Raw genomic sequence first — 91,598 nt, 5'->3', positions numbered from 1 at the left:
GTCCACCATCTCTCCGGTCCATACACTGGCCCAAAGAAAAGTAACCCAAAGAAATGGCCTGACGAGCTCTTGGCGCTGGGTTAGGTTACAAGCCTGAACGATTGCGCCTTGCGGCGATCGATGGCGGGCCAAGCTTAGACGGCGCCGCTATACCGCGAGGCGTCGAAGCGCTGAGGGCTTAAAGCAAGGCCGCAAGCGCGTAGGCTGGGATGACAATCCCAGCATCGGGATACCCTGTGGAAAGCTGGGATTAGCATCCCAGCCTACGCGCCCTTTACTTCCTCAGCGTCTGGACGTGTTGCGGTATAGCCGCGCCGTAGAGCCCTGGGCGAACAAGCACCTGTCTCGCCATACACGTTCAGGCTTTTACCCTTCCCATGCCACGAGCCTTCTAGGCCATTTCTCTTGGTTACTTCTCTTTGGGCCAGCAAAGAGAAGTGACTCGGTCGCTTGCGACCGAAAGCGCCGCAGGCAATGCAACACGGTTGCGACATGCTGCAACAGTGCGACAACACAAAAGGGGGCTGTTGGGGACCACACCCCAACGCGCACACCAAAGCAGGCATAATGCCGCCGAAAATGACGACTCCCCTGGGGATGAACTATGCGTAGATCCAAGCGCGTGCTGGCGCTGGCGTTCTCCGGCCTGCTGCTGGCCGCCTGCTCGCACAAAGACAAGGACGCCCCCCTGGCCTTCGCGCCGGCGGACACCCCCTATGTGATGGCCAATCTGGACGTGCTGGACGACCAGACACGCAAGGCCATTCTCACCCAGGTCGATGCCGAGCTGCCTGCGCAGGTCGCGCAGATGAAAACACAGGCCGATCAGCTCGCCGAGAAAGATCCGGACATGGCCAAGTACCTGCGCACGGTGGCGGCCGAATTCGACGGCAAGACGGCCACGCAAGTGATCCAGGCGACCGGTGTCGATCCTAAGGGCTACATGGCGTTCTATGGCCTGGGCCTGTCGCCGGTGCTGCGCCTGGAGCTGGCTGATGCGAAGGCGTTCGAGGGCTTCGTTGCCAAGATCCAGAGCGACTACGGCAAGAAGTTCGACGTGGTGACGCTGGGTACGCAAACCTACCAGCGTTACATCGCACCGGCTTCGCACGTGCAATTCATCATCGCGGTAGCCGGCAAGCAGGCCGTGCTTGCGCTGGTGCCGCAGGATGCCGGACAGCCGCTGCTGCGTCAGGCACTGGGCCTGGATCGCCCGGCCAAGAGCGTGCAGGATACCGATCGCCTGGCCAAGTTGGCCAAGTCCAAGGGCTATGCGAAGTGGGCGGTGGGCGAAGTGGATCTGACCCGCCTGCTGCCGCTGCTGGTGGGCGGCCAGGATCCGCTGGCGCAGGCCCTGTTGAAAATGCGCGCGGAAAACGAATCGGCCAAGACCGGCGAACCAGTAGCGAACATCATGCAGGTGGCCCCCAGCTGCCAGAGCGAGGCATCGCGTATCGCATCGCGCATGCCGGCGATGAGCATGGGCTACACCACACTGGATGAAAAACATCGTGACATGCGGTTCGACGTATCGCTGGCCAGTGACATCGTCAGCGCATTCAGCGGCATGAAGGTGGAATTGCCTGGCCTTGGCACCGACCCGACTGCGCCATTCGAGCTGAGCCTGGCCTTGCCGATGCCGCAACTGCGCGCTTTCTGGAGCGCACAGGCCCAAGCGGTGGCGGACAAGCCATTCACCTGCCCGATGCTCGACAATCTCAACGACACCTTCAACAGCCTGGGCGACAGCATGCAGAAGGCCGCGGTGCCGCCGATCGGCGACCTGCTCGGCCTGCATGTCGCGCTGGATAGCTACACCCCCAACCCCAATGGCGGCATGCCCAAATTGTCCGGTCGCGTCGTGATCGGCACCAACAATCCGGCTGGCTTGCTGGCGATGGCGCAAGTAACCAGTCCGATGCTCAACGGCATCAAGCTCAGCGGCGATGGCAAGCCCGCCGCGCTACCGGCGCAGCTCACCAATGCCCTGGGCGAATCCGGGTGGGCGGCCATGGGCGGTAAGTCCATCGGCCTCGCGTTGGGCGCCAACGAAGACAGCAAGCTGGCGGACGTCATGCAGCAACCCGGCGGCAATGCCGGTGAACTCATGCGCACGCATCTGGATGGCGACATGTACGCCAACTGGATCAACCTGCTGGAACAGCGCGCCGAATCCACCGCCGCGATAAACGCCACCATGAATCCGGACGATGCCGACGCGCAAAATGACCAGAAAGCGGCGCTCGCCGGCACCAAGGCACAGTTCGAAGCGATGAAGTCTGAAGCGGCGCGCATCAAGGCGATCAGTGCGGCCGTGCGGATGGAAGACCAGGGTTTGGTCATTACCACGCATACGGAATTGAAATAACAAAAAAGGGGCCATGCGCCCCTTTTTTACGTAGGCTGGGATGGCAATCCCAGCTTCGTTCAGCCGCAAGTTGCTGGGATTTCATCCCATCAGCTACGAGGCCTTTAGATCAGAGCAAAGTGGCTTCCCGCGTACGCGGGAATGACGTTCGCGCCAACGGAGCTTGGCGCTCAGCGTCTCAGGAAGCCCCCGCCCATGCCACCCTTGTCGGCCTGATCCTCCTCCAACTCCACCCCTTCCAATCCCTGCGACAAGGTATGCGCGTCACCACCTTGCGCCAGCTTGATGCGCAAGCGCACTTCGTTGGCGCTGTCGGCGTGGCGCAGCGCATCCTCGTAGCTGATCTCGCCGGCGTGGTACAGCTGTACCAGGCTCTGGTCGAAGGTCATCATGCCGAGGTTGGTGGATTCCTTCATCACTTCCTTGAGCTTGTGGATTTCGCCTTGGCGGATGTAATCCTGCACCAGTGGCGTGCCCAGCATCACTTCCATCGCCACGCGACGGGCCTTGCCGTCCGGCGTGGGAATAAGCTGCTGCGCCACGATGCCCTTGAGGTTCAGGGACAAGTCCATGAACAGCTGCTGGCGGCGGTCCTCCGGGAAAAAGTGCAGGATGCGGTCGATCGCCTGGTTGGCGTTGTTGGCATGCAGGGTACACAGGCACAAGTGACCGGTTTCGGCGAAATTGATCGCGAACTCCATCGTCTCGCGCGTACGCACCTCGCCGATCAGGATCACGTCGGGCGCCTGGCGCAAGGTGTTTTTCAGCGCGTTTTCCCAATTGTCGGTGTCGATGCCGATCTCGCGCTGGGTGATGATGCAGCCCTCATGCTTATGCACGTATTCGATCGGGTCTTCGATGGTGATGATGTGACCGGTGGAATTCTGGTTGCGGTAGCCCACCATCGACGCCAGCGAGGTGGACTTACCGGTACCGGTCGCGCCCACGAAGATAATGATGCCGCGCTTGGTCATGGCCAGCTGCTTGATCACCGGCGGCAGGCTCAGTTCTTCAATAGTGGGAATCTTCGATTCGATCCGGCGCAGCACCATGCCCACGCAGTTGCGCTGGTAGAAAGCCGACACACGAAAGCGGCCCACGCCCTGCGCGGAAATCGCGAACTGGCATTCGTGCGTCTTTTCGAACTCCTCGCGCTGCATCGGCGTCATGACGTTGACCACCATGTCGCGTGCCTGCTGCGCGGACAGCGGACTTTGCGTGATCGGCACCACCCGCCCCTGCACCTTCATTGACGGCGGTACGCCGGCGGTGATGAACAGGTCCGAGGCCTTCTTGTGGACCATCAGCTTGAGGAAGGAGGTAAAGTCGAATTCGCTCATGGCGTGCTCCCGTCGGGGCGTATCCCCTTCACTTGAACACTTCCTTGTTCTTCGCATATCCGATCGCCTGCTGGCGCGTGACCAAGCCGCGCTTCACCAGGTCGAGCAGGTTCTGGTCCAGGGTCTGCATGCCGTATTGCTGACCGGTCTGGATGGATGAATACATCTGCGCCACCTTGTCCTCACGGATCAGGTTGCGGATGGCGGGTATGCCCACCATGATCTCGTGCGAGGCGATACGGCCGCCGCCCACCTTTTTGAGCAGAGACTGCGAAATCACCGCGCGCAGCGATTCGGACAGCATCGAGCGCACCATCGGCTTCTCGCCGGCCGGGAACACGTCGATGATGCGGTCGATGGTCTTGGCTGCGGAGCTGGTATGCAGCGTGCCGAACACCAAGTGGCCGGTTTCCGCGGCGGTGAGCGCCAGGCGGATGGTTTCCAGGTCGCGCAACTCACCCACCAGGATGTAGTCGGGGTCTTCACGCAGCGCCGAACGCAGCGCTTCGTTAAAGCCGTGCGTATCGCGATGCACCTCGCGCTGATTGACCAGGCACTTCTGCGAGGTGTGCACGAATTCGATCGGATCCTCGACGGTGAGGATATGGCCGTATTCGTTCTTGTTGATATGGTCGACCATGGCCGCCAGCGTGGTCGACTTGCCCGAGCCGGTCGGCCCGGTGACCAGGATCAGGCCTTGCGGCTGCTCGATCAGCTCCCGGAATATCTTCGGGCAACCCAGGTCGTCCAGGGTCAGCACCTCGGAGGGAATGGTACGGAACACCGAGCCGGCGCCGCGGTTCTGGTTGAACGCGTTGACGCGGAAGCGCGCCAGTCCGGGAATCTCGAACGAAAAGTCGGTCTCGAAGAATTCTTCGTAGTCGCGGCGCTGCTTGTCCGACATGATGTCGTAGATCAGCGCATGCACCTGTTTGTGGTCCAGGGCGGGAATGTTGATGCGGCGCACGTCGCCGTCCACACGGATCATCGGCGGCAGGCCCGCCGACAGATGCAAGTCGGAAGCCTTGTTCTTCACCGAGAAGGCAAGCAGTTCGGCGATATCCATCGGATGTAGTCCCCCAAAACCGATCGTCTTGTACGAATACGCAAGCCGCAGCAGAACGACGGGAGGTCACCCGGACAGATGCACTGGCAGGGCATGCTCGCCCGCCATTCCCCCGCTCCTTTGCAACGATGCCGATACTACTCGCGGCGCGGGGCGCGCAGCCAGCTTTTCCGGTATCGGCAGCGCCATGCACCTCGACAAATGCGAGCGCACACACATTCACGCTGCCGCAAGCTGCGGCTGCGCGATGTGAAGACATGCGCCAAGCATCCCCAGCCGGAGCGGCCTGGCACAAGGGAATGCGGGTGAGCCGCTCACTCAGCCGGACCGGCGCTGCTGTTAAGGTATGGCGCTGGAACCCAAGGACCACCCCACCCAACATGACCCACATCGCATTCATCGGCGGCGGCAACATGGCGCGCAGCCTGATCGGCGGCCTGCTCAAGACCGGCGTGCCGGCCGCCAAGCTGTGCGTGGCCGAGCCCATGGCGCAGGCGCGTGAAAGCCTGGGCCGCGACTTCGGCGTGGCCACCTTCGACGACAACCGTTTGGCCGCGGCGGACGCCGGCGTGCTGGTGTTGGCGGTAAAGCCCCAGGTGATGCCCGCCATCCACCACGAACTGCGCGATACCCTGCAACGCAACCGCCCGCTGCTGATCTCGATTGCCGCCGGCGTGCGCATCGACCAATTGGAACGCTGGTTCGGCAGCTTGCTGCCGATCGTGCGCTGCATGCCCAATACACCGGCCCTGATCGGCGCCGGCGCCACCGGCTTGTGCGCCAATCTGCGCGTCACTCCCCAGCAGCGGGAGCAGGCGCAGCACATCCTTGACGCAGTGGGCATCACGCGCTGGATCGACGATGAAGCGCAGATGGACACCGTCACCGCCCTTTCCGGTTCCGGTCCGGCCTATTTCTTTGCCTTCGTGGAGGCGCTGGAAGAGGCCGCCGTGGCACAGGGCATGCCACGGGAAACCGCCCGTATGCTCGCCACGCAGACCTGCCTCGGCGCCGGCCGCATGCTGGTGGAAAGCAATGAAGCACCGGCCACCCTGCGCCAGCGCGTCACCTCCCCCAACGGCACCACCCAGGCCGCACTGGAAAGCTTCAGCGCCGACCAGTTCCCGCGCATCGTCGCCCGCGCCGTGGCTGCCGCCACCCGGCGCGGCGCCGAACTTGCCGCTGCCCTGGACAAGGAATGATCGATGTCATACTTCGTTGACGCTTTATCCATGCTGGTCCAACTGGCGTTCGGCGCCATCGCCACGCTGTTCCTGGTCCGCCTGCTGGCGGAGGCCAACCGGGCGGACTTCCACAATCCGCTCAGCCAGTTCGTCTATCGCTATACCAACCTGGTGCTGGCGCCGATCCGCCGGGTACTGCCGAACTGGCGGCGCATCAATCTGGCCGCCCTGCTGATCTTGTGGCTCACTTTCGTCCTGGAGAGGCTGCTGCTTTCAGCCTTGGCGGGCTTCGTGCCCGCACTGGCCGGCTTGCTGGTGATCTCTCTGGCCGACCTGCTCAGCTTCGTGCTGATGTTCTACATCGTAGTGCTGTTCGGCTGGTCGCTGCTCAGCATGTTCGCACCCGATCCGTACCATCCGATGATCCGCCTGGCCAGCGTCATCGTGGAACCACTGTTGCGCCCGTTGCGCGGCAGGCTGGTGGCTGGCAACCTCGATTTCTCACCCATGCTGGTGATGATCATCCTGCTGCTGGCGCAACGGCTGATCGCCGCGCCATTGTTCGATTTCGGCGCAAGCTTGGCGCGCTAGGCCTGGTGGGATGGGATGACAATCCCAGCCTACGCCCGACGCGCAGCCCACTGCGCAAACACGGCGTGCATCGCATCCAGTCCATCAAACAATGCCGCCGGCCCCGGCTGCAGGATGATCGGCGATTTGATCTCGTGCATATCGCCATCGCGTACGGCGGGAATCGCCTCCCAGCCCGGCCGCTGCGCCACCCGCTCGGGGCGAAAACGCTTACCGCACCATGAACCGAGAATGATGTCCGGCGCCCGGCGCACCACTTCGCCGCCATCGGCCAGAATACGGTTTTTCGCCAACGATTCGCGGGCAAGCTCGGGAAACAGGTCTTCGCCGCCGGCAATGCCGATCAGCTCAGCCACCCAGCGGATGCCGGTAATGATCGGCTCGTCCCACTCCTCGAAATAGACCTTTGGCCGCCTCGGCCACGCCGCCGCAGCGGCGCGCACCTCGGCAAGATGCGCCTCGGCGCGCCGTGCATAGTCCTCGGCTTTTTCGCTGGCGCCCACCATCGCGCCGAGCCGGCGGATGTAGGCAAGAATGCCTGCCACGCTGCGGTGATTGCTGATCCAGACTTCGACACCTGCGCGTATCAGGTCGCGCGCGATATCCGCCTGCATGTCGGAGAAACCGATCACCAGATCCGGCTCAAGCGCCAGGATTTCATCGAGCTTTGCGCTGGTGAAGGCCGATACCTTCGGCTTCTCCTTGCGCGCGCGCGGCGGGCGTACCGTAAAACCGGAAATGCCGACGATGCGATGTTCCTCGCCCAGTGCGTACAGCACTTCGGTGGGTTCTTCGGTAAGACAGACGATGCGGTTGGGAAAGGAGTCGTTTGCAGTCATTAGTATCAATGTCCGAATACCGTCACCGTCACCTTGCGCTGATGCGGATCCAATCGGTGTTCCCACAGGTAAATGCCCTGCCAGGTGCCAAGCTGCGGCTTGCCGCCGTGCACGGGAAGCGTGAGGCTTACGCCGGTCAGGATGGCCCTGACATGGGAAGGCATGTCGTCGGGACCCTCGGCATCATGCTGGAAGATCGCATCGCCATCGGGCACCGCACGAGCAAACCATCGTTCCAAGTCGGCACGCACCGAAGGATCGGCGTTTTCGCTGATCAGCAACGAGCAACTGGTGTGGGTGGTGAAAACGTTGACGATGCCGGTGTGCACACCGCTGGCCGCCACCAGTTCGGCGACTTTGTCGGAGATTTCGCTGAAACCGCGGCCGCGCGTGTGCACCGTGAAGCCGTTCTGCGCGACATGTTCCGCGGGGGTGGCTCGGCTCATGGCGCGCTCCTCATCATGGATAAAGCAGCCGGTGGGTCCAGGTCTGGCCGTGGCGATCCCAGCGCACGCGTTCATGCAGGCGGAAATCGGCGCCGTACCAGAACTCAACCATGTCCGGCTCGACCAGATAGCCGCCCCAGTGCGGCGGACGCGTCACGTCGCGGCCGGCGAACTGCTGCTCGTAATGCTCCACGCGTTGCTCAAACATATCGCGCGTGGCCAGGGTCTGCGATTGCAGCGAAGCCCATGCCCCGATCTGGCTGCCACGCGGCCGGCTCGCAAAATAAGCATCGGATTCTTCCGCCGTAAGCTTGCGCGCCACGCCTTCGACCCGTACCTGCACGCCTTCGCGCAGGCGCTTCCAGTGAAAACACAGGGCCACTTGGGCATGCGCCTCCATCTGCTCGCCCTTGTCGCTTTCGTAGTTGGTGAAGAACCGGAATCCGCGCTGGTCCGCCCCTTTCAGCAGGACGATGCGCGAGCTGACGCGCCCGCCAGCATCGACGCTGGACAGGTTCATGGCGGTGGGTTCAGGATCGCCACTAGCCACGGCCTGATCCAACAGGGTGTTGAAGGTGTCAAGAATTTCGGATTTCAACATAGGTCTTGAATCGTAGCCAGCGCACGTCATGATTACGCAATGAAGGATGATGCTAGCACGCAGACCGAGGCCCTAGCCGGCCATTTGCTGGATCATTACGCCGGCCGCATCGCGCGGATGCAGCGGCCATACGTGCTTGGCCTGTCCGGCCTGCAAGGTAGCGGCAAGAGCAGCCTGGCCCGGGTGATCAAGACCCAGGCCGAGCATCGCGGCTGGCCTACGGAAGTGCTCGCCCTCGACGATTTCTACTATTCGCGCAGTGAACGCGAAGCGCTCGCCCAGCAAGTGCACCCGCTGTTGAAGACACGTGGCGTGCCCGGTACTCACGAGATCGAGCTACTGCTATCCGTGCTGACCGCCCTGCCGAACGCGACAGAAAAGTTTCCGGTGACCTGGCCACGCTTCGACAAGGGCCGCGACACGCGCATGCCGCCTTCCCGCTGGCCGCGCACGACCCGACCGCCACGCCTGGTGGTGATGGAAGGCTGGGCCCTTGGCTTGAGGCCGCAACTGGAAAGCGCGCTGGAAGACCCGGTGAACGAACTCGAACGCAGCGAAGACCCGGACGGCCGCTGGCGGCATTGGGTCAACAAGCAGCTGCGCGCGTACCAGCCACTGTGGCGCAAGCTGGACGCGCTGATCGTGCTGCAGGCGCCAAACTGGGAAGTGATACGCGAGTGGCGCAGCAAGACAGAGCAGGAATTGCTGGCGCGCCGCGCGCCATTGGCGATGGATGCGCAGGCCATGCAACGCTTCCTCGCTCATTTCGAGCGACTCAGCCGGCACGCCCTGGCTACGCTGCCCGTGCTGGCCGACACCTGCGTGGAATACGACACCCGGCATCACGTGATGGGACTCAGTCACAGTTGAAAGCGTTACCACGTTGCAGAGAATTGCGCATGCTCGCAGGCGTCTCACGCATTTTAAGAAAAGTACTATTGCCTGAACTTTTCCGCGCACCATAATCTTTCGATCACGATCCCTGGTGAAGGCCTTGCGGCCGTGCAGGTAGTTAACGCTCCGCACCTGGCCACACTGCCGACTACGCGATGGCACAACCGCGGCGTTACGGAAAACACTCAAGAGCCGTGCAGCCTATGTCCACGAAATTTGCCCAACACAAGCCTTGGCCCGGCGGCTGCCCCATCCGTGTGGTGATCGCTGACGACCACCCGCTGACGCTGGCGGGACTCCTGCATGAGCTACAAGGCCGGTCGGGCATTCGGATCGTGGACTCCGCGATGAGCTCCGCGGCGCTGGTGAAGTCGCTGGAAAAACATGCGGTCGACGTCATCATCTCCGACTACGCCATGCCTGGCGGCAGCCAAGGCGATGGCATCATGTTGTTCGAGCTGCTCCGGCAACGTTTTCCGGACGTCGGCCTGATTGCCCTGACCATGATGAGCCATGCCGATGTGATCCGTTCGTTGCTGGCGCAGCACGTCAACTGCATCATAAGCAAAGCCGATGCGCTCGAATACCTAACCACCTCGGTGTATGCGGCACTCGCCGGCAAACGCTATCTTTCGCCCGGGATCGAGGCGATCGTGCAGAGGCATGGCCTGCAAGGCAGGTCGCCATCGCGCCGACGCCATCTTTCCCCGCGTGAACTGGAAGTAGTGCGCCTATTCGTATCCGGGCTCACCATCAATGAAATCGCGCATCATCTGCAACGCAGCAAGCAGACGGTGAGTACGCAGAAGATCAGCGCTATGCGCAAGCTCGGCATCAGCCGCGATGCGGAACTCATCAAGTACGGCATCGGCGAACAGCTTACTTCGCAGGGCATCGAGGTACCCCAGCAGCCGAAACGCACGCCAGCTCCCATCTCTGAGCAATCTTGACCCGGCTACCTGGCCGCAGATGTGGCGTGTTGCAGCAATGCCGCGTATCCGGCGCGAGAATCCGGCCAGCGAAAACAAAAGCCCCCGGCTTTCAGCCTCGCGTTGCTGAGCCGCTTGCTGCCCACGCCAGCAGGTGCAGGTCCGGTGAGAACGGGCGGCGCGCCAGCCAATACGGCAAGTTCATCGTAAAGAACGTCCAGCGGCAGCGGCGTATCGTCGACGCCCACATACAATGATTGATGTATGCGCAAACCAAGCAAGTGCACGATCGCCGCGGCGGCGTCCTCGACGTGGATGCGATTGGCCCAGTGCCGTGGCTGGCGCGGCGCCATGGCCTGTCCGTTGCGCAGACGTTCGATCAGCTGCAAGCGTCCTGGCCCGTAAAGGCCGGCTAGGCGCAAGATGATCGAATCGACCGGATGCTTCGACAATGCCCGTTCCGCCTCCAGCAACACCTCGCCATTGAAGCCCGGCGGCGCAGGCGGCGTCATTTCATCGACCCAATCGTCGCCGTGTTCGCCATAGACGGCGCTCGAAGACACGAACAGCACGCGTTGCAACGATGTAGCGTCCAGGGCATCGAGCATGTTGCGCAGGCCATCAAGGAAAACGGCCCGGTAAAGTTCCGGCTGGCGCGCGTCAGGGGCCGGCGGGAAGACCAGTTGGGTGATCCCTGCGGGCAAGGTGGCGAGCGTCGCGGGAACAACCAGGTCCGCCGCCAGCCAGCGAATGCCGTCGTCTCCGTCGGGTGGACGGCGGCGCAATGCGTACACCTCATCGCCTTGCGCCAGCAAACGGCGCGCCACGCGTTCGCCCAGGTCACCGCAGCCGGCGATCAAGATTCGTTCGGACATCCATACACCTCAGCCGTATACCTCGCCCTGCTACTATCCAACCATGAATCCTTCGTGCAACCTGTTCCTGATCGGCCCCACCGGCGCCGGCAAGACCTCGATCGGCCGGCAGCTCGCGGCACGCCTGGGGCTGTCGTTTCTCGATCTCGACCAGGAAATCGAACGCAGCACCGGTGTCTCTGTCGGCACCATCTTCGACATCGAAGGCGAAGCCGGCTTTCGCCAGCGCGAGCGCATCCTGCTGGAGGAGTGTAGCGGTCGCCACGGTGTGCTGCTCGCCAACGGCGCGGGTGTGGTGCTCGATCCGGCCAACCGCCGCACCCTGGCCGAACGTGGCTACGTGATATGGCTGCAGGCCACGATACCGCTGCAGCTGCAACGGCTGGCGCTCGATACGTCACGCCCGCTGCTGGCGGATGCCGATCGCCATCGCAAGCTGGAAGCGATGGCGGCCACGCGCACCGCGCTGTATGCAGAAATCGCCGATCTGGTCATTCCACCGGGCGACGATCAAGAAGTCGTCGCCACGGCCTCCGAGCGCTGCCTTGCCCTGATCGAACGGCACTGGAACAGACAAATCGCATGACAAGCATTACCACGCCCCAGGAAACCATCCACGTCACACTCGGCGAGCGCAGCTATCCGGTCTGGATCGGCCGTGGCCTGCTGGATGATCACGCGCGCTGGCGCGCCATGCTGCGCGGCAGGCATGCGCTGGTGATCAGCAACCGCACTGTCGCGCCGCTGTATCTGGAACGCGTTGCGCATGGGCTCGACGGCCTGCGCTGGTCCTCGTTCCTGCTCGAAGATGGCGAGGCGCACAAGAGCTTTGCCAATGTCGGACTGGCACTGGAAGCACTGGCCACGCTTGGTGCCACCCGTGATGCCTGTGTCATTGCGCTCGGCGGCGGCGTGGTAGGCGATCTTGCCGGCTTCACCGCCGCCTGCTGGATGCGTGGCATAGATTTCATCCAGATGCCGACCACCCTGCTGTCGATGGTGGATTCCTCGGTGGGCGGCAAGACCGGCGTCAATCTTCCCGCCGGCAAGAACCTGGTCGGCGCGTTCCATCAGCCACAGGCGGTCGTGGCCGATATAGGCACGCTCGATAGCCTGCCCGCGCGCGAGTACCGCGCCGGCATGGCGGAAGTGATCAAGGGCGCCGCGATCGGCGATGCCGGGTTCTTCGCCTGGCTGGAGCAGCACGCCGATGCACTCGCCGCGCGCGATGAAACCGCGCTGGTACAAGCCATCTCTACCAAGCTGCGCTACAAGGCCGGGGTGGTGGCGCGCGATGAAACCGAACAAGGCGAACGCGCCCTGCTCAATCTGGGCCATACCTTCGGCCATGCGCTGGAAACGGCGGGCCACTACACCACCCTGTTGCACGGCGAAGGCGTGGCCGTGGGCATGCTGTTGGCGGCACGGCTGTCCGAGCGGCTGGGCATGAGTGTGCAAGCCGACACGCTGCGCCTTGAGGGCTTGCTCAAGGCCATTGGCCTGCCGATCAGCGTACCGGCCGGCTTCGATCCGGAACAACTGCTGGCCTTTATGCGACTGGACAAGAAGAACACCGCCGGCACATTACGCCTGATTCTGTGGCGCGGCATCGGGCGCGCGGAAATCGTGTCCGGGGTCGACGAAGCCGATGTGCTGGCCCAGTTGCGTGAAGCCTGCGCCAATGCGTGAAGGCAGCGGCGTCCCCTCGCTACCCAACCCCGGTCCCTCTAAAATGCCGGGCTTAGCGGCCTTGTAGCCGTAACGTCATTCTTAGGACGTCATGCGCCTTTATCTGCAAACCATGCCTGCCTCGGCCGAGCCGCCGCGCTATGTCCAGATCGTGCTGGAACAGGATCTGCTGGGTGGCTGGACGCTCTACCGCGAGTCCGGCACTCAAGGTGGCCGCGCCACGCTCAAGCGCGACCAGTATCTGGAACGCGATGAAGCGATAGCGGCCTTCGAAAAAGTGCGCGACGCCCAGCTCAAGCGCGGCTACCGCGTGGTCTTTGCCCAAGGGGTGGATGGCCCCTACGGACGCCGATAGAACCTAAAGATGCCAACTGCCCTGAAGAACGATCGCCTGCTGTGCGCCCTGCGCCGCGAGCCTGTCGACACCACGCCCGTATGGGTGATGCGCCAGGCCGGCCGCTATTTGCCCGAATATCGCGCCACGCGCGCCAAGGCGGGCAGTTTCATGGCGCTGGCCACCAATCCTGAACTGGCCTGCGAAGTCACGCTGCAGCCGCTCGAACGCTATGCGCTGGATGCGGCCATCCTGTTCTCCGACATCCTCACCATTCCGGATGCGATGGGCCTGGGCCTGTCCTTCGCGCAAGGTGAAGGTCCGCAATTCGCACACCCGGTGCGTACGCGCACCGACGTGGAGCGGCTGGGCGTGCCGGATATGGAAGCCGAACTGCGCTATGTGATGGACGCCATACGGCTGGTTCGCCGTGAGCTCGCTGGCCGCGTGCCGCTGATCGGCTTCTCCGGCAGCCCCTGGACGCTGGCCTGCTACATGGTGGAAGGCGAAGGTTCGCGCGATTTTGCCCGCGCCAAAGCGATGTGCTGGAACGAGCCTTCGCTCGCGCACAAGCTGCTCGATACGCTGGCGCGCTCGGTCGTCGCCTATCTCAGCGCCCAGGCTGCCGCCGGCGCCCAGGCGCTGATGATCTTCGATACCTGGGGCGGCATGCTTGGTCCGGCCGCGTTTCGCGAATTTTCATTGCGCTACATGGCGCAAATCGTCGATGGGCTTCAGGCCGATGCGAAGGCGCGCAATGTTCCGGTGATCCTGTTTTCGAAGGGTGCCCATGCACATCTGGCCGAGATGGCGCAAACCGGTTGCGCCGCGCTGGGCGTGGACTGGACCATCGATCTGGCCGACGCCCGCCAGGCCGTGAATGGCAAGGTGGCGCTACAAGGCAACCTCGATCCGGCAGTGCTGCGCGCCAGTCCCGAAGTGATCCGACGCGAGGTGCGGCGCGTGCTCGACAGCTACGGCGATCATCCTGGACACATCTTCAACCTCGGCCATGGCATTACGCCCGAGGTCGATCCCGAGCATGTGAAGGTGCTGGTGGACGAGGTGCATACGTATAGCCGTAGCTTCAGGAGCACGTAGGCTGGGATTATCATGCCAGCCTACGCGTCCCTGAGGGAAACGGTTGACGGCGTAGTTAGTGCAGCGACACCGTCAACGTCGAAGGCACTGCCTCCGACGAGCTGAAGGTCACTGCGCTGCCTATGGGCGTCGCGCCCGCATAGCGGATATCGCTGGTGTCGATGACCAGGGCCAATTGATGGCCCGCGGGAATCTCCCAGTTGGTCGCCTCCAGATCCATGTTGATCGCCTGCGGCGTACCGACTGCCGCATTGAGCAACGTATAGGGTTTCCATGTAATCAACTGGCCGATGCCGGTGATCGGGTCGACGCTATAGAGGTACGCAATCAGGCTCAGCTGGTTGGTGGTTGGCGTGACCGAGATCTGCAGCGACGGCATACCCATCAGGCTCTGGTTTTGGCCCAGTATCGGACCGGTCCACACCCCCGCGTTCGATCGATTCACCAGCGCCAGTTCAACCGGCGGAGGAAGGTCCAGATAACCCGTTAGGGCGCCACTTACCAAGGCAACGCCGGTGGTGGCTGCCGTCAGATAGCCTCCGGTGATGCCGTATTGCCAACTTCCTCCTCCAGCCGTGGACAGGCTGCCCGTCGGAAACAGGCCGAACAGCCCCGTAGGCTTGGTCAACGCGTAGACCACAGCACCCTGCTGTACAGCATTCCAATCCGCGAACTTGCTCCACACACCGGTTTGCGACTTGAGCTGGATCGGCAACTGCGTATCGATGCCGTTCTGCTCACCCTTCAAGTAGTGCTCGAACCAGGCGTTGACCGTGGCATAGATTTCATTCGGAAAGCCACGCGCCCCGCTCATTTCGGCCGTCGTGTGATCGCCATGGGAGAGCAGCAGCATCTTCGGCACCGCAAGCCGGTTATAGAAATCGACCAGCTGGCCCGGCACGAACAGGCTGTCCTCGAATGCATTGGCCAGCAGTACCGCCGGAGCATTGGCATTGATCTCGTCGATTCCGTTGATAGCCGAACGCCCCGGCGTATTGGCATCGCCCAGCATCACGTCGACCGCGCCCCTGAAATTCAGGCTGCCCACATTCGCATTCAACTGCTGCATCAGCGCGCCCGGCTTGCCGATGTAGCTGGCCAGGGAAAGCAGCCCTATCCCTTGCGAACTCGGCGTCTGGTTGGCATCCAGCGACGCGACCAGATCCGCCCAGCTGCTCAGCGCCGCCACCGCCTTGATGCGCGGATCGTGTTCGGCGGCAAGCAGGCTGGCGCCACCACCGTAGGAAATGCCGGAAATGCCGATCTCGTTCGCATCGGCAGGCGTATTCTTCAGTGCCCAGTCGATCACCGTGCTGGCATCGCCAATGGTGAGCGGACCGGCGATATCGATATAACCGCATTGCGGATCGAATGAGCAGCCGATACCAAAACCCCGCGAGCTGTAACTGATCACGATGAAACCATCACCGGCGAGATTATTGGCCTCACCCACATATTCCGCATCGTTTTCCGCCCAGCTCGAAGGCATCACCACCAGCGGAAACGGCCCGCTGCCTTGCGGCACCGCCACGTAGGCCTGCAATTGATACCCATCGGATGTGGGAATCGAAACCAGCGAGCCGGGAAGGCTCTGTGCTGCAACGGGAGCAACCTTTACGGCAAACAACATCAGCGCGGCAAACACCATCGCAACGTATCGCATATCACCCTCCGCAGATATGAGCGAAACAGAATGTGTCCCCTTGCGCATGCGTTTTCAGATGCATGGCAACGCGCACATGTGCACTTGCGCCGGTGACGTACGCGTGAATGATTCGGATGTGCCGCTCAGCAATCAGGCGGAAATGATTGCGCGGATCGGAATTTGCCTGGCATGGCGCGCTACGACGAGATCATCGATTGAAACATATGAAACGCGCCAACCAAACCACTGCCGGCGCGCAAGTTTCAGGCGTGCATATCTTCCAGCTCGATGCCACGTGTTTCGCGCACCGCGCGCAACACGAACAACAGCGAAAGGAAGGCGAACAGTGCGTACAAGCCGTACGCAAACGTGAGGCCGATCTGCGCCAGCCAGGGAAAAGTACTGGTGATGACAAAATTGGCCACCCACTGCGCCGCGGCCGCCACGGCCAGCGCGATCGCACGAATGCTGTTCGGGAACATCTCGCCCAGCAACACCCATACCATCGGCCCCCAGCTCAGGCCGAAGCACACCACATACAGGTTGGCAGCGACCAGCGCGATCATGCCCCACGGCGCTGGCAGGCTCAGCGAAGCGCCGCTGCCGGTCGCTTGCGAGAAGCACCATGCCATCAAGCCCAGCGTGATGGTCATGCCGGCCGAACCAATCAACAGCAGCGGCTTGCGTCCAATCTTGTCGACCAGAGCGATCGCCACCAGGGTCACCAACACGTTGACGATCGAGGTGAACACCGTGATCGAGAACGAATCGGCTTCGCTGAAGCCCACCGAGTGCCACAGCGTCGAGGAGTAGTAGAAGATCACGTTGATGCCGACGAACTGCTGGAAGACCGATAGCAGAATGCCCACCCACACGATCGACAGCAGCCCGCCACGCGGACCGCGCAAGTCTTTCAGGGTAGGTCGATATTCCACCTTCAGGCTGTGCGCGATGTCGTTGATCTTGGCATCCAGCGCATGATCGCTGTGCAGATCGAGCACCTTCGCCAGCACTACACGCGCTTCAGCCGGACGCCCACGCGCGACCAGATAACGCGGCGATTCGGGCACGCCCAGCACCAATACGCCATAAACCAGCGCCGGCAACGTGGCTACCAGGAACATCCAGCGCCAGGCCTCCAGGCCGAACCAGAGTTTCTGCGCAGCGCCACCGGCCGTGCTCGCCAGCCATGCATCACTGAGCAACGCCACGAAGATGCCGAGCACGATCGCCAGCTGCTGCATCGAACCGAGACGTCCACGTACGTTCGCCGGCGACACTTCGGCGATATAAGCCGGCGCGATCACCGAGGCGACACCCACGCCGATGCCACCGATCACGCGCCAAAGCATCAGGTCCCATACGCCACGCACCAGCCCCGAGCCGACCGCGCACACCACCAGGAACAATGCAGCCACCTGCATGGTGCGCACACGACCCAGGCGGTCGGCCAACGTTCCGGCGTACCACGCGCCCAGCGCCGAACCCAACAGTGCGCAGGAAACCGCGATGCCGATCCGGCCTGCGCTCAGGCCAAATCCTTGACGCACCGCGTCAACCGCACCGTTGATGACCGCCGTGTCGAAGCCGAACAGGAAACCGCCGATCGCCGCGGCAGCCGCAATCAACACCACCCTGGCTGTGGTGCGCGCTTCTTCCCCCTGCGCCGCGCTCGCGTTGCTTGTGTTCATGTGCATGTGATCATGCTCCCCGCATGATGTTCTGGTGGTGGTCGATTCTGCGTATGCCTGCTGCTTCTGTCCGCCTGAATACGTATGCAGGACAGGACGACGTAGGCTGGGATGCTAATCCCAGCATCGCAATGCCGTATAGAAAGCTGGGATTGGCATCCCAGCCTACGCATCCCTAGACTTCGAAGAACCGCCGCACCTCGGCGATATCCCGCGTGCGCGGCATCACCGGCAAACTGTTGAGGAACAGCTTGCCGTAACCCTTGGTGGTCAGTCGCGGATCGCACAGCACCAGCACGCCGCGATCGTAAATGTCGCGTATCAGCCGGCCCACGCCCTGCTTGAGCGCAATCACCGCCGACGGCACCTGCCAGCCCATGAAGGGATTGATGCCGGCCTGCTCCAACGCTTCCAGGCGTGCCTGCAGCACCGGGTCGTCTGGAGTGGCGAACGGCAGCTTGTCGATCATCACCACCGATAGCGCTTCGCCGGCCACATCCACACCTTCCCAGAAACTGGCCGCGCCCAGCAACACGCCATGGCCGCTGGCGCGAAACTCTTCCAGCAATTGATGCCGTGGCGCCGTGCCCTGCACGAACAAAGGCCACGGCACGCGGTCGGCAAGCAGATCGGCGGCGCGGCGCAAGGCACGATGCGAGGTAAACAACAGAAAGGCGCGACCGTTGGAAGCCTGCAGCACCGGCAGCGTGGCATCGATCACGCGATCGGTGTAATCGCGTGTCGCCGGATCTGGCAAGCCATCGGGCAGGTAGCACAAAGCCTGTCGCGCGTAGTCGAAAGGACTTTCCAGGCTCAAGGTCTGGGGATCATCCAGGCCAAGCTGGCGCGCAAAATGATCGAACTGTCCTGCCACCGACAAGGTGGCCGACGTGTGAATCCATGCCGCGTGCGTGTGCTCACGCATCGCGCGCAACGGCGCGGCAAGATCCAGTGGCGTGGCATGCAAGGCGAAACCACGCGGTAACAACTCGTACCAGCGCACGTCCTGCCGGGAGCCGGCTTCCGCTACGCGGTCCAGGCGCTCGCTAAGATGTACCGCGCGTTCGTGCACGTTCATCAGGCCACGCGAGCGCTCGGCCTGCGACGCCAGCGCATCAGACAGTGCGGCCAGCACTTCGCCCATTTCATGCAGCGCAGCGGACACGCCGTCACGCTTGAGCAATTCGTGGAAGGGACCACGCGCGGGCAGCGAATCGATCGTCAACCGGAACTTGCGCACGGCTTCCTGCAAGGCTTCGACCGGTTCCAGCACCAGGCCGATCGCGCCGGTGACGCCATGGCATTCGGCCAAGGCATCCTGGGCCAGCTCGGTGAGCTGGCGCGCGCTGACGCTTTGCGAAAAGAACTGCCCGGCCAGCTCCGGAATCTGATGCGCCTCATCCAGAATGAAAGCCTGCGCGCCTGGCAGGATTTCGCCGAAGCCCTCCTGCTTCAAGGCCAGGTCGGCGAACAGCAAGTGATGGTTCACCACCACCAGATCCGCTTCCTGCGCTTCACGGCGCGCGGTGATCACGTGGCAATCCTCGTAGAACGGACATTCCACGCCCAGGCAATTTTCCGGCGTGGAGGTGACGCGTAGCCACAGCGGCGAATCCTCCGGCACCTCCGCCAATTCCATGCGATCGCCACGTCGTGTCCGCGCGGACCACGCACGAATGGCGGCCAGCTGGGCTGCCTGACTGCGCTCCAGGGCGGAACCTTCGCGTACCGTCTGGTCGAGGCGATACAGGCACAGGTAATTGGCGCGCCCTTTCAACAGTGCGGTTTTGAGACGCGCTCCCAGCACCGAACGCACCTTGGGGATATCGCGAAAAAAAAGCTGGTCCTGCAGCGCCTTGGTCCCGGTGGAAACAATCACGCGCTCGCCCGACAGCATTGCCGGCACCAGGTAGGCGTAAGTCTTGCCTGTGCCGGTGCCGGCTTCCGCTACCAGGATTTCGCATTCGGCAATGGCATGCTGTACGGCGCGCGCCATCTCCTGCTGCGCAAGGCGCGGGGCGAAGTTCGGCATTTCGCGGGCAAACGGGCCGTCGGCGCCGAGCAAGGCACCGATGTCGTCGGGATCGGTCATCCAGACAGTATCGCGCAGGCGCGTGGCCGGAGAAACCTGCGGACGCCCTATCTATTCCACATTACTGCCACCGCACCGTGTGCGTGTGACGGGTACGTGGAATAGATCAGAGCATCCCTAACCGCCCGAAGCCTTCGGCTTCGATGGATTGCATCGCATCAAAGCCGCTGTATACCCGCCTCGCGACATTCCCCAACCCACTTGCTCGCCGACGCCGCGCCGGCCTGGTCATGGGCTTGTAAACGCAGCTCCACGATAGTCTGCCAATTGCGCGCGCATAGCGGGCCTTGCTTGGAGCCCAGCGTCCATGACTGATGCGCCAGTTTTTCGGCCAGTTGGAAATCGCCCAGGTAAATGGCGACCTCGGCGCGGTCCTGCATCACATCCGGAGCTTCCGGGTTGCGCTTCAAGGCCAAGTCGAGCTTCGCGGCGGCAGCCTGGTACTGGCCGTTGCGCTCGTCCTGGCGAGCGGCGTCCTGCAATGCAACGATGCCCGGATCAACCAGCGGGTGCACGCTGATGACCGATTTGTCCCGCTCGCCGGCGGCGCGAATCTCCTCCACCATCGCCGCGTTGGATTTTCCCGGCGGCGGCCTGGGCGCCTCGGGCGCGGGCTGAGCACAGGCAGCGAGCAGCAAACCCGCTAGCACAGTGGGGACAAGGGGTTGGCGGCGGCGAAGGGAACAGTACGACATGGTTACTGAGCAGTGGTAGTGGTAGGTGACTCGGCGGTGGGCTGTTGAGCGCTCTGGCCGGAGCCGAACAGATTACCGACCTTTTGCCAGAAACACCCGTCCGTATCCGTCGACAGGCTGCCGGCGATCACCGGCACCTGCTTGGCGCCGGAACAGGCCGGGTCGCTGCGCCGGCCGTCGGCGGGATTGACCCATGCCATTTCCAAGCCGTCTCCCGGTGCCGCAGACAGCGGCACGGTGGGCAACTTGTGGAACAATTCCTGCCAGGCGCGCAGAGCACCGGTGGAGCCCCACAGGTGACTGGGCTTGTTGTCGTCACGGCCCATCCAGAACACCGCCAGGCGGTCGCCGGTGAAGCCGGCGAACCAGCTGTCGCGCAGGTCGTTGCTGGTGCCGGTCTTGCCGGCCGTATGCAGGTAGGCCAGGTTCGACTTGCCCAGCGAGGCCGCCGTGCCGTAGGTGGCGACCTGCTGCATCGCCCAGGTGACCAGGCGCACGGCCGGTTGGTATTCGCCCTTGCCGGCTTCCACTTCGTAGCGCTTGATGGTGTGGCCATTGCCGTCGACCACGCCGCTTACCGCCAGTAGCGGCAACGCGTGGCCATCCGATGCGATGTATTGATAAAGCTGCGCGACCTGGATCGGCGCCAAGTCGACTGCACCGATCAGCAACGACGGGCCAGGCTGGACGTCAGTCAGGCCGAACGAGTCGAGAAACGCTTTGACGCGTGGCAGCCCCACCGCCATGCCCAGACGAATCGTGGCGAGGTTCCACGAATTGGCCAGCGCATCCACCAACGGCACCATGCCATGACTCTGGTTGTCGTCGTTGTGCGGCGTCCACCAGCTGCCGTCGGGCTGCTTCATGCTGATCGGCGAGTCGTCCAGTGGGGTGGCTAGATTCCAGCGCTCGGGATTGGCCAGCGCGACCAGATACACGAACGGCTTGATGGTCGAACCGATCGGCCGGTGCGCATCCAGGGCACGGTTGAAACCCTGCTCGTCGGCGAGCTTGCTGCCGACCACGGCGAGCACGCTGCCGGTTTTCGAGTCGGTCACCACGGCCGCCCCTTGCGTGTCATCGCCGCGCTTGCCCAGGTTCTTGATCGCCGTGCTGACCGCCTGCTCGGTATAAAGCTGGGTGGCCGGGTCGAGCGTGGTGAAGATCGACAGATTGCCCTGCTTGAGCGTGTCTTCGTCGAAGTCGTTGGTGATCTGCTGGCGTACCAGCTCCATGAAGGCCGGGAAACGGTTATGCGGCAACTGGCCGTCCGCGATCACGCCGAGCGGCGTTGCCTTGGCAACGCGCGCCTGTCCTTCCGTCAACAGGCCAGTACTGGCGAACGTGTCCAGCACCAGGTTGCGCCGGGCCATCGCGCGATCGGGGTAGCGGCGCGGATCGAGCTGACTGGGGCCTTTCACAAGGCCGACCAGCAAGGCGACTTCCTGCGGCCGCAGGTAATCCAGCCGACGCCCGAAATAGAACTCAGACGCTGCGGCAAAGCCATGTACCGCTTGGCTGCCTTGCTGGCCGAGGAACACTTCGTTGATGTACGCCTCCAGGATGCGCGCCTTGCTGTAATGCATCTCCAGCAGGATCGACATCAACGCCTCGTTCAACTTGCGCCCCATGGTCTGTTCGCGATTGAGGAACAGGTTGCGCACCAGCTGCTGCGTGAGAGTGGAAGCGCCCTGCACGGTATGGCCGGCGCGCAAATCGGCAAAGGCCGCGCGCAGGATGGCGGTGAAGTCGACGCCGATGTGGTGTTTGAAGTCGCGGTCTTCCACCGCCTGCAGGCCGGTTACCAGCAACTGTGGGACATCGCTGAGCTGTACGTAGCTGCGGTCTTCCTGCTTGGCGCCGTACACCGTGGCGATGCGTGCAGGATCCAGGTGCGTTTCCTTCAGCGGCTTGCCGGCGCCAATATCGGTGACGGACTGCACCATGCCCTCGCCCAACGCGACGCGAATATGCTTGGGCAATTCACCGCCGTCGGGGCCGGCGTAGCCGCGCGAGGAAATGAAATAAGTGCCGCCCTTCTTCGCCCAGCTGCCCGGCACATCACCATGGCCGTCCCCCACATAGCCGGAGAATGTCAGCTCCACTTCCAGCGCGCCGGGCGTCATCGGCACGTCGGGCGCCAGCCGTAGCGGCTGCGAGTAAATACGCGTGGGCACCGCGAAAACGAGGTCGCTGAAGCGATCCTGCACGCGCTTGTTCAGAATCAGCGAATACGGCAGCAGGAACCCGAACAACAGGCCGGTTGAGATCCAGAAGGGAATACGCAGCCAGGGCCAGCATGCGCTTGCGATCGAGCGGAATCGGCTGAAAAAGTCCAACGGAGCGGTATCCAGGGCAGGAAGTCAGGTCGGCAGTGATTCAGGATCATAGGACCCGGCACCCGGCGGCCGGATGAACGCCACCCGCAGCAAATGGCGCGGGAGAGGCATTTCCGGGGTTTTCACCTGACCGCTGCCTTCCCCGTTGGCCTACGGAGCCTCTGATCTATTCCTACCCAGGCCTGCGCCTCCAGCACTCCGCATCCGGCCTGAACGGCCGCGGCTGTACGCCCAGCAAGCGTGTCATTTCGGTGTTGTCGGCAATCAGATCCGCCTCCAGGCGGCTCAGCGGTCCACGCAGCTTTCCTACCCCGCGCCGGGCCGCACGCAACAACCAAGGCGGCAATGGCAGCGGCAGGGTCTGAATCGGCAAACTGTGCCGCACGCGCGCAAACATCTCGCCCGCGGTCAAGCGTTCGCCGCCGCCGATGGCGAGGATCTTGCCCGCCGCGATCGAGGTATCCAGCGCCGCAAGCGCTGCGCAAGCCAGGTCTTGCGCATGCACCGGTTGACGCATGCCATGGCCCATCGGCAACGGAAACACGCGCAAGCGCATCGCGCGCCGGGCAATCGGAGTAAGGCTCTTGTCCAGTCCTGCGCCGTAGACGAGCGTGGGACGCAACACCGTCCATGCGCTGCCGTGCTTCGCACAGGCCTCGGCCAAGGCCACCTCGCTATCGCGCAGCAGTTGCGAGAGAGCCCGCTCGGCGGGCACTTCCGATGCGCGCTTGCTTTCCGCGCTCATCGAACTGATCGCGACCACCCGCGGCTCGTGCAGCACGGCCGCCTTGCTCAACCATCTCGCACATGCTTGCAAGGGACCAAGGCTGAAAATGGCCGAGACATGTTCGACCGCCGGGACCGCATCCGGCAGCTGCCCGCTCAGCCACGTCACACCTGGTATCGATGCGCGCGCCTCGCGGCTCACTGCCACCACCGGCTCGTCACGGGCAGCAAGCAAGGGCAGCAGGTAGTGCCCGATCTGACTGCTACCACCAAATACCAATACCGTCATCGACTGCTCTGCATGCGCGCAGTGAGCTCACGCACACGCGGATCGTCGGGTAACAGCCGGCGCCCCTGCTCCAGTGAAACGGTGGCGTTGTTGCGATCGCCGCTATCGAATTGCTGCTCGGCCTGATCGATCCATGCATACGCCAGGCGCTGGCGCGAGATGCCGATGGCCGCGTTGCCCGGTTCAATGTTATCGAGCGCATCGAGCAAGTTACCGGCCTTGTTCAAGCTGCCGCTGCGCAGGGCCTGGTTGAATTGTTGCTGCACTTCGCCGGGCAGCGCCTGCAGGCCCGCCAATGCGTCCGGATTGTTGCCATCTATGGCAAGCGCACCGCGATACAGGTCGTAGGCGCAATCACCGGGCGGCGCCATGATGTTGCCGCGAGCCGTCGCCTGCCTGGCGCGGTTCACCAGGTCGGCAATCTGGATTTGCTGGTCGCCCGTCAGATGAACCGCCGGCGGAGGGGCCGTATCGTCTTCTTGCTGCTTGGCTTCCTGCGGCTTCGTGCTTGAAGCTGTCTGGTTGGCGGCTGAGGGCGGCGTGACGGCGGGAACGGGAGGCTGTCCGAGCCGCGCCCTTGCGGCGACCAGGTCGGCCGAGCCCGGGGCGAGCGTATCGGCTTCATCCAGCAACTGCCGCGCGTGATCGGCGTCGCCCGCATCGATGGCGGCGTCAGCCTGCACCACCAGCGCCTGGGCAACCTGTCCAAGCCCCGCTTTCGCCTGGGCGTTGTTCGGATCGATCGCCAGCGCCGCCTTGAAATGCGCCAGCGCGGTGTCGTTGCCATCACCGGAGACACGCCCTGCGCGCAAGGCATCGTTGCCTTGGTTGATGGCGTCGGTCAGTGCGCTGTTGGCTTGGGTTTGCAGCGCCGACAGCGATGCGCGCAAGTTGGGTAACTGAGCGTAATTGGGCATCATGGCCGCAAGGCGATCAATGCCGCTGGAAGCCGCCGCGACATCGTTGGCGCTCAGCGCTTTCTGGACTTGCGCCGCCATCGCGTAGCCGACCTGGTCCATGCCGTGGCGCGCGACAGCGTTATCCGGTTCGGCCGCCAGCACGCGCTGATAAAGCGCGGCCGCGCCATCCGGGCCATCCAGCCGGTTTTGGCTGAGCGCCTGTTGCGCCTGCGCGATCAAGGTATCGGTCTGCCCGGATGAGACCTGTGCCTTGGCGATCTCCTGGCTAAGGCGGTCCACGTCGTTACCGCCGCCGAGCAGTTCGCGCGCGTTGGTCAGCGCTTGCGTGGCTTCAGCAATGTTGCCCGCGCGCAAGGCAGTATCGGCGCGTGAGATTTCCGCGCGACCCACCTCGTTGAGACCTTGCCGCGCAGCGTCGTTATCGGGCTCCAGCCCACGGGCTGCCTCGAACAGCTCACGGGCGCTGGTGCCGTCGGTACCGTCCAGATGCCCCTGCTGCAAAGCGACCCGCGCGCGATGCAGAACGTCGTCGAAATCGGTGCGCGGCACCAGGCTGCGCAAGCGGGTCTGGTTGAACCATAGCCCCCCGATAGCGGCCAGCAGCACAGCGATAAGCAACGGTAAGAACCAGTTGCGCCTCTTGTAGGGACTGTTGCTGGTGTCGCGGCGGTACTCAGGTTCCACCTCGATCTTCGGCAGCTTATCGTCGGGCGCGGGCGCCGCTGGCCGATGCAAGTCGTCCAGGTTGCCCAGCTTCGGTTCGGTACGGCCGTTGCCGTTATAGCCCGGATCGTTCAGGTTGCGGTTTCCGCCCATGGCTCGTGAACTGGCTAGTCGTTGTATTCAGCTTAACATCGCGTAGATGACACGCGCGGGGAGCGAAAAGTTGCGTTCAGGATGTCCCGCCTCTGACGCCCCTAAGGGGCAGCCAACGCGCTAGCCCGCCCCTACCCTGCGCGCCTCCACCACGTTCGGCAATGCCGCCAGCCGATCCAGCAGGGCGGAGAGCTGCTCGAAATCCCGTACGCGCAAGGTGTAGCGCATTTCCACTTCCCCGGTACGCGGGAACAGGCGGCTGTTGGAGGCGATGATGTTGATGCTGGCGTTGCTGATCACACCCACTACGTCTTTCTGCAAACCCTTGCGGTCGTAGCCGTTGAGCTGAATGGTGACCTCATAGGCCTGCGCGCCCGCCTGCCCCCAGCTCACCTCGATCACCCGCTCCGGATCGCGCCGCGCCAGTCGTGCCAGGCTGGCGCAGTTCGCGCGATGCACCGAAACGCCTTTGGTGCGCGTGATGAAGCCGCGCACCGGGTCGCCCGGCAGCGGTTGGCAGCATTGGGCCAGCACGGTGAGCAGATTGCCCACGCCCTCGATGGTGATGGCGCTATGGTCAAATACGGTGGGACGCATCGCCGGCAGCGGCACGCTGGATAACAGCGAGTCTGACGGCTGCTGCGATTCCTGCAGTACCCGCGCCACCTGTCCCAGGCTGATCTCGCCGAGAGCAAGCGCGACCAGCAATTCGTCCTGGGTCTGCAAGTGGAACAGCGCCGGCAGCTTGGACGAGTCCACTTCCGGCAACGCCAATCGTTTCAGCTCACGCTCCAGCAACGCACGGCCGGCTGCGAGGTTGGCTTCGTGCGCGCTGCGCCGGAACCAGGCGCGCACCTTGTCGCGCGCGCGGCTGGTATGCAGATAGCCATGATGCGGCGAAAGCCAGTCACGCCTCGGCTCCGCCACCTTGGTGGTGAGAATTTCCACCCGGTCCCCGCTATGCGGCTGATGCGTCAGCGGCACGATGCGCCCGTTGACCTTGGCGCCGCGGCAGCGATGACCTACCTCGGTATGCACGTGATAAGCGAAATCGAGCACGGTGGCGCCATGCGGCAAGTCGACCACTTCACCCCTGGGCGTGAGCACGTAGACGCGGTCCTCGTGCAGCTCGGTCTGCAATTCGGCCGCCAGTTCGCCTTCGTCGCCGCGCTGTTCGAGCAGCTTGCGCATCCAGGCGATCTTCGCCTCGAAATCCGCGTCACCGCTGCCGCCTTCCTTGTAGCGCCAGTGCGCCGCCACGCCCAGCTCATTGGCGCGGTGCATGTCGTGAGTGCGGATCTGCACTTCCAGCGTTTTGCCATGCGGGCCGATCACTGCGGTGTGCAGCGAGCGATAGCCGTTACTCTTCGGACGCGCCACATAGTCGTCGAACTCGCCGGGCAGATGCGGCCACAGGGCATGCACGATGCCGAGTGCGGCATAGCAATCGGCCACGCTGCCCACCAGCACGCGCACGGCGCGAATGTCGTAGAGATCGGAGAACTCCGCGGCCTTGCGCTGCATCTTCTTCCAGATGGAGTAGATATGCTTGGGACGCCCTGCCAGATCGGCAGTGACGCCCGCCGCGCGCAGCGCTTCGCCCAGCTCGGCCAGCGTCTCACGGATGAAGTGCTCGCGATCGCTGCGGCGTTCGTCCAACAGCTTGGCGATGCGTTTGTAGGTGTCAGGCTGCAAATAGCGAAAGGCGAGATCTTCCAGCTCCCACTTCAGCTGCCAGATGCCTAGCCGGTTGGCGAGCGGTGCGTGGATGTCGCGAGTAAGCCGCGCCAGTTCCTGCCGTTCGGCTTCCGGCAGGCTAGCGGCGGCGCGCATGCGGGCCAGCTGCCGCGACAGCAGAATGAACACCACGCGCACGTCACGAATGATCGCCAGCAGCAGGCGCCGCAAGCCTTCGGAGCCGTCCTGCGGCGGCCGCTGCGCGTGCAGTGTCCATACCCGCTCCGCTGCGGCCTGACCAGCAACCAGCCGCTGCAATTCTTCCGGCAAGGAAGCTGCGCGCTGCTCCCACACCAACGGGTGCGTGCGTCCGATCTCGAACCACAGCGCTGCCGCCTGGGTATGCGTGTCGCAACCGAGCATGGCAAGCAGATCCAGCACATCGCCGCACTCGAGTTCATTCACGCCGTTTTGCGCGCACACCTCCAACGCGTCGGACAGTACGGGGGGCAAGCTGCCGGCCCGTGACTGCCACGCCGCCAAGTGTCCTGGGGTGGTGGTGGCGTGAACCATAGTATTGGGTGTCCGTCGTACCATGAAGGAGCATAGCGCAAGCACGTAGGCTGGGATGGCATCCCAGCCTACGTGGAGCGCAGGGCTTCGAGCGCTTTGGCCAAACGTTTTGCCGACACCGGCTCGGCCGTCTTCAGTTCCTGCGCAAACAGCGACACTCGCCATTCCTCGATCAGCCAGCGCAATTCGTCCAGGCCTGCATCGCCGGCTACGCGGTGCTTGAGGTATTCACGCCAATAAGGCAGGACCTGCAGCATGCGCTGCTGGTCCTTGGTCGGGTCCTGGCGCAGGCGTTCGGCACGCAGGCGCATCGCTTTCAAATAGCGCGGAAAATGTGCCAGCCGCATGGTCGTCAGCTCGCGCAAGAAGCCTGGCCCGAGCAAGGCATCGAACTGTTCGCGCAGGTCGTCGTAGCTGGCACGGGCAAAACCGATCAACGGCGGTTGCAGCCAGGGCCTCATATCGGCTTGCGCCTCGACGATCGGCTCGGCCAGCTTTAGCCGTTCCACCGCCGCCGCAAACAGCTCACGAGCGAAGTGCGTATGCAACACTTCGAATGCGGCGGCGCTGCGCACGTTGAGCTCCTGCGCGGCAAGCAGATCGCTGAAACCGCCTTCCACCAGATCTTCGCGCAGGCCCTCCACGCTGCCTAGCGCCGCGTACTTCAGGGAAATCGAATTGGAGACCGGCAAACGCCGGCGCGCCTGCTTGACCTCACTGGCAAGTGTATTGCGCAACAAACGCTCCACACCCTTGACGTGCGCAGCCCTTGCTTCGTCGCGACGCTCGAACACGCGCAATGCTACAGCTGCGCCGAGATCGACCAGCGCAGGATATGCCAGCAGACCACCCTCGGAGCGCACCTGGTCGGGGATCTCCTCAAAGTCCCAGCTCGTGACGTCTTCGCGCGTAAGCTCGATATCTGTCTTGCGCGAAAACGCTTCACGTGCCCGCCCTTCCCATTGATGGCGCATTTGCGCCAGATCACGCCCGGTGGCCAGCGTATGCCCGTTCTCATCGTGCAAGCGAAAGCGCATCATGAAATGCGCGTCAAGCTCGATCTGGGCGAATTCGCCCGCCTCAAGCTCCACGCCAGTGGTACGGCGCAGGAAAGCGGCAAGCACCTTGGCGAGCGGCTCGTCACGCGGCGCGTCCGCTTCTACGAAGGCACGAGCGAAATCCGGCGCCGGCACAAAGTTGCGGCGCAATGCTTTGGGCAAACCGCGGATCAACTCGGCCACCTTGTCGCCCAGCAGACCGGGAACCAGCCATTCGCAGCGCGCGGCCGGCAAGGCATTGAGCATCGCCAGCGGCAGATGCAGCGTGACGCCATCGGCATCGTCACCGGGCACGAAGCGATATTCCAGACGGTAACGCTGCGGCGGTATATCCAGTGACGCAGGAAACGCCTTCGCATCCAAGCCCGTGCCGCCGGCCATCACTTCATCGATCGACCAACGCAGCGCTGCTTGTTCGGTGGGGCGCGCGTTGCGATACCAGGCATCCAATGCGCGGCTGCTTGCGATCTCTTCGGGCAGTTTGCCGCGGAAGAAATCCACCAGTTCATCTTCGTGACGGATCAGCCCCTCACGGCGCTGACGCGCTTCGATGCCGTGCGCATCTTCAAGCACGCGCTGATTGGCGCGGACAAAATCCGCTCGCACCTCGATATCACAACGAGCAAGCGCCTCGCGCAGGAAAAGCTCATGGGCGAGCGCGGGATCTTGTTTCTGAAAAGTCACCGGCCGGCGCTCGACCAGCACCAGCCCGAACAAGCTCACCTGCTCGTACGCCACCACGGTGCCACGCTTGCGCGACCAGTGCGCATCGCGACAGCTGCTGCGCAGGAGGTGCGCTGCCTGCTGCTCGATCCACAGCGGCTCCACGCGTGCGCACATCATGCCCCATACACGGCCGCTGATATCCAGGATTTGCGCCGCAAAGACCCAGCTGGGCGGTGTCTTCGCCAAGGCAGAACCGGGAAACACCTGGAAACGGCGCTCCCGAGTGCTGCGGTAGATACCTTTTTCATCTTTGTTGCCGACCTGGGTGGGCAATCCTGCCAGAAGGCTGCGATGGATGGCTTCGTAGCGATGTTCGCCGTCGCCGCCACTTTCACTCCCTTTCCCCTCCACGGCTGGCTTGCCGGAATGCTTGTTCGTAGTTGCTTTGCTGGCTGCCTTTGCTTTCGTACCAGCAACATCACGCGAGATTGCTCCCTCACCTCGAAGGGGAGAAGGGGAAGCAACGCTCCAACCAAGCTCCTGCACCACCAGCAGCAATTGACGATGCAGCTCGCGCCACTCGCGCATGCGCAAGAAGCTCAGGAAATGCCGCGAACACCAGTCGCGCAATTTCGACTGCGTCAGCTCCCCGTGTGCACTGTCGTATTCGCGCCACAGGTTCAGCACGCCGATGAAATCCGACTTGGGATCGGCGAACGCCGCATGCGCCGCATCCGCCTGCTGGCGCGCATCGGCGGGGCGCTCGCGCGGATCCTGGATGCTGAGGAAGGCTACCAGCACCAGCAGTTCACGCAGACTGCCCAGTTGCTGTGCCTCCACCAGCATGCGCGCGAGCTGCACGTCGACCGGGAGGCGGGACAGGGTCCGGCCGATGCCGGTGAGCTGGCGCCGCTCGTCGATCGCGCCGATTTCGGCAAGGCGCCGATAACCATCCGCCACTACCCGCGCATCGGGCGCTTCGAGGAAGGGAAATTCCTCCACCTCGCCCAGCTGCAGCGACAGCATGCGCAGGATCACGTTGGCGAGCGATGAACGCAGCAACTCCGGATCGGTATAGGCTACGCGCGAGGCGTAATCGGCTTCGTCGTAAAGCCGATAACAGATGCCGGGGCCAACGCGGCCGCAACGCCCTTTGCGCTGATCGGCAGCCGCCTGCGAAACCGGCTCAACGTGCAGACGTTCGAGCTGGCTGCGCTGGCTGTAGCGTTTCACTCGCGCCGTACCGCTATCAATCACATAGCGAATGCGCGGCACGGTAAGCGAGGTTTCCGCCACGTTGGTGGCCAACACCACACGGCGCTTGGGACCCGGCTTGAACACGCGGTCCTGATCGTGCGCGGAAAGGCGCGCATACAGCGGCAGGATTTCCGTTTCGCGGTATTGCCTGCGCGACAGCAGCAAATGCGCATCGCGTATCTCGCGTTCGCCGGGCATGAACACCAGCACGTCACCGCGCGGGTCGTCGTGGCTGATTTCGTCCAGTACGGCGGCGACATGTTCCACGCTGCCCTGCTGCAGCTCGGCGCTGCGCTGATTGCGCCGCGCAGCCACCTCCTCCGCGGAACGCCAGCGCACTTCCACCGGATAGGCGCGCCCTTCCACCGAGATCACCGGCGCATTGCCGAAATGCTCGGCGAAGCGTGCGGTGTCGATGGTGGCGGAGGTGACGATGATCTTCAGCTCCGGTCGCCTGGCCGCCAGGCGCTTGAGATAGCCGAGCAGGAAGTCGATGTTGAGGCTGCGCTCGTGCGCCTCGTCGATGATGATGGTGTCGTAGGCGGACAGCCAGGGATCGTTCTGTGTTTCGGCCAGCAGGATGCCATCGGTCATGAACTTGATCAGGCTCTGCTCGGAGACCTGGTCGGTAAAGCGGACCTGAAAGCCGACCTTGTCACCGACTTGCGTAGCCAGTTCTTCCGCCACGCGCCGCGCCACGGAACGTGCGGCCAGGCGGCGCGGCTGGGTGCAGCCGATCATGCCGGCTTCGCCGCATCCTGCCGCCAGGCATAGCTTGGGCAGCTGCGTGGTTTTGCCCGAACCGGTCTCGCCCGCGATGACCACCACCTGGTGTGCGCGGATCAGCTTGACGATCTCGTCGGCGCGCGCGGTGATCGGCAGGGACTCATCCAGGCGGATTTCCGGCTTGCTTTGCGCACGCCGCTGCCTACGCTCGGCGGAGGCGGCAATGTCGGCGGCGAGCGCTTCCAGCTTCTTCGCATCCGGACGACGCGACAGGCCGCGCCAGCGGCCCAGCAGCCGGCCGAAGTCGCGGCTGGAAACGGCGTCCAGCGACTTGCGCAGCGCGCGCAATCGGGCTTCCGGGGAAACGGAGGGAGTATCGGGCTTCGGATCGCTCATGGAGCCGCATATGATAGCCCGTATCTATCGGCGGCATCCGTATTATTCATTTCACCCGTACTGCCCTCCTGGCTAAGCTCGGTTCCAGATTCGACACACGGGAACAGAGCATATGGACACCAGCATCGGCATTGCCAAGCAGGACCGGAAAACCATCGCCAAGCAGCTGTCGAAGCTGCTGGCCGATACCTATTCGCTGTACCTGAAAACCCACAGCTTCCACTGGAACGTGACCGGCCCGCACTTCAACAGCCTGCACACCATGTTCGAGACCCAATACAACGAGTTGTGGCTGGCCGCCGACGAAGTGGCCGAGCGCATCCGCGTACTGGACGTGTTCGCACCAGGCTCCTACAGCCAGTTCGGCAAGCTCACCAGCATCCAGGAAGAACCCGGCGTACCGGACTGGAAAGACATGGTGAACCAGCTGGTGGCCGGGCATGAGATCGCTGCCGTGACCGCACGCGAGGTGATCAGGGCGGCCGAGGCGGCCGGCGACGAAGGCAGCATGGACATGGCTACCGGCCGCCTGAAGGCGCATGAAAAGACCGCATGGATGTTGCGCTCATTGTTGAAATGAGCCGGTTGGCTCCTGCCATCCGGCTTGCCCCTGCCCCCTGGGGCAAGCCAGTCCTGAGCGGCACAGCCCTGACCTTGGGCTGACCACCCCGGCCGCCATTGATTGAGCCGGCTGCCGTGAATTGGTTAAGCTCCGTGAGTTTCGTATACCTCGTGAGAGGTGAACCGCGGGGATTTTCTTGAGCGCCAGACCTACTCCAACCAAAGCCGGCCCCTTATCGGTCATCGCTGCCATCCTGCTGGCGCTCGTGGTTGCGGCGTTGAACATCGGTTTGTGGTGGTGGGGCAACCGCCCGCATGGTCCGGAAGACTGGCACGGGCAGATCAACGGCTTTTCCGTATCGCTGTTCCAGCGCTACCAGAATCCGTTCAACCAAAGCTTCCCCAGCGACGATGAGATCGACAGCGACCTGAAGCTGCTGCGTCAGTACACCGGCCGCATCCGCACCTATTCCACGCTGATCAATCCGCAGGTGTTCCGCCTGGCCCAGAAAGAAGGCCTGAAGGTCATGGCGGGTACGGCGATCGACACCCGCCTGGAGAACAACGAGAACGAGCTGGACGCGCTGATCGCCCTGTCACGGCGCTACCCGGACACCATCGAGCGCGTGCTGGTCGGCAATGAGGCGCTGTTCCGCAACGACTTGCCCCTCGACAAAATGATCACGTATCTCGACCGGGCACGTGCGCATATCCGCCAGCCGGTCTCGATCGCCGAGCCGGACTACATCTGGCTGAAGTACCCGGAACTGGCCGATCACGTAGATTACATCACCATCCACCTGTTCCCCTTCTGGAACGGCGTTGCCGTGTCGCCCCAGCAGATCCGGGGCGAAGACCAGGGCGCCGTCAGGCAGGCCGAAGACGCTTACCTGGCCATCAAGCAACGATTCCCCAACAAGCATGTGGTCGTGGGCGAAATAGGCTGGCCATCCAACGGCGATCATCGCGAACGCGCCTATCCGTCCATCTCCGACGAAGCCATCTTCGATCGCCAGTGGCTGATCTGGGCCAAGCGCCATGATGTCGACTACTACCTATTCGAAGCCTTCGATCAACCCTGGAAGGAAGGCCTGGGCGAAGGCCGTACCGGCGCCTACTGGGGCGTGTTCAATGCCGACCGCCAGCTGAAGTTCCCCTTCACCGGCCCGGTGACGGAAGACACCGGCTGGCCGTGGAAGGCGCTCGCCGCAAGCTTGCTGGCGCTGCTGCCGATGGTCTGGTTCGGCATCCGCTTCAGCCGCTTCAAGCTGATGGGTCGATTGTTCTTCGACGTGCTGGTCCAGCTTGCCTGCGGCCTGATCGTGTGGTCGGTGACCCTGCCGTTCAATTTCTATCTGAGCTGGGTGGACTGGAGCATGCTGGTGCTGCTGTTCCCCGCGCAGGTAGCGATCTTAGGCATCCTGCTGATCAACGGCTTCGAGTTCACGGAGGTGTTGTGGCGGCGTCAATGGGTTCGTCACGCCGCCCCGTTGCCGCCCGACGATCAGCAAAGGCAGCCCTTCGTCTCCATCCACCTGGCTTGCTACAACGAGCCGCCGGAGATGGTGATGATTACGCTCGATTCGCTCGCCACCCTCGAGTATGAAAACTTCGAAGTGCTGGTGATCGACAACAACACCAAGGATCCGGCGATCTGGAAGCCGGTGCAGGAATACTGCGAGAAGCTGGGACCGAAATTCCGCTTCTTCCACCTGGAGCCGTGGCCCGGCTTCAAGGCCGGCGCGTTGAACTTCGGCCTGAAGGAAACCAACCCGAAGGCCGACGTGGTGGCGGTGATCGATGCCGACTACGTGGTGCGCCACGACTGGCTGAGCACGCTTACCGGCTATTTCCACGACCCGAAAGTGGCAGTGGTGCAATGCCCGCAAGCGCATCGCGACTTCGAGCACAATCGCTTCCGCCGCATGACCGCATGGGAATACGACGGCTTCTTCCGCATCGGCATGCATCACCGCAACGAGCGTAACGCGATCATCCAGCACGGCACCATGACCATGGTGCGCCGCTCAGCGCTGGAAGGCACCGGCGGCTGGTCGGAATGGACCATTTGCGAAGATGCCGAGCTCGGCTTGCGCCTGATGCACGCCGGCTACGAGTTGGTCTACGTCGACGAACTGATGGGCAAGGGCCTCACGCCAGCCGACTTCAAGGCCTACAAGAGCCAGCGCTACCGCTGGGCGTTCGGCGCGATGCAGATCCTGAAAGGCCGCTGGACCTGGATGACCAAGAAAGGCCCGCTTTCGAGCGGCCAGCGCTTCCATTTCCTCACCGGCTGGTTCAGCTGGTTCGCCGATGCGTTGCACCTGATCTTCACGCTGATGGCGATCTTCTGGACCGCGGGCATGGTGGGCCTGCCGCAAACCTTCAGCCTGCCGATGCAGCTGTTCCTGATTCCGGTGATCGGCTTCTTCTTTGCCAAGGCCATCTTCGGCGTGGTGCTGTATCGCGCGCGGGTGCCCTGCGGCTGGTACGACACCATCATGGCATCGCTGGCCAGCATGAGCTTGAGCCATGCCATCGCGCGCGGCATCCTGCATGGCCTGACACGCGAGAAGACTTCGTTCGTGGTCACCGCCAAGAGCCGCCGCCTTGGCGGCAGCAACTTCGCGGCCTTCACGCCCGTGCGTGAGGAAATGCTGATGTTCATCGCGCTCATGCTGTGCGTCATCGGCATGGCGAAGAGCACCGCGGCGCACTTCACCGAAGGCCAGTTGTGGATCTTCATCCTGGCGGCGCAATCGATTCCGTATTTCTCGGCGCTGGTGGGCGCCTGGATTGCACACCGTTCAGGTGACAAGGCAGGCTAATGGATCACCGGGATAGAAATCCCGGCTTCAATCGGCTTCACGATGCTGGGATTATCATCCCAGCCTACGCTTTGCCCAGCCGAGGATGGAACCCTGACGGATGCGCCGGATCCGCCGCTACCTGAGCCTGCTACCGCTCCTGCTCCTGCTTGTTCCCGCGCTCGGCCGCGCGGGGGTGCAGCTGGTCGTGGATGGCGTGGATGATCCGCTCAAAACCGCCGTCATCGCAGGCCTAGGTCTCTCGCAATATGCGGCGCGCGACGTAAGCGAGGCGCAGGTGCATCGTCTCTACGACCGCGCTGATGCCGAAGCTGGCAACGCGCTACGGCCGTATGGCTACTACGACGCGCACATCACCGGCAAAATCGAGCGATCCGGTAAAGACTGGCGCGTCACTCTGCATGTCGCTCCCGGCGAGCCGGTGAAGGTCACGTCAATCGATCTTCAGCTCGATCCTTTCGCCGCGTCGTTGCGGCCGATTCGTGCCGCGCGCCGCGGCGTCGAAAAACTCAAGGACCAGCGCCTGGATGACGCCGCCTACGACTCCGCTCGCGATGCCGTGAACAACGCCCTGACCGCCAACGGCTATCTCGATGCGAAGCTCACCGTGCACCGCGTCGAGGTGAATCGCGGCGAGCACAGCGCAGCCATCCAGCTGGCCTGGGATGTGGGCCGCCGCTACCGCTACGGCGAGGTGCGCTTCGAAGGCTCACAGTTCCAGCCGGACTTCCTGGAGCGCTATGTGCCCTTCAAGCCCGGCGACTACTTCGACCAGAACCAGTTGCTCAGCTTGCAGCAGGCCTTGAATGCCGCCGACTATTTCTCGATGGTCAATGTGACACCCGAGATCGGCACGGCCAAAGATGGCGTGGTCGACGTCAAGGTGCAGTTGGCGCCGGCCAAGCGCAGGATCTACACCAGCGGCCTGTTCGTGGGTACGGATACCGGTGTTGGTGTCCGCGGCGGGGTGGAATACCGCTGGGTCAACAGCTACGGCCACAAGTGGAAGAACGACGCGGTGCTGGCGCAGCGGCTGAAAACGCTCACCAGCCAGTACACCATTCCGCTGCCGGGCGATAACCAGCGCAGCCTCAATTTCGGCGTCACTTACCGCGACGCGAACACCGTGACTTCCCAGTCGCGCACGCTTGAACTGGTCGCCAACGAAAGCGAACTCTGGCACGAATGGGTGCGCACCGTGGGGGTACATGCGCTGACCGGCACGTTCGACGTCGGCAAGCGTCCCGATGAACCGGAAAGCACGCCGGGCGTGGAGCATGGCAGCAGCACCCTGATCTATGCGGAGGGCTCATTGAGCCGCAAGGTGGCGGACAACCCGGACTTCGTGCGTCGCGGCTGGTCGCTGAGCTTCGACGCTCGCAGCACGGCCAGCGACCTGTTTTCCACCGCTCGTTTCAGCGAGGTCAGCGCCAGCGGCAAATGGATACGCGCATTCTGGCGCAACAATCGCTTGATCCTGCGCGGAGACCTTGGGCACGTGTGGACCAGCAAGTTCGAGGCCCTGCCGCCCCAGTTGCGCTTCTTCGCCGGTGGCGATCAATCCATTCGTGGCTACACCTACCAGGCGATCGGCCCGCAAAACAGTTATGGCCGCGTGATCGGCGGCAACAGCCTGGTGATCGGCAGCGCCACGCTGGAACATTACTTCACGCCGCGCTGGGGCATCGCCACCTTCGTCGATGCCGGCAATGCCTTCAACGGTACCCGCGTGCATCCCAAGATCGGTACGGGTATCGGAGTACGCTGGCGTTCGCCGGTCGGCATGATTCGTGTCGACGTGGGTACGCCCATCAACGATGCGCAACACCATGGTGTGGAACTGCACCTCGTGATCGGACCGGATCTGTGAGGCCCATGGCATGAATGCAACGCAACCCGCACCTCGTCTGCGCCGCCGCTGGCTACGTATCGCAGGCGTTGCGGTTGCTTCCTTCGTGGTTCTTGTAGCGGGCGGCCTGGGCTGGCTGCTGTGCACCAGCTCCGGTTTGCGCTTTGCACTATCGCAAGCGCAGGACTTCACGCATGGCGCACTACAGATTCAGCAAGCAGAGGGCCGCCTGATCGGCCCCATCGGCATAGCGCAGCTGCGCTACGACGACGGCAAGGGCACTGACATTCTCATCACAGGCACTCGCCTGGACTGGAATATCACCGCCCTGCTCTACAAGCGTCTGCGCGTGCTTGATCTTCGTGTGGAGCGTGTAGACGTCGCATTGCCGGCTACGCAGGAAAACACTTCGTCCTCCAGCAGCTTCTCGCTGAAGCCGCCCATCTCGCTGATGCTGGATCGCGTGCATATCGGTCCGGTGACGATCAAGCAGGGTGGCAAGCCACTGTTTGCTGCCGACCTGCTCGATCTTTCCGGCAACTGGACCAGCAGCGGCGTCGAAGTGAGCAAGCTGGCCTTGCGTGCCCCGGCAGGGCATGTCGACCTTGCTGGACAACTCCGTACTGGTCGCCGCTATCGCGGCAAGGCGCATGCCGATATCGCATGGAAAATAGGCGATCGCGAATACGCCGGCACGCTCGACGCGCAAGGCGATGGCCGCCAAGCGCAATCACAGCTTCGCCTGAGCCAGCCCATGGCGGCGCAGTTGCAGCTTGACCTGGATCAGGACAAGCACTACGCCTGGACCAGCAGACTCGACGTGCCACCCTTCGATCCCACGCCACTGCTCGGTAGCAGTTCGATCACGCGCTTGGGCGTCAATCTGCAAGGTAGCGGCGATCGGCAAGGCGGCACGCTTACCGGCCAGCTCGATCTCAATGCCTATCGAGTGCTGCTGCAACCCATGCAGGCCAGCGTCGACAAGGATTTCAAACAACTGACCCTGCAGCAGTTGCAAATCGCTTCGCCGCAGGTCAAGGGCATCGTCCAAGCCACCGGTACTGTCCAGCTGGACGCGCATCCACTGAGTGCGGATCTCGCCACGGACTGGAAGGACGTGACCTTGCCGGCGGACTTGATCGGCCAGGTGCTCGCCACTGACGGACGCCTCGTGGCAAAAGGCAGCGCCAACGCGTATCACGCCGACGGTGACGTCACCATCGGCCCGCCCGGCAAGCTGGCGAAACTCGCGCTCAATCTGGACGGCACACCGCAGCAGATCCAGTTGCACATGCTGAGCCTGCTGCAGCCGCAAGGCAGCCTCACAGCGCAAGGCACGCTTGTTTTGCAGCCCGACCTCGCCTGGCAGTTGCAGGCGCATGCCGACAAGTTCGATCCCGGCCAGCTGCTCGCCGGTTGGCAAGGTTCATTGGACGCCGACCTCGCCACGCAAGGCAAGCTCGCGCAGGCCCAATCCGAAGGGACACTCGACTTGCGCAAGCTGCAAGGACGGCTGCGACAGCGCCAGCTGCGCGGCGTGGGCCACCTGCACTTGTCTTCGAACCAGGTTGTTGATGGGACGCTGGATCTCGCATCCGGCAGCAGCAGCGTGAAACTGCAGGCACGACCAGGTCAGAGCAACGATGCCAATGTAACGCTGGCTATCGCTTCCTTGAACGATTGGGTGCCACAGGCATCCGGCACGCTTAATGGCCAATTCCATCTGCACGGCAGGTATCCCAAGCTGGCTGTCAGCGGCTCATTGCAAGGCCATGCATTGGACTGGAACAAACAGCGTGCGCAGCAGCTCCAACTGCAGGCCGACCTCCCCGACATCAGCAGCATCGGCGGCAAGCTGCAATTGAACGCAGCGGGAGCCCAACTCGGCGGCCTGGCGTTCAAGCAGATCCATTTGAACGGCCAAGGCACTGCGACCCAGCATCAGCTCGTGCTCGAAGCGCAAGGCGCGCCGCTGTCAACCTCGCTTACGCTCAATGGCACGTTGAAGGACCAGAACTGGAACGGCATGCTCTCCTCGCTCACGCTGGATGTGCAAGGCCTGCCTCGCTGGCGACTGCAACAGGCAACCAAGCTTGGCTGGAACCGTGGCGCTGCGAGCCTGGGAGAACTATGCCTTAGCGCTGGCGAACCTTTGCTTTGCGCCAGCGGCGACATGGACAAGGCCGGCAACATCGACGCCAGCTATCGCCTGCATGCCGTGCCGCTGGCCTTGATCGCCAGCGCTGCCGGCAGCACCGACATGCCGATCAGCGCCGATGGCACACTGGAAGGCAACGGCAAGATCAGGCGCACGGCGACGGGTGCGCTGACTGGCAATGCAAGCATCACTTCTTCGCAAGGCCGCATCACCTACAACGAGCATCCTGACCAGCCGCTGCTGTCGTACAAGGATCTCGCGTTGAGCGCCACGCTGGCTCCCGGCAACCAGCAAGCAATCGTACACGCTGCGATCAACGGCAATGGGCGTCTTGATGGACAAGTCACGGTCACCGGCACACAGCAGGCCCTGGGCGGTCAGGTCAGTCTGCATCTGGACGATCTCGCCTTCGTCAGCCTGTTCACGGACGACCTGGCCAATGTGAAAGGCCGCATCGATGGCGATTTCACACTCGGCGGCACGCTCTCCGCACCTGCCATGACCGGCCAGGCGGGCATCGACGGTTTTGCCGCCGAAGTGCCCGACGCAGGCTTGAAGCTTAGCGGCGGCCGTCTCACCGCCAGCACGACCAATGCGCGGGTGCTGAACATCGACGGCAGCGTGCAATCCGGCAAGGGTACGCTTGCCATCAACGGCACGGCGGCACTGGATACGCAAACGCCTACTGCTATCACGTTGAAGGGTGATGATGTCAGCGTCATCGACATTCCCGCTGCCAAAGTCGCACTGACACCGGACCTGCTTGTGCGTCGCGATGCGCAAGGCATCAACGCAACCGGCACCGTACGGCTGGACAGTGCCGATGTGAATCTGGACAAGCTGCCTGGCGGCGGCGCCAATAAGGCCTCGCCTGACATCGTGGTAGTGGATGAGCCCCAACCCGCCGCCGGCAGCGGGTCGACACCGATCAACGCATCGATCAAAGTTGATCTGGGCGAGCACGCGCATCTGGCCGGCATGGGTCTGGACGGTCGGCTTGGCGGCGTGATCACGGTGAACGAACGTCCTGATCGAGCTACCACCGGACAAGGCCAGGTCACGGTCAACGGCACCTACAAGGCCTACGGACAGAATCTTCAGATCCAGCAAGGCCAGCTGCTGTTCGCCAGCACGCCGATCGACAATCCCGGCCTCAACCTCAAGGCCATCCGCGATCTACAGCCCAATGCCACTATCAGCGAAGGGCAGCAGGTGGGACTGCAAATCACCGGCACCGCGAAGCGGCCCGTGCTCACCGTCTTCTCCAACCCCGCGATGGATCAATCCGATGCGCTCGCCTACCTGGTCACCGGCAAGCCTCTTTCGCAAGTAAGCGGTGGCGGTGAGAGCAGCATGGTAAACAAGGCTGCGCAAGCAGTCGGCTCAGCCACCGGCAACCTGCTTGCCAAGAGCGTCGGCAGCAAGCTTGGGATCGAGGATATCGGCGTAAGCAGCAGCGAAGCGTTGAATGGCAGCTCCGCCTTCACCGTCGGCAAATACCTGTCGCCACGCCTCTATCTCAGTTACGGCATCGGCTTGTTCGAACCCGGCCAGGTGATCACGCTGCGTTATCGCCTGAGCCGGCGCTGGAATTTTGAGGCGCAAAACGCCACTGACTTCAATCGTGCGAGCCTCAACTACCGGATCGAGAAGTAGTACCTATTTCGCGAGCACAATGACGTAATGATCAGTCGTAGTCGTAAGGCTGCCTAACATAGGTTCACTGGGCGGCCACGATTCAAAGCCGACGAAAATTAAGGACTCATCCCGACAGCCCCACGGCGCGGAGCTGGTGCCGATTATGGCGCTATCTCAACAAGGCTTGCGTTGCACCGACCCATGCTATCTACGTCGTATGAAAGGTGCGCGATCTTCCGGCTGCTCGATTCTGCGGCCAGAACCGTGGCATACATCGCTCGTTGACCGGCATCAGTGCTGAGGTTTGGAATGTAGATAACACTGTAGAGGCAACTGACCGAGGTCGGTTCAACCAATCTGAAATAGCCGGTACCTTGCTGGACACCTGCGCTAGCCACAGTTTTATTGTCATCCGAGGCCGCCATCGCGACGGACGTCATGCCCATCAGAACGAGACCAGCAAGCGTGCAGTAACGAAAATTCATGGCCATTTGTGCGCTTTCCCTATAAGCCGGATTAATGAGCCCGAACAGTTTATGTCCATGTATCGCCAATTGCACGGTACATAGCCGTCATATCGATTCCGTCCTCAGGTAGGCTGGGATACCAATCCCAGCTTTTCACGCAGCATCCTGATGCTGGGATTGGCATCCCAGCCTACAAGCTACGCTCGCCGTCAATGCGTGCTGGCCGCCGGCTCTCCGCTCGGGACACGCGCCGTGCGCAGCAACAACGCACCGAGCAATGCACCCAGCGCCGCAAAGCAGGCGCCGACCAGGAAGGCCCACTGATAGCCGCCGCTAAGCGCAAACCCCTGCCCATTGCCGACCGCCAACAAGGTTTGCGTGCGCCAGGAAGCAAGACTGGCCAACGCGGCGAGGCCCAGGGAGCCGCCCATCATGAAGGCGGTATTGACCACGCCCGAAGCGAGTCCCGATTCCGATGGACCTACATCGCTCATCGCCGCCAGCAGCAGGGGATTGAAGGCCACGCCCGCGCCGATGCCGAGCAAGATCATGCTGGGCAGAATGTCACGCACGAAATGCCCATTATCCGGCGCGTGCGCGAACAGCAACAGGCCGCACGCGGCAAAAGCCAGACCCAGCGCAAGCGGACGGCGAATCCCGAAACGCATCACCAGCTTGGCGGAAAGTCCCAGCGAGAACATCGCCATGATCAGGTTCGCTGGCAGGAAGGCCAGGCCCACTTCCATCGGTCCGTAACCGAGCACCAGCTGCATGTACAGCGCCGACAGGAAAAACCACGCGAACATCGCCGCCGCCCATGCCACTGCGACGACATTGGAGACCACCAGATTACGCAGGCGGAACAGACGTAGCGGCATCAGTGGCGCGTGCACGCGCGCCTCCAACCAGAAGAAGACCACCAACAGAGCCGTTGCGATGCCCAACTGGCCCAGCGTGCGTGACGAGAGCCAGCCTACTTCGTTGCCGTTGACGATGGCATATACAGCCAGCATCAACGCAACAGTCACGGTCACGGCGCCCCATACATCCAGATGTCGCGAACTGGCCGTGCCCGCTGCAGCGGGTAGTAGACGCAGCGATGCGACGACCACGCCAACGCCGATCGGCAGGTTCACCAGGAACACCCAATGCCAGCTCAGGCTGCTGGTCAGCACACCGCCCAGCATCGCGCCGAGACTACCGCCTCCCGCGCAGACGAAGCCATAGACACCCATCGCTTTTGCCCGATCCTGCGGGTCGGTGAACAGGTCCATGATCAGCGAGAGCGCCACGGCGGTGACCACCGCGCCGCCCAGTCCTTGCACGGCGCGCGCAACCACCAGCGCCATCTGGGTGGTGGAAAGCCCGCAGGCGAGCGAAGCCAGCGTAAAGGCCGCGATACCGATCAGGAACACGCGACGATGTCCATACAGATCGCCCAGGCGACCGCCCAACAAGAGAAACCCGCCATAGGTCAGCAGATAGGCGTTCACTACCCAGGCCAGCTCGGTGTCACCGAACTTCAGGTCCACCTTGATCGAAGGCAAAGCCACGTTAACGATCGTGGTATCCAGCACGATCATCAGCACGCCCAGGCATAGCACGATCAGCGCCAGCCAGCGGCGCTCGGGATGCATCGCGACGTGAGGGGCATGTCCGGTGTGACTCATCAGTAGGTCCTTGTGACGGAGACGTAAGAGTTTGCTCTTTCACGCGACGAATGAAAAAGGTGGAAATCGACGGCCGACCGACCTTGCCCGATCGCGCAGGCAGCCGTTCGCTTGCCGCTGCAGGCCGCTAGATGACGGCCCTCGCATGCTGCGTTGCGGTTTGACAGCCCTCATTTAGATCGATCAAATCCGGCTCCAGGCGTGTCTATCAGATCCGCAAGCACTTTCCACAGGGGTACCTACCCGATGCCAGGTTTTATCGCCCGCCCATATCGGCAGACACTGCTTTTCCTCGCGCTCGCCTGCTGCGCTACCATCGCCAGCGCGGACGGCAAGGGTACGTTCTACACCTCGTTCGAAACAGGCGAACCCGCGCCGGTTGCAAGCCCGACCACATCAACGCTGGCTGTCCGGATCGATGGTGGCCCCTCGGCGGACGATGCTTACAGTGCCAAACCCGGCGTGGGGTTCACCGGTCTTCATTCGCTTCATTACCAGACCCATGCCGGCGGCAAGCAGGAAACCGCACTGTTTGACGTGGACCTGCCGGTGCAGGCGAACACGCAGCTTTCCTATCTGCTGTTTCCGCGCATCGCGGCAAACGATCTGGCCGATCCTTCCAACTACGTGGCCATCGACCTGGTGTTCGATGACGGCACGCGCCTTTCCGCAAGCCCAGCGCGAGACCAGCACCGTATTCCCGCCAACGCGCACGCACTGGGCGCGAGCCGTACCGTGTATGTAAATCAATGGAACAAGCTGAGCATCGATGTGGGCAAGGCTGCCGCGGGACGCCATATCCGTCGCATCGTGTTGACGCACGACGGCCCTGCCGGAGACATCGAGGGTTTTCTCGATGATCTGCGTATTGGGCCCGCAGCTGACGAGGCCGCGGACAAGCGCCCTAGCGATTACGTAAATATCTTGCGCGGCACCAACTCCAGCCATACGTTCTCGCGCGGCAACAATATCCCCGCCGTCACCTTGCCGCACGGCTTCAACTTCTGGGTGCCGGTGACCGATGCCGGTTCAGACTGGATGTACCAGTACCAGCAGCGCAACGATGCGAACAACCGGCCGCGTATCGAGGCCTTCTCGCTCTCGCACGAGCCCAGCCCGTGGATGGGCGATCGCCAGACCTTCCAGATCATGCCTGCGGCGGTTGCCAGCGGTGCGCCGAGCGCGAATCGCGCGGCACGCGCCTTGAGTTTCAGCCATGACCACGAGACAGCCCACGCGCACTATTACAAGGTAACGTTCGACAACGGCGTCGTGGGCGAGATGACACCTACCGATCACGCCGCCATGCTTCGTTTCAGCTTCCCCGGCAAGCGCGGGCAACTCGTATTCGACAACCGCACGGATGAAGGCGGCATCACGCTAGATCCCGCGCATCGCAGCTTCAGCGGCTATTCCGACGTGAAGAGCGCGCTCTCCACCGGCGCTACGCGCTTGTTCTTCTATGCCATCGTTGACCAGCCTATCACCGAAAGCGGGCGACTCTCCGGCGAAGGTCGCGATCACGTAAGCGCATGGCTAGGCTTCGACACGTCCAAGACCAAAACCGTGAACGTGCGGATAGCTACTTCCCTGCTCAGCCTGGAACAGGCCAAGCACAACCTGGAACTGGAAATCGCGCCACGGGAAAGCTTCGACGAGGTGCGCGATCGAGCCCAAGCGATCTGGGACAAGCAGCTCGGCATCGTGAAAGTGCAAGGCGCCACTCACGGCGAACGGGTGACGCTGTATTCCAACCTCTATCGCCTGCAGATGTATCCCAATTCGGCCTACGAAAACACCGGCAGCGCCAGCCATCCGATCTATCGCTACGCCTCTCCATTCTCGCCCGCTGTCGGCAAGAATACGCCTACGCAAACCGGCGCCCGCATCGTCGATGGCAAGGTCTTCGTCAACAACGGCTTCTGGGATACCTATCGCACCGCTTGGCCCGCCTATGCGCTGCTGATGCCGCAACTGGCCGGCACGATGATCGACGGCTTCGTGCAGGAATATCGCGATGGCGGCTGGATCTCGCGCTGGTCATCGCCGGGCTATGCCGACCTGATGGTGGGCACCAGTGCCGATGTCGCCTTTGCCGATGCTTGGCTCAAAGGCGTGCACAACTTCGACGTGCAGTCGTTCTATCAGGCCGCACTGAAGGATGCCACGGTGGTAAGCCCGCTAGGCGGCACCGGACGCAAAGGCATACAGCGCTCGATCTTCAATGGCTACACGGATGACGCGATCAAGGAAGGCCTGTCCTGGTCGATGGATGGCTACATCAACGATTTCGCCATCGGCAATCTTGCCGGCGCGCTGGCCGAGCGCCGCGCTGCACAAGATCCCTATCAGGCGCACTATACCGAAGACGCCGCGTACTTCCACGACCGTGCGCTGGGTTACGTCAATTTGTTCGATTCCGAGCTGGGCTTTTTCGTTGGCCGCGATGCACAAGGCCGCTGGCGCTATACCAAGCAGCATTTCGACCCCATGCGCTGGGGCGATGACTACACCGAAACAGACGCCTGGAACATGGCCTTCCACGCCCCGCAGGACGGTAACGGTCTCGCAGCGCTGTACGGCGGCCGGGCCCAACTCGCTGCGAAGCTGGACCAGTTCTTCGCCACACCGGGCATCTACCACGTCGGCGGCTATGGCGAACCGATCCACGAGATGCGCGAGGCGCAAGCGGTGCGCATGGGCCAGTACGGTCATAGCAACCAGCCTTCGCATCACATCATTTACATGTATGACTACGCAGGCCAGCCATGGAAAGCGCAGGACAAAGTGCGTGACGTACTCGCGCGCCTGTACCTGGGCAGCGAGATCGGCCAGGGTTATCTCGGTGACGAGGACAACGGCGAGATGTCCGGCTGGTGGCTGTTCAGCGCCGCCGGCTTCTATCCGCTACGCATGGGCACGCCGGAATACGTGATCGGCGCGCCGTATTTCCAGCACATGGACATTACGCTGGAGAATGGCAAGCACATCGTCATCAACGCGGCCGATGTCAGCGATACCAATCGCTACATACAGAGCCTGCGTGTGAACGGGCAGCCATGGAGCAAACTCACCCTACCCCACGAGCTGCTTGCGCAGGGTGCCACGCTGGATTTCGTGATGGGGCCGAAACCCTCCAGCTGGGGCAGCGAAGAGCAGGACCTGCCGCCTTCGCTTACGACCACCGGCAAGCCCGCGCCAATGCACGATCTCGTTGGCCCAGGCCAGGGCAAGCCCGGCAGCGATCCGGCTATGCCTGATGTGGGTAAGCTGTTCGATCACACCAGCGATACCCAAGCGCAGCTGCCTGGTACGCATCCCATCGTGAGCTGGCATTTCCCGCAGCCGCGCCCGGTGGCGATGTATACCCTGACCTCGGCCAGGCATGCACCAGCGCCATCCGACTGGACGCTGGAGGCTTCCGATGACGGCCAGCACTGGACGACGCTGGACACACGGCAAGACGAGCGCTTCCCGTGGCCGCAGCAAACGCGGGTGTTCGCTGTTCGCGAGCCGGGCGCACACGCGTATTACCGCATTCGCTTTGTCAGCAAAGCGCCCGCGGCCTTGTCGGAGATCGCCTTGCTGGGCCGCTAGCGCCTGCGCCCTGTAGGCTGGGATGACAATCCCAGCATCGGGATGCCATGAAAGAAAGCTGGGATTTCATCCCAGCCTACATGCCTGGGCCGCTGATCCTTGGCCTGGTAGAGATTGAACCGGCACCTAGCCCGAAAGTCATGCTCACAAGCCACCGGCTGGCGGCTAAGGTGGGGAAATCTTCCTCACAATAAAAGGTGATCGCCATGCAGCGATTCAGATGGGTTCTCACCGCCGCCGTGCTGACCAGCAGCACGGTCCTGGCTGCAGCACCTGGCACGGCGAATAACGCGCCGACGGCCAAAGCCGCCCGCACGGACGTCGGCATCGACCTCAAAGGCATCGACCATGCCGTCAAGCCGGGTGACAACTTCTTCGACTACGCCAACGGCATCTGGGTGAAGAACACACAGATCCCGGCCGATCGCTCCGGCACCGGTACCTTCCTTGAGGTGTATCAGCTGGCCGAGAAGCAGACCTCGCAGTTGATCCGCAACGCGGCGCAAGCTCACCCGGCAGCCGGCTCCAACGAACGCAAGATCGCCGACTACTACGCGGCCTACATGAATGAGGCCAACATCGAAAAGCTGGGCCTCGCTCCGCTGAAGTCCGAGTTCGAGCGTATCGATGCCATCAAGACCCGCGACGACCTGGCCGGCGTACTCGGCAGTCAGCTGCGGGCGGATGTCGACCCGATCAACAGCACCAACTTCCATACCGAGCATCTGTTCGGTGTGTTCGTGACGCAGGGGCTGGAGGATTCTTCGCACAATATGGCGTACCTGCTGCAGGGCGGCATCGCGATGCCCAGTCGCGACTACTACCTGTCGCAAGACAAAGACATGGTCCAAGCGCGTGCGAAATACCAGGCCTACGCAAGTTCGCTGCTGAAGCTCGCCGGCACCCCGGACGCCGAAGCTCAGGCCAAGGCCATCATCGCGCTAGAAACCAAGATCGCTCAGGCACAGGAAAGCCTGGTCGACAGCCAGGACGTGCACAAGGCCCAAAATGTCTGGAGCACCAGTGATTTCGAGCAGAAGGCGCCTGGCCTGAATTGGGCCGCCTTCTTCAAGGCGGCCGGCCTGGATAGCCAAAAGCAAATCGACGTGTGGCAGCCTTCCGCCACCATCGGCATCGCCAAGCTGGTGGTCAGCGAGCCGATCGAAACCTGGAAACAGCTGCTGCGCTTTCACGCACTGGACCAGGCCGCACCGCTGCTGCCCAAGGCGTATGGGGATCTCAGCTTCAATTTCTACGGCACCACGCTGCAAGGCACACCCAAGCAGCAGGACCGCTGGAAGCGCGCAGTCAACGCCACCAACACCGACCTCGGTGACGCGGTGGGCCAGCTCTACGTAAAGCACTACTTCCCGCCGGCCTCGAAGGCCAAGGTGGAAGCGCTGGTGAAGAACATCGTGGAGGCCTTCGACGAGCGTCTGAACACGCTCGCCTGGATGACTCCCGCAACGCGTGCGAAGGCCAAAGAGAAGATCGCTACGCTACGCGTAAGCGTTGGTTATCCGGATACCTGGCGTGACTACGGCACGCTGGAAATTCGTGCGGACGATCCGCTCGGCAATCATGAACGCGCCGAAGCACTGGAATACAAGCATCAGCTCGCCAAGCTCGGCCAGCCGGTGGACAAGGGCGAATGGTGGATGACGCCGCAGACGGTCAACGCCGTGAACCTGCCGCTGCAGAACGCTCTCAACTTCCCTGCGGCGATCCTGCAGCCACCGTTCTTCGACCCGAATGCCGACGCCGCCGCCAATTACGGTTCGATCGGCGCCGTCATCGGCCACGAGATCAGCCACAGCTTCGACAACACCGGTGCCGATTTCGACGCGCAAGGCCGGATGGAAAACTGGTGGACCCCCGAAGATGCCGCGCACTTCCAGGCCGCGACGCAGAAACTGGTCAAGCAGTATGACCAGTACGAACCGCTGCCCGGCCTGCATGTGAACGGCCAGCAGACGCTGGGCGAGAACATCGCCGACGTCTCCGGCCTGACCGCCGCCTACGCCGCCTATCACAAATCGCTAGCCGGCAAGCCGGCGCCGGTGATCGACGGCCTCAGTGGTGACCAGCGCTTCTTCCTGGCGTTCGGTCAGGCCTGGCGTTCCAAGATCCGCGATGCCGCGCAACGCCAACGCCTCGCCACCGACGTGCACGCGCCGGCGGCGTTCCGCGCGCTGACCGTGCGCAACATCGATGGCTGGTATGACGCTTTCGATGTGAAGCCGGGCGAGAAGCTGTACCTGGCGCCCGACCAGCGCGTGAAGATCTGGTAAGCGCCCATCGGCATGGAAAGACACAAAGCCGCACTCTCTGGAGTGCGGCTTTCCATTATAAGAGCAGACTAAATCGGCGAGAGTTCAAGCTTTGCACAGGTAAGCAATGCGCCATGCGCACCACCGGCGAAAGCCGATCCAGCGTGGCCCCCGATTAATTAATTATTGTTCCGGTACAAGCACTCCCTTCACACGTATTCAAAAACGACGCAGGTTGAGGCGCTTGAAGATGGATCACCCACCTTGGCGAATGCTGCCCGTCCCGTCGTTCCTCGATGAGCAAATTCGCATCCCCATAGACCTTACTTACCATGTCAGAGCTAGGTGACGTGGGAGAAGAGGAACGGGCCTGGGCGTTGGCGAGCAGCACTCGGACGGTATCAGGGCCTATCTTTTGCAGCACATACATCCCTTCCTTCGACGCCGTAAGCTCGGCAAAAGCACCAGTCGCGACATCCTCGATCCGGTAACGGGTCACACCTTCGAGTTCGCTCACGCATACGCGCAGCGAATCGGTCCGACTCAGATTGCCGTCGCATGGCGGAGTGTGCCCCGAATTGACCGAAGAGGGAGGTGCAGCGTGAAGAGGTGATAAGACACCAACGACCAGGAACAGTAGCGCAGCAGAAGAAGTAGGCAAAGTCAGTTTTGATGACAGGCGCATAAAGCACTCCTTGATAATATTAATGCACACCTCGATAGAACAAGTGCCTGCATAAAGTATAAATAATTATTTCGGGCGGCAAGTTGAATAGTCTCAACCGATGGCCAGCATAATTTTTTGCAACAATTACGCAAAAACCCACCTATTTATGGGGAAAACCCTACAAATAAAACCATGACGAACCTACGCGCATCGATGCCATTTATACTTAAATGTATAAATTGATTATTATTATGTGGATTTTGCCATGGCTACGGAAAGCAGGACACTATTCTTCACGCGCAGTGCGCTGGTGACGCTGGCTTATGGCTTGATCTATGCCGCACTGCGAGAAATCAGCCTGTCGGATATCAGCTATCTCAACTGGATACCGATGGCGCCACTGCGGTTCACCTGCCTATTGTTCGTTCCCACCCGGTACTGGCCCGCGTTGATCGTGGGCGAAGCCATTCCCATCAGTTATCAAAACTATCCTAATCTGGAGCAATTCGGATGGCCAGCGATGTTATCTACCGGCGTCCCACCCATGACATACGCTGCCGTCATCGTCCACTTGACACTGAAACGACTCCCAAATTTTGAGCAACTTATATCCAAGAACATGGGCTCTTTGTTGTTCTGCATGTTGCTTGTTTCGCTGACTGTCGGCTTGCACAACAGGCTTAGTTACAGTTTGCTCAAGCACCTTGCTCCTGGCGAGCAACCTGTCCCACTGTGGCTATATGGCGTCAGGAGGATAATCGGCAACTACCTGTCCGTTCTGACGGTCACCCCGGTGGTGCTATGGCTGGTAGAAGAAACTCGGCGCGTTGCCCCGCCAAACCCATTCCAGCTTGGCGCGCTCGCCAACGCCCTGCAAGGTATACCGCGACTCACGACAGCAGGGCTACTCCTCGTCATCACACTGCTTACCTTTGCCGGGCATTACGTTGGCGGGGCCGTGCATATGCTGGCATTGTGCGGCATCGTTGCCGCGCTGGTCGTGGCCGCATCGCGGCATGGCTGGCAATGCGCAGTCCTGGTCGGCGCAGCAGCCAACCTGGGCGTCATCGTATTGATGCCTAGTCGCGACGATCCCCTGACGATTCTCGCCCAATGCATGATCGCTGGGTTGACGACTTGCTCACTGCTACTCGGTGCTCGCACCACAGTATCCCGTGGGCTCGCACATGGCATACGCCTGGCTGAACACAACGCGCGACTGGCTGAGCAAAGCGCCGCGGCGGCCCGGGGGCTGGCACGGCGCGAGCTGTTCGCCACTGAACGCGTTCGCCTCAATTACGCCACCGAGCTAGACGGTGTGTTCGACGACATGCACGGGCGGGCTATCCGCATGATGCATGAGGCGCACTCGGCCTTGCCGCCGGCCAGGCTCGACGCGTACTACCAGGATTTTGAAGCCCTACACCAGCAGCACCTACGCATCACCAACGGCCTGGCGCCGCATGGCCGGGATTTGTTCGACGGCGAGGAGCGTCCGATCGTCCAGGCACTGAGCCAGATCGGCGTGCAATGCAAGATCTTCGATCCGAGCTTCGATAGCGACCCGCTGGACTTGTCGATGGAGCTGCACCCAGCCCTCCATCGACTGAAGTGCGAGACAGTCGCCTACCTGATGAAGCACGCGCCCAGCAATGTCCTTAGTCTGCATCTGGCAGTGCGCACGCGCGACGGTCATCGCGTGGCGGAGGCCACCCTGGCCAGCGTCGGCATGCCCATCACGCTGTCAAAAATCGCGTATCAAGACCTATTGACCGGCCTCGGCGTGACTTACGCAAGCGAGCGGCGCATGCGCAACCAGGCGCAACTTTATGGCGGCGATGTCCAGCTGGTTCACACATCACCACATCAACTGCGCGTCGTCGTGTGCGTGGCGGACAAAGCGGAGGGGTGATCAAGCGCACTGCCAAAGATCAGCGGTTATGACATTCCTGTCTGCGCGACTTATGCAATCCCCAGGCCGGCGATGCCGGATATCCCGCTTCCACCCACGCCAGCCATCTCTGCAAAGCGCTTGCCGCGTTCGGCGTAGTCATGGAACTGGTCAAAACTTGGCGCACCAGGCGACAGCAATACGGTGCCCCCTTCAGGCGTGATGGTGCGTGCCATCTCGATGGCATCGAAGAGTTTGTCGACATCACCCAGGGGTACGTCCGATTTGGCGGCACGCAGGGCTGCGGCAATACGCTGCCCGTTGGCACCCTGGGTTATGATGCGCAGCGCCTTGCGTGACTTCACAGCATCAACAAAAGCCGTCCAGTCCAGACCGCGGTCGTGGCCACCTACGATGACGGTAACTTCCCGGCCGTGCAGGCTTTCCAGCGCCGCAAGCGTCGCCTGCGGCGTCGTGCTGATGGAATCGTTGATCCAATGCAGGCCCTCACGTTCACCCAATGGCTGCAAACGATGTGGCAGCGGCTGAAACGACGAGAGGCCCTGGGCAGCCGCCATGGCGTCGATGTCCATGGCTGCCAATGCTGCCAGCGCGGCGCAGGCGTTCAATGCATTGTGCACACCCGGAACAGAAATCCGCTCCAGCGGAAATACATCCGCAGTACCGCGACGTATGACACCTTCCGCCACATGCCAGCCATCCGCCTGCCCGAACAGCAATTGGTGCGGGTGACTTGCTGTGTGCTCCAGCAACGATGGTTGCTGAGCATTGACCAGCAACCGTTTGGCCCGATCGACCAGTTTGAGCTTGTCGGCCACATAACGGTCGCGCGATCCATGCCAGTCGAGGTGCTCTTCGTACAGGCTGGTAATCACGCCCAGCTCCAGCGGACCTGCCTCGCCGGTCTGGAAGCTGGACAACTCGATCGCCCACAGTTCGGCTTGGCTGTCGAGCAGTTCGAGCAAAGGCAATCCGATATTGCCGGCCAGCGCCGTGCGCACTCCCTGCGCACGGGCAAGATGCGCAATCAACGCGGTCGTCGTGCTCTTGCCCTTGGTGCCGGTCACCGCCACCACGCGCGCTTGCGGATTCTCCGCAAACCACAGCGCGGTGCCGGAGGTGAAATGCGTGCCTTGCGCTTGCGCCGTGATAATGGCGGGCTTGTAGGCCGAAATACCTGGCGACTTGATGACGACGTCGTACGCACTGAGGGCGACGGCATCCGGTTCACTTGGATAGATACGCAGCGACGATTCGAAGGTCTGTGCTTGCGCGACTTCGGACTCGCTGCAATACAGCGCCAGCGGCAGCTCAGGAAGACGCTTGCGCAACGCATGGATCGCGGCACGCCCTTCGCGGCCGAAACCCCAGATCGCCACTCGCTTGCCGGTCAGTTCCGCAATACGCATGTCAGGTGATCGTCGACAGTGCCGCTTGCAAACGATCCGGTACACGATGCTCGCCGGAAGGCCGCAGCCAAGGTTCCAGCGTCAGCTGCGCAACATCGAGTTGCGGCAGGATTTCGCTGCGGAAACGGGCGACGAGCGCATCTTCCTGCCACTCCGGCCGCTGGCTCAGCGTGTACATGGCGGCACGCGCCTCGGCGCCTTCGCCCACGCATTCGAACGGTTTGTGATCGTGATACTCAAGCAAAGCGTCGAAGCCCGCGGCTTGCGAGTCATCGTCCAGCAGATTGCGGCCGAAAATGGTGAGCAGACGCGGCTTCGGCAGGAACGGCGCCAAAGCCAGGAATACAAAATGGCATTTCGGACACTGGCCGCACCAGCGATCGGCCGGCTTCGGCCCAAGGATCTTGAAGTTGCGGTTGCAGCTGGAGAAGACGTCGAAATACGGTGTGTGCTTGGCGAACGCGCGAGTGATGGCGAGCTCGGAGAACGGACGCAGCAGCGAGCAATAATCAAGATCGGCCGCAACATGCGTATGCAGCCAGTCACCAAGCAGTTGCTCGAAGGCGTAGCCCTTGCTCCACTGATGATTGACCTGCTGGCCCTCGTATTCCAGCGTCGCGGCCGACGCGGAACGCTCGTTGGCAAACGCAATGCTGTCGTAGCCGTAGAGCACGGCCGCCAGCACGAGGATGGCTGAATTGACGGCCGTCACCGGGATATGGCCGTTCCATGCCCCGAGCCGGTTCAACTCGAACAACCCCGGCGCGAGTTCACGCTGGATGTTCAGCGTGGGCAGGCCCGTGCGTTCGGCGCAGGCCGCGATCAGCGGCGAATTGCCCACCCAGACGGCAGTGGCTTCGCCACCGACTTGCTTGATCGCTTCGACCGCGACAACCGAATCCTTGCCGCCACCGATGGGTACCAGGGTGCGCTTGGGAAGGTGCAGGGCGGCCGCTTCCACCTTGCCTGGAGGTTCGCCGGAACGGGGGAAAGCGATGCGTCCACGCAAATCCAATCCGTTGCGGTAGGCGAATTCGGCCAGCCCGTGCAGATACAAGTCATCGAGCAGGTTGGCCGTGGCATCATCGAGCGGACCGTCGGCCACTTCGATCTTGGGCGGCACGCCTGCCTTGTAGTAGCTGATGCCGGCTATCAGGTGCAGCAATTTCAGCGCCGCAGCAAATGCATGCTTGCGCTCCGGCGTCAGCGCTGGCGGCGCGGGAAAGCGCACGCGTTCGATCAATTCCTCGCCCTGGTCGAAGGCATACGCCAGCTCGGCCACGCCCTCGGCATAGCTCGCGCGGACGAAGCGGAAAACCTGGGTCAGGCGGGGTTGGATCGGTTGGGTCACTTAAAGCTCCACATCTGTTTCTAACACTTCGCGAGGCTCCCCCTCACCCTGCCCTCTCCCCGCAGGGAGAGGGAAAAGCATGCAGCGTCACTCGAGAATGACTTCTTCCGCCTCATCCCGCAGATTGTACGGCGAGGCCATCACTTTGCCGTAAGCGCCGGCCTGGGCGATCAGCACCACGTCGCCCTCACGCGCTTCCGGCAGGCGGCGGTCGGAACCGATCACGTCGCCGCTTTCACAGATCGGACCGACCACCTGGTAGAGCGCGGTGGCCGCTTCGTCCAGGCGGGTGAGGTTGACGATTTCGTGCCAGGCGTCGTATAGCGCCGGACGGATCAAGCTGTTCATGCCGGTGTCCACGCCGAGGTAACGCCACGAACCTTTGCCCTTCTGCTGGGTGACGCGGGTAATCAACGCGCCCGCATCGGCCACCAGATAGCGGCCCGGCTCCATCCACAGCTGGTAATGGGGATAGGCCGCCTTGACCTTGCGCAGGGTTTCGTCCAATGCAGCGATGTCCAGCCTAGCCTCGCCCGGATGCGAAGGCACGCCGAGGCCGCCACCGATATCGAGGAAGGCCACACTGCCGATGCGCTCGGCAATGCTGGCCAGCTGGCTGTACACCTCGCCCCAGTGCTTGACGTCCAGGATGCCCGAGCCAAGGTGCGCATGCAGGCCGCGTACGACCACGCCGTGGGTATCGGCCAGGCGCAGGAAGGCGTCGAGCTGGTCCACCGGCAAGCCGAACTTGCTGCCGCTGCCGCCAGTGCGAACTTTCTCGTGATGGCCCAGGCCACGGCCAAGATCGACACGCAGCACGATTTCGCGTCCACGGAAGACCTCGCCCCAGTGCTCCAGCGGATAGAGCGAATCCAGCGAAACTGCGGCGCGCGTAGTCAAGGCCCACGCGTAGTCTTCGCGCGGCGCGAAGTTGGGCGTGAACAGCAACGGAGCGGTTTCGGGCACTACTGCCATCACCGCCTTCAATTCGCCGGGCGACACGCATTCGAAGCCAAAACCTTCCTCGGCCAGGGCACGCAGGATGGCCGGATGGGTATTGGCCTTCACCGCGTAGTGCATGCGATCCACTGCCGTGAGCGTCTTCAATTCTCGCGCCTGTCTGCGCACGGTCGGCAGGTGGTACACGTAGCGCGGGGTGGCCTCGGCAGCCAGCGCCAGCAGCTGGTCACGGCACTCGGCGCGCCACCACGCATCCGCCGCCATGACGGTTTCACCGCTGCCGTACAAGCTTTGCCAGCTAGGACCGAACAAGGCGCTGTCATCGGTACGCAGCGCACCTGCGGCGATCAGCATTTCATGCAGGCGCGGTACCAGTTCGTCGACCACGCTCTCATCCACCACGAAGGTAAGGTTGAGGTTGTTGGACGACTGCGATATCAGATGCACGCGCAGCTGGCCGAATTCCGCCAGCACGCTGGACAGGGTGTGCAGCATCGAACGCATGCCGCGGCCGACCATGGTGATCGCCGCGCACGGCGCGATCACCTTCACCCGGCAGACCTTGGCCAGATCACTGGCCAACGCCGCCACCGCGTCGGAGTCGAGCAGATTCTCGGTCGGATCCAGCGACACCGTGACGTTGGTTTCGGCTGAACTGATCAGGTCCACCGACAGGCCATGCTGCTTGAAGTGCGCGAACACGTCGGACAGGAAGCCGACCTGCTGCCACATGCCCACCGATTCCATCGACACCAGGGTGATGCCCTTGCGCGCGCTGATCGCTTTCACGCTGGGCGCGTGCTCGCGCACTTCCGGCCCGATCACCGTGCCTTCCAGCTCCGGGCGATTGGTGTCCTTGATCAGCATCGGCACACGCGGCTCGCGCAGCGGCGACAAGCAACGTGGGTGCAGCACCTTGGCGCCGGTGGAGGCGATTTCCTGCGCCTCTTCGTAGTCGAGCTTCTGCAACAGACGCGCACCAGGCACCTGGCGCGGATTGGCGGTGAACATGCCGGCCACGTCGGTCCAGATTTCCACCCTCTGCGCCTTCAACAGTGCACCGAAGTAGGACGCCGACGTATCCGAGCCGCCACGGCCGAGCAACACGGTACGGCTTTGCGATTCACGCGCGATGAAGCCTTGCGTGATGAACACTTCGCCGAGCTTCTCCAGGCGCGCGTTCAAGGCCGGATCGGGTTTGGCCTCGACCATCGCCGAAAGCAGCTTGGTGCGCTCGTTCTGGTTGGGCAACGCGATAGCGGCAAGGCATTCGCGTGCGTCCACCCATTGCGTGGGCAAGCCGGCGTGCGAGAGAAACGCCGCGCCCAACGCGCTGGACATCAGTTCGCCATGCGCCTGCACCAAGGCAGACCATGCCAGTTCACCCAGCAGCGCCGGACCTTCCTCGGCCAGCCTGGCCAACTCTCGCAGGCGCTCGGCCAAGGTTTCGGGCGCGGCGAGCTGCATGTGATCGAGCAGGTCGTAGTGACGCTGCGCGATCGCCTGGTAGGCCTCGATACGTTTGCCTTTGTCTTCCTGGGCGCACAGTTGTTTGAGTGCGTCGGTGATGCCGGTCAGCGCGGAAACGACCACCAGCACGCGCGCGCCTTCGGCGCGGCGGCTGGAGACGAGTTCGCGGATGTTCTGCCAGCGCGGCAGGGTGGCGACACTGGTGCCGCCAAACTTCATCACGATCCAGGGTGCGCCGGCGGAAAGCGGCGCGGGGGCGTTCGGGCTCACGGTTTCTCTGTCTAGGGTTGCGGGAAAAGTCAATCCCGCCAGTGTTGCGCCGCGTCAGCCGGAATGCAACCGAAAATTCGGCATAGCGTTTGGATGGCTAAATGCCCGCAATAGCGCTGGCCCGTAGGCTGGGATGCCAATCCCAGCTTTTGGAAATCGCGGGAAAGCTGGGATTTCATCCCAGCCTACGCGCTCGCATCAGTGGTTATTCGACCAGCACGGGGATCTTGCCGATCTTTGCCTGCCACTCCCGCGGCCCGGTCTTGTGCACGGAACTCCCCGCCGAATCCACCGCCACGGTCACCGGCATGTCCTTGACCTCGAATTCGTAGATCGCCTCCATGCCCAGATCCTCGAAGGCCACGACCCGGCTGGCCTTGATCGCCTTGGAAACGAGGTAGGCCGCGCCGCCCACGGCCATCAGGTACACCGACTGGTGCCGCTTGATCGCCTCGATTGCCGTCGGGCCGCGCTCGGCCTTGCCGACCATGCCTAGCAGGCCGGTCTGCGCCAGCACCTGCTCGGTGAATTTGTCCATGCGGGTGGCGGTGGTGGGACCGGCGGGGCCGACCACTTCGTCGCGTACCGGGTCGACCGGGCCGACGTAATAGATAAAGCGGCCATGGAAGTCGACGGGCAGCTGCTCACCCTTGTTCAGCATGTCGACCATTCGCTTATGCGCCGCATCACGGCCGGTGAGCAGCTTGCCGTTGAGCAGCAGCACTTCGCCGGGCTTCCATCCAGCGACTTCCTCGCGCGTCACCGTGTCGAGGTTCACGCGGCGCCCCTTGGAGGCGTCGTAGGTCAACTTGGGCCAGTCTTCCAGTGAGGGCGGATTGAGCATCACCGGACCGGAGCCATCCAGAGTGAAGTGCGCATGCCGGGTGGCTGCGCAGTTGGGAATCATCGCCACCGGCAGATTGGCGGCGTGGGTGGGGTAATCCTTGACCTTCACGTCCAGCACGGTGGTGAGCCCGCCCAGCCCCTGCGCGCCGATGCCCAGCGCATTCACCTTCTCGTACAGCTCAAGACGCAACTCTTCGGCGCGGTTGCGCGGGCCGCGGGCGATCAGGTCCTGAATGTCGATCGGCTCCATCAAGGCCTCTTTCGCCAACAGCATGGCCTTCTCGGCGGTGCCGCCGATGCCGATGCCCAGCATGCCCGGCGGGCACCAGCCGGCCCCCATGGTCGGCACCGTCTTGAGCACCCAGTCCACGATGGAGTCGGACGGGTTGAGCATGACGAACTTGGACTTGGCCTCCGAGCCGCCGCCTTTGGCCGCCACAATCACCTCGACCGTATCGCCGGGTACGATGGAAACGTTGATCACCGCCGGCGTGTTGTCCTTGGTATTGGCGCGCTTGCCGGCCGGATCGGCCAAGACGCTCGCGCGCAGCTTGTTGTCCGGATGGTTGTAGGCGCGGCGCACGCCTTCATTGACCATGTCCTCCAGGCTCAGCGTGGCATCCCAGCGCACATTCATGCCCACTTCCAGGAATACCGTGACGATGCCGGTGTCCTGGCACAGCGGACGGTGGCCTTCGGCGGCCATGCGCGAATTGATCAGGATCTGCGCCATCGCGTCTTTCGCGGCCGGCGACTCTTCACGCTCATAGGCCTTGGCGAGGTTGGTGATGTAGTCGACGGGGTGGTAGTAGCTGATGTACTGCAGGGCGTCGGCGACGGACTGGATCAGATCGTCTTGCTTGATGGTGGTCATGGCGATGGCTTCGACTGGGGAACGAGGCCCGGCCAGCTTTGCGCTGGCCGGGCACAGCCGCCCTATTGTGCCCCATTCCCGCCCCGCAGACGAAAAACGCGTCGTGAAGTCGGGGATTGCGCGTAGGCTGGGATGACAATCCCAGCATCGTGATGCCGCATGGAAAGCTGGGATTGTCATCCCAGCCTACGCTCAGCCATACGCGCATGCAGTGCGGTGGCGGGATCAGAACATTCCCCAGGTAGGGTTTTACTTGGACGATCCGTTTGCGTTTTAATGCATGCACTTTAGGCAAGCAACAAGCCTTTGCTCGCCCATGACGTTTGGTTTTGTGCTGATGCCGCTCAGGCACTTCCAGCTTTCGCTTCAGCACTGATAGGCTCGTCGAAGCGGCTCGATGCTGGTCGTCAGGGGAGACGGACGACGTCGCTGGGTAGACGAATTTTCAGCCACATGCGCTACGACATCGTTCGCATGAAACAAGGGCGCGCACTTCTGGCCTTTGTCTCGCATGCCCGCATGCCGTCGTGCTCAATCGGAGGGAGCATTCATGAGTGCAAAGCTGCATCGCAAGTCGCTTTCCTTGTCTTTGGGTTTGTTGCTGGCCGGCGCGAGTGCCGGCGCGCTGGCCGCGAATATCAAACCTGCCGTCGACGTTGGCACGGCTTCGGCCGATCAGACCGCACACGTCACGCTGTTTTTAAAACTGCACCATGAGGCCGCGCTGGAGGATTACATCCGCCAGACGGTAACGCCCGGCAGCGCGCACTACCAGCAATTTCTCACCACCCAGCAGTTCGCACAGCGATATGGCGCCACTGACGCGGAGATTGCGCGCGTGCAGTCCTATCTGCGCAGCAAGGGATTGAACAGCGAGGTACTGCCCAGCCATTTGGCGATCCGCACCAGCGGCTCGCTGAGCCAGTTCGGCCAGCTGTTCCAGACTTCGATCCATAACTATGTTTCGCGCGAAAACGACCACAACTTCCACAAGCCGGTCTCGGCACCGCAGCTGCCATCGGCGATTGCCGACGTGGTCGACGTGGCGACGGGCTTGAGCAACGAGAAAGTCTATCGCCCGCATCACGTTGCCTCGCCGGCATTCACATCGCTGGGCACCCCGAATGCGAAGGCCAATGCGCTGAGCAACAAAGGCTCCCGCGGGCCCAATGACAACCCCACTGCCTCTGGCGTTCCGGGGCAATACACGGTTGGCGACGTTGCCAACTTCTATGACATCAATCCGCTTTATCAGCGTGGCGTGGTCGGCGAAGGATCGACCGTGGGCATCGTCACGCTGTCGAGCTTCTATCCCAGCGACGCCACCACCTACTGGTCGGATATCGGCCTGGCCACCAAGCCCGATCGCATCACGCAAGTGCATGTGGATGGCGGTGGCGCGATCGACGGCGGCAGCGGCGAGACCTCGATCGACGTGGAACAGTCCGGCGGTATCGCGCCCTACGCCAATGTCATCGTATACGACGCACCCAACACTACCGCGGGCTATGTCGATGCCTTCGCGCGTGCCGTGTCGGACAACACCGCCGACAGCATCTCCACCAGCTGGGGCTTGCCGGAAATCTTCAACTTCGCAGCGCTCAACACGCCCGGCGCCAGCATTACTGACACTACCGACGTAGGTGACCTGCGCGCGTTCCACAAGATCTTCCTGGAAGCGGCCGTGCAGGGACAATCGCTGTTCGCTGCCTCAGGCGATTCGGGCGCCTATGACACCGTGCGCGACCTTGGCGCGGGCACCGGCGCAGGCCAATACACCGCACCACTCACGGTAGATTCGCCGGCTTCCGATCCCTTCATCACCGCAGCCGGCGGCACCACTACGCCCTACAGCTATCAGTTCGGCACCGGCCCGACCGCGTCGGTTACGCAGGAAAGCGTGTGGGGCTGGGATTACCTGCAGAACTATTTCGCCCAGTACGTGCATCCGATCAACGTGTTCTCCACCGGCGGCGGCGGTGGCGTAAGCGTGTACTGGCACCGGCCGTTCTACCAGGCATTCACCTTCGGCATTCGCCGCAGCGAGCCGAACCAGTCGCTGGTCTACAACGACCCCAGCGCCGGCCCGACCACCTTGCTGCAAATGCCCGGTCATTTCGCTGGCCGCAACGTACCGGATATCTCGCTCAATGCGGACCCGGAAACCGGCTACGTCTTCGTCTCCACCAATGACGGCGGCTTGAACAGCGGCGAAGGCGGCACGAGCTTCGTCGCGCCGCAGCTCAACGGCATTACCGCACTGCTGCGGCAAAGCACGGGCCATCGCGTTGGCCTGTGGAACCCACAGGTGTATGCATTGCAAAACTTCTTCGGCTACAACTTCTTCTCGCCGTTCAACAGCGTCAATGCCGGCGACAACTGGTTCTACAACGGCGCTCCGCACTACACGCCTGGCGCAGGCATTGGAACGCTGGACGTAGCGAACCTGGATGCCTTCCTGCGTGCTGGCTTCTAAGATGTAAGGCGATTCCCTCCCCTGTCGCCAGGGGAGGGAACGACCTGCCGTCTGCAGTCAAAGAAAGTCGGCATGCAGCTATGATGATGCGTCCGTTTCGCCATCTCACACGCTCATGTCCCGCAAACGCCGCTTCATGCAAATCGACGTCTTTTCGCGCCAGCCCATGCGAGGCAATCCGCTGGCAGTAGTCATCGATGGCGCGGGACTGGACGAAACCACGCTGCAAGCTTTCGCGCGCTGGACCAACCTCTCCGAAACCGCCTTCCTGCTGCCGCCGACGACAGCGGAAGCCGACTATCGTGTGCGCATCTTCACACCACGGCAGGAATTGCCGTTTGCCGGCCACCCCAGTGTAGGCAGCGCTTATGCCGCTATCGAAGCGGGACTCGTCGCTGACGGCAAAACACAATTGATTCAAGAGTGCGCCGCGGGACTGCTGCCGGTGGAGGTCGAAGGCCAGGGCGCGGAACGCATCATCCATGTGCAAGCGCCAACCGCCAAGCAAATGGACATGAGCACCGAGCTGCTCCATGCGATCGCTGACGCGGTCGGCATGAGCCCGGAACCTATGCACCTGGGCTTGATCGACAACGGTCCGCGCTGGTGGATAGGCGATCTCAGGGAAGCATCGCGCGTACGCGCCCTGCAACCTGATCTGCATGCGATCAGCCACTTGTGTGAACAGCAGAAGGCGATCGGCGTCGCGGTATTCGGTCAGGAACATGGCAGTGCCGCGCAGATGGCCGTACGAGCCTTTTGCCCAGCCGACGGCATACCGGAAGATCCGGTGACCGGCAGCGCCAACGCCGCAATCATGGCTTTTCTGGTCGCACGCGGGGACATCCGCTACGACGCAAGCTATGTCGCAAATCAGGGGCGCGAGATCGGCCGCGACGGATACGTCACCGTCAGGCACGATCGGGACACCGCAGCCATCACGGTCGGCGGTCAATGCGTGACGGTGATCCAGGGTGAACTCGACCTGCCCGGCAGGCACGCGCCAAACGCTACGTAGTCTGGAATGGCAATCCCGGCATTGCCACGCATGCCATATCTGTGGTGCTGGGATTGTCATCCCAGCCTACCCACGCCATGCTCTGCGTTTCCAACCCAGGGGCTTTTCCCATGACGTCACCGACTACTGGCTATCAGCGCAGCCTTCGCCTGCGGGACGCAGCGTTGGTCGTGGTCGGCGGCATCATCGGCGGCGGTATCTTTCTCAATCCCGGCATTGCCGCGAAACGCACCGAATCGGGCCTGGCCCTGCTGCTGATGTGGGTAGGCGCGGGGGTGCTCACCTTGCTCGGGGCGATGTGCTATGCCGAATTGGGCGCGCGCCGCCCGCGTGCCGGCGGCAGCTACGTGTACCTGCGCGAGGCCTTTGGCCCGCTGGCCGGCTTCCTGTTTGGCTGGACCATGCTGCTGGTGATCTATTCCGGTTCGAGCGCGGCGGTGGCCACCATCTTCGCCAGCTATGCCGCGACGGTGTTCGGACTGCCGGCCGGCATGGCAACGCCGCTGGCGGTGGGCGCGCTGGCGCTGGTGGCGCTGATCAACCTGTTCGGCCTCAAATTCGGCGTACAGATGCAGAACCTGTTCACCCTGCTGAAGCTGCTGGCGGTGGCGGTGCTGGTGGTGTGCGGGCTGTTTCTGGCCGGGGTCGGCACCGGCGCACCCTGGCTGGCCGCGGACCCGGCGCATAGCGACGTCGGCTTCATGAGCGCTGCGCTGCCGGTGCTGTTCGCCTATTCCGGCTTCACCTACCTCAACAATCTGGCCGGCGAAGTGCGCGAACCGCAGCGCACCCTGCCCCGCGCACTGGTGCTGGGCATGCTCGGCGTGGTGAGCGCATATGCGCTGGTCAACGTGGCGTACCTGGCAGTACTCGGGCATGCCGGCCTGGCGCTCAGCAGTACACCTGCCGCTGACGTCATGAACAAGGTGTTCGGCCCGGCCGGCGCCAAGCTGATCGCCGTGGGCATCGCCATTTCCACCTTCGGCTTTTGCAACATCACCCTGGTAGCCGGAGCCCGCGTCTTGCAGGTGATGGGCGCCGATGGCCTGTTCTTCGCCAGCGTGGGACGCTTGCACCCGCGTCATCACACACCCAACCTGGCGCTGCTGCTGCTGGTTGGCTGGTCGATCGTGCTGGTCTTGTCCGGCAGTTACGGCCAGTTGCTGGACTACGCCACTTTCGGCGACTGGCTGGCCTGCGCGGTGGGGGTGGGCACGCTGTTCTGGTATCGCCGCAGGGAAACCGGCGAGGAGGCCGCCGAAGTGAGGTTCAGCGTGCCCGGCTATCCGCTGCCACCACTGATCTTCATCGCCACGATCGCGTTGGTGGTGGTGCAAAGCCTGCGTACAAGCTTGGTGAACACGGGCATCGGCCTTGCGATCATGGTGGCCGGCATCCCGGTCTACCTGATCTGGCGACATTTGTTCAGCACCGTGCGCTCCTAATTCGCTGCGGCAATGCCACAATGCGCCGCTGGATAAACGGAGACACCACCTGATGGCGCAAGACCACGCCGCGCTGCCCACCAAGCCGACGGAGATCGTTCCGACGCCCGTCCGCCCCGGCATCGACCTTGAGATCAACGGCGAGCATTTTCGCCACACCGGCGATCCGGCGATGCCCTTGCTGTGGTACCTGCGCGACGTGCTAAGGCTCGACGGCACCAAGTACGGTGGCGAGCATGGCGACGGTGGCGCCGACCTGGTGCTGGTGAATGGCAAGGCGACCTCCGCCATCACCACGCCGATGAGCAAGCTGGCCGGCAAGCAGGTCACCACGGTGGAAGGCCTCGCGAATGGCAAGGGTGACCTGCATCCGTTGCAGCAGGCGTTCATCGATGAAGACGCGATCGGCTGCGGCTACTGCACACCAGGCTGGCTGATTGCCTCGGCGGACCTGCTCAATCGCATCAAGGAGCCGAGCGACAACGATATCGACGCCCTGCCCAACCTCTGCCGCTGCGGCTGCCAGACACGCGTACGCAAGGCGATCAAACGCGCAGCCGCAACGATGAAGCAGGGAGCCAAGGCATGAGTGGCACGCTGAAGCTTTCGCGCCGCCGCTTCCTGCAGGTGCTAGCCGGCGCGTCGGGTGCCTTGATCGTCGGCATCCGCAGCGCCCACGCAGCCACCGCACCTACGCCCCCGGACATGCTGGGCGATGCGCTCTTCGACCTCGGCGTATACGTGCGCGTCGATGCGGACGGCACGGTGCTGATCGGTTCGCGCGACCCGGAAACCGGCACCGGGGTCGCCACCGCGCTGGCGCGCATCATCGCCGACGAAATGGATGCCGACTGGCAGCACGTGCGCGTCCTGCCGCTCGGCCTGGGTGTTGCCGATGACAACGGCAAGCCACACTGGCTGTATGGCCAGCAGGCAGGTGGCACCGGCAATTCGATGCCCCGCGCGTGGCGCGATCTGCGTTCGGTCGGCGCATTGGCGCGCTGGCTGCTGATTCGCGCCGCCGTGCCGCAATTGGGCGTTCCGCCCGAGCAGTTGCACACGGAACGAGGTTCGGTGATAGCGCCGGATGGGCGCCGTCTGAGCTACGGACAGCTTGCTGCGGCGGCAGCGAAGATCGCCTTGCCGCCCGGCGCGGTGCAACTGAAGACACCGGATCGCTACAACTTGATCGGCAAGCCCGCCGGCGATGCCCACGCCCGTGCGATCGTCACAGGGCAAACGGCGTATGCGCTCGATCAGCACTTCGGCGATACCCTCGTCGCCGTGCTCGCGCATTGCCCGTGGCCAGATGGCAGGCTCACCGGGCTCGACAGCAGCGCGGCGCTCGCCATCAAGGGCGTGGTGAAGGTGATCGAGCTCAAGCCCGATCCCCGGCTACCGCCAGGCGAAACGGTCATCGCACCCGCGGTGGCGGTGATCGCCGAGAACACCTGGGTCGCCCTGCAAGGGCGGCGCGCGCTGAAACTCGAGTGGAAGCCCGGCGCGAGCAGCGGCGAAAACAGCGCTGCGCTGGAACAACAAGCCACCGCTTTGCTCAACAGCGATGCCGCGCCGACTACCCGCGTGCGCGACGATGGCGATGTCGACAAGGCAATACGCAAAGCCGCGCGCCGCGTCGAAGCCCTCTACTACCAACCCTGGCTGGCGCATGCCACCAGTGAGCCGATGAACTGCCTGGTACGCCTGGATAAGACCAGCGCCACGCTCTACGTACCCACGCAGTCGCCGCAACAGGCCTGGACCGTAGTGCAGCGCCTTACCGGCCTGGCACCGGACCAGATCGACATTCGGGTACCGCGTATCGGTGGCGGTTACGGCAGGCGCCTCGATCACGATTACGTCGCCGAGGCGGTGCTGCTGGCCAAGGAAGTGGACAAGCCGCTGCGCCTGTTCTGGACGCGCGACGAAGACCTCACGCACGACTACTATCGCTCCGGTTGCGTGCACAAGTTCAGCACGATCATCGACGCCAAGCGCCATGTGCTCGCATGGAACCAGCGCGTGGCCAGCGCCTCGGCATTGGCCGGTCGCGGCGTGCCGGTCGATCATCTGTGGAGTTCCGAAGTCAGCGTCAACCAGTTTCCCGCGGGCTTCGTGCCGAATTACCGCAGCGACTGGCTGGGACTTTCTTCATCGTTGCCGCGCGGTCCGCATCGCGGCATGCCGCATATCACCAACGCTTTCGCGGTTGGCAGTTTTGTCGACGAAATCGCGCACGCGCTGAAGGAAGATCCGCTGGTAACCAACCTGCGCCTGATCGGCGAACCCCGGCTGATTCCCCAGCAAGGCGGCGGCGCGGTCGATACGGCGAGGCTGGTCAACGTGCTGAAGCTCGCCACGGACCGCATCAACTGGAAGGACTGGCTGCATTCGGTGAACGGCCTGGGGCTCGCCTGCTGGTACATGGATGGCGCTTACGTGGCCCATGCGATCGAAGTGTCGATGCAAGGCGAAAAGCTCACCATCGAACGCGCCGTCTGCGCGGTGGACGTGGGCCGGGTAATCAACCCGACCGGCCTGGAAGGCCAGGTGGCTGGCGCCACGCTGGATGCGCTTTCCAGCGCGCTCAATCTCGCCATCACGGTCAAGGACGGCAAGGTCCAGCAAAGCAACTGGAAGGACTATCCGCTCGCCAGCATGGCGCAGCTGCCGCGCACGGTCGAAGTGATCACCGTACCCGGTGAAGGCGATCCGGCCGGCGCGAGTTTCCTGGCCATGCCAACCGCGGCACCTGCGCTTGCCAACGCAGTGTTCCGCGTGAGTGCGGTGCGGGTGCGTAGGCTGCCGTTGATGAAGGAATTGCTGCGGCTGCTGTAATGCGGCTTTCGTCCGAAAGCCGCGTAGGCTGGGATGAAAATCCCAGCATCGTGGCACCCAACGCATGGCAAAGCTGGGATTGTCATCCCAGCCTACGCGCTCCCATCATTCAATGGAACTGATCGCTGGCCGGCACCCATGAACCCGACGTAGATGTTGGCGTACCCACCGGCTTGATCGATGGCAAAGGCTTCATCGGCAATGACGTGCTCGGCGGACAATTCGGCGGCATCGGTCCACCGCTGACGCGCGCTGCCGCGCATTCTGCGCTGTTGTCCAAGACCACCGGTGCAGTGGGTGTTGGCGCGCTCGCCGATTTCGCCGCTTCCGACTTGGGGATCGAAGCGTTTTCAGTAGGCAGGTTCAGCCGGTCGTAGATTTTCTTTTCCAACGGCTGCGCCGGCGGATCGGGATTGTGGCAACCGAACAATGACGACGGCAGCAACGGCATGACCGTGCATTCGACGCGTACGCCTTTTGGCAGGTTGAAGGTGTGCCGCACCGTCGTCTTCTCTACCGCGTGGCGCAAAGCGGTGTCCACGGAGCTTTCGCCTTCGGGCGTCCAGTACTGGTCGAAGCGCGTAGGTCGGTAACCTGGCAAGTGCACGTTGTGCGACATGATCTCGGTGTCGCCACGTGGCTTGAGCTGGATATAGGTGCCGTTTGGCGTGCCAGGCGTGCCTCCGCCCTGCTCGCCCGCTGTGTTGTTGCCCGTGCCGATGGACGGAGATGGCTGCGTGCCCTGAGTCCCGTTGCTTTCGTTCGGCGCTTGCGCCACGCCATTGGGCTGACCTGGATTGCCGGTTTCGCTGCCTTGCGGCGTAGCGTTGGGTGCGGTGCTGGCGCTCGCGTTGCCTTCATTCGCGGGCGCATTCGATGGCGATGGGCTGGAAGCAGATGCTGGACTGGCCGCGGTTTCCTGCTCCTGGCTTGGCGCGGCAGATGGCTTTGCTGCGTTTTGCGCCGGCGTCGGCGTGATCGAAGGGGCCGGGCTCAACTGTGGACGCAACGATACTTCCGGCACCGCCAGCTTGGGCGCTTCGATATTCAAGGCCGGAGCCGAAGGCGTAACGGTCGGAGCCGGCGCGACGGCCGGCGTCACCGGAGCCGGTGCAAGTTCCGGTTGCTCCTGCGGATGCACTACGGGACCTAGCTCTTGCGGCGAAGTGCGTGACACATTGGGTACTGCCAACGGCGTCGCTGACGCCTGCAGATTGACCGTCGGCGCCACTTGCGCCGGCATGGGTATCGGCTGCAACGACGGCGAGGGTGGCGCGGCCGTGGCGGGGCCCGGTTGCACCGCCACCACGCTAGGTATCGACGGCGCCGCCGGCGAAGGTTTTTCCACGGCCATTTGTGGCGCCGTGATGGTCTGCGCCGATTGCGCCGGCTGCGTTGGGAGCGCGATCGAAGGCAGCGGCGGCATCGGCTGCGTGCCTTCGGGTTGCGGCTTGCGCACGGGTTCCGGCTGGAATTGCGGCGGCACCGGTTGTGGCACTTGTACAGCCTGCAGGGACAACGGGGGCGGCGGCAAACCCGTCGGCGTGGGTTGCTGGATCTGAGGCGGTGAAGGCTTCGGCAACGTGATCGGCGGCAACGGCGCTGCTGGCTGCTGCTGTGCTTTTTCGGCGGCCGGCAACTTGGCTTGCGCCACCACCGGTGGCTGTTTCGGCGCCGGTGCAGGCGGTTGCGTCACCGCGGCAACAGGTGCAGCGGTGGAGGTTTCATGGGTTACGCGGGCCACCTGCGAGGTATTGCCGCGATGCGTCGGGCCATGCTCCTTGGGCGGCACACCACGCACCGGTGGCGGAGGCGGCGGTTGCGGCTTGTTCGGGATCAAACGCACCAGCAATGCGTTGCCTTTGGGCTCCGGCGGTGGCGGTGGCAGCGCGTAGGGCGAGCCGAACATCGACCCGAACAACACCATCAAATGCACCAACAGCGCGCCAACGGCGCCGGCCAGCTTCAGCAGCCATTCGCGCGGCTTGTCGCGCGTGCGCCGCCGATAAACGATCGCCCAGGTCGCCGCGTCGTGCGGCGACTTGATCATGACGACCTTGGTCGGGTTGGGATTGTCGGAGGGCAGTGGCGACATGGGCGCCAGTGTAATGGGACGTAAGGAAATTCTTGAGCGCGTGCTCAGCCCGGCCTACAAGTGCCTCCCCTATTTCTTCTTCTCGGCATCCACTGCCCGCGCTGGTGTATCCACCGGACAACCATAAGGCAGCGGCTTGCCGGCACGATAGTCGGCAATGCAAACGGCCAGGTCCGGCTTCGCCACTGGCGCCCCCTTCGCCAGCGGTGCAGACGCCATGCTCAAGCGCTCATCGCCATCGGTTGAGGGTGGTGGTGGTGGTGGGATGACGCAATTGGGAGTGGGGATACCCAACACCTTCGGGCACTTCAGGTGGATGCCCCCAGGCAAGTCGACATCCTTCGTATTGCTTTCGTGGCCGTTCAACTTGCGCATCACGCCGGCCAAGAACGACTCGTGCGGCGGCGGAAAATACTTTTTGAAGGCATTCGGCGCCGACTGGTAGGAGGCCCCGGCGCGATGTTGCATGATTTGCGTATCCCCCTGCGGCGCCCGCTGCACGTAATCCCCCGGGGGCACGGCAGCAGCGCTGGACGCACTGCCCGGCAGCACGACCTGCCCGGTGCGATCGAACAATACCGGACGTGGCGTCGACATCGCCGGCGCAGGTTGAGGCGCCGGTGCGGGCGACTCCGGCATGCGCACCGTCATCGCATTTTTCGATACCGGCTCGCGTATGGGACGAGGAGGTGGTGCAGGCACGGGAGGGGGAGCGGCTTGCGGCTTCGCCGCCCCACGCGTGATGAAGCGCACCTGGATCCCTTCCTCAAGTCGCACCTGCACCGCTTGCGGCACGCGCAGGCCTGGCTTCATCTCGTACCACATCACCAACAGGAACAAGACATGCAGGAGCAGCGCGACCGTCAGCGCCATCCACAGGCGGCGATGATCACGAGGCGGTTTGCGCCAGCGCAATTCGTGCAGCATGGCGCGAGTGGGGCCATCGAGCTGCGCCAGTCCACGGTGCCGGTCGTCTTCCGGCGGCGGAAACCAGCGATGGTGCTCGACCTGGTCAGGGCGTTCGATAAAGCGTCCTCGGCTGTCTTTGCCGACCACGTCTTGTGGTCGCATTGGCTGGTGCTGGGTACGGGATGTCTCACACGGACCCTGTCCCGGCGGCAGAGTTCCATCCGTGATCACGCGACGTTAACGGTTGCGGGCAGCTTGTCGCGAAGCTGTCTTCGCACTGCAACTTGACCATCTCCGCCAATGGGAGAACGCTAGCCCGACGGCAGCAGCCCGGCAGGCGCCGCTGCCGTCCCCCCCCGCCATGACCGCCCTGCGTCCACACGCCAAGGACGACCATGACGGCCCGCCACTATCAGCCGCCATGGCGGCTCAAGCAGAGGAGGGTCGCATCGTGTCCTATCACACGGAACATATCCGCAACCTCGCACTCGCCGGTCATGCCGGCGTGGGCAAGACCACTTTGTTCGAAGCCTTGCTGCAAGCCGGAGGCATCATCCAGACCGTCGGATCGGTGGAGCGCGGCAGCACGCAGTCCGATACCGATCCACAGGAAAGGGCACGCGGCCATTCCATCGACAGCTGCATCGCCGGGATCGACCGCAACACCTGCCACATCAATCTGATCGACACCGCCGGTTACCCGGATTTCCGCGGCGGCACGCTGTCCGCTTTCGCCGCAGTGGAGACGGTGGCTGTAGTGGTAAACGCGGCCAACGGCATTGAACACGGCACGCGGCGGATGATGGAGCGCGCCCGCGAGCGCAACCTCGCCCGCCTGCTGGTTATCAACAAGATCGATGCCGAGGGCGCTGACCTCCCAGGACTGGTCAATGCCTTGCGTGAAGAATTCGGCAGCGAGTGCCTGCCTGTGAACTTGCCCGCTGAGAACGGCAGCAAGGTGCTGGACTGCTTTTTCCACCAGGACGGCGCCGCCGATTTTTCCTCGCTGGCCGAAGCCCACCAACAGATTCTCGACCAGGTAGTGGAAATCAACGAAGCCACCATGGGTGCCTATCTGGATGCCGGCGAGGAGGCGCTGACACCGCAGCAATTGCACGATGCCTTCGAGCAGTGCCTGCGCGAAGGCCACCTGGTGCCGATCTGCTTCGCCAGTGCACGCACCGGTGTTGGCGTGAACGAATTGCTGGATATCGTCGAGCGGCTGCTCCCCAATCCGGCCGAAGCCAATCCGCCGCCCTTTCGCAACGCGCAGAACATGCAGCTCGCGATGGAGCCCGATCCGCAAGCCCACGTGATCGCCGACGTGTTCAAGGTGGTCAACGACCCTTTCGTGGGCAAGCTCGGCATTTTCCGCGTGTGGCAGGGGACGATCCGCCGCGACAGCCAGGTGTTCATCGACGACAACCGCAAGGCGTTCAAAGTGGGGCATCTGCTGCGCCTCAATGGCAGAACACACGCGGAAATGGAGCAGGCCATTCCGGGTGACATAGCCGCCGTGGCCAAGGTGGAAGACCTTCATTTCGACGCCGTGCTGCACGATTCGCACGATGAAGACAGCATCCATCTGGAGCCTATGCAGTTTCCGCAACCGATGTTCGCCCTGGCGCTCGAACCCAAGCACAAGGGCCACGAGCAGAAGCTCTCGCAGGCGCTCTCGCGGCTGGCCGAAGAAGACCCCTGCTTTCGGGTGGAACACCACAAGGAACTGAACGAAACGGTGATCCGTGGTCTTTCTGATCTGCATTTGAAGATCATGCTCGAGCGCATGAAAGAGCGCTACGGCGTGGAAGTGGTAACGCATCCGCCACGCATTGCCTATCGCGAAACTATTTCTGCCTCGGCCGAAGGACATCACCGTCACAAAAAACAAACCGGTGGCGCCGGACAATTCGGCGAGGTATTCCTGCGCGTCGATCCGCTCGACCGCGGGGCGGGCTTCGAGTTCGTCGACGCGGTCAAGGGCGGCGTGATTCCTGGGCAGTTCCTGCCTGCGATCGAGAAAGGCGTGCGCCAAGCGATGGAAAACGGGGCAGTGGCCGGCTATCCGCTGCAGGATCTGCGCGTGACGGTCTACGACGGCAAATATCATCCGGTCGATTCGAAGGAAGTGGCTTTCGTCGCTGCCGGCAAGAAAGCGTTTCTCGATGCGGTCGGCAGGGCTCGGCCGCTGGTGCTGGAACCGATCGTGGATGTCGAGGTAGCCATTCCCGAACCCAACGTAGGCGACGTTACCGGCGGCCTCGCCAGCAAGCGTGCGCGCATCATGGGTACCGACGCCAAGCATGGCGGCGAAATCGTGATCAAGGCGCAAGCGCCGCTAGCCGAACTCACCGATTACCCGACCGAATTGAAGGCCATGACCGGCGGCCGTGGCCGCTACAGCCTGGATCTCAGCCATTACGAACCGGTGCCGCCACCCATCCAGCGCCAGCTCAGCGAAGCCTGGAAGCCCAAACTGGACGAAGACTGACGCCGCCGCTCGATTCACTGAAGAAAGCCGGGCGACGTCGCAACCGCCCGGCTTCATCTGTTTTTATTCAACATCCAAAGGAGGGCCGCATGAGCCGAGCCTTCGTAAAAGACGATGATGGCGATACTCCCGAAGCATTGCCCGAACTGCCGATCAGCGCGCACCCCAATTACGTGACCTCACGCGGCCTGACCCTGCTGCGCGAACGCCTGGACAAAGCCACTGCCCGTCACGACGCCTTGAAGGCGAACGAGCAGGACGCGCTTGACCAGCGCAACGAACTCAATGCACTGGAACGCGAACTGCGCTATCTCCATGCGCGTGTCGCCAGCGCCGTGAAAGTCGACCTGTCCAAACAGCCGCACGATCGCGTCGCGTTCGGAGCGACCGTTACGGTGGACAGCGGAGAGGGTGAGCGGCGCTGGCAAATCGTGGGCGAGGACGAGGCCGATGCGGAACATGGACTGGTCAGCTATGTATCGCCGCTGGCGGCCGCATTGCTGGGCGCGCGGGTGGGTGATGAGGTGAGCTGGCAGCGGCCGGCGGGGGACATGATGATCGAGGTGCTGCGGATCGACTACGTGTAGGTAGCGTCCGATCTGCATCTTCATACCGGTCACCGCAGGGTGTGACACGAGGAATAGACAGCGCCCCCTAAAGCCTGCTTTCCCGCTTGAGCCGCAGATAGCGTTCGATCAATGCCCCCGACAACTGCGCACACTCCACATCCAGCGTCATCACCCCGCGCCGGTTTAGGTCATCATGCACGCGCTCGCGCCCCGCCAAATAATGCATGGCGGACGCACTGCGGATGGCAGCCTCCAGGTTGTCGCCGCCATCGTTGGCGGCCCGCTCCACCGCCTGCTCGCGTAAACTTGCCACCAGCACCAAATGACGTTGCGCCAGCATCGTCACCGCCATGGCAAGTTCACTGTCGTCTTCGTCGCGCACATTGGTCACAAGAATCACCAATGCACGTCGCCGCTGCCGTTCCTGCAGAGCCCTTGCCGCGGCAAGATAATCGGTAGGCGCGGAAGTCGCCTGCAAGTCGTAACCTGTGCCCAACAGTAGGTCCATGCCGCCACTATCCCGCTGCGGGGGCAGCCAGCGCTGTGTACGCCCGGTGCAAGCGAGCAAGCCCACCGCATCGCCTTCGCGCATGGTGATGTACGCCAATGACAGCGAAGCGTTCAGCACGTGATCGAAATGCGAGATGGCACCATCCCGTGCCAGCATGCGGCGACCACAGTCGAGCAGCAGCACGATCTGCTGGTTGCGTTCTTCGCGATATTCCCGCGAGATGAAATGACCGATGCGCGCCGTGGCTTTCCAATCGATCTTGCGCATGCTGTCGCCGACACGGTAGTCGCGCAATTCCTGGAATTCGGTGCCTTCGCCGCGCCGTCGCTGCAAACGCGCACCGATGGCGTGCGAGGCAAGCTCGACACTGAGACCGGCCAACTCGGCCAGCGGCGCGAAATTCGGATACACACGCACGCTGTTCACCACATCGAGCGTGCGGCGCTGCGACCACAAGCGCCACGCCGAATGAAGCCGCAAATGGCAACCTGCAAAGACGGCAGGCCCGCGCTCGCCAGGGGTCAGCGTGTACTCGAACGCGTACGCGGCCTGCATGGGCAACGGGAATCGATGGGGCAAACCCCGTACCGGCCAACCACCTGGATGCAAATCGTGCACGTCGACTATTCGCAGCGATTGCTTGGCGGACTGCAGGCGCAAGCGCACGTACATGTCCAGGCCCAGTGGCACCACCGGCGCAAGCTCGCGCTGCAATGCCGGCGAGGGCGTGCGTAGCAAGCGCCATGCATCAATGAGCATCATGCACGCCAAGCCGGCGCCGCATGCCAGCCAGGCTGTCAATGGGATCGTGCCAATGCTCGCCAGCACGCCTACCAGCGTCCAGCCGAACAACAGCCACAGCAGCAGTGGTCCTGGTCGCATCATTGCCGTGGCGCGGCGACCTTGTGCAGCAATGCGCGGATCACATCATCCGGACGTTGCCGTTCGACCAGGGCTTCGGGCGCCAGCATCAGGCGATGACGCAACGCCGGCAGCGCAACCGTACGCACGTCATCCGGCGTGACGAAGTCCCTGCCGTCCATGGCGGCATGCGCGCGCGCCAGACGCGCCAAGGCCAGGCCACCACGTGGACCCGCGCCTCCCAGCACGGCCGGCCACTCGCGCGTGGCACGCGCAATGCGCACGGCGTAGTCCGTAACCGCGGGATCCATGTGCATATGCGCCACGCCTTGCTGCATCGCCAGCAGTTCCTCCTGCGTCATCACCTGCTGCACGCGCGAGACATCGAGGTCGGCGGCAACCTTGCCGCTCAGTACCTTCTCCACCATGCTCTTCTCGTCCTCCAACGAGGGATAGTTGATCAGCACCTTGATCAGGAATCGATCGAGCTGCGCTTCGGGCAGCGGATAGGTCCCCTCCTGCTCGATCGGATTCTGCGTAGCCACCACCATGAACGGCTTCGGTAGCGGAAAGCGGCGTCCCTCGATGGTGGCCTGCCCTTCCTGCATCGCTTCCAGCAAGGCCGCCTGCGTCTTGGCCGGCGCTCGATTGATCTCATCGGCCAGCAGCAGATTGGCGAACACCGGGCCGCGGCGGATCTGGAAACGCTCCGCCTTCACATCGTAGATCGCGTGTCCCGTCACGTCGGTGGGCATCAGGTCGGGTGTGAACTGGATGCGTCCGAAGCTGCAGCTCATTGCCGCGGCCAATGCGCGCACCAGCAAGGTCTTGCCAAGTCCGGGCACGCCCTCGATCAGTACATGGCCGCCGGCAAGCAACGCCATCAGCACCTGGTCGAATACCTCGCCCTGGCCGATGAAGGCATGCGCCACTTGCTGCCGCAATGCCTGGGTCCGCGCATGTATGATTTGGACCGTCATCGGCGCCGCGGGCGCTAGGGTTTCTGTCGTCATAAGTGGCTCCTTAGCCGCGCCAGGATGGTCATGCTGCTGCGAAACGCGGTGGCGTTCGCGGGCGAGCGAAAAGCGTATCGGATACGTGCAGGTTCGAGCCGGCTGCGTTGCGCCAGCCATGCGTAAAGCTCTTCATCGCCGAGCATGGCGCTGGCCGGATCGCTGCGGCGCAGGCGCGCCAGGATGGATTCGCAGGCCAGGCGATGCAGGCTGCGACCGCCATCGCGGCGAAACAGGAATTCGCCCACCGCATGGATGTGCTCCAGCAATGCACGGCGATGCGTGTCAGGCGCCGGCGCCAGCGGGCCAAAGCGCTCGCTACGCACAGCCATCCAGCCAAGTATGAGCAACAGGGAGGCAAACAACGCCGGCCAGCCACGCACGAATAGATTCACCCAGAACGAGCCGCCTACAAGTTCGTACAGCAGATAAAAGTGACCGCGACCAAAGTTGGGTGCCAGCAGGCGCTGGGCAAATAGCTGTTCGGGAAGGTGCTTCAATTCGTGGCCCGAAAGCGCGCCCAGGTTACTCAGCAGGCTGACCGTGCCACGGCCTTCCTTTACACGGGCAAAAAGCAGTCCCTTGCCAACGTTATCGCCAATGACCAGCTCGGCGCGCGCCTGCGCCTGCAGATGAAAACCCGTGCCGCACAAGATCATCGATCGCTCTGCGGCATCGGCCTGCGCGGTCACGCCGGTCGAGAGCGTCGCGCAGAGCAGGCCGGGCTTTTTTTGATCGCCCAACCATCCGAACGCTTCAAGCAACGGTACGTCGCGACTGCCATAGGAAGCTGGGGCGAAGACCAGGTGGCCGCCTGTGCGCACCCAGGCAGCAAGCCGTTGCGCCTGCACAGGCTTGATGCGGCCCACGTCATCGCCAATGACCACGGTGTCGCCAGGTTCAAGCGAAGGCAGAACCCGGTCGAGCAAAACACTGCTGCTGGCAGGCTGCCCCATGTTTTGCAGCACCTGCTGGAGCGCGAAAAAACGGTTATAGCGCGCCTCACCGGAAGTAGCCGTAGTTTCCGTCGTCCACTCACGCTTGTACGTGCCAAAGAACAAGGCGCTACCCAGCACGATCACGCCCAGCACGATCAATGCAGCCGCAAGACGCGAATCGATTTTCATCGCGCCGCCTGCTGCGCCGGCCAACCCGATAACAGGGCATCGATGCCGGCGTCATCGGGATAGCGGTCGGCGTAGGCAGCAAATTGCCAGGTGCGCACGATGGCGATCAGCCGCTCGCGTCGCGCCGAGTCGTCCATATTGCGCGCGTACCGCAGCCAATCGGATTCCGTCGCATCAATCGGCGGCTGCATGTGCAGCACCGCGGCGGCGCGCTGCACGCTACCGCGATAGAGCAAAGCCAGGGCCTCGCGGCGGCCGCCGCCACGCCAAAGCTCGCGCACGGCGGCGGCAAGATCTTCCGGCAACGGCAGCTCCTGCACGCTGCTGTGTAGCGGCCTTGGCGCCTCGCTGCGCTCCACCGGAGCCGGTTTCACGAAACGCCAATGGCGCAGCGCGAACACGATCAATGCGCTCACGATGACCGCCAGCAGACCCCATAGCAGCATATTCAAAAGACCCGCGCCAAAGTTGGCGAACATCCCGCCGAGCGAGGATGCGTCAGCTTGCGGTGTCGCCGGGGTGCGTCTTACCCAGTGCTGCACTTTGCGCGACTGACCGAAACGGGCATCGCGATAGACGCTGGCAGCTGCGCTGGCGAACAACGCATCTTTGTCGTTGACCGGCTGATGAAAAACCTCCGCGATGCTTTGCGGCGGCGTGCGATCGGCACCGGCCGGCTGGTCCGCCGCATGTGCGAAGGTCGGCAGGCACATCACGCAAACAAACAGCGCCAAGGCCATGCCAGCTTCCACCAGGCGCTGTCGCAAGCGCCGGAACGCCAGATCGATGTCCCATCCTTCCAGTTGGGTACGGCGGTTGAGATACAGCGCGAAACCGGCCGCCACGTAGAGCGGCTCGACGATGCTCATCGATACATAGATCAAGCCCGAGGCGATCCATACCAGCGCATGCCGAAACGCCGGCAGGCTCAGCGCCTGATTCAAGCTACGCATGGAATCAGGCAATGCTTCGCTCGGCACCAGCCACAGCGCGAAAATGCCGAGGCTGAGCGAAATCACCAGTTCGAAGGCGATTGAGGTCCAGGTCAGGCCACTGGCCACGCCGACCAACGGCCGGCTCAGTACACGCCAGCGTGCCCGTCGCTGTTTCGGCCCGACGCCCTCCAGCAGCTCCATCGGCAGGCGCAGTGAGCGATTGGTATCCACGCGCAGCCAGGTCAAGCCAGCCAGGGTGCGCCGCCAAGGCCACGCCCGCTGCCCCTTCAGCGTTGCGCGCCAACTTGGGGCTTGCTCGAACACCGCGCGCGACAGCACAAACAGCGGAATGCGATCGAACAACGGACGCAGCCACCATGGCAGCAGCAAGCCCAGCCATGGCATGGCCAGCCACCATGCCAGCAGTTGGCACAACAGAAATATCGGCAGCGTGAACAGTAGCCAGGCAGACCATACCGGGCGCGCGTGCGCCCGCAACATGGCCATGCCCAGATCCATCGCTTCCTGCGGCGTACGCGGACGCAGCGCTACACCGATGCGCTCAAGCTGCATGCTTGCTCCCTGCTCCGCCGCGCATAAGCCACCACAATACCAGCAACCAGATGCACGCTCCGCTGCCGAATTTAACCACATCCGGTAGCGAGGCGATCGAAGACCAATATGCTTCGATGAAGGCTGCGGCGATGAGCATCGCGAACGCTCCCATGGCCAGGCGCGCGCCTATCCACGCCGCGCGGCGCAACGCCAGCTCGCGCGGCAGGCGACCGGGCGCCAGCAAACTCAAACCGAATTGCAAACCGGCACCGCCGGCAATCACGATGGCGGTGAGTTCGAAACCCGAATGCCCGACTACGAAGCGCCAGAACGGCCCGCCATAGCCGATGGCATTCAGATGGCCCGCCACGCCACCGATAACGACGCCGTTCGCCGCCAGCACGTAGATGGCTCCCACACCAAACAGCAAGCCCGATGCGAAGGTGCGAAACGCGATACTGACGTTGTTCATGATGTAGTAACCGAACATCTGCAAATCGGTGCCGCTGCTGCGCCCGATGTGACTGTTGGCGGGGTCGTACATCTTGTCGAAGTCAGCCAGTTGTCGCGTCGTGAACAGCGAATGCGCCAGCGCGGGCTTCCACAGGATCAGCACATAGGCCACCACCGCCGGCGCGTACAGCAAGAACAGCGCCACCAGCATGTAGCGCCACTGCTGCCGCACCAGCCGAGGGAAGTCTGCGACCAGGAACATCGCCAATTTATGCCAGCGCGGCGCCGGCGGGCGGTAAAGCTGACGGTGCCCCATCTGCACGATCTGTTGCAGGCGATCGGTCACTTCGCGGCTATAGCCACGCGCTCGCGCCAAGGACAGGTGATGGCACACGCGCCGATACGCCACGGGGAAATCCAACGCATGTTCACCGCCCATGGCTAGCTTGGGCTGACGGTCGAGCTGCGCGAGCCAGGTGCCCAACTTGTCCCATTCTTCGGCGTGCAAGGCGACGAACTGCTCCTGCTTCATGTTCTTCCCAGCAATCCATTGGCGTAGGCGGAAATCTGCGCGATCGCCGCACTGCCTTCGCGCCCCGTCAGCGGATGGAGAATGTTGGCCAGCTCTTCCTGCCGCTGCGGCGTAAGCTGGGGGGAACGTTCGGCGAATTCGATCAGCGCGGCCTGTTCGTCCGCATCCAGCGGCAAGGGCAGCGGTTGCGGGGCGGCCACCGGCACCTTGCTGCCGGCAGGGAGTTCATCGGCGTGAATCACCAGCGTACCTGCCACGATGTCGCCGACGCGGCGCGCGGAAGGATCAATGATGCTCACCACCAGGCCAACGCCATAGATCCCGGGCAACGCATCGACCACGCGCAGCAGATTGCGCACCACCGATGGGAGCAAGGTGATCGGCGTAGCGTCGGCATTGACCACGCGCAAACCCAAGACGCGCTTGCCGATGGTCTGGCCATGAAACCATACCTCGCATACCACGTTGTAGACCCACGTGAGTGCAAACAGCAGCAACAAGCCCAAGCCCACGCCGCCACGGCCAAGCATCGAAAAGATGCCCAGCCCCACGAAGAACACCACGGCGCGCAGCAAGGTATCCAGCAGCCAGGCTTGCGCACGACCAAACGCTCCGGCCGCTCGCAGACGCAGGCTAACGCCTTCAGGCGTTTCGATCTCGCGTACCGTGTCCAGCATCAGTCGACGATGACGATGGTGTCGGCGATGTAATCATGGATACAGCGCCTCTCGCTGCCGAAGATTACGAGCACATTGGCAAGCGCGACCAGGGGCCCTACCAGCGGAATTCGCCCCAGCACACCGATCGGAAACCAACGCAAGAAGATGATGCGCAGCAGGGTCGCAGGATTGCCGTCGGTACGCACGATTTTGATACCTAGCATTCGTTTGCCAACGGTCTGGCCGCTGCGATGCAAGAGCACCAGGTTGAAGATCAGCAGCCCCAGCGCCAGCACGCCACCCGTCGCAGCGTAGATGCTGGAGGTTGAAGCTTTCGTGGGGTGGCCATGAGCCCTGGCTAGGTAGCCGGTGTAACCCTCAATGAAGAAAGGCAGCAGGCAGATGCAGAAACCCAGGCCATCGAGCAAGACGGCACCTAGGCGTTGCCCCCGGCTCGCTTTGCGAGCCTCCAGATCATTGCCTTTGAATACGCGTGAGTCATCGACCACCGCGCCCGGCGCGGCATACGGATTTGTTTCCATGGCTAGCTTTCCCTGTCCGCACATCGGCCCCCGTGCCGATGCTTGGCGGAGTATAGGCGCAAGACCTCACGGGCGCACAAGTAGCACGCCGCGGCCCATCGCGTGGGATACAAATGCCGTAAAAGCCCGTCTGGCGATCGGCGGCGTAGGCTGGGATGACAATCCCAGCTTTCGGACAGGTGGCAATGCTGGGATTGTCATCCCAGCCTACGCCGCTACGGAGGGGCGTCGCGCAAGGTGGTCCTGTTAGCCCTGCTTTGCGCGCTTGGGCTTGAGCAGCGTGCCCGTGCACTTGGGCGAACCGCACAGGCAGATCCACTTTTTCTTCAGGCGTGCCGTATGCGGCACTTCCAGCACGATGCCGTAGTCGTAGGTGAGTTCTTCGCCCGCCTTGATGTTGCGCTTGGCCTCGATGATCACCTTGTCCTTGCGCGGGTTGCCGCTTTCGTTTTCTATCACGAAGGCCACGCAGTTGGGGGCGCAGCTATGGTTGATCCAGCGCGCGACGTTGCCCTTGCGGTTGGCGTCGAGGATGTAATCGTCGTTGAGCGTGAACAGGAAGGTATGCCCTGTTTCGCCACCGTCGCCGTACATCTCGTCGGCGTCCTCATGGGTCATCAGGGTGCCTTTGTACTCGATGATTTCCTCACCCTTCTGGATGGGGGCGACGGCAAATACGCCATTGCCGTGGATGGGGGAGCGGCGAGAAACGATGCGACGGGACATGGATGACCGTGTGGAATGAGAGTAAACGCAATCGCTAATGATGCCTGCTCCGTATGGCGTTGGGAACCGCAAGGACAACGCAAGCCTCCCTTTCCCTGCAAGCAGTACATCGCACATGAGCTGAGCGGCCATGCATTGGGCCACCTTCTTTCGGTATAAGCCTTTCTGTTTCAAACGCTTCGCGTGTCGCGGAGCCCCACCCGCCCCTTCCAATCCCTGCTATATTCAAACAATCGTTTGAGGTGCTTCCATGAAACGACTGCTCCACGGACTGGCTCTCCTGCTGCTGGCAACCCTGCTGACGGCCTGCGGACCGCAACGGCAGAGCGTGTTCCCGCCCACCATCACCATCCAGCAGATGCGCGCACTGCCCGATGGCGCCTGGCAGCTTTCCGTGCGCATCCAGAACAACAGCTACACCGGCATGGATTACCAGTCGATCGAGGGCAGCTTGCAGGTGGCCCAGGGCATCCCGGCGCGTGTGCATGCAAAGTTCGACCTGACGATCCCCTCCTTCGCCGGAGACGTGGTGCAGGTGGAAGTGCTGCCGACGCCGGCCATGAGCCAGGCCTTGCAGGCGGTGGCCGGCAAGGGCAGCGCCGGCTCCCTGCCTTATGTGCTGACCGGTTCGGTGCACTGCGTGCCCAACTTGGAAGACCACCCGGACAACAAGAATCCGCGCGATTTCCCGTTCAACAGCAACTCTTTCCTGTCGCCGGTTCCCGGCGTGCCCAACACTTTCCGCTGACGACACAAGTCTTTACGAAGGATGCAGCCATGACGCACTACAAGGCCCCGCTCGATGATCAGCGCTTCGCACTTTTCGACGTGCTGGGCGCGGAATCCGCACTCACTCGTCTGCAAGGCGGCGAAGGCCACACGCGCGACCTGCTCGACGCGGTATTGGAAGAGGCCGGCCGCCTGAGCGAGCAAGTGTTGGCGCCGACCAATGGCCCGGGCGACGAGGAAGGCTGCCACTACGACAAGGCCAGCCGCACCGTCACGACGCCCAAGGGTTTCAAGGAAGCCTTCAAGCAGTTCGCCGAAGGCGGCTGGGCCGGGCTCACCATGGCCGAGGCATTCGGCGGCCAGGCATTGCCCTCGGTGCTGGGTACCGCCACCACCGAGCTGTTCCAGTCCGGCAACCTGTCGTGGAGCCTGTATCCGCTGCTGTCCGAAGGCGCCTGCCACGCGCTCGAACTGCATGGCACCGATGAGCAGAAGCACAGCTATCTCAAGCCGATCGTGGCCGGCCGCTGGACCGGCACTATGTGCCTCACCGAACCCCAGGCCGGTTCCGACCTGGGCCTGCTGAAAACGCGCGCCGAGCCCGGCGCCAATGGCAGCTACAAGCTTACCGGCACCAAGATCTTCATCAGCGCAGGCGACCATGACCTGGCCGAAAACATCGTCCACCTGGTGCTTGCGCGTCTCCCCGATGCTCCGGCCGGCAGCCGCGGCATCTCCATGTTCATCGTGTCGAAGTTCAAGCTGAACGCGGACGGCTCGCCGGGCGAACGCAACAACGTGTACGCCGGCGCCATCGAACACAAGATGGGCATACGCGGTTCGGCTACCTGCGTGATGAATTTCGACGAAGCCGAAGGCGTCCTGATCGGCCAGCCGCACAAGGGCCTCGCGGCCATGTTCACCATGATGAATGCCGCGCGCCTGGCGGTGGGCGTGCAGGGACTCGCGCTGTCCGAGCGCGCATGGCAGAACAGCCTCAACTATGCTCGCGAACGCCTGCAATCGCGCGCTCTTTCCGGCGCGAAGTACCCAGACAAGCCGGCCGACAACCTGCTGGTGCAGCCGGACGTGCGACGCATGTTGCTGACCCAGCGGGCCTTCGTCGAAGGCTCGCGCATGCTGCTGTTGTATGCCGCCCTGCAGACCGACATCGAAGCGCGCGGCACGGACGAAACACAGCAACACAAAGCCAGCGAGCTGCTCGCCTTCCTGATTCCCATCGCCAAGGGCGTGGTCACCGAGCTGGCGCAGGAATGCACCAAGGAGGCATTGCAGGTCTACGGCGGACACGGCTTCATCGTGGAGAACGGCGTGGAGCAGTTCGTACGCGATGCACGCATCATTACGTTGTACGAAGGCACCACCGGCATCCAGGCCGCGGACCTGCTCGGGCGCAAAATCCTGCAGCTGAAGGGTGTTGGCTTGCAGCATTTCCTTGGCGAGATCGGTGCATTCTGCAAACAGCATGCGGCGGATCAGACCTTGCAGCCTTACGTCGGCCCGCTCGGCGCGCTGGCGAAGGAATGGGGCGAGCTGACGCTGAAGCTGGCGCAGCGGGTCCAGTCCAATCCGGAAGAACTGGGTGCGGCGGCCAACGACTATCTCTACTACAGCGGCTACATCACGCTTGCCTATTTCTGGGCTCGCACGGTGGCAGCGCTGGAGCATAGTTCACAGCAACCGGCCTTCAAGCAGGCGAAACGGGATACGGCGGCGTTCTATTTCGCACGTATCCTGCCGCGCACGTACATGCACAAAGCGGCCATCGAGGCCGGCATCGATACGCTACCGGCAATCGCATAACGCTGCGAAGCGATACGCAAAACGCCCGGACCTCCGGGCGTTTTCATTTTTGATGACACGCAGCTGCTCGAATAACGCTAGGCTACCCCGGCTCATCCAAAGGGGAGTCACCATGAAGATCGCTGTACGCGGAGGCCAATCCGCCCTGCTCGCCCTGCTGCTCAGCCTGAGTAGCGCCGCATTCGCCATGGACGACACGCCGAAACAGCAATACCCCAACTATCCCAGCGAAACGCCGGCCCAATTCAAGCCCGCCAGCGAAAGCTTCGACTATGTCGAGCGCGACGTGAAGATCCCGATGCGCGACGGCGTCAAGCTCAATACGGTGATCCTCATTCCCAAAGGTGCGCAGCATGCCGGCATGGTGCTCACGCGCACGCCTTACGACGCCAGGGCGCTTACCCATCACGTCATGAGCGGCCACCTTGGCCCGATGCTGCAAGGCTACGACAACGCCACCGACGTGATCGTGGAAGACGGCTACATCCGCGTGATCCAGGACATCCGCGGCAAGTACGGTTCCGAAGGCGATTACGTGATGAACCGGCCGATCCACGGCCCGCTCAATCCCACCCCGGTCGATGACGCCACCGATACCTACGACACCATCGACTGGCTGGTGAAGAACGTGCCCGAATCCAACGGCAAGGTGGGCACCATCGGCATTTCCTATGATGGCTTCGAACCGTTGATGTCGCTGGTGAATCCGCATCCGGCACTGAAGGTGGCGGTGCCGATGAATCCGATGGTGGACGGCTGGATGGGCGACGACTGGTTTCATCATGGCGCGTTCCGCCAGCAGAACATGGCCTACATCTACGAGCAGTCGGGCAGCCGCGACAACTACTACAAATGGTGGAGCAGCTTCCACGACGACTACGATCTGTTCATGCATTACGTGTCCGCCGGCGAGATGGGCAAGCAATACGGCATGCAGCAGTTGGGTTTTTGGAACAAGCTGACGGCGCACCCGGCCTACGATGCGTTCTGGAGCGACCAGGCGGTGGACAAAGTGCTCGCCGCGCAACCGCTGAAAGTGCCCACCATGCTGGTGCACAGCTTGTGGGACCAGGAGGACATCTACGGCGCCATCGCCGTCTATCGCGCCATCAAGCCGAAAGACAAGCATGGCGACATGGTGAAGCTGGTGATGGGCCCGTGGCATCACGGGCAGGAAATCGACGAAGGCAGCTCGCTCGGCGAGATCCGTTTCGGCAGCGATACGGCCAAGTATTTCCGCGAACACATCCTGCGCCCCTATCTGGCTCAGTACCTCAAAGATGGGGCACCGAAGGCCGATATCGCTCCGGTCACCGCTTATCAGACGGGCAGCAACCAGTGGCAACGCCTAGGACACTGGCCGCTTGCCTGCGAGGAGGCTTGCAACGCGAAGAGCCGCCCGCTCTACCTGCAGGCGGACCACAAGCTCGGCTTCAGCGCGCCGGGCGCCGGCAATGCGTACGACGAATACGTCTCCGACCCTGCCCATCCCGTTCCCTTCCGCGCGCGCCCGATCCAGCCGGTCGGCTACGACAACGGTCTCACCTGGCCGCAATGGCTGGTTGACGACCAGCGCGAAGCCTCCGGTCGCACGGACGTGCTCACCTATGTCTCCGACGTGCTGACCCAGTCGCTGACCATTGCCGGCACCCCGGTAGTGCATCTGGCGGCATCCACCAGCGGCACCGACAGCGACTGGGTGGTGAAACTGATCGACGTCTACCCCGATCAAGTGGCCGAACAGCCGGAAATGGGCGGCTATCAGCTGGCCGTGTCGATGGATATCTTCCGCGGCCGCTACCGTGAAGGCTACGACAAGCCCAAGCCGCTCGCCGCCAACCAACCGCTCAGCTATCGCTTCGACCTGCCGACTGCGAACCATGTGTTCCTGCCCGGCCATCGCGTGATGGTGCAAGTGCAATCGAGCTGGTTCCCGCTGTACGACCGCAATCCGCAGACTTTCGTGCCGAATATTTTCTTTGCCCAGCCGGCGGATTATCAGAAGGCGACGCAGCGGGTCTATCACTCGACCGAGCAAGCCAGTTATATCTCGCTGCCCGTCATCCCCGATTGAGCATGACGAGACGTCCGCTCCCCTTCAGGGGGAGCGGACTGGGCTGACAAAGCTGCTCCGCATGCCATCAGGGTCTTCCACCGGCGCCCCGGTTGGGTGTAGAACCGCGCTTACCCGTTCTTATCGACCGGCCGACGCATGAGCGACAGCACTTTTCTTATTCGTCTGGCCGAGGATGACGATGACTTCATCCTCGGCCTGATCCCCCGTTTCGTCGATTTCGCCCTGCCCGCCTGGCGCAAGCGGCACGAATGCATCGAAGGCATCCGCAAGGACCTCAGCCGCCACCTGGATGACCAGCCCTCCAACAGTTACGTGTTCGTCGCCGAAAACGACGATGGCGAACGCGTGGGCTTCATCCATCTGCAGAAAACCCAGGACTACTTCACCGGCCGGACCAATTGCCATATCTCCGACCTGGCCGTCGTACCTCGCCACGAAGGCCAGGGCGTAGGCAAGGCGCTGATCGGGCATGCGGAAGACTGGGCACGCGAACACCACTGCCAGTTAGTGACGCTGGCGGTATTTCCCGGCAACGAGCGGGCGCGGGCGCTGTATGAAGCAGCGGGGTACAAGCTTGATCTGCTACGGATGGCCAAGCCGGCGCATTGAGCGCGGGGGCGCCATCGCTTCGGCACGCCAACCAGGAAACTTAAGGCCATCATGTAGGAATATGCCTTATGTCACTGTCAGGTCATCACCGAATACGCTCTGCTGACAGTTCGATGACTAGGGGCGGGCCATGCAAGGGGAAGACTCCCGGCTTTCGATGACGCGTCGCGATCTGTTGCGTCTGATCGGGCTTAGCGCGGGTGGCGCCGCCATGTATGCGGCGATGAACCGGCTAGGCCACGCGGCCGAATCGCCCTACCAAGGCACGCCTGTGCTGCAGGGCGCGCCGCGCGGCACAACCGTGCTGATCCTTGGCGCGGGCCTGGCCGGCATGGTGGCGGCATACGAATTGCGCCAAGCCGGCTACAAAGTGCAGGTGCTGGAGTACAACCATCGCCCGGGCGGCCGGAACTGGACCCTACGCGGCGGCGACACCTACACGGAACTTGGTGGTTTTACCCAGCACTGTCGGTTCGATCGCGGCCTCTACCTCAATCCTGGCCCATGGCGCATTCCCTATCACCATCGCGGCCTGCTGGATTACTGCAAAAAACTTCGCATCCCGCTCGAACCCTTCGTACAAATCAACCACAACGCTTATCTGCACAGCGCCAAGGCGTTTGGCGGCAAACCGCAGCGCTTCCGCGCCATCAATGCCGACTACCGCGGCCATGTGGCGGAACTACTCTCCAAAACGACGCAGCAAGGCAAGCTTGATACGCAAGTCACCAAGGAAGACCAGGCGCTGCTGCTCGATTCGCTGCGCCGATGGGGTGCGCTCGACAAGAATTACGCGTACGTCGCCGGCGCACGCGCCAGCAATCGGCGCGGCTACGACAAAGAGCCCGGTGGCGGGCTGTCCGCCAAACCGACGGATTCGCAACCCATGCAACTGCATGACGTGCTCCGCTCGCACCTGTGGTCGGGCCTTAACGACGGCGAGGGCTACGAATTCCAGACCACCCTGCTCCAACCCGTCGGCGGCATGGGCCGTATCGGCGAAGCCTTCGGGCGACAGTTGGAAGGATTGATTCGCTACAACGCCAAGGTCACTGCGATTCAGCAGGATGAAGGCGGCGTTACGGTGAGTTACGAAGATGCGCGCCATCCTGGAGCCGTACACACGGCACACGCCGACTGGTGCATCTGCACGATCCCGCTTTCCATCCTCGCCCAGATTCCCATGAACGTGAGCACGGCGATGGCGGACGCGATCGGGGCGGTGCCTTATGCCGCTTCGGTGAAAGTCGGCCTGCAATTCAAGCGCCGCTTCTGGGAAGAAGACGAAGGCATCTACGGTGGCATTACGCTGACGGATCTGCCCATCAACACCATCGCCTACCCGAGCTGCGATTTGAACCGCCCTGGCAAGGGCGTGTTGCTGGGCGCTTATCTCTATGGCCTGGACGCTTACCAGTTCACTGCGATGAACCCCGACGAGCGCGTCCGCCGAGTGGTGGAATACGGCAGCCAGATCCATTCACAGTACCGGCAGGAATTCGAAAACGGCATCGCCGTGGCCTGGCATCGCGCACCTTTCACCCTGGGCTGCTTCGCGACCTGGAGCGACGAATTGCGCGCCAAGCACTACGAAAACCTGTGCCAGATCGATGGGCGCATCGCCTTGGCCGGCGAGCACGCCTCCTATCTGCCGGCCTGGCAGGAGGGCGCCGTGACTTCGGCGCTGGACCTCATCACCCGTATTCATCAGCGCGTTGTTGCGGGAGGCGCCGCATGAAGCAACTGCTTTCCATGCTTGCATTGTTTCTTGCGTGCACGGGTGCCGCCGTCGCTCAGTCTGCCGACAAGCCGCTGTATACCTACGCTTCGCTGGCGAACGCAAAGGGGGAAGCCGTCTTCCACGCCATTTGCCAGGGCTGCCATATGCCGGACGCCAAGGGCGCCACGGGTGCGGGAACCTACCCCGCGCTGACGGGCAATCCGAAACTCGCATCGCCGCAATACATGGCGGCGGTGATCCTGTTCGGCCGGCACGATATGCCCTCGTTCGTGATGCGGCATTCGGACCCGGGGAATTTCTTCGAAGATGCGACGCTCACCGACGCCCAGATCGCGGACGTGATCAATTACGTGCGGACGCATTTCGGCAACCACTACACGAATAACATCGCGGCTGCCGAGGTAGCCGCCATGCATCCGCAAACGATCACTGCAAAACAGCCGTGATCAATAACTGCGCCCGTCGAACGGCACGCGTTTCAAGTTCGCAAGGTCCACTTCTTCCAGACAACGCACGTTGACGGCGGCCATCGCCTTGCCATCCGGCGCGATGCCCAGGCACAGCGGCGCGCATCCGCAGGTCGGGCAGAAGTGGTGCTGAATGACATGCTTGTTGAAGGTGTAGACCGACATGTCCGCTTCAGCCGTAAGCAGCTTGAACTGTTCGCGCGGCACGAACCACAACAAAAATCCCTTGCGGCTGCAGTGCGAGCAATTGCACTCCATAGCCTGCGTCAGCTCGCCTTCAACCTCGAAGGCAATGCGCCCACAATGGCAACTGCCGTGATAGTTCATGGCCATGCTCCTTGCTTCGATGCGGCGATTCTACTGCGATGGGGGCGGACAAAAAAAAGCCACCCGCAGGGGTGGCTTTTTTCATGATCACTACCACGCAGCCGATCAGTTCTTGGTGGCGTTGACGCCTTCGGCTTCCTCGCGCTGCGCCAGACGCTGGCCCACGCGATCGATGTTCATCAGCGACAGGAGGTGAGCGTAGATCCAGCCCAGCGTGCCATCGGTGAGGAAACGATGGGTGGTTTCCGCATCCAGCTTGCGCAGCTTTTCCTCGCTGATCACGTACAGGCCATTGAGGTTGATCACATTGCCGCTGCGCTCCAGGCGAATATTGCGCGGCTCGAGCAGGTCGTGCTTGCGCAGGTCTTCCATGAATTGCTTGGTGCGCGCGACATGCTGCTGGAATTCGCCGAGGAAGCTCACGGCGTTCTTCAGGATGTCGGTCTCGGTGCCGTCTTCCGCGAACAGGCGCTCGCCTTCGGTGTTGTTGAAGCCTTCATAGGCTTCGTCGAGGAACACGGTGAAGTCATCGCCTTCCGCACCCGGCGGCTTCTCGGCCAGCACGAACGGATAGCGGCGCACGAAGGCCGGAATGTACACGCCCGTCGCCCACTGGCCCTCGCCGTCGAGGAACAGGTTCTCGTTCTGGCGCAGGCCCAGCAGGGCCATCGGGCCGGCGGCGACTTCGTCGGGACCTGCGAACAGGATCGGGATGTCGCGAGCGGTGACGGGGAATTCCGCGCAAGTCAACGGCACGGAGTGCACGCTGTGCGCGAACTTGAGGTTTTGCAGCCCCTTGATGCGCAGATCCTTGTGTACGGTGCGGTTGAGCGGCACTGGGCGCTCGTAGAAAAGTACTTCAGCCACGTTACTTACCTCTGCCCCACCGAGCCGGGGTCGCCACCCACGGCTCCCCCTCCCAAGCCCGGCGTCGGGTCTACAGATGAACAGCCACTATATCAGCGTGGGATTTCCGGGGCGAGTTAGCCATATGGCGGGCATTTCGCCAGTCCCCGCCGGGGATTGCATGCGATTTGCAATCAATTTGGTCTATGCTGCGGAAAAACCGAGCGCCATTGCATAGATGACGACGCTCTTTCGCTATAAGTGAAGGACGAAACGCATGCTTATGGAAGTGCCACATAGGGCCGACCTGAACTCGACCCGGGTGCTGTCACTGGATGCCGCGGGCCGGATTCTGGACTGGATCAGCTGGCAGGACGCAGTGTGCCTTTATGTCCGCGACGCCGTGGCGTGGACTCTCGGTGACCCCTGCCTCACCGTACACGGTGGCCACAACCGTGATCTGGGCGTACAGAGCCGGATCGAACTGCATCCCATCGTCGCCAGCCGGGGGCATTGCCGCGACCACGCTATCGACCCCGCTCCCGCGCTCACCAACATCGCGCTATTCAGCCGCGACCGCTACCTGTGCCTGTATTGCGGCGTGCGCTTCATCCGCAGCGAGCTGACCCGCGATCACGTGCTGCCGATCTCCAAGCGCGGCCGCGACGAATGGGAAAACGTGGTCAGCGCCTGCCTGGCCTGCAATCTGAAGAAAGGCAACCGCACCCCGCAAGAAGCGAACATGCCGCTGCTGGCCGTGCCGTACCGGCCGAGCTGGGTGGAGCACCTGATCCTCTCCAACCGCAATATCCTGGCGGACCAGATGGAGTTCCTGGTGAGCCATCTACCGCGGCATCGGCGCGAAGCGCTGATGTAGCGCGCGCCAATCCCCTCTTCCCAAAAGGGGAGAGGGAGAAAAACGGGGCACAATACGCCCATGATTGATCTGTCCCGTTACCCGCACCTTGCCGCGATCAACTCGCCCGCCGACCTGCGCTGCCTCCCCGATGACCAGCTCCCGGCCGTCGCAGACGAGCTGCGGCGCTACCTGATCGAAGCAGTGGCCAGCTCCGGCGGCCATTTTGGCGCCGGCCTGGGCGTGGTGGAGCTGACAGTGGCGCTGCATCATGTCTTCGACACTCCGCACGACCGGCTGATCTGGGACGTTGGCCACCAGTGCTACCCGCACAAGATCCTCACCGGCCGCCGCGACCGCATCACCACCATCAAGAAAAAGGGCGGCCTGGCACCGTTCCCCCACCGCGCCGAAAGCGAGTACGACACCTTCGGCGTGGGCCATTCCTCCACGTCGATTTCGGCAGCCCTCGGAATGGCGATCGCCGCGCAGCAAAAGGGCGAAACGCACAAGTTCGTGGCCGTGATCGGGGATGGCGCCATGACAGCCGGCATGGCGTTCGAGGCGCTTGACCATGCCGGCGACCTCAGCGCGAACTTGCTGGTGGTGCTCAACGATAACGGCATGTCGATCAGTGAGAACGTGGGCGGCCTCGCCAAACGCCTGGAAAAGCGCGACGACAGCGTAGCCGTGCCCAGCACGATGTTCGAGGAACTGGGCTTTCGCTATACCGGCCCGATCGATGGGCACGACGTCCCCAAGCTGCTGGAGGTGCTGCGCACGCTCAAAGACGCCAAGGGTCCGCAGCTCTTGCATGTGATCACTACCAAGGGCAAGGGCTACGCTCCGGCGGAACAGGCCCAGATCGAATACCACGCGGTGAGCCCGTTCGACCCGATCGCCGGCGTGGTGAAGAAAGCCGGTCCCGGCAAACCCACCTACAGCGACGTCTTCAGCGACTGGCTGTGTGACATGGCTGCGGCGGACGAGCGCCTGTTCGGCATCACCCCCGCCATGCGCGAAGGCTCCGGGCTGGTGCGATTTTCCCAGGCCTATCCGGATCGCTACATCGACGTCGCGATCGCCGAACAGCACGCGGTAACGCTCGCCGCCGGCATGGCCTGCGAAGGCGCCAAGCCGGTGGTGGCGATCTATTCCACCTTCCTGCAGCGTGCTTACGACCAGGCCATCCACGACGTGGCGCTGCAAAACCTGGACGTGACCTTCGCCATCGACCGCGCGGGCGTGGTGGGGCCTGACGGCGCCACCCACGCGGGCAGCTTCGACCTGAGCTTCCTGCGCTGCCTGCCGAACATGCTGATCATGGCGCCCGCTGATGAGGACGAATGCCGCGCCATGCTCACCACCGGCTTTCGCCATGCCGGCCCGGCGGCGATCCGCTACCCGCGCGGGGGTGGCCCGGGCGCGGTGGTGCGCAAGGCGCTGGATGCGCTGCCCATCGGCAAGGCGGAAATGCGCCGCCGCGGTCGTCGGCTGGCGATCCTCAGCTTCGGCGCCATGCTTGCCGCCGCCAGCGGGATCGCCGAGGAAATCGACGCCACCCTGGTCAACATGCGCTTCGTGAAACCGCTGGATGTGGCGCTGCTGCTGGAGTTGGCGCGCAGCCACGACGCCTTTGTAACCGTTGAAGACAATGCCACGGCCGGTGGTGCCGGCTCGGGCGTCGCCGAATGCCTGGCGGCACAGGGCATAACCCTGCCGATCCTGCATCTGGGCCTGCCGGACG

65 protein-coding genes (1 of these 65 cut by a window edge) are annotated in these 91,598 nt (G+C 62.9%); 31 read left to right on the top strand and 34 right to left on the bottom strand.

Features of this window, described 5'->3' with window-relative positions:
- Positions 1 to 604 precede the first annotated feature (604 nt).
- Positions 605 to 2,368, top strand: coding sequence for an outer membrane protein assembly factor BamD (locus QQJ96_RS11400; RefSeq protein WP_284332119.1), 1,764 nt, complete (start codon positions 605 to 607; stop codon positions 2,366 to 2,368).
- A gap of 170 nt (positions 2,369 to 2,538) precedes the next feature.
- On the opposite strand, the gene QQJ96_RS11395 is transcribed toward QQJ96_RS11400, so the two are convergent.
- Both QQJ96_RS11395 and QQJ96_RS11390 read right to left on the bottom strand, forming a co-directional pair.
- Positions 2,539 to 3,708, bottom strand: coding sequence for a PilT/PilU family type 4a pilus ATPase (locus QQJ96_RS11395; RefSeq protein WP_284332118.1), 1,170 nt, complete (start codon positions 3,706 to 3,708; stop codon positions 2,539 to 2,541).
- A gap of 28 nt (positions 3,709 to 3,736) precedes the next feature.
- The gene (locus tag QQJ96_RS11390) at positions 3,737 to 4,774 is read right to left on the bottom strand and encodes a type IV pilus twitching motility protein PilT (RefSeq protein ID WP_284332117.1); all 1,038 of its coding nucleotides are present in this window, start codon (positions 4,772 to 4,774) and stop codon (positions 3,737 to 3,739) included.
- 380 nt (positions 4,775 to 5,154) lie between these two features.
- Here QQJ96_RS11390 and proC point away from each other — a divergent pair, with 380 nt between their 5' ends.
- Positions 5,155 to 5,976: a pyrroline-5-carboxylate reductase gene (gene proC / locus QQJ96_RS11385; RefSeq protein ID WP_284332116.1), complete on the top strand. Its 822-nt coding sequence runs from the start codon at positions 5,155 to 5,157 to the stop codon at positions 5,974 to 5,976.
- A gap of 3 nt (positions 5,977 to 5,979) precedes the next feature.
- Positions 5,980 to 6,549: a YggT family protein gene (locus tag QQJ96_RS11380; RefSeq protein ID WP_284332115.1), complete on the top strand. Its 570-nt coding sequence runs from the start codon at positions 5,980 to 5,982 to the stop codon at positions 6,547 to 6,549.
- A 29-nt stretch (positions 6,550 to 6,578) separates the two neighbouring features.
- Here the strand turns inward: QQJ96_RS11380 and QQJ96_RS11375 are convergent, their stop codons facing one another.
- From QQJ96_RS11375 to pdxH, 3 genes are read right to left on the bottom strand one after another with little or no spacing between them, the layout of a single operon-like run.
- Positions 6,579 to 7,388 (bottom strand): cobalamin-binding protein, encoded by an 810-nt coding sequence (locus QQJ96_RS11375; RefSeq protein WP_284332114.1) that lies wholly within the window; start codon positions 7,386 to 7,388, stop codon positions 6,579 to 6,581.
- A 5-nt stretch (positions 7,389 to 7,393) separates the two neighbouring features.
- Positions 7,394 to 7,834 carry a secondary thiamine-phosphate synthase enzyme YjbQ gene (locus QQJ96_RS11370; RefSeq protein ID WP_284332113.1) on the bottom strand — a complete coding sequence of 147 codons (441 nt, stop codon included), beginning with the start codon at positions 7,832 to 7,834 and terminating at the stop codon, positions 7,394 to 7,396.
- Between the two features lie 13 nt (positions 7,835 to 7,847).
- Positions 7,848 to 8,435, bottom strand: a complete 588-nt coding sequence (gene pdxH / locus QQJ96_RS11365; RefSeq protein WP_284332112.1) for a pyridoxamine 5'-phosphate oxidase — start codon at positions 8,433 to 8,435, stop codon at positions 7,848 to 7,850.
- Between the two features lie 39 nt (positions 8,436 to 8,474).
- Here pdxH and QQJ96_RS11360 point away from each other — a divergent pair, with 39 nt between their 5' ends.
- Both QQJ96_RS11360 and QQJ96_RS11355 read left to right on the top strand, forming a co-directional pair.
- Positions 8,475 to 9,305: a kinase gene (locus QQJ96_RS11360; protein WP_284332111.1), complete on the top strand. Its 831-nt coding sequence runs from the start codon at positions 8,475 to 8,477 to the stop codon at positions 9,303 to 9,305.
- A 227-nt stretch (positions 9,306 to 9,532) separates the two neighbouring features.
- A complete protein-coding gene (locus tag QQJ96_RS11355) occupies positions 9,533 to 10,279 on the top strand; it encodes a response regulator (protein WP_284332110.1) in 747 nt (248 codons plus the stop codon).
- Positions 10,280 to 10,284: 5 nt separating this feature from the next.
- On the opposite strand, the gene QQJ96_RS11350 is transcribed toward QQJ96_RS11355, so the two are convergent.
- Entirely contained in the window at positions 10,285 to 11,133 is an 849-nt protein-coding gene (locus QQJ96_RS11350; protein ID WP_284332109.1) for an NAD-dependent epimerase/dehydratase family protein, read from the bottom strand.
- 43 nt (positions 11,134 to 11,176) lie between these two features.
- Here QQJ96_RS11350 and QQJ96_RS11345 point away from each other — a divergent pair, with 43 nt between their 5' ends.
- From QQJ96_RS11345 to hemE, 4 genes are all read left to right on the top strand, one after another.
- Positions 11,177 to 11,719: a shikimate kinase gene (locus QQJ96_RS11345; protein WP_284332108.1), complete on the top strand. Its 543-nt coding sequence runs from the start codon at positions 11,177 to 11,179 to the stop codon at positions 11,717 to 11,719.
- On the top strand, positions 11,716 to 12,822 hold the full coding sequence (gene aroB / locus QQJ96_RS11340; protein WP_284332107.1) for a 3-dehydroquinate synthase: 1,107 nt from the start codon (positions 11,716 to 11,718) through the stop codon (positions 12,820 to 12,822). Before QQJ96_RS11345 ends, aroB begins: the two co-directional genes overlap by 4 nt.
- Before the next feature lie 91 nt (positions 12,823 to 12,913).
- Complete coding sequence (locus QQJ96_RS11335) at positions 12,914 to 13,177, top strand: WGR domain-containing protein (RefSeq protein WP_126684421.1); 264 nt, start codon at positions 12,914 to 12,916, stop codon at positions 13,175 to 13,177.
- A gap of 9 nt (positions 13,178 to 13,186) precedes the next feature.
- Positions 13,187 to 14,257: a uroporphyrinogen decarboxylase gene (gene hemE / locus QQJ96_RS11330; RefSeq protein ID WP_284332106.1), complete on the top strand. Its 1,071-nt coding sequence runs from the start codon at positions 13,187 to 13,189 to the stop codon at positions 14,255 to 14,257.
- Positions 14,258 to 14,312: 55 nt separating this feature from the next.
- On the opposite strand, the gene QQJ96_RS11325 is transcribed toward hemE, so the two are convergent.
- From QQJ96_RS11325 to hrpA, 9 genes are all read right to left on the bottom strand, one after another.
- A complete protein-coding gene (locus tag QQJ96_RS11325; protein WP_284332105.1) occupies positions 14,313 to 15,920 on the bottom strand; it encodes a CocE/NonD family hydrolase in 1,608 nt (535 codons plus the stop codon).
- A gap of 245 nt (positions 15,921 to 16,165) precedes the next feature.
- Complete coding sequence (locus QQJ96_RS11320) at positions 16,166 to 17,593, bottom strand: sugar porter family MFS transporter (RefSeq protein ID WP_404649261.1); 1,428 nt, start codon at positions 17,591 to 17,593, stop codon at positions 16,166 to 16,168.
- Positions 17,594 to 17,768: 175 nt separating this feature from the next.
- A complete protein-coding gene (gene yoaA, locus QQJ96_RS11315; protein ID WP_284332103.1) occupies positions 17,769 to 19,685 on the bottom strand; it encodes a DNA repair helicase YoaA in 1,917 nt (638 codons plus the stop codon).
- 158 nt (positions 19,686 to 19,843) lie between these two features.
- On the bottom strand, positions 19,844 to 20,380 hold the full coding sequence (locus QQJ96_RS11310; protein WP_284332102.1) for a tetratricopeptide repeat protein: 537 nt from the start codon (positions 20,378 to 20,380) through the stop codon (positions 19,844 to 19,846).
- Positions 20,381 to 20,382: 2 nt separating this feature from the next.
- A complete protein-coding gene (mrcB, locus tag QQJ96_RS11305; RefSeq protein ID WP_284332101.1) occupies positions 20,383 to 22,719 on the bottom strand; it encodes a penicillin-binding protein 1B in 2,337 nt (778 codons plus the stop codon).
- A gap of 172 nt (positions 22,720 to 22,891) precedes the next feature.
- Complete coding sequence (locus tag QQJ96_RS11300) at positions 22,892 to 23,734, bottom strand: SDR family oxidoreductase (RefSeq protein WP_284332100.1); 843 nt, start codon at positions 23,732 to 23,734, stop codon at positions 22,892 to 22,894.
- Entirely contained in the window at positions 23,731 to 25,470 is a 1,740-nt protein-coding gene (locus QQJ96_RS11295) for a hypothetical protein (RefSeq protein ID WP_284332099.1), read from the bottom strand. Before QQJ96_RS11295 ends, QQJ96_RS11300 begins: the two co-directional genes overlap by 4 nt.
- A 120-nt stretch (positions 25,471 to 25,590) precedes the next feature.
- Entirely contained in the window at positions 25,591 to 27,720 is a 2,130-nt protein-coding gene (locus QQJ96_RS11290; protein ID WP_284332098.1) for a RelA/SpoT family protein, read from the bottom strand.
- A gap of 68 nt (positions 27,721 to 27,788) precedes the next feature.
- Positions 27,789 to 31,823 (bottom strand): ATP-dependent RNA helicase HrpA, encoded by a 4,035-nt coding sequence (gene hrpA, locus QQJ96_RS11285; RefSeq protein WP_284332097.1) that lies wholly within the window; start codon positions 31,821 to 31,823, stop codon positions 27,789 to 27,791.
- A 112-nt stretch (positions 31,824 to 31,935) separates the two neighbouring features.
- Here hrpA and QQJ96_RS11280 point away from each other — a divergent pair, with 112 nt between their 5' ends.
- The 4 genes from QQJ96_RS11280 to QQJ96_RS11265 all read left to right on the top strand — a co-directional run bounded on the left by QQJ96_RS11280 (position 31,936) and on the right by QQJ96_RS11265 (position 40,875).
- Entirely contained in the window at positions 31,936 to 32,403 is a 468-nt protein-coding gene (locus QQJ96_RS11280; protein ID WP_284332096.1) for a Dps family protein, read from the top strand.
- Between the two features lie 178 nt (positions 32,404 to 32,581).
- A complete protein-coding gene (locus QQJ96_RS11275; protein ID WP_284332095.1) occupies positions 32,582 to 35,212 on the top strand; it encodes a glycosyltransferase family 2 protein in 2,631 nt (876 codons plus the stop codon).
- Between the two features lie 100 nt (positions 35,213 to 35,312).
- Positions 35,313 to 37,082 carry an autotransporter assembly complex protein TamA gene (locus tag QQJ96_RS11270; protein ID WP_284332094.1) on the top strand — a complete coding sequence of 590 codons (1,770 nt, stop codon included), beginning with the start codon at positions 35,313 to 35,315 and terminating at the stop codon, positions 37,080 to 37,082.
- Positions 37,083 to 37,092: 10 nt separating this feature from the next.
- Positions 37,093 to 40,875 (top strand): translocation/assembly module TamB domain-containing protein, encoded by a 3,783-nt coding sequence (locus tag QQJ96_RS11265; RefSeq protein ID WP_284332093.1) that lies wholly within the window; start codon positions 37,093 to 37,095, stop codon positions 40,873 to 40,875.
- A 143-nt stretch (positions 40,876 to 41,018) separates the two neighbouring features.
- On the opposite strand, the gene QQJ96_RS11260 is transcribed toward QQJ96_RS11265, so the two are convergent.
- On the bottom strand, positions 41,019 to 41,342 hold the full coding sequence (locus QQJ96_RS11260) for a hypothetical protein (RefSeq protein ID WP_284332092.1): 324 nt from the start codon (positions 41,340 to 41,342) through the stop codon (positions 41,019 to 41,021).
- 191 nt (positions 41,343 to 41,533) lie between these two features.
- Positions 41,534 to 42,994, bottom strand: coding sequence for a DHA2 family efflux MFS transporter permease subunit (locus QQJ96_RS11255; protein ID WP_284332091.1), 1,461 nt, complete (start codon positions 42,992 to 42,994; stop codon positions 41,534 to 41,536).
- Between the two features lie 246 nt (positions 42,995 to 43,240).
- Between QQJ96_RS11255 and QQJ96_RS11250 the strand changes: the two genes are divergently transcribed.
- Positions 43,241 to 46,591, top strand: a complete 3,351-nt coding sequence (locus tag QQJ96_RS11250) for a GH92 family glycosyl hydrolase (protein WP_284332090.1) — start codon at positions 43,241 to 43,243, stop codon at positions 46,589 to 46,591.
- 206 nt (positions 46,592 to 46,797) lie between these two features.
- On the top strand, positions 46,798 to 48,882 hold the full coding sequence (locus QQJ96_RS11245) for a M13 family metallopeptidase (RefSeq protein ID WP_284332089.1): 2,085 nt from the start codon (positions 46,798 to 46,800) through the stop codon (positions 48,880 to 48,882).
- 154 nt (positions 48,883 to 49,036) lie between these two features.
- Here QQJ96_RS11245 and QQJ96_RS11240 read toward each other — a convergent pair whose 3' ends face one another.
- Positions 49,037 to 49,546: a hypothetical protein gene (locus tag QQJ96_RS11240; RefSeq protein ID WP_284332088.1), complete on the bottom strand. Its 510-nt coding sequence runs from the start codon at positions 49,544 to 49,546 to the stop codon at positions 49,037 to 49,039.
- A 247-nt stretch (positions 49,547 to 49,793) separates the two neighbouring features.
- Between QQJ96_RS11240 and QQJ96_RS11235 the strand changes: the two genes are divergently transcribed.
- Complete coding sequence (locus tag QQJ96_RS11235; protein ID WP_284332087.1) at positions 49,794 to 51,440, top strand: hypothetical protein; 1,647 nt, start codon at positions 49,794 to 49,796, stop codon at positions 51,438 to 51,440.
- A 50-nt stretch (positions 51,441 to 51,490) separates the two neighbouring features.
- On the opposite strand, the gene murD is transcribed toward QQJ96_RS11235, so the two are convergent.
- The 4 genes from murD to QQJ96_RS11215 all read right to left on the bottom strand — a co-directional run bounded on the left by murD (position 51,491) and on the right by QQJ96_RS11215 (position 58,620).
- Positions 51,491 to 52,849, bottom strand: a complete 1,359-nt coding sequence (gene murD / locus QQJ96_RS11230; protein ID WP_284332086.1) for a UDP-N-acetylmuramoyl-L-alanine--D-glutamate ligase — start codon at positions 52,847 to 52,849, stop codon at positions 51,491 to 51,493.
- A gap of 1 nt (position 52,850) precedes the next feature.
- Positions 52,851 to 54,200 (bottom strand): UDP-N-acetyl-alpha-D-muramoyl-L-alanyl-L-glutamate epimerase, encoded by a 1,350-nt coding sequence (gene murL / locus QQJ96_RS11225; protein WP_284332085.1) that lies wholly within the window; start codon positions 54,198 to 54,200, stop codon positions 52,851 to 52,853.
- 87 nt (positions 54,201 to 54,287) lie between these two features.
- Positions 54,288 to 56,900 carry a bifunctional aspartate kinase/diaminopimelate decarboxylase gene (locus QQJ96_RS11220; protein ID WP_284332084.1) on the bottom strand — a complete coding sequence of 871 codons (2,613 nt, stop codon included), beginning with the start codon at positions 56,898 to 56,900 and terminating at the stop codon, positions 54,288 to 54,290.
- 205 nt (positions 56,901 to 57,105) lie between these two features.
- Positions 57,106 to 58,620 (bottom strand): fumarate hydratase, encoded by a 1,515-nt coding sequence (locus tag QQJ96_RS11215; protein ID WP_284332083.1) that lies wholly within the window; start codon positions 58,618 to 58,620, stop codon positions 57,106 to 57,108.
- Between the two features lie 550 nt (positions 58,621 to 59,170).
- Between QQJ96_RS11215 and QQJ96_RS11210 the strand changes: the two genes are divergently transcribed.
- The 5 genes from QQJ96_RS11210 to QQJ96_RS11190 all read left to right on the top strand — a co-directional run bounded on the left by QQJ96_RS11210 (position 59,171) and on the right by QQJ96_RS11190 (position 66,397).
- Positions 59,171 to 61,096 carry a S53 family peptidase gene (locus QQJ96_RS11210; RefSeq protein WP_284332082.1) on the top strand — a complete coding sequence of 642 codons (1,926 nt, stop codon included), beginning with the start codon at positions 59,171 to 59,173 and terminating at the stop codon, positions 61,094 to 61,096.
- Between the two features lie 115 nt (positions 61,097 to 61,211).
- Positions 61,212 to 62,114, top strand: coding sequence for a PhzF family phenazine biosynthesis protein (locus QQJ96_RS11205; RefSeq protein ID WP_284332081.1), 903 nt, complete (start codon positions 61,212 to 61,214; stop codon positions 62,112 to 62,114).
- Between the two features lie 110 nt (positions 62,115 to 62,224).
- Positions 62,225 to 63,559: an APC family permease gene (locus QQJ96_RS11200; RefSeq protein ID WP_284332080.1), complete on the top strand. Its 1,335-nt coding sequence runs from the start codon at positions 62,225 to 62,227 to the stop codon at positions 63,557 to 63,559.
- A gap of 52 nt (positions 63,560 to 63,611) precedes the next feature.
- Positions 63,612 to 64,148: a (2Fe-2S)-binding protein gene (locus tag QQJ96_RS11195; RefSeq protein WP_284332079.1), complete on the top strand. Its 537-nt coding sequence runs from the start codon at positions 63,612 to 63,614 to the stop codon at positions 64,146 to 64,148.
- Positions 64,145 to 66,397, top strand: coding sequence for a xanthine dehydrogenase family protein molybdopterin-binding subunit (locus tag QQJ96_RS11190; protein ID WP_284332078.1), 2,253 nt, complete (start codon positions 64,145 to 64,147; stop codon positions 66,395 to 66,397). The genes QQJ96_RS11195 and QQJ96_RS11190 overlap by 4 nt, the downstream gene beginning before the upstream one ends.
- Positions 66,398 to 66,506: 109 nt before the next feature.
- Here QQJ96_RS11190 and QQJ96_RS11185 read toward each other — a convergent pair whose 3' ends face one another.
- Both QQJ96_RS11185 and QQJ96_RS11180 read right to left on the bottom strand, forming a co-directional pair.
- Positions 66,507 to 68,492 (bottom strand): hypothetical protein, encoded by a 1,986-nt coding sequence (locus QQJ96_RS11185; RefSeq protein WP_284332077.1) that lies wholly within the window; start codon positions 68,490 to 68,492, stop codon positions 66,507 to 66,509.
- 69 nt (positions 68,493 to 68,561) lie between these two features.
- Positions 68,562 to 69,563, bottom strand: coding sequence for a hypothetical protein (locus tag QQJ96_RS11180; RefSeq protein WP_284332076.1), 1,002 nt, complete (start codon positions 69,561 to 69,563; stop codon positions 68,562 to 68,564).
- Between the two features lie 289 nt (positions 69,564 to 69,852).
- On the opposite strand from QQJ96_RS11180, the gene fusA reads away from it, so the two are divergent.
- Both fusA and QQJ96_RS11170 read left to right on the top strand, forming a co-directional pair.
- Positions 69,853 to 71,892, top strand: a complete 2,040-nt coding sequence (gene fusA, locus QQJ96_RS11175) for an elongation factor G (protein WP_284332075.1) — start codon at positions 69,853 to 69,855, stop codon at positions 71,890 to 71,892.
- An 89-nt stretch (positions 71,893 to 71,981) separates the two neighbouring features.
- Positions 71,982 to 72,479 carry a GreA/GreB family elongation factor gene (locus tag QQJ96_RS11170; protein WP_284332074.1) on the top strand — a complete coding sequence of 166 codons (498 nt, stop codon included), beginning with the start codon at positions 71,982 to 71,984 and terminating at the stop codon, positions 72,477 to 72,479.
- A 67-nt stretch (positions 72,480 to 72,546) separates the two neighbouring features.
- On the opposite strand, the gene QQJ96_RS11165 is transcribed toward QQJ96_RS11170, so the two are convergent.
- The 8 genes from QQJ96_RS11165 to QQJ96_RS11130 form a co-directional block, all read right to left on the bottom strand.
- Positions 72,547 to 73,854, bottom strand: coding sequence for a DUF58 domain-containing protein (locus QQJ96_RS11165; protein WP_284332128.1), 1,308 nt, complete (start codon positions 73,852 to 73,854; stop codon positions 72,547 to 72,549).
- Entirely contained in the window at positions 73,854 to 74,846 is a 993-nt protein-coding gene (locus QQJ96_RS11160) for an AAA family ATPase (RefSeq protein ID WP_284332073.1), read from the bottom strand. Before QQJ96_RS11160 ends, QQJ96_RS11165 begins: the two co-directional genes overlap by 1 nt.
- Positions 74,843 to 75,973 (bottom strand): DUF4350 domain-containing protein, encoded by a 1,131-nt coding sequence (locus QQJ96_RS11155; protein WP_284332072.1) that lies wholly within the window; start codon positions 75,971 to 75,973, stop codon positions 74,843 to 74,845. Before QQJ96_RS11155 ends, QQJ96_RS11160 begins: the two co-directional genes overlap by 4 nt.
- The gene (locus QQJ96_RS11150) at positions 75,970 to 77,481 is read right to left on the bottom strand and encodes a DUF4129 domain-containing protein (protein ID WP_284332071.1); all 1,512 of its coding nucleotides are present in this window, start codon (positions 77,479 to 77,481) and stop codon (positions 75,970 to 75,972) included. Before QQJ96_RS11150 ends, QQJ96_RS11155 begins: the two co-directional genes overlap by 4 nt.
- On the bottom strand, positions 77,471 to 78,448 hold the full coding sequence (locus tag QQJ96_RS11145; RefSeq protein ID WP_284332070.1) for a stage II sporulation protein M: 978 nt from the start codon (positions 78,446 to 78,448) through the stop codon (positions 77,471 to 77,473). The genes QQJ96_RS11150 and QQJ96_RS11145 overlap by 11 nt, the downstream gene beginning before the upstream one ends.
- On the bottom strand, positions 78,445 to 79,125 hold the full coding sequence (locus QQJ96_RS11140; protein ID WP_284332069.1) for an RDD family protein: 681 nt from the start codon (positions 79,123 to 79,125) through the stop codon (positions 78,445 to 78,447). Before QQJ96_RS11140 ends, QQJ96_RS11145 begins: the two co-directional genes overlap by 4 nt.
- Positions 79,125 to 79,649, bottom strand: a complete 525-nt coding sequence (locus QQJ96_RS11135) for an RDD family protein (RefSeq protein WP_284332068.1) — start codon at positions 79,647 to 79,649, stop codon at positions 79,125 to 79,127. The genes QQJ96_RS11140 and QQJ96_RS11135 overlap by 1 nt, the downstream gene beginning before the upstream one ends.
- Before the next feature lie 246 nt (positions 79,650 to 79,895).
- The gene (locus tag QQJ96_RS11130) at positions 79,896 to 80,375 is read right to left on the bottom strand and encodes an SET domain-containing protein (RefSeq protein ID WP_284332067.1); all 480 of its coding nucleotides are present in this window, start codon (positions 80,373 to 80,375) and stop codon (positions 79,896 to 79,898) included.
- A gap of 250 nt (positions 80,376 to 80,625) precedes the next feature.
- Here QQJ96_RS11130 and QQJ96_RS11125 point away from each other — a divergent pair, with 250 nt between their 5' ends.
- The 6 genes from QQJ96_RS11125 (at position 80,626) to QQJ96_RS11100 (ending at position 87,801) form a co-directional block, all read left to right on the top strand.
- Positions 80,626 to 81,123: a hypothetical protein gene (locus QQJ96_RS11125; protein ID WP_284332066.1), complete on the top strand. Its 498-nt coding sequence runs from the start codon at positions 80,626 to 80,628 to the stop codon at positions 81,121 to 81,123.
- A 29-nt stretch (positions 81,124 to 81,152) separates the two neighbouring features.
- Positions 81,153 to 82,928, top strand: a complete 1,776-nt coding sequence (locus tag QQJ96_RS11120; protein ID WP_284332065.1) for an acyl-CoA dehydrogenase C-terminal domain-containing protein — start codon at positions 81,153 to 81,155, stop codon at positions 82,926 to 82,928.
- 112 nt (positions 82,929 to 83,040) lie between these two features.
- A complete protein-coding gene (locus QQJ96_RS11115; RefSeq protein WP_284332064.1) occupies positions 83,041 to 85,002 on the top strand; it encodes a CocE/NonD family hydrolase in 1,962 nt (653 codons plus the stop codon).
- Between the two features lie 138 nt (positions 85,003 to 85,140).
- Positions 85,141 to 85,614, top strand: a complete 474-nt coding sequence (locus QQJ96_RS11110) for a GNAT family N-acetyltransferase (RefSeq protein WP_284332063.1) — start codon at positions 85,141 to 85,143, stop codon at positions 85,612 to 85,614.
- Positions 85,615 to 85,744: 130 nt separating this feature from the next.
- Positions 85,745 to 87,352, top strand: coding sequence for a flavin monoamine oxidase family protein (locus QQJ96_RS11105; RefSeq protein ID WP_284332062.1), 1,608 nt, complete (start codon positions 85,745 to 85,747; stop codon positions 87,350 to 87,352).
- Complete coding sequence (locus QQJ96_RS11100) at positions 87,349 to 87,801, top strand: c-type cytochrome (RefSeq protein ID WP_284332061.1); 453 nt, start codon at positions 87,349 to 87,351, stop codon at positions 87,799 to 87,801. The genes QQJ96_RS11105 and QQJ96_RS11100 overlap by 4 nt, the downstream gene beginning before the upstream one ends.
- Here QQJ96_RS11100 and QQJ96_RS11095 read toward each other — a convergent pair whose 3' ends face one another.
- Positions 87,802 to 88,149, bottom strand: a complete 348-nt coding sequence (locus tag QQJ96_RS11095) for a GFA family protein (RefSeq protein ID WP_284332060.1) — start codon at positions 88,147 to 88,149, stop codon at positions 87,802 to 87,804.
- A 105-nt stretch (positions 88,150 to 88,254) separates the two neighbouring features.
- The gene (locus QQJ96_RS11090; protein ID WP_284332059.1) at positions 88,255 to 89,016 is read right to left on the bottom strand and encodes a SapC family protein; all 762 of its coding nucleotides are present in this window, start codon (positions 89,014 to 89,016) and stop codon (positions 88,255 to 88,257) included.
- Between the two features lie 256 nt (positions 89,017 to 89,272).
- Between QQJ96_RS11090 and QQJ96_RS11085 the strand changes: the two genes are divergently transcribed.
- Positions 89,273 to 89,872 carry an HNH endonuclease gene (locus QQJ96_RS11085; protein WP_284332058.1) on the top strand — a complete coding sequence of 200 codons (600 nt, stop codon included), beginning with the start codon at positions 89,273 to 89,275 and terminating at the stop codon, positions 89,870 to 89,872.
- A 60-nt stretch (positions 89,873 to 89,932) separates the two neighbouring features.
- Positions 89,933 to 91,598 carry the 5' portion of a 1-deoxy-D-xylulose-5-phosphate synthase gene (gene dxs / locus QQJ96_RS11080; RefSeq protein WP_284332057.1) on the top strand. It continues 125 nt past the right edge of the window, so 1,666 of the gene's 1,791 nt are visible here — the first part of the coding sequence; the start codon lies at positions 89,933 to 89,935; the stop codon falls past the right edge of the window.

This window comes from Dyella flagellata (assembly GCF_030160275.1).
Taxonomy (GTDB): domain Bacteria; phylum Pseudomonadota; class Gammaproteobacteria; order Xanthomonadales; family Rhodanobacteraceae; genus Dyella_B; species Dyella_B flagellata.
The sequence above is the reverse complement of the archived record's forward strand: the minus strand, read 5'-3'. Positions and strand labels throughout refer to the sequence as shown.

What these genes read in the sequence shown, in the direction of transcription:
- QQJ96_RS11400 (WP_284332119.1), top strand. Translation starts at nt 605, where the DNA reads ATGCGTAGATCCAAGCGCGTGCTGGCGCTGGCGTTCTCCGGCCTGCTG.
- QQJ96_RS11395 (WP_284332118.1), bottom strand. Translation starts at nt 3,708, where the DNA reads ATGAGCGAATTCGACTTTACCTCCTTCCTCAAGCTGATGGTCCACAAG.
- QQJ96_RS11390 (WP_284332117.1), bottom strand. Translation starts at nt 4,774, where the DNA reads ATGGATATCGCCGAACTGCTTGCCTTCTCGGTGAAGAACAAGGCTTCC.
- proC (WP_284332116.1), top strand. Translation starts at nt 5,155, where the DNA reads ATGACCCACATCGCATTCATCGGCGGCGGCAACATGGCGCGCAGCCTG.
- QQJ96_RS11380 (WP_284332115.1), top strand. Translation starts at nt 5,980, where the DNA reads ATGTCATACTTCGTTGACGCTTTATCCATGCTGGTCCAACTGGCGTTC.
- QQJ96_RS11375 (WP_284332114.1), bottom strand. Translation starts at nt 7,388, where the DNA reads ATGACTGCAAACGACTCCTTTCCCAACCGCATCGTCTGTCTTACCGAA.
- QQJ96_RS11370 (WP_284332113.1), bottom strand. Translation starts at nt 7,834, where the DNA reads ATGAGCCGAGCCACCCCCGCGGAACATGTCGCGCAGAACGGCTTCACG.
- pdxH (WP_284332112.1), bottom strand. Translation starts at nt 8,435, where the DNA reads ATGTTGAAATCCGAAATTCTTGACACCTTCAACACCCTGTTGGATCAG.
- QQJ96_RS11360 (WP_284332111.1), top strand. Translation starts at nt 8,475, where the DNA reads ATGAAGGATGATGCTAGCACGCAGACCGAGGCCCTAGCCGGCCATTTG.
- QQJ96_RS11355 (WP_284332110.1), top strand. Translation starts at nt 9,533, where the DNA reads ATGTCCACGAAATTTGCCCAACACAAGCCTTGGCCCGGCGGCTGCCCC.
- QQJ96_RS11350 (WP_284332109.1), bottom strand. Translation starts at nt 11,133, where the DNA reads ATGTCCGAACGAATCTTGATCGCCGGCTGCGGTGACCTGGGCGAACGC.
- QQJ96_RS11345 (WP_284332108.1), top strand. Translation starts at nt 11,177, where the DNA reads ATGAATCCTTCGTGCAACCTGTTCCTGATCGGCCCCACCGGCGCCGGC.
- aroB (WP_284332107.1), top strand. Translation starts at nt 11,716, where the DNA reads ATGACAAGCATTACCACGCCCCAGGAAACCATCCACGTCACACTCGGC.
- QQJ96_RS11335 (WP_126684421.1), top strand. Translation starts at nt 12,914, where the DNA reads ATGCGCCTTTATCTGCAAACCATGCCTGCCTCGGCCGAGCCGCCGCGC.
- hemE (WP_284332106.1), top strand. Translation starts at nt 13,187, where the DNA reads ATGCCAACTGCCCTGAAGAACGATCGCCTGCTGTGCGCCCTGCGCCGC.
- QQJ96_RS11325 (WP_284332105.1), bottom strand. Translation starts at nt 15,920, where the DNA reads ATGCGATACGTTGCGATGGTGTTTGCCGCGCTGATGTTGTTTGCCGTA.
- QQJ96_RS11320 (WP_404649261.1), bottom strand. Translation starts at nt 17,593, where the DNA reads ATGAACACAAGCAACGCGAGCGCGGCGCAGGGGGAAGAAGCGCGCACC.
- yoaA (WP_284332103.1), bottom strand. Translation starts at nt 19,685, where the DNA reads ATGACCGATCCCGACGACATCGGTGCCTTGCTCGGCGCCGACGGCCCG.
- QQJ96_RS11310 (WP_284332102.1), bottom strand. Translation starts at nt 20,380, where the DNA reads ATGTCGTACTGTTCCCTTCGCCGCCGCCAACCCCTTGTCCCCACTGTG.
- QQJ96_RS11300 (WP_284332100.1), bottom strand. Translation starts at nt 23,734, where the DNA reads ATGACGGTATTGGTATTTGGTGGTAGCAGTCAGATCGGGCACTACCTG.
- QQJ96_RS11295 (WP_284332099.1), bottom strand. Translation starts at nt 25,470, where the DNA reads ATGGGCGGAAACCGCAACCTGAACGATCCGGGCTATAACGGCAACGGC.
- QQJ96_RS11290 (WP_284332098.1), bottom strand. Translation starts at nt 27,720, where the DNA reads ATGGTTCACGCCACCACCACCCCAGGACACTTGGCGGCGTGGCAGTCA.
- hrpA (WP_284332097.1), bottom strand. Translation starts at nt 31,823, where the DNA reads ATGAGCGATCCGAAGCCCGATACTCCCTCCGTTTCCCCGGAAGCCCGA.
- QQJ96_RS11280 (WP_284332096.1), top strand. Translation starts at nt 31,936, where the DNA reads ATGGACACCAGCATCGGCATTGCCAAGCAGGACCGGAAAACCATCGCC.
- QQJ96_RS11270 (WP_284332094.1), top strand. Translation starts at nt 35,313, where the DNA reads ATGCGCCGGATCCGCCGCTACCTGAGCCTGCTACCGCTCCTGCTCCTG.
- QQJ96_RS11265 (WP_284332093.1), top strand. Translation starts at nt 37,093, where the DNA reads ATGAATGCAACGCAACCCGCACCTCGTCTGCGCCGCCGCTGGCTACGT.
- QQJ96_RS11260 (WP_284332092.1), bottom strand. Translation starts at nt 41,342, where the DNA reads ATGAATTTTCGTTACTGCACGCTTGCTGGTCTCGTTCTGATGGGCATG.
- QQJ96_RS11255 (WP_284332091.1), bottom strand. Translation starts at nt 42,994, where the DNA reads ATGAGTCACACCGGACATGCCCCTCACGTCGCGATGCATCCCGAGCGC.
- QQJ96_RS11250 (WP_284332090.1), top strand. Translation starts at nt 43,241, where the DNA reads ATGCCAGGTTTTATCGCCCGCCCATATCGGCAGACACTGCTTTTCCTC.
- QQJ96_RS11245 (WP_284332089.1), top strand. Translation starts at nt 46,798, where the DNA reads ATGCAGCGATTCAGATGGGTTCTCACCGCCGCCGTGCTGACCAGCAGC.
- QQJ96_RS11240 (WP_284332088.1), bottom strand. Translation starts at nt 49,546, where the DNA reads ATGCGCCTGTCATCAAAACTGACTTTGCCTACTTCTTCTGCTGCGCTA.
- QQJ96_RS11235 (WP_284332087.1), top strand. Translation starts at nt 49,794, where the DNA reads ATGGCTACGGAAAGCAGGACACTATTCTTCACGCGCAGTGCGCTGGTG.
- murD (WP_284332086.1), bottom strand. Translation starts at nt 52,849, where the DNA reads ATGCGTATTGCGGAACTGACCGGCAAGCGAGTGGCGATCTGGGGTTTC.
- QQJ96_RS11215 (WP_284332083.1), bottom strand. Translation starts at nt 58,620, where the DNA reads ATGACCACCATCAAGCAAGACGATCTGATCCAGTCCGTCGCCGACGCC.
- QQJ96_RS11210 (WP_284332082.1), top strand. Translation starts at nt 59,171, where the DNA reads ATGAGTGCAAAGCTGCATCGCAAGTCGCTTTCCTTGTCTTTGGGTTTG.
- QQJ96_RS11205 (WP_284332081.1), top strand. Translation starts at nt 61,212, where the DNA reads ATGTCCCGCAAACGCCGCTTCATGCAAATCGACGTCTTTTCGCGCCAG.
- QQJ96_RS11200 (WP_284332080.1), top strand. Translation starts at nt 62,225, where the DNA reads ATGACGTCACCGACTACTGGCTATCAGCGCAGCCTTCGCCTGCGGGAC.
- QQJ96_RS11195 (WP_284332079.1), top strand. Translation starts at nt 63,612, where the DNA reads ATGGCGCAAGACCACGCCGCGCTGCCCACCAAGCCGACGGAGATCGTT.
- QQJ96_RS11190 (WP_284332078.1), top strand. Translation starts at nt 64,145, where the DNA reads ATGAGTGGCACGCTGAAGCTTTCGCGCCGCCGCTTCCTGCAGGTGCTA.
- QQJ96_RS11185 (WP_284332077.1), bottom strand. Translation starts at nt 68,492, where the DNA reads ATGTCGCCACTGCCCTCCGACAATCCCAACCCGACCAAGGTCGTCATG.
- QQJ96_RS11180 (WP_284332076.1), bottom strand. Translation starts at nt 69,563, where the DNA reads ATGCGACCACAAGACGTGGTCGGCAAAGACAGCCGAGGACGCTTTATC.
- QQJ96_RS11170 (WP_284332074.1), top strand. Translation starts at nt 71,982, where the DNA reads ATGAGCCGAGCCTTCGTAAAAGACGATGATGGCGATACTCCCGAAGCA.
- QQJ96_RS11165 (WP_284332128.1), bottom strand. Translation starts at nt 73,854, where the DNA reads ATGCGACCAGGACCACTGCTGCTGTGGCTGTTGTTCGGCTGGACGCTG.
- QQJ96_RS11160 (WP_284332073.1), bottom strand. Translation starts at nt 74,846, where the DNA reads ATGACGACAGAAACCCTAGCGCCCGCGGCGCCGATGACGGTCCAAATC.
- QQJ96_RS11155 (WP_284332072.1), bottom strand. Translation starts at nt 75,973, where the DNA reads ATGAAAATCGATTCGCGTCTTGCGGCTGCATTGATCGTGCTGGGCGTG.
- QQJ96_RS11150 (WP_284332071.1), bottom strand. Translation starts at nt 77,481, where the DNA reads ATGCAGCTTGAGCGCATCGGTGTAGCGCTGCGTCCGCGTACGCCGCAG.
- QQJ96_RS11145 (WP_284332070.1), bottom strand. Translation starts at nt 78,448, where the DNA reads ATGAAGCAGGAGCAGTTCGTCGCCTTGCACGCCGAAGAATGGGACAAG.
- QQJ96_RS11140 (WP_284332069.1), bottom strand. Translation starts at nt 79,125, where the DNA reads ATGCTGGACACGGTACGCGAGATCGAAACGCCTGAAGGCGTTAGCCTG.
- QQJ96_RS11135 (WP_284332068.1), bottom strand. Translation starts at nt 79,649, where the DNA reads ATGGAAACAAATCCGTATGCCGCGCCGGGCGCGGTGGTCGATGACTCA.
- QQJ96_RS11130 (WP_284332067.1), bottom strand. Translation starts at nt 80,375, where the DNA reads ATGTCCCGTCGCATCGTTTCTCGCCGCTCCCCCATCCACGGCAATGGC.
- QQJ96_RS11125 (WP_284332066.1), top strand. Translation starts at nt 80,626, where the DNA reads ATGAAACGACTGCTCCACGGACTGGCTCTCCTGCTGCTGGCAACCCTG.
- QQJ96_RS11120 (WP_284332065.1), top strand. Translation starts at nt 81,153, where the DNA reads ATGACGCACTACAAGGCCCCGCTCGATGATCAGCGCTTCGCACTTTTC.
- QQJ96_RS11115 (WP_284332064.1), top strand. Translation starts at nt 83,041, where the DNA reads ATGAAGATCGCTGTACGCGGAGGCCAATCCGCCCTGCTCGCCCTGCTG.
- QQJ96_RS11110 (WP_284332063.1), top strand. Translation starts at nt 85,141, where the DNA reads ATGAGCGACAGCACTTTTCTTATTCGTCTGGCCGAGGATGACGATGAC.
- QQJ96_RS11105 (WP_284332062.1), top strand. Translation starts at nt 85,745, where the DNA reads ATGCAAGGGGAAGACTCCCGGCTTTCGATGACGCGTCGCGATCTGTTG.
- QQJ96_RS11100 (WP_284332061.1), top strand. Translation starts at nt 87,349, where the DNA reads ATGAAGCAACTGCTTTCCATGCTTGCATTGTTTCTTGCGTGCACGGGT.
- QQJ96_RS11095 (WP_284332060.1), bottom strand. Translation starts at nt 88,149, where the DNA reads ATGAACTATCACGGCAGTTGCCATTGTGGGCGCATTGCCTTCGAGGTT.
- QQJ96_RS11085 (WP_284332058.1), top strand. Translation starts at nt 89,273, where the DNA reads ATGCTTATGGAAGTGCCACATAGGGCCGACCTGAACTCGACCCGGGTG.